Genomic DNA, 115,343 nt, shown 5'->3' with positions numbered 1-115,343 from the left:
CGCTCATCAACCGCTCACTCACGATGTCCAACAAGGAAGCTATCTATCGAGGGCTCAAGGAAGCATTCGATATTAGCGCCGAGGTTCCAACATCGGTTGATGGCTTGCCGGTACGTAACAACTTGTCGGCACGCTTCGAATCGAAGTACACCGATCCTGGAAATACCGCCTTCTATGACGGAATCTGGACGCTCTTCGAGGCCGCTCTGCGATACAACCCACGCGAGAAACACGGCCACTCCCGAGTCGACTTCATTGATGCGTACGACGCCGCAGTCAAGGACCGTTCACAAGTGGCATACACCATGGGGCTGTTTTGGATTCGCCCTGAAACCTTCATGGCTCTCGACCGTCGCAATGCCGACTTCCTTAAATCCGAAGACGGCATGGGTATCGATGTGGTTGGCACTGTAACTGACGGTGCCTCGTATCTCGCAACGCTTACAGATGTCGCCGACTGGCTCCAGGATTCCACGATTGATCCACCAACTTTCGCCGGATTGTCGGCAACAGCATTCCAATACGCGCAGAACGAATCTGAAGCACCTGTCGAATCAGAACTTGAGGAACTCACTGAAGAAGCGCAGGAGACTTACTCCATCCAGGATATTCTCAACGCTGGATGCTTCCTCGACCGCAAACAACTCGAGACTATCCTCCGCCGATGGCGTGAAAAGAAGAACCTCATCTTGCAAGGGCCGCCGGGGACCGGAAAGACCTGGCTCGGCCGAAAGCTTGCTTACGCGATGCTCGAGGACTCCTCCGACGAGACAATTACCGCAGTGCAGTTCCACCCGTCAACGTCTTACGAAGACTTCATCGAAGGGTTCCGCCCTGCGAGCGATGGCCATCTTCGTCTGCAGCCTGGCCCCTTCCTCAAAGCCGTACGAGCTGCTAGTGACGACGAGGGGCGCAAGCATTTCATCATCATCGAGGAAATTAACCGCGGAAACCCAGCACAGATTTTCGGCGAGATGCTCACGCTCCTCGAAGCCGACAAACGCAACGTCGAAAGTGCACTGACGACGATTTACTCACCAGACAGTGAGCCAATCTTTCTCCCCGAAAATCTCTACGTAATTGGCACGATGAACCAGGCGGACCGATCCCTTGCGATGGTCGATATGGCGTTGCGCCGACGTTTCGCATTTGTTGATCTTCAGCCTCAGTTCAATGAACGGTGGCTCGATTACTGTTCGACTCATTGTGGCTACGATCGAGGGACGCTGGAAACTATCGGCACGAAGCTGGATGCACTCAACGCTCGCATTGCCGCCGACATCAATCTGGGACGCGATTACGGAGTGGGGCACAGCTTCGTGACACCGCGTAAGTCATCGAAGCCGTTGACCAGTGAAGAGACGCACAAATGGTTCGATGCAATTATCGACACGGATTTGGCACCGCTTCTACGCGAATACTGGTACGACCAGCCTGAGGTCCTGGAGGAAGCGCTTCGTGAACTTCGAGCCTGAGACTTCTGCAGAGTCCATCAGCAAGCACGTGCCGATGCGTAGCGTATGGCTGCTGCAGCTCTATGCATCCGAGGCTTATCGGCGCGGAGTTATCACCGACGCCGCGGTCGATGCTGCGGACGCCGAGCTGCCATTACTTCTCACTACCATGTTGTGTGAAGCCGTCGAGCGCCGCCTCACGCGTGAGCTCAGCGTGGGATTTAATAGACGCACTGCGACGCTCCACCGGGTGCGAGGCAAGATCGATGTCTATGCAACACAACGGCACCGGCTACTCGACAAGGGCCAGATACGGTGCGAGTTCAACGAGCTCACCAGTGATCACCCGGTCAATCGATTCCTGCTCCATGCGTTGCACTACGCAGAAAAGCTCATCCAACCGCTCGATACGACGGTAGCGACTCGGTGCCGTCGCTTGGCGCGTGCCTTCGAAGCTGCGGGAGTGCCATCTGTGCCTAGTACCGCCGAGCCCACTGGCCGACTCTCTCCTGCTGATGCCCATCCCACAGCAGTGGCATCGCTCTTGCTCAACCTTTATGTCCCGCGCTCTGGTCTCGGCCCTCACGCATTCGCCCGCGCGGCGGTCACCGAGACGTACTTACGTGCGCTCTTCGAGCGTGCCCTGCTGGGAATCTACCGCTACCATCTCGCTCCATTGGGGTGGACTGTACGCGGTGCAAAGTATGTTGACTGGCCAATCAACGAGGCGACGACGGCGCAGCTTCCGCGAATGCTCACCGACATCATGCTCACTGCACCCGATGGCACCGAGGTCATCGTCGATGCCAAGTTCGCATCTATGGCGACAAGCAATCGCACAAACAGCGGATACACGCTGAAGTCCGGACATCTCTACCAAATCCAGTCCTACGTGCTGTCACACTCAGCGGCGCTGACTGAGTACAGCGATTTTCGTCCCGTGGCTGGAGTAATGGTTTACGCCGATTTAGGTGCTCCTGCCGCCGCATTCGATACCATTCAGAATTTTCGCATGCACAACCACGATTTCGTGTTCGGAGCACTCGACCTAACTACAAGGGCCAGCAAAATTCGCGAAACGGCACTCACGATGATCCAGAGCCTCAAGCACGAGCCTCTCGCGCTAAATTGATGTGCTGACAGGGAGGATAAGGGGGCATCGGAAAGCTATGACTGGCGGTCATTTCCATACCGGGCTCACCCCCCCACAAAACCCCAAACCTACCAAGCCAAACGGGGTTCGTTTGACCTGGCCGGCCCGAGTTAGTGACGCAGATTAGAAGCCCTGAGCAACGCGGTAGTACACGTTGTTCCAGCGCAGCTCCTCTTCGAAGCCTTCGACGGTGGTGTCCTCATCGATGACGGCCAGCTCCATCTGAGCGATGCGAGCGAAATCGCGCCATGCGTCGAGCGGCAGAGCCGTGCTCATCACGGTGTGGTGAGCAGCGCCGGAAGCCAGCCAGCAGGTGGCCGAGGTGACCAGATCCGGAGCAGGCTCCCAGACGGCGCGTGCCACGGGGAGCTTCGGCAGCGGCTTGTCGGGCTCAACAACCTTGACCACATTCGCGGTCAGGCGGAAACGGTCGCGCAGATCGGACAGCGCAACGACGGTGGCATCGCCCGGGTCTGTGTCGAAGACGAGGCGGACCGGATCCTCGCGGTCGCCGATGCCCAGCGGGTGGATCTCCAGGCGTGGCTTCTTCTCCGTCAGGGACGGGCAGATCTCCAACATGTGGGCGCCGAGAATCTTCTTGTTCCCCGGAGCCATGTTGTAGGAGTAGTCCTCCATCAAGGAAGCACCACCCGGCAGGCCGTAGCCCATGACCTTGGCGATGCGGATGAGAACGCCGGTCTTCCAGTCGCCCTCAGCACCGAAGCCGTAGCCGTCGGCCATCAGACGCTGGACAGCGAAGCCTGGTAGCTGCTTGAGGCCACCGAGATTCTCAAACGTATCCGTGAATGCCGTAGCGCCCTCGGCCTCCAGGAAGTCGCGCAGCGCTGCTTCCTGCTTCGCTGCATAACGCAGGGATTGGTGCTTCTCCCCACCCAAATCCAGGACTGGGTCGAACTCGTAGAGGTCCTGGTATTCTTTGATGAGCGCATCGACGCGCTCCTCCGAGATGGCGTCGACGGCCTCGACGAGCTCGTTGACCGACCAAGTGTTGACGGTCGCGCCGAAACGGATGGCAGCCTCAGTCTTGTCGCCCTCAGTGACAGCGACGTTGCGCATATTGTCACCAAAGCGCACCATGCGCATGTTCTGTGCTTCGTTCCAGCCAGCGGCGGCACGCATCCACACGCCAATGCGCTGCGGAACGCGCTCGTCGGTGACGTGGCCAACAACGCTCACACGCGGAACGCCCATGCGGGTGAGGATGTAGCCGAACTCGCGGTCGCCGTGAGCGGCCTGGTTGAGGTTCATGAAGTCCATGTCAATGGTGTCCCACGGGATCTCCAGATGGTGCTGCGTATGCAGGTGCAGCAGCGGCTTGTGGAGGGCATCGAGACCGCGGATCCACATGCGTGCCGGGGAGAACGTGTGCATCCAGGTAATGACACCGATAACCGAGTCATCCGCCGAAGCATCCGCCATGGCGCGGAAGATCGACTGCTCATCGGTGAGGGTCGGACGCCACTCGATGTCGACCGGAATGTCAGCCGAGTCGTTGAGTGCAGCGACGATTTCCTTGGACTGATCGGCGACCTGCTCGAGGGTCTCCGGCCCGTAAAGGCCCTGGCTGCCCGTCAGGAACCAGATAACCTTGCCTTCAAATGGGTTCTTCATGAGGAAATTCCTTTCTGGTGCTTCGCAGTGCGAAGTGAAGTGTGGGTTGAGAAAACTTGTGGGATTACTGTCCGTAGACGTTTTGGTATCGATCGTTAAGAGAGTCGATTGCTTCCTGCGGGATAGGAACAGGCTCGCCGAGTTCGCGCGCCAGGTGAACCGTCTTCGCGACTTCCTCAACCATGACGGCAGCCTTCACTGCCGCTTCCGCCGTCTTGCCGATGGTGAACGGGCCATGGTTCTTCATCAATACCGCCGGAGAAGAAGAATTGGACAACGTTTCCACGATCCCGCGGCCGATGGAGTCATCGCCGATAATCGCGAACGGACCTACTGGCACTGGGCCACCGAACTCATCAGCAATCATGGTCAGTACGCAGGGGATCTCTTCACCGCGTGCCGCCCACGCCGTGGCGTAGCTCGAGTGGGTGTGAACAACGCCGCCAACTTCAGGCATGTGTTCGTAGACGTATGCATGCGCTGCAGTGTCGGAGGACGGTGAACGGTCGCCATCGATAAGCTGCCCCTTGATGTCGCACACAACCATCGCCTCCGGCGTGAGTTCTTCGTAGCGCACGCCCGAGGGCTTGATGACAAACAGATCATCGGTGCTAGGGCCTGATTCGTTGACGACGACGCGCTCGGAGACGTTGCCGGCTGTCCAGACCACCAGGCCCCATCGCGGCAACTCCGCGTGAAGGTCTGACACACGCTGACGCGCCTGGGCGACTTTGTCCTGAATCTCCTGCGAGTACTGGGCCAAGCCTAGGTTTTCCATGAGTATTTACCCTTTCCTATCTAGCTTTGCGCCGGAACAACTTCGGCGGCGACGTGCTGCATTTTGAGTCCTGCCTCGAAGCGATCAAGGTAGGTACGGAATCCCGCGGCATCATCAGCAGCAGGTTCACGCGCGGGAACATCGGAATCAGCAAAGACCGTCGCGTCGAGATAATCCGGCAGGGATTGCGCGGTGTCGGTACCGGCGTACAACGCCAGCAGGGCGATGCCCCATGCCCCGCCTTCGCTAGCTTGAGCCGCGACCTTGATCGGGGTGTTGAGCGCAGCTGCGAGGAACCGTTGGCCAACTGCAGCGGTGCGGAACACGCCGCCGTGCGCTTGGAGGAAGTCCACGTGAACGTTTTCTTCGTCCAGCGTGCGCATGCCAAGCGCCAACGTAGCGAAGACACTGTAGAGGTTGGCGCGGACCACGTTCGACAGCGATAGCTTGGACTCGGACGAGCGCACGAGCATCGGGCGCCCGTCGGCCAGACCGCTCACGGGTTCGCCAGCGCGGTAGTTGTACACCAGCACTCCGCCGGCATCGGGATCGCCGTGCAGGGCTTCGGTGAAAATCGCGCTGTAGACGTCATCAATATCGTGAATCTTCTGACGGCCGAAGGCCACTGCGACTTCGCTGAACATCTCCATCCATTCGGACAGTTCTGCAGCGCCGTTGTTGCAGTGCACCATCGAAACAGGCGCGCCGCTGGGAGTCATCACCGGGTCGATTTCACGGTGCAGGTTCTGCAAGCGATTTTCCTGGACGACCATGGCGAAGATCGACGTACCCACGCTTACGTTGCCGGTCTTCGGACGCACCGCGTTTGTCGCTACCATGCCGGTACCTGCGTCGCCTTCCGGTGCGCAGCAGATGGCCCCAGCCTTAAGATGGCCTTTGGGGTCAAGCAGCCGAATGCCTTCTTCGGTAATCCGACCGGCATCATCGCCCGCGACCTTGATGGAGGGAAGCAGGGACTTAAAGTGCCTATTTACGCCGTTGTCCGCTAGCAAAGCATCGAGCTTCTCAAGGCACGTGGCGTCGTAGTCGAGAGTACCTTCGTCGCACGGGAACATGCCCGAGGCATCGCCGATTCCCAGGACCTTCTCCCCAGTCAGCTGCCAATGCACGTAGCCAGCCAGCGTCGTGAGGAAATTAACGTCGTTGACCTCAGGTTCGTTGTCCAGCACCGCTTGGAAGTAGTGGGAAGCCGACCAGCGCATCGGCACGTTGACTCCGAAAGCTTCGGTGAGCTTGTCGGCTGCCGCTGCGGTGGTGGTATCGCGCCAAGTTCGAAACTCCGCGAGTTGCTCACCATTCTGGTCGAAAGCCAAGTAGCCATGCATCATGGCAGAGACGCCGAAGTTCTCAAAGGATTCGAGTTTGGTGCCGAAGTCCGTTTCGACGGTTGCCTTGAGCTGGGCGACCGATTCTTGCAGGCCATTCCAGACCGCATCGAGCGCGTAGCTCCAGTGACCATTGACAAGGTGGTCCTGCCACTGCGAGCTTCCGGTTGCGAGAACGGCGCCGTAGCGATCGATGAGACAGGCTTTGATTCGTGTTGAACCAAGCTCAATGCCGAGCGTGACGTGGCCAGCCGCGATATGCGAGGCGGCCTCGGGCAGAGCCGCGGTAGCGCGGCCACCCCCACTTTTAGGAGTGAATGTCACTTTGCCCTCCATTCGTTAGCGTTAACATCTACCTCCATATTTACCGTCTCCACCCCCCTTGTCAATTGGTTCACTCACAATCGATGATGTGTTTCCTCCCACGATCCAACATGGCTTACGATGAGAAGTTGAGCATTTCGCCAGGATGCGGTGCCACAGCAACTTTTGAGGAATAGTCATGCGTAACAAAGAACAACCCAAGCACCGACCGAGCATGGCAGAGGTGGCTGAGCTCGCCGGGGTTTCACACCAAACCGTTTCCCGCGTCATCAATGGCAGCGCCAACGTAAAAGACACCACACGGCAGCGCGTAGAGCAGGCTATTCACACGCTTGGATACCGGCGCAACGCAGCGGCACGGGCGCTAGTGACCTCCGAGTCGCGGCTCATCGGAGTCATCGCCGCCGATACGGAATTCAACGGCCCGCTCTCTACCCTCGCCTCCATCGAAAAGGCAGCTAGACAGCAGGGATACCAGACCCTTGTGGCGACCGTGAACGCCCCTTACCTTGAGGAAGTCGACGAGGTGCTTGATTCGATGCTCGGCCTTGGCGTCGATGCCTTGGCCGTCATCGCTTCGCGCGAAGATCTCCTCAATCACGTCCAAGAACTCGATCCTGATATCCCCCTGGTTATCGTCGGCCCGCAGACATCCGCCACCGCGACACAATTGCGGGTCAGTATCGACCAGGCGCAAGGCGCGGAAGATGCAATCACGCACCTCATCAAACAAGGACACACCCGGATCGCTATCCTCACTGGGCCGCCCGACTGGGTGGATGCCCAACAACGCTTCAACGGCGCCACCGCATGCTGCTACCGAAACGGCATTCAGCTGCACATTTTCAACGGCGACTGGACTGCGGAAACCGGCTTCACGCGCGGCGTAGAATTCTCTCGGATGCCAGCCGAAACGCGCGCCACCGCAGTGTTTGCAGCGAATGACGTCTCCGCATACGGGTTCATTTCTGCGCTCAAACACACCGGCATTCGCGTCCCCGAGGACGTCTGCATCGTCGGGTTCGACGACATTCCGGGAGCCGAGTATTTCGACCCAAGCCTCACAACGGTGCACCAAGACTTCTCCAAACTGGGCCACTGTGCCGTACAGGCGTTGGTCTCACAGCTCCGCAACTCCCCCACCGATCTACCCCCGCTCCGCCCCACACTGATCCTGCGCGACTCCACGGGTTTTTAATTTTCGCAAGGCAAACGGGCCATATGATGCAAATCCCACAAATGTTAGCGTTGACATTTTTGGTTCCGGCAGATACGTTCAAAATTAAAGATGTGATTCGCACTCCCGAGCCTTTTGAAAGTGAGACGAGTCACTTAAATCGGATCTAGGAGTTCTCATGGCTGCTACTGCTTCATCCCTGGCTGAAGACCGAATCTCTCGAGGATATATCTACTTCTTCGGTTCCTTCGGCGGAATTTTGTTCGGCTACGACATCGGCGTGATGACCGGCGCCCTACCGTTCCTTCAGAACGACTGGAACCTCACCGGCCAAGCCGGAATCATCGGCTGGATTACGTCCTCGCTCATGCTCGGCGCCATCCTCGGCGGCGCGCTGGCTGGCCAGCTCTCCGACAAACTCGGACGCCGCCGCATGATCCTCTACGCCGCCGCCTTGTTCATGGCATTCTCGCTCGCCTGCGCGGTCGCTCCACACGGTGGCTGGATTTTCCTCGGTTTTACGCGCATCTTCTTGGGCCTCGCGGTCGGTGCCGCATCGGCTTTGGTCCCTGCGTATATGTCCGAGATGGCACCAGCGAGCGTGCGCGGCCGACTCTCCGGCCTCAACCAGACGATGATCGTCTCCGGCATGCTGTTGTCGTATATCGCAGCGTGGTTCCTCCAGCATCTTCCCGAGCAATGGGCATGGCGCTCCATGCTGGCCCTCGCCGCACTACCCGCCATCATCCTGTTCCTCGGAGTGCTACGTCTCCCAGAGTCGCCCCGTTACCTGCACAAGAAGGGCGATATTGAGGGCGCGCGCCGCGTCTTAACCTACATCCGCGAGCCGGAAGAGATCGACGAAGAAATGGCGAGCATCCGTGAGATCCTCGAATCCGAGAGCCACGCAGAGCAGGCCTCGACGCTCGAACTCTTTACCGGAAAGTACCGCTACTTGGTCATCGCCGGCGTCGGCGTTGCGGCATTCCAGCAGTTCCAGGGCGCAAACGCCATCTTCTACTACATCCCGCTCATTGTTGGACAGGCTAGCGGCAGCGACGCAACGAATGCACTCATCTGGCCCATCGTCCAAGGCATCATCCTCGTTCTGGGTTCGCTCGTGTTCATGGCCATCGCCGAGCGCTTCAACCGTCGCACCCTGTTGATGGTAGGCGGCACGGTCATGGGCCTGTCCTTCCTGTTCCCGTCGATCATCAATGCCGTCACCGACGCCAACCCGATGCTCATCGTGGTCTTCCTGTCCATCTACGTCGCCTTCTACTCCTTCACCTGGGCACCGCTGACCTGGGTCATCGTCGGCGAGGTCTTCCCGCTGCGCGTTCGTGGTCGGGCCGCAGGCCTGGCATCGTCATTCAACTGGATCGGCTCCTTCGCCGTGGGCCTCCTGTTCCCCATCATGACCGCCAATATGCCGCAGGAACTCGTCTTCGCAATCTTCGGCGTCATCTGCCTCATCGGCGTCTGGTTCATCCGCAGCCGCGTCCCAGAGACCAAGGGTCGCGAGCTCGAGGACATTGAGCGCGACAACGTTCGCGCCTAATCCCACGGGCAATCGCCTAACATTCACTAACTACACCGCCATATCACCCGATACGGCGGTGTAGTTATTTGCGCCTCTGTCTTGCCTCTCCCGCCCCATCTTTCACCTTCACCCCACAAGTTTTCGGCTGCGGACGAGGCGAGCAACCGTTTATCGAACGCCCCTCTTGACAGCCTTCCATCGCTGCCAGTCGTTTCATTTCTAGCCTGTGTAATCGATTGCACAAAGTGGGTTATCCCGGGCCGGCGAAGGGAGACAGGGATATGGCGGGAGCAACGCTCAATCCTGTCGCGCAGCGCGCCGGTGTATCCGTATCCACTGCCTCGCGCACTCTGGCTGGGAATACGTCCATTTCTGCGACGACGCGAGCGAACGTCGTGCTGGCAGCAAAAGAGCTCGGGTACCGCCGCAACACGCAAGCGTGCGTTGCGCCGCAGCCGCACCGACGCCATCGGGCTAATCGTTGTCAACCTCGTCAACCCGTTCTTCGCCGAGATGGCTGCCGGCTTCGAGGAAGAAGCCCTGCACCACGGTTTTGCCACCATTATCAGTTCATCAGCCGAGAACGCAGACAAGATGGTGCATGCGGCGCTGGCGCTGGCGGACCGGCAGGTCGACGGCATCATCGTCGTGCCTATGGAGGAAACGGACGCAACGCTGACGTCGATCGCGACCGAGCGCCCGTTGTTGCTTTTCGACCACCAGCTGGGCGAGCTGCCCGCTGTCGTTGCCTCCCCTGCAGCAGGCATGCGCGAGCTTGGGCACACGCGCGTTGGCTACCTCGCCGGCCCGCAGGACACCTCCACCGGCCGCGAACGCCTCGCCGTGTTTACCGCGGACACCGAAGACCTGGAAAAGGTCATCTACCAGGGTGGATACCGTTACAAGGAAGGCTACGTCGGAACTATCGAGCTATTCGAATCCGGTGTCACCGCCATCATCGCGGGCGACTCCATGATGAGCTTTGGCGCACTCGAGGCATGCCACAACGCTGGCATCACAATCGGAGAAGAACTCGCACTCATCGGTTTCGACGACTTCATCTTCTGCGTTTCCAGCCCACGCCGCTCAGCGTCATCGACCAGGACGTGGCGACGCTGGGACAGCTCGCAGCTCACTCACTCATCACCGCAATCAACACCAAATCCCCTCCCGTTGGGCTGCGGCGCCCCACGCGTTTTCTCTCGATTGTCGTGGGCCTATCCGCCAACGCAGACCGAGCGCGACAACGTCAAGCTAGGTCGTGTCTCTTCATTGGGTTTAAGCCAGTCACACACGGCAGATAGGACCATGCCGCCTCGATAGTCGATGACGTGTTTTCACATCGGTTAGCAAGGCCCCTCCACTGCTTGGCACGGGAGAAGAATCGCTCGACGACGTTGCAATTTTTGTACCGATTCGCATCACGCTTGGGAGGGCTCCCATCTTTGGCGCCTTTGCATCTGCGGTTATTGACCTGGCCTTTTCTCCCAGGTGAAACAAACTTAATACCCCGTCGGCGGCAAAGGTCCCGGTGAGCGGCAGACGAATACGCTCGATCCGCAATCACGACGTCAGGGCGCACACGCGGCCGACCGACGCCTGGCAGGTAAGGAACACGCAGCTCTTCGAGGACGTAAGGCAAGACCACACCGTCGTGGCGTTGCCCACCGGTGACGATGATGACCATCGCGCGACGGTTGCCATCAACGCCGGCATGTGTTTTCCTCGCACGACCTCTGCATGTCCTGCCTACAGCGTGAACTGCAGGTTCATCACTCAGTGGCGAGGAATTCTTGTAATGTGTACGAGCCCCTTGTGTGCTGATCGGGTCGGGGTGTCTTCGTGGCGTGCTGGTGTGCACGTGACATCGTGCCATCGACACTAAGCGCCCAGTCGATGTCGCCTTCAGCGTCCTTGAGCGCCATGACGTGTTGGTAAATGGCATCATAGACTCCCGTACGCGAGTAGAGAGTGTGGCGTTTCCACACCGCCTGCCAAGGCCCGAAACGTTCTGAAAGATCCCGCCATGGGCATCCGACGCGGAACCTGTAGACAATAGCTTCCATGATGGTGCGATTAGCGGAAAATGACCTGTCGACTTTTCCGGCGGTAGAGGGGAGGAGTGGAGCGATAATTTCCCAGGTAGCCTCGGGAATCTCGCGAAAACTCTCGGGTCTGCTTATACCGAAAAGTCTTCTACATTCACCGATCACAAATTACGAGACACGCCCTAGCCTTCCCCGATCAACGGCGCGGCATAACTGCCGCGCCGTTTTCACCACAAGGTGGCGATGACGAGCAGTGCCGCCACGATAACGAGGGGGACTTCCGCAAACCCCACTTTCCGCGCCGTCCACGCGCGCCCGCGCGCGGCGGTGTGCGGAATCCACCAGGCTCGCAGTAGCGCGACGGCAAGCAGCAGCGCCATCAGTATGGCGAACCACGGCATGCCGGCTAGTGCGCCCACTAAGAGAAAGATGCCGAGCGCTGCAGCATGGAAACCGATGGACAGCCGGACAAACCCCGGGGTCTTGCGCTCGCGCACCATCGATTTGACCAGCGGTACCGTGCCGGAGAAATACAGCGCGAGAAACGCGAAGCATAGCCACGCCCGGCCGCTGATATCAGCGAGCGAGACCTCCCGCGCGGCCATCCAAAGTACGGGGACGAGCAGCGCCGAGGCGATGGTCGTCGAGATCCCGCTGGCCATCGAACGCGGCCGTCCGTGAAACGTCTCCCAGAGTGCGACCGCCATGAGCGGGCCAAAGAACAGCGCCCACACGACCAGTCGCGGCTGGGCAAGCAGCGCCCCCACCATCGCCGCGCCGGCGACGGGGCCATAGACGGCGAGCGGGCGGGCGTAAGTGCGCCGGCGGGCTGGCGTGCGGGCCTTGGCCACGAGGCACAGCGCGAAGAACGTGAAATAGCCAAAGAACCACGCCAGCAGCACCACAAGCACCGTGGCTGGCCCGCGCCACGTCGACTCATGTGCGCTAAAGAACGCGATGGCCGGCACCGTCACCGCCACCGCGGGAGCGACGAGCATCGCCCACGCCCCGTGCTGATTCGGGCACCACGGGCTGATTCCGTGCTTTCGCGACACCCCGGCAACCTCCCACTTGCTACAACTTTCGATTGATATTTAAATCGTACCAAAGAGTGGCAGGAGGCGGAATACAGAAAACGCACGCAAAAAGGCCGAGTTTTCCTCAGCCTTTGACGCGGATGGAGCTAGACGAGCCGCCGCGCGCCGTCGCCCGGCGTCGCGATGTAGAACGTGGGCTCCGCAAAGCCCTTCTCCTCCGCGGCGCTTGCGATGGCAGCGACGGTGTCGCCAACGCGAGCCTTCGCGATGAGCGCGATGACGGCGCCGCCGAAGCCTCCGCCTGTCATGCGCGCGCCGAGGGTGCCGGCGGCCTCCGCGGCGGAATCGAGCTCCGGCGTGGTGACCTCGAGGTCATCGCGCAGCGACGCATGGCTATCGGCCATGAAACGCCGGAAGGTGTCGAAGTCCCCGGCTTCGAGGGCATCGGCAGCTTGGAGCGTGCGCGCGGTCTCGTGGAGGACGTGTCCGGTGCGCTTGGCGTAGAGCGTTGCGTCCTTACCGTTCTCATGCGCCCACGCGGCGATCTGCTCCTCGGACAGGTGGCGCAGGGAGCCCAAGGCGTTCTGGACATCGTCGATGACGCCGCGACGCGAGGCATACTGGCCGTCGTTGAGCTCGTGAGGAGCGTTGGTATCCGCAATGAGCAACACCAAATCCTGATCGGCGATGTCGAAATTAACCAAGCGGTGGGTGTGGCTGTCGAAGTCGATGACAAGCGCCTTGCCCTCCGCGCCAAAGAGGCTGGCGGTCTGATCGAGCCCTCCCGTGGAGGCGCCGACGATGTCATTTTCGGCGCGCATGGCGGCATCGGCCAGCTGGTGGCGCGCAGCGTCATCCGGGCCCTGCCCGTGGTCGAGCTCGTAAGCCGCGACGGCGACGGAGCACTCGAGCGCGGCAGAACTCGACAGCCCAGAGCCCAGCGGGACGTCGGAGACAAGCGCGATGTTCAAACCGGTGAGGTTCTCCAGTGCGCCGGACTCGTGCGCGGCCCAGACGGTGCCGGCAACATAGCCCAGCCAGCCGATGTCCCCGCCGGGGCGGATGTCCTTAAGGTCGACCTCCGCACGTGCGACGGTGCCGTCGGTCTTCTGCGAGGCGGCAACAACCTTCGTGTCCTCGCGCGGGGTGACGGCCGCGGCAATCTGCAGCGGCAGGGCGAATGGGATACACACGCCACCGGCGTAATCGACGTGCTCACCGATGACGTTGACGCGGCCCGGAGCGGCCCACACGCCGGTGGGCGCGGTGCCGAATTCGGCGTTAAACAGGGCGGTGGCATCGGCAGCAAGGGCGTCCGGGGTGCGGCTTTCAATCCACTTATACGAGGTCATCGTTCCACAACTCCTTGAATTTTTCGGCGATCCGCTCCGGGGTGGTGTCGTTGATCCACACCGCCTGGGAGGACTCGGAACCGGCGAGGAACTTCATGCGGTTCGGGGAGCGCATGAGTGAGAAGAGCTGCAGGTGCATGCGCACCGCGTCCGAATCATCCGTCGGCGCCTGGTTCCAACCCGCGATGTACGGGGTCTTCTCCACACCCTCGAAGAACTGATCCACCGCGGTGTAGAGCTTCTTGAGGACGACGGCGAGGTCGTCGCGCTGGGCTTCGGAAAGCTCTGCGAAGTTGGGCACGTGGACATTGGGCATGACCATGACCTCCAAAGGCCACTTGGCCGCCGCAGGAACGAAGACGGTGAAGTGCTCCGTCGTGGCGATGACGCGCGTGCCTGCCTCCCTCTCCTTGTCGAGCATGGTCTGGAAGAGGTCCGCGTTGTGCTCAGCCTTGTATTCCTTCGAGCGCGCGACCAGGTTGGCCAGGCGCGGGGAGTAGAAGGGATAGGAATAGATCTGGCCGTGCGGGTGCTGGAGGGTCACGCCGATCTCAGCGCCGCGATTCTCGAACGGAAAGACCTGCTTGACCTCTGGGATCTGGGACAGCTCGGCGGTGCGGTGCGCCCAGACCTCGATGACGGTGCGAATGCGGCTCACCGGCAGATCCCGGAAACTCTTGGTGGGATCCGAGGTAAAACACACCACCTCGCACCGGGCCTTGGCGGGATAGCGCGGCACAAGTCCCATGCCGTCCACGTCGTTATCCGCGACGTCATCGACGTTGAGCGCGAACGACGGGAAGCGGTTTTCGAAGACCACCACGTCGTAACTGGGCGAGGGGATCTCCGTGGGCAGGTTACCGGATGTGGAGGGCGCCAGCGGGTTCTCGTTCGCCGGCGGCATGAACGTGCGGTTCATGCGGTGGGCGGCGTAGGCCACCCACTCCCCAGTGAGCGGATCGCGGCGCATCTCAGAGGCCGGGTGAACCTGGGGAAGGTCTCGCGGGTCCTCGAGCACGCGGTCTGGGTGCGGCTGCTCATCGAAATAGATGAGGTCGCGGCCATCGGCGAGCTTCGTGCGTTGAATGTCAACCATAATTACCTCTGCTCCCGAACAGCAGCTGTATCTGCGGACGTAGCCTTAACGGGGGTTTCAATGATGATCGGGCGAAGCTTCGCCCACGCAAGGAAGATTACGGATGCGGCCAGCAGCGCCAAGCCCATCCAGAGGTTGTCCGTGGCGTTTTTGAGGGCACCGGTCTCCGGATTGATGCCCGGATCCAGGAAGAAGTAGCTCAGCAGCAGGATGATGGAATAGATGCCCATGAGTGCGCCGATCACGTTGCGCAGGTCAAAGGCACCCGCCTTCTGGCGAGTGGCCCGACTGGCGGTACCGGTCGAGCGCGGTGCAGGTTGTGCAGTAGCCATTGTTATTGACTCCTAGTTCTTGTCTTCAAAGACTCAATCGGTAGATGGTTTAGGCAAAGATGACGTTGAGTACGATTGCCATGACCAGGCAGATCATGCCCAGCGGAACGGTGCGCTGGTACCACGGCAGGTTGGACTCTGTCATGTCCTCGAAGTGGCCCTTCGGAGTCACCGAGGAGACGAATCCGACCAGTTCGCTGTCCGGCTTCGGCGTGGTGAACATGGTGACGATGACGGAGACCAGGATATCGACAGCGAAGGCCACGCCGGCAGCCACGAACGCGGTGCCCTGGCCCGGCAGGTTGAACATCGTGCTGGTGGCATCGGTAAACGTAGCAACGTACCAGTAGCCAATCGCGGACGCCGTACCGGCGATGAGGCCGGACCAGCCGGCATGCGGGGTCATACGCTTCCAGAACATACCGAGAATGAAGGTGGCAAACAGCGGGGCGTTAAAGAAGCCGAAGAGCGTTTGCAGGTAGTCCATGATATTGCCGAAGTTCTGCGCGAGCAGCGCGGTGAACATGGCGATCAGCGTCGCGGCGACGGTCGCGATACGGCCGAACTTGAGGTAGTAATCATCCTCGCGGTCCTTGACCACGTAGGTCTGCCAGATGTCATAGGAAATGACGGTGTTGAACGCAGAAATGTTGGCGGCCATGCCGGCCATGAACGAGGCGAGCAGGCCAGCGATGGCGATGCCGAGCAGCCCGTTGGGCAGCAGGTCGCGCATGAGCAGCAGGATGGCGTCGTTCGGCTTCGCGGAGCCGGCAGCGATTTCGCTCACCAGAACGGAGGCGACCATGCCCGGGATGACGACGAGGAACGGGATGAACATCTTGGGGAACGCACCGATGATAGGCGTCTTGCGTGCAGCCGAAAGCGAATCCGAGGCCATTGCGCGCTGCACCTCCACGAAGTTGGTGGTCCAGTAGCCGAAGGACAGAACGAAGCCCAGGCCCAGCACAATACCGATGACAGACCAGACCGGGTTATCGAAACCGGAGAGCTCAGAGCCCGGCCAGGTGTGGAAGTGGGATCCTTCCGCGACGGCCGTCTTGAGACCTTCCCAGCCGCCCACGCGGTTGAGGCCGATGATCGTCAGCGGTGCGAGCGCAGCGACGATGACGAAGAACTGCAGCACCTCGTTGTAGATGGCCGCGGACAGGCCGCCGAGCGTGATGTAGGACAGCACGATGACACCAGCAACGACGAGCGCGACCCACATCGGCCAGCCCAGCAGGGCCTCGACAATGGTGGCGAGCAGGAACAGGTTCACGCCGGCGATGAGCAGCTGGGCCAGCGCGAAGGACAGGGCGTTGACCAAGTGGGCGCCGTTGCCGAAGCGGCGGCGCATGAACTCCGGCACGGAGCGAACCTTCGAGCCGTAGTAGAACGGCATCATGACAATGCCCAGGAAGATCATGGCCGGCACGGCGCCAATCCAGAAGTAATGCATGGTCTGGAAGCCGTACTCCGCGCCGTTGGCGGACATGCCAATGATTTCCACCGCGCCGAGGTTGGCCGAGATAAAGGCCAGGCCGGTCACCCACGCCGGCAGCGAGCGGCCGGAGAGGAAAAAGTCAATCGACGAAGACACGCGGGCCTTCGCTGCCCAGCCAATGCCGAGCACGAACAGGAAGTAGATTGCGACGATGAGGTAGTCCACCCACGTCGCGTCCAGGCGTAGGACTGATTGTGCAGTCTCCATAGCTCTTGAACCTTTCACGATAAGTACCCGCCACCGCCGCGCGAACGCACGCCGACCCCGAGCACGAGAGAATTACTTGGGAGAAACGTATGCAGTTATGTATTCAGTTATAGTCTGACGGTGCAGTCTTTCGTGGCTATTCAATGACGCTGAAGTGCACGGTGGCCTGCCATGGCCGATCCGGGCCCAGCTCCACGAGGTCGGTACCAGTGCGCAGGGCGTTGGGCGGCGCGCTCATGGGTTCCACGGCAATCGCTCGCCCGCGCCCCGGGAAATCCGGCGCGGTATAAATCTGCAGCCAGCCGAGTCCCTCCCCGGAATCCATGCGCACGCCGCGCCCGTCGGCGGCAAGTTCCACCGTGTGCGGCTCGGGTCCCACGTAGAAGAGATCATCGAGTTCTAGCTCGGCGACGCAGTGACTCAGCTCCACCGGTGCGTGCTCGCCTGTGGGCACGTTGCGCGCGTCGAGTAGGTGGTGCTCCACCGGCGGCAAGCGCAGCTCGGCCTCGTCCACCGTAGTGCCCTGCGGCGAAAGGTATGGGTGCAGACCGAAGGCAAAGGGAACGCTGTCTTCCTGCGTCGATGCCCCATAGGTGCAGTGCAGTCCCTGCTCGTCGAGGAGGTACGACGCAGTGACGCGCAACGCCCACGGCCAGCCTTGCTGCGGGGCGATGTCCGCGGCGATCTCCACGCGATCTGGGTCGTGGTTTACGATCTGCCAGGCGGCATCGAGCACGAAGCCGTGAATTGCGTTGTGGCGCTCCGGCTCCGTGATCGCTAGTTGGTGCTCGGTGCCCTTCCACGAGAAGATTCCGTCTTCGGTGCGGTTGGGCCACGGCGCCAGCACGCTATTGGCCGCAGCCGGCGGAAGCTGCGCAGTGTCGTAGCTTTCCAGCAAAGGCGCACCGTCATAGGACAGCGCAGCGATACCCCCAGAACGGAGGTCAATCTGTGCGCTATAGCGCCCCGCGATCAGCCGGACAGTGGGTGCAACTGGTGATGTCCTGGATATGGTTTCCGGCATGGCATTCCTTTCCACTTCGCGGACCGACTGCACGCCGCGTCGCCTCAATCCGGGGCGGTCTATGATGCGCGCTGTTGGCATCCGTATCGTGTCACTCGTGGGGCATCGATGGCGCGGATGCGCCACGATAGCCCTGCATATGAGGTTAATTCGAAGCCACAAATATCAACAAGATATTTCTCCTCAAACGGGGGCATTGCCACACAATCGCACACAATCAAATTCCCCTAATAGCGCAGCTCAGACAACTACACAGCACTTTCACTGGTCATAACCTGTGATATTTTGCACGGAAAAGACTGCCTCCGCCGCTCCAAGTGGGGTTGAATTTGTTGTAGTTTCCTCCGCGGACTGCCCGCTTCGTTCGCACACACACCTGGGCCCAAAGGGGGCATCGGCACGCTCAGCCCACTGCAGCAGGTGGCGCAGATCTTTTCACGCCAGTGCGAATGCATGCCTGATGGGGGCCATCACAGGAACTAACTCGTACACCTCGCTAACGGACGCAACCCGTCAGGCAGCAACGGCCGGCCAGCTCATCACGAACCTCCCCTACGTTCTCAACGTATTCGACAAAGCTACTCAGCCCACGGCTATTCTCCTCAGACCTGCGCCGCTGCGTCTCCACTCCGAAAAGGGTTTTCCCCAAGCCATCTAATTTTCGTGTTTCCAGCCACGCATCATTGAGCGGCCCCGCGCCCGGACGAATCCGCACGCGGGGCCGCAACTGTCTCAGGAGAACGAATTACAGAACCATCGCCGCAACCCACCCGGCGATGAGCAGCGGAATATTAAGGTGCAGGAACGTCGGGATGACCGAATCCCGAATGTGGTCGTGCTGGCCGTCGGCGCCCAAGCCCATCGTGGGGCCGAGCGTCGAGTCGGACGCCGGCGAGCCCGCGTCGCCCAGCGCGCCTGCGGTACCGACGATGGCAACCGTCGCAGCGGGGCTAAAGCCCAGCGTCATACACAGCGGCACGTAGATGACCGTGATAATGGGCAGCGTGGAGAAGGACGAGCCGATGCCCATCGTCACAATGAGGCCGACCAGAAGCATGGCCGCCGCGGCCAGCAGCTTATTATCGCCAAAGAGCTCGGCCGTGGTCGTCACGAGCGACTCCACCTGCCCTGTCTCCGTCATGACGGACGCGAAACCTTGGGCGGTGATCATGATGAAACCGATAAGTGCCATCATTTTCATGCCGTTGGTGAAGACATCATCCGCGTTGCGCCAGCTCACTGCACCGGAGAGCAGCAAGATGCCCAGGCCCACAAGCGCGCCGACCATGAGGCCATCCGCCTCGAAGTCCATGAGCTGCATGACGATCTGCACGCTAAACGTGGCGATGATGGCGACGACGGAAACCCACAGCTTGTAGGCGGAAATCTCTTCCTTATCCTTCTCCTCCGCAATGGGTGCGTCGAGGTACGTGCGCGGCTTGCGGTAGCTGATAAACACCGCGATGAGCAAGCCGATAAACATGCCGAGCGCCGGGATTCCCATGATCTTCATGATGTTCATACCGGTCGTATCCAGGCCTGCCTCACCGATATTGAACAGCAGAATGTCATTCAAGAAGATGGAACCGAAGCCTACCGGCACGAACATGTACGTGGTGACCAGTCCGAAGGTGAGGCAGCACGTAATAAGGCGGCGGTCGATCTGCAGCTTGCTCATCACTCCCAAAAGTGGCGGAACGATGAGCGGAATGAACGCGATGTGGACCGGGATGAGGTTCTGGCTCATAATCGCCATCGCAACCATGACGAGGATGATGGTCCACTTCGTCATTGCCACGGCCTTGGGGTTAAGCTCCCCCGCGTTGCCGTTCATCTTGTGGATGAGCGTCTGCGCCAGCTTTTCCGGCAAGCCCGCCGCCGCAACACCCATGGCGAACGCGCCGAGCAAGGCGTAACTCAGCGCGATCTTCGCGCCACCGCCCAGGCCGTCTTGGAAAGCGAGAAGGGTGGAATCGAGGCCCATGCCGGCCATGAGACCACCCGTGAGGGCGCCTAAGAAGAGGGCGATGACAACGTGCACGCGTGCCACGGAAAGCACGAGCATCACGATAACTGCGATGAGTACGGCGTTCATGCACGTAAGCGTAGTGCATAGTATGCAGACTTTTGAAATTTTTTAGATCTCGCCGACCCCGGTCGCAGGGGAATGTGTGTCACTGAAAGAAACATGCACTCCACCGGCCGTCATCTGGCACACTGAACGCAACCAATCCCAAGGAACCCCATCATGCGCGCCGTTACTTTCACCGAGTTCTCTTCCCCGCCCACCATCGAGGACGTCCCCCCTCCGCTCCTGCCTGCCGGCGGCGCCGTCGTCCGCGTCGCGGCCACCGGCGTGTGTCGTAGCGACTGGCACGCGTGGTCCGGCCACGATGACTCCGTGTCGCTCCCCCACATCCCCGGCCACGAGTTCGCCGGTGTCATCGAAGAAATCGACCCCGCCGTCCCCGGTTTTAAGAAGGGCGACCGCGTCACGGCGCCTTTCATCTTTGCCTGCGGCGACTGCGCGCACTGCCGCGCTGGCCACACGCAGGTCTGCCCTAACCAGCAACAACCGGGTTTCGATCTTAAGGGATCCTGGGCCGAGTACATTGCCGTCACCAACGCCGCGACGAATCTCGTGCACCTACCGGATGAGCTCGACTTCGATATTGCCGCGGGACTAGGCTGCCGCTTCGGTACTGCCTATCACGCCGTCACGGTGCAAGGCCGCGTCCAGCCCGGCGAGACCGTCGCTGTCATCGGCTGCGGCGGCGTGGGGCTGTCCTGCGTCATGATCGCCCGCGCCGCCGGCGCCCGCGTCATCGCTGTCGACCGCGCTCAATCCGCCCTCGATGCCGCGGAAAAGCTCGGCGCCACTCCCCTGTACTCGGACGAGACCACCGTCGCGCGCATCCACGAGCTCGGCGGCGCGCATGTATCCATCGATGCCCTGGGAGCTCGCATCACCGCCACGATGGCCATCGAGTCCCTGCGGCCCAAGGGCCGCCACGTCCAGGTCGGCCTCCTGCTCGGCGAGGACGCCAATCCCCCGCTGCCTTACGGCCGCGCCATCGCCCTCGAGCTTGAGCTGCTTGGCTCCCACGGCCTGGCCACGTCCGAGTACGCTGCCTTGCTTTCCGATGTCGCCTCCGGCCACCTCGACCTCGCCGGCACCGTCGGCACCCGCATCGGCTTCGATGATCTGCCCGCCGCGCTCCCCGCGATGAACGAGCCGCCGCGCGCAGGCAGCTTCGGCATAACCGTTGCGGTGCTTTAGTCCAGACGCGATAACAGCGAAGAAGTCGGAACTTACGCGTTTAGGATCGTGCTTGCGCATGCGCGACGACGATTGAATCAATCAGCCTCGCCGCCGCCTTGGCCGTGCGTCCATCGATGTCGAAACGGGGATTGAGCTCAGCGACGTCGACGAGAGCAAGCTTGCCCGTCGCGGCGAGTGCGCGGACGATGGCATGGATATGCAGCAGCGGGACGCCAAGCCCCGCTGGCGCGGAGACGCCTGGGGCGACGGCGGCAGGCAGCACGTCGAGGTCAATGGACAGGTGAATCGACTCGGCGTCGGCGACGAGTTCCACGGCGCGCGCAGCCGCGTCCTGGGCGCTGAGAGCGGCAAGTTCCTCGTCGAGCACGACGTTGACGCCCAGATCGCGGGCGGTATCGAAGAGAACTTTCGTATTATTCGGCCGCGAGATCCCCAGTACCGAGTAGTCGAAGTCATCGCCATAGACGTCCACTAACTGCCGAAACGGTGTGCCGGACGTGGGTTGGTCCGCGATGCGCAAGTCGAAGTGTGCGTCGAGATTGATAATCGCGGACGGACGCACGCGGGCTAATCCCCTGCCCGTCGCGAACGAGGTTTCGTGCCCGCCACCGAGCACGATGGGCAGGTGCCCGGCGCGCACGAGCTCCTCGACCTTGTCGGAGACTTCCGCCTGCGCGGACTCAAGGTCTTTGCCCTCGGTGACGACGGTGCCGGCGTCGTGGCGTGGGAACTCGTCGTGCACGGCGAGCGATCCCAGTGCCGCCCGCAGCGCCTCGGGTCCGTCGGCGGCACCCACGCGCCCACCGTTGCGGCGCACGCCCTCATCCGTGGCAAAGCCGAGCAGCGCCGCCCCAGGGGCGGTCGATGTATTGATGACCGAGTGCCAGCGCGCGTGTTCCGGTCCGGGTCCGTCGTTGCGGCCGGTCCATGCGGGAGCGGGAGTAAACAAGGTGCCTCCTTGGTTGACATCGTGCCCAGCTTAAAGTGCGCGTGCGCTGCGCGCACCGCCAGCGAAATCTAATCGTCTGAAATTTCAGACTCCACCGCTAGACTTGCCTTCCATGTCGTCTTCCCGCGTTCCCGCCGCCCGCCACACACTCGACATCCTGCAGCTGCTGTCCACCATCGACGTGCCCATTTCCGCGAGCCGCATTCGTCGTGAACTCGACTTACCCCGTTCGAGCACGTATCACCTACTCAATGAGATGGTCGCCGCCGGCTTTGTCGTGCACATTCCGGAAAATCAGACCTACGGATTGGGCATGGCGGCGTACGCAATGGCCTCGGCATATACGACACAGCAGCCGCTCGTGCGCGCAGCAACGAAGCCGCTCGAGAAGATCGCCGCGCTCGTGCACGGCTCGGGACACCTCTCCCGCATGGCTGGCTCCGAGATTGTCTATCTCCAGGAAGTTCGCTCCCCTGGTGCGGTCTCGCTCGTCACCGAAAAGGGCGTGCGCCTTCAAGCTCACCGCACCGCATCCGGCCGCGCAATGCTCGCCCAGCTTCCCGATGCCGAGGCGCGCGCCGCGTACTCCACCTCCAGCGACGCCGGAGCCTTCCGGCAGTTCCACGACATACTCGCCCAGACTCGCGAGCGCGGTTGGGCCGAGGAGGTCGAGGAGGTCTCCCGCGGCCAGGAATCCGTGGCCGTGGCCATCCTCGATCACGTCAACCGGCCTGCGGGCGCGCTCGCCGTCACCTTCCAGCGCGGGCGGATTGATGCCGCCACGCGCGCCGTGGCGATCGAGCAGTTGCGCTCGGCCGCCGCAGCGATTGCAGCGAAGGTTTACCGCTCCGGTTAATCCGTAGCGCGCGCTCCAGCCGTTGTGTAACATTACTGCCAACGCGTCTGGCTGTCGCGCGAGAAATCCATTCATTCCCCGCCGGGGTGCACTGGGGTGCATCCACCGGTGGTACGTCCACGCACATCATCCGCGATAAGGAGCCAGATATGTCCCACGCTGCTACTTCCCAGACCGTGTCCGTCGGCATCGGCGCACTGACCATTGACGAGGTCGTCGCCGTCGCCCGCTACGGCGCGAAGGTAGAAATCACTTCCGAGGCGCTTGCTGAAGTCGAGGCGACGCGTGAGCGCGTCGAGGAACTCGCCCAGGATCCCACGCCGGTCTACGGCATCTCCACTGGATTCGGCGCGCTGGCGCGTCGCCACATTCCTGAGGAGATGCGAGCCCAGCTGCAGCTGTCGCTCGTGCGCTCTCACGCCGCGGGCACCGGACCGGAGGTCGAGGAAGAAGTCATCCGCGCGCTCATGCTCCTGCGTCTGTCCACGCTGTGTACAGGCCGGACCGGCGTGCGTCCCGTCGTCGCACAGACGTACGCGGACGTGCTGAACGCAGGTATCGTGCCGGTCGTGCGCGAGTACGGATCGCTGGGCTGCTCCGGCGACTTGGCGCCACTCGCCCACTGCGCCCTGGCCCTACTCGGCGAAGGCGAGGTCCGCGTGAACGGCGAACTCCAGGACGCGGGCGAGGCACTCAAGGCCGCAGGCATCGAGCCACTCGTCCTGCGCGAGAAGGAGGGCCTAGCGCTCATCAACGGCACGGACGGCATGCTGGGCATGCTGTGCCTGGCTATTACCGATCTGCGCCAGCTCGCCAAGACCGCGGACATCGCGACGGCGATGACGGTCGAGGGCCTGCTGGGCACGCTCGTCGTCTTTGCCGAAGACCTCCAGGAGCTGCGCCCGCATCCGGGTCAGGCGGCCGCGGCGGCGAACATCCTCAAGGTCGCAGAAGGCTCGGAGATCCTCGCCGCGGCGCTCGAAGAGTTCAAGAAGAACCAGGTTCAGGACGCCTACTCCGTGCGCTGCGCGCCGCAGGTCGCCGGCGGCTTCCGCGACACCATCGAACATGCCGCCACCGTCGCGGGCCACGAGCTCGCCGCTGCCGTGGATAACCCCGTCGTCGCCAAGGACGGCCGCGTGGTGTCCAACGGCAACTTCCACGGGGCGCCGGTCGCTTACGTGCTCGACTTCCTCGCGATCGTCACAGCGGATCTCGCCTCCATTTCTGAGCGCCGCACCGACCGCTTTCTCGATCCCGCGCGCAACCGCGGCCTCAACGCCTTCCTCGCGGACGACCCAGGCGTCGACTCCGGCCACATGATCGCGCAGTACGCCCAGGCCGGCATCGTCAGTGAACTCAAGCGCCTGGCCAACCCGTCCTCGGCGGATTCCATCCCGTCGTCAGCCATGCAAGAAGACCACGTCTCCATGGGCTGGTCCGCCGCGCGCAAGCTGCGCAAGTCCGTCGACGGACTGCAGCGCGTGCTGGCCATCGAGATCCTCACTGCTGCCCGCGCCATCGACATGCGCGACGGCGAGCCCGCGAAGGGAACCGGCGCGGTCATCGAAAAACTACGCGAGACTGTCCAGGGTGCAGGCACCGACCGCTTCCTCTCCCCCGAGATCGAGGAGACGGTACGTCTGGTCAAGGCAGGGACGCTGCTGGACGCGGTGGAAGGCGGCATCGGAAAGCTGCGCTAAGCAGGAGGGCCCATGCGGGCCCTTTTTTGCGACCCTCTGGGAGTCTCGTATCCCAGACACCCAACCCTGCAAGCGCCTCGTGCATCAACATCACAGACGCTACCTTTGTGAGACATGCGCCACGGTAGAAGGGGACAGCCCCGGGTAACCGGCCCTGCAACCACGCGCAGCTTACCTGTCGAAGAAAGGAACTCCCATGTCTGCACCCCGTGAAGTCCGCGCCCCGCGCGGCACGACGCTCAACGCCAAGTCTTGGCAGACCGAGGCGCCGCTGCGCATGCTCATGAACAACCTGGACCCTGAGGTCGCGGAGCGCCCCGAGGACCTCGTAGTCTACGGCGGCACTGGCCGCGCCGCACGCTCGTGGGAGGCTTTCGACTCCATCGTCGATGCGCTCAAGGACCTGGAATCCGATGAGACCCTGCTCGTCCAGTCCGGCAAGCCCGTGGGCATCTGGAAGACCAACGAATGGGCGCCGCGCGTGCTCATCGCCAACTCCAACCTCGTGGGCGACTGGGCCAACTGGGAGCACTTCCGCAAGCTCGAAGACGAGGGGCTCATGATGTACGGTCAGATGACGGCCGGGTCCTGGATTTACATCGCCACTCAGGGCATCCTCCAAGGCACTTTCGAGACCTTCGCCGCCGTCGCCCGCAAGCGCTTTAACGGCACGCTCGCCGGCACGCTGACTCTCACCGGCGGCTGTGGCGGCATGGGCGGCGCCCAGCCGCTCTCGGTCACGCTCAATGGAGGCGCGGTGCTCATCGTCGATGTGGACGAGACCCGCCTCAAGCGCCGTCAATCCAAGCGCTACCTCGACGAAGTGACGACGGATCTGGACGAGGCCCTGAAGCTCGTGCTCGCCGCGAAGGAAGAAAAGCGTGCGCTCTCGGTCGGTCTGGTGGGCAACGCCGCCGACGTTTTCCCGGAGATGCTGCGCCGCCAGCGCGCCGGCGAATTTACCGTCGACATCGTCACGGACCAGACTTCCGCGCACGATCCGCTCTCCTATCTACCCACGGAGATCCGCGTCGAGGATTGGCACGCCGAGGCCAAGGCAGACCCGACGACCTTTACGAAGAAGGCCCGCGAGTCCATGGCCGCCCAGGTGCAGGCCATGGTCGAGTTCCAGGACGAGGGCGCCGAGGTCTTCGACTACGGCAACTCCATCCGCGACGAGGCCCGCCACGCCGGCTACCAGCGCGCCTTCGAGTTCCCCGGCTTCGTGCCCGCCTACATCCGTCCGCTCTTCTGCGAGGGCTTGGGCCCGTTCCGCTGGGCCGCGCTGTCGGGCGATCCGGAGGATATCAAGGTCACCGACCAAGCTTTGAAGGAGCTCTTCCCGGACAACGAGCACCTCCACAATTGGCTCGACGCTGCCGAGGAGTACGTCGAGTTCGAGGGCCTGCCCGCACGTATTTGCTGGCTCGGCTACAACGAGCGCCACAAGGCTGGCCTCAAGTTCAACGAGCTGGTCCGCGAGGGAAAAATCTCCGCGCCCATCGTCATCGGCCGCGACCACCTCGACTCCGGCTCTGTGGCCTCGCCCTACCGCGAGACCGAGTCCATGCTCGACGGCACCGATGCCGTCGCGGACTGGCCGCTGCTCAACGCCATGACGGCCGTGTCCTCCGGCGCGACCTGGGTGTCGATCCACCACGGCGGCGGCGTGGGCATGGGCCGCTCCATCCACGCTGGCCAGGTATCCGTCGCCGACGGCACGGAGCTCGCCGCGGCCAAGCTGCGCGCCGTGCTTACCAACGACCCGGGCATGGGCGTTATCCGCCACGTCGACGCGGGCTACACCCGCGCCAAGGAGGTTGCAGACGAGCGCGGTGTGCGCATCCCCATGGAATTCAAGGCGCGCGATTAATATGTCCACGCTCTTTACTGGAATCAGCGAACTGCGCACCGTCTCTTCCGCTGGCACGCTTGCCGATGCCGCCCTTACCGTCGCCGACGGCGTCATCACCTGGGTTGGCTCGGCTTCCGATGCCCCCGCGCAGGCTCCCGCCTGCGAGGAGACCATCGACCTCGGCGGCCGGGCCGTCCTGCCTGGCTGGGTCGACTCGCACACGCACATGGTCTTCGACGGCAACCGCGGCGCGGAGTTCGAGGCGCGCCTGGCTGGTTCGTCGTATGAGGCTGGCGGCATCGCGGTGACTATGGAGGCGACACGTTCGGCCGGCGCTGACCGGCTCCGCGCGCTCGTCCGCGACCGCATCGCCGCCGGCCGCGCCGGTGGCACGACGACCTTTGAGACGAAGACCGGCTACGGGCTCAACACGGCCTCGGAGGTGGAATCCGCGCAGATTGCCGCCGAGTTCGCCGACGACGTTACGTTTCTGGGTGCCCACCTCGTCCCGCCGGGTGCCGACGCCGACGAGTACCTCGACGAGGTCGTCGGTCCGATGCTCGACGGCGTGGCACCGTACGTCCAGTGGATCGACGTCTTCTGTGAGCGCGGCGCCTTCAACGAGTCACAGTCCCGCCGCGTCCTGGAGGCCGGCATCGCCCGCGGTCTGGGTGTGCGCGTCCACGGCAACCAGCTGGGCGACGGCCCGGGCGTCCAGCTCGCCGTCGACCTTGGCGCGGCGAGCGTCGACCACGTCAACTACGTTACGGACGCGGACATCGCGGCCCTTGCGAACTCCGATACCGTCGCGACGCTCCTGCCCGCGTGCGATTTGTCCACGCGTCAGCCGCTCGCCCCGGGCCGCCGTCTCCTCGACGCGGGCGCGACCATCGCTATCGCGTCCAATCTCAACCCAGGCACCTCGTATACCTCGTCGATGAACTTCTGCGTGGCCACCGCGGTTCTGCAGCAACACCTCACGCTCGACGAGGCCATTGCCGCCGCGACGACCGGCGGTGCCAAGGCCCTGCGCCGCCACGACGTCGGCGACGGTCTCGACCCCCAGGGACGCCCGGCCAAGGGCACGCTGGTCCCCGGCGCCGCTGCGGACCTCCACGTCCTCCAAGGCACCAGCGCCATCGACTTGGCCTACCGCCCAGGCATGCCGCAGACATACCAGACCTACGTCGCCGGAGAGCTGGTCTAGCGTGAATAACTCGTATGAGTTGCCGAAAATTTTCTGATTTTCGCGCGACTCATACGAATTTCATTCTTTTCTTGACCGCACGCGCACCACCCGTCGCTAATTTTTCGCCTTGCACCTATAGATGACCGTCTTTAGCCAACTGCCGCGGCAATGGCCTCCGCCATCGCCTGCTGCCCCGCCGCCGTGGGGTGCATGGGGTACGAGCCCGTCGCCTCGCCCGTGAAATCCACCCACGGCTCCGCCGAGCACCCAGTGTGCTCCCCCGCGCCCGCCGGCATCACGTACGTCGCGCCGTACCTCTCGGCGGCCGCGCGCACTTCCCCGTTGATGCGAGTGATCTGCTCCGCGAGCCACGCCGCGTCGGGCACGTCCGTACATGCGTCGTTGAGCAACGGCATGTACCCCGTGGCGACGACGCGCGCACCCGGTGCTCGTTGTTCAATCACCACGTACACATCGTCCAGCCGCGCTGGCAGCTCTTCAAGCTCGCCCGCCACCTTCTCGCGCAGCCCCGCCGGGCACGCGTTCTCGAAGCACCGCGTCATGTCGATGAAGCTCACATCATTGCCGCCGATGCTCAGCGTCACCAGGTCCGTCTCTTCCCCCAGCGCCGCCACCTGCGGCGAGCCTTCCGATGCCGCCGTCCCCAACGCCGTCTTCTCCCCCACGTCCGCCGTCACGGCGCCTTGGCACGACGCGTTGACGAAATCTTCCACTCCCAGCGCGTCCGCAAGGAGAACAGGGTACGAATCCGCCGCGACCGCGCAAGCGTCGCCGGGATCCGTGGCAGCGTGGGAGCCCATCGCGGCGTAGGAATCTCCGAGAGCGACATAGTGCACCGGTTCCTCGACCAGCGTTGTCAACGTCATCTGCTCAGACGCGGTATCTGAACTACATGCAGCAAGACACCCTGCAAGAATTAAGAAAGCGAGACCGATGAGCAGGCGATTCATAATTCTCCCGAGTTTAAGTACAAAGTGACCGCCTAGAACAGCGGAATCCCCGGTTGCTCCGCAAGCTCCGCTCGCAGCGACGGATTCGCCATGATGCACAGCCCCGCAGCAGTAAAACGCACGCCCCCCAGTGGGCTGGACGAGGTAAGGAACTTCGCGCACTGGTCCACCTTGCCGAAGGCTCCTGGGTAGGTGTCGCTCGGCGAGCCCATCGAATACACCGAGGCCACCGACATCGCGACCGGGTCACCGCGGAGCGCATTCGAACTACTCTTAATACCGGTCCACAGCACGGCGCCCAGCGGATCGGTACGCCACTGGTCGCGTTCCTGTTGCGTCATGTCGAACGATTGAGCAGAGGCGGCCACGGGTGCGAGCGTGCTCATGCACAGCGCAGCCGCGGCAATGAGAGCGAGACGTTTCATGCTGCATAAGCTAGCACTACAGAGCACGCTCTACGTCTGGTTTCAAGACGGCCGCGTACAAACACCCTTGGCGCGCCGCGCATTGTGCCTACGATGAGATAAACGACGTCTACCTTCTCTCACTCATGACCACATTCTCACTCAATTTCAAGCGCTGGGAGATCGACTCCAACTCCCCCTGTCGCTCCTCTCGTCGGTACGAGGTTCCGGCGCGGAATTTATATTCTGGAATTCACTAACGGGGAACGCTACGTCGGCCTTACCGAAAACATCGTCCAACGTTTCGTAAAAAGCTCATCGAGGTAGCGACGTGTGGCGGAATTTCCATCCCCTTCAATCGAAGCCGCAAAACTCCCCAGATACGAATAATGCTCCAGCACGGTCTACGACAGGCATTCCGCCGTGCTGAAGCATACTACCGGCGTCTAGTATCCAGCGTGCTAATGCTGTGTAGCGCACAGCATCAGCACGTCACGATGAGAATCACCGACCCTCTCAGCGCTCCACTACTTCATGGAGGAAGCAGCCAAGACGTCCCTCACAATCTCCGCGATATGCTTCGCCTGCGCACCAGTACCCTGTTCGATCTGGGTGCGGCACGAGAAACCGTCAGCGATAACGATGGAGCCTTCCTTCGTAGCCTTACGAACTTTGGGGAAGAGCTCTCGCTCGCCGAGCGCCATGGAGACCTCCGCGTGACCCTTCTCGAAGCCCCAGTTGCCGGCAAGGCCGCAACACCCTGTGGCGATTGACTCGTCGCTGATACCGAGGGCATCGAGAAGCTGCTGCGATTGAGACGGATCACCCAGCGACTTCTCATGGCAATGGACCTGGGTAAGTGCCGAGACATCGCCCGGAACGATCTTTCCTTCAGCAACGAGCTCCTTGATGCGCGGGACGACAAACTCGGAGAACTGCGTCGTCGCTTGCGCGAGGCGCTTGATGTCAGGGTTCGGGGAAAGCTCGGTCGCCTCAGAGCGCAACATGACGGTGCACGAAGGTTCCACACCGATGACGGGTAGACCACGGTCAAGGTAAGGCTTCATCACCTTCGCGGTCTGCTCCAGCACACGCTTGGTCATATCGAGCTGTCCGGTGGAGTGCCACGTCAAGCCACAGCAGACAAACCCCTGAGGAATTTCCACCGTGTAGCCCAGCGCTTCGAGTACCTCAACTGCGGCCGTAGCCGGCGACGTGCCGAGCGAAGAGTTGAAGGAGTCCGGCCACAGCACGACCGTCATCGAGTCATCCCGCTGGGGTTGTACACGCTTGGCATGCCACGTGCGCAGCGAGGTATGCGCGAAATGGATGAGCGGACGGTTGGGGTCGAGCCCACCCACACGTGCGATGAGCTTATCCAAGCCCTTCGTGGACATCGCCTTATCGATGAGCGTTGGTACCAACGGAATCTTGTGCGCGACATAGCCCAACAGCGGCAGCCAGCCCATGACGTAGTGCGCACCCGGGCGCAATTTGCCCTTGTAATGCTCGTGGAGGAACTCCGCCTTGTACGTCGCCATGTCGACGTTGACGGGACACTCGGAAACGCAGGCCTTGCAGGACAGACACAGGTCAAGGGCCTCCTCGACTTCCTTGGATTGGAATCCATCCTTGATGGATTCACCACGGAACATCTCGGAGAACAAGCGGGCACGGCCACGGGTTGAATGGATTTCATCGCCGGTGATCTGGAAGGACGGGCACATAGAGCCGGTCTCAGAGCGACAGGCGGACACGCCCACGCAGCGATTGATGGCGTTGACCATCGATCCCTTGTCGTGACTAAAAGCATGGACTGGGGTGAGCTCGAAGGTGCGCTGGCCGGGCGCCATGCGCAGGCCCTGATCCGTGGCATCCGCCCACACAAGCACGCCCGGATTAAAGAGCTTGTCAGGGTCGAAGATGAGCTTGAATTCCTCGAAGACGCGACGCATTTCCGTCGAGTACATACGGTCTAGGAGCGCAGAACGTGCGCGGCCATCGCCGTGCTCGCCCGACAGCGATCCACCGTGAGAAGACACGAGCTCCGCGGCGTCCTCCATGAACGCCTTGAACTGGCGCACACCTTCCTCGGTACCGAAGTCGAAAGAAATACGCACGTGCACGCAGCCCTCACCGAAGTGACCAAACGGAATGCCGCGCAGAGAGTATTTATCCATGAGAGCGTAGAGATCGCGTAGATATTCGGCGAGATTTTCCGGTGGCACGGCAGAGTCCTCCCAGTTCGGCCAAGCCTCACCGCCATCAGGTAGGCGCGTGACGATGCCCGCTGATGCCTCACGGATACGCCACAACCCGCGCATCTCCGCGTGTTCATGGACGATGACGTGGTCCACAGTCTCAACGGACGCCGCGACGTCTTCGGCCAGCGTCAACGCTTCCTCGAGAGTATCGCCACCGGTCTCGCAATAGAGCCAACCGCCAGCTTCGATGCCCTTACGGTTACCAGGCAGGTTTTCACCGGCATGCTCTTGGCCGACCTTGGAACGCAGCGCCCCGAGTAGGTCACCACCCATGCCCTCGATGGTCGCTACACCCGGCAGGCGCAGCTTCGCGGCCGCAGCCGCTGCATCGAAGACTGTCTCAAAGGCAAGCACGGCCAAGGCCTTGACCTTAGGAACCGGGACAAGCTTGACGGTGAGCTTGGTGATGATGCCCGTGGTTCCTTCAGAACCGGCAAGCGCCTTCGCCACGTCAAATCCCTTGCGGTCCAGCAGGTAGTGCAGGCCGTAGCCAGAGACCTGGCGAGGGAAACGGCCGAGTTCCGCCTCGATGAGCTCAGCGTTGTCGGCTACGAGCGCACGCAGTTTGGTCTCCAGTTCCGGATCGGAGCAGCCACCTTCGCTGAAAGTCACCTCACGCCCGTCGGCCAGCATGATGGTGACATCAATGAGGTTCTCCGCCGCAGTACCAAAGGCCACGGAGTGGGAGCCACACGCGTTGTTCGCAACCATGCCGCCTACAGTGCAGCGTGAGTGAGTTGAAGGATCTGGTCCATACGTCAGGCCGAACGGCGCAGCAGCGTCACGCAGTGCGTCGCACACTACCCCCGGCTCGATGGTCGCTGTCCGTGCTTCCGGATCAATATCAAGGATGCGATTAAAGTAGCGAGAGGTGTCAATTATGAGTCCCTCGCCAATGGCATTGCCCGCCACCGAAGATCCGCCCCCACGGCCCACAACTTTCCATCCACGCTCGCGTGCAACCGAGATACCGTCGCGCACGTCATCAACGGTCTTAGGCTCGAGCACAGCCGCAGGAACGCGGCGGAAAATCGAGGCGTCCGAAGTGTACGCCGCGCGCGTGGTCATATCCATGCGCAACCCGGAACGCGCAATCTTCGCGTACACACTGGGTTCAAGGCGATCAAACTTGATGGTGCTAGTCATGGTCAGATGCTCCAAATCTTCACGAGGGCAACTCAACGCCGTATCTTGGGTAACATGTTACATGTTTCGTGGTTTCTGTAGGTAAAATTCTCCGAATGACCCCCTCTTCAAGCTCCCCCACTCCCCGAGTCACTGCGGCGCCCAACATGGCCACCCAGGTCATGAACCACGTTCGCGACTGCATTCACGACGGCACGATGTCGACCGGCAACTGGTACAGCGTGTATCAGCTCTCCGAGGAGTTAGGTATTTCCCGTTCCCCCGTGCGCGACGGCTTACTGCGTCTCGAAGAAGCTGGTCTCATCGAATTCGTCCGCAATCGTGGCTTCCGTATCGTCGAGTCTCAGCCTTCCGATGTCGCGGATATCTTCGACCTTCGATTAAGCATCGAGCCCAACGCCGCAGCTCGCGCTGCACGCGACCGCAGCGCGGACGAGCTCGCACACATGAAGGACATTATCGCGGCAATGAAGGCCAGCTGTACAGATGGCGACGAGAACGTTTTCTTCACGTGGGACCAAGAACTACACGACGCCATTTTGGCCGCCGGACATGCCCGCCGTGGCCGCGACATTCTATCGAAGCTGCGGACACATACGCGCCTGCTTTCGGATTCAACGGTGCGACGCTATCGGTCGCTCGAGCAAGTCCACTCCGAGCACCTCCCTATCATCGAGGCCATTGCCGTACGTGACAGCGAAGCAGCACACACAGCTATGACCGAGCACATCACCGCAACCGGCCGTCTGCTACTCGAGCAGGCGGTGAGCAAGAAGCATCCCGAATACTCAGAGGACGAATTATCGACCGCAATCGAAGAGATCTGGCAACAGCAAGTCGCACAGTTTTAAAGCAGGTCACACACTAGGACTGAGAGGGCAGTACATAAAGCGGGCGCCCGTGGATTGCTCCACGGGCGCCCGCTTCCAGCGTTAAGGACCTAGTGCTTGGTGCTCTGCGGCTTCGGGCGATAAGTCAGCACGAACGCGCAGACAGCACAGAGTGTGGCACAGCTGTAGGTAACCGGAGCAAGCCAATTCTCCACTCCGGAAACCACGTCGCCACTACCAATGACGATGCCGAAGGTCTGGGTGAGAATGATGCACACGCCGCCGATAAGAAACAGCGCCATGAATACGAAGAACAGCACTTGAAATGCGCTAAAGACCATTTTCATTTTTGGTTTCCCTTTCTTACTGAGCGACGTAGATGGGCAACCAACCCATTCCGATGAGCCAGGACAACGCGATCATCGGCAACACAAAATAAACAATGAGCGGCACGAACATCTTCGGCGGATTAGCATCCGCCATAGCTGCCGAGAGATAAATGGGTGCACCAACCGGCGGGGAGGCTCCCTCAGTGGAGGTACACAGCAGGATGGCGACAATGGCAACAGTCGGGTCGAGCCCCACTGCTATAAGAGCCGCCATAGCTGGCGCACCGATAGCCGCCGCAGTTGCAGTCGAAGACAGTGGCGTGGCGACGAGGACTGCAAGGACGCCGACGACAATAAGCATGAGCCAGCGCGGCAGACTCATCGAGTCAAGTAGGCCAGACAGCTGCGGTCCGACGCCGAGTTCCTCCATAATCTTCGCTGCAGCCAAGGCAGCAAAGAGGGAAATTCCTACCGTGGCGAACTGATGCGCGTCCTGCTTAAGCTGAATACGGAAATGCTCGTTGTTGTTACGGATATGTTTCGCACCTTCGAGAAGCGCGATGAGCGTAATAAGAATCGGCACCCACACGATGATCGAGATCGACTTCACAGCTTCCTTGCCCAATTGGGACGTGAGGTAACCGGCAACCGGGCCGATCGTGAGAATGACGGGGATGATGATGCCCAAGAAGATAGACGGCGAGCGCCAGCCTTCCTTCATCGCCTGCGCGAATGACTTGAGGTCTTCACGCGGAGTGGCCGCGATCTTATCGGTACGCGTCCACAAGAACACGACCGCCAAACGGTAAAGGACCGCGTAGGCGCCACCACATGCTAGAGCGACATAGACGCTTGAAGCCGATGCACCAGTAGCTGCTGGCAGCGCCAGGATGATAAACATCGTAGAGTTCGGCGGCAACGCGACGCCGAGTCCGGAGTTGCCAGCGACGAGCGTCGCGGCGCGTTCCGAAGACCACCCAGCACGCTTCATCCATGGGATAGTCACCGAGCCAACCGTTGCAGAGTTTCCAGCGGTTGAACCAGCAATAAGGCCAATCATCGCAGAACCCAGTGTCGAGACGTACGCAGCGCCGCCACGCAACCGACCGAAGATGGAGTTCAAAATTTCAATGAGACGGTCGATGAGACCCGTCGACTGCACGACAATGCCCATGAACACGAAAGCCATACCTGCGAACGTGACCTCTGATTGCGCCGCACCAAAAACTGCTTTGCCCAGCATCGCGGGGGCATGGGTGCCGCCCAGCAATGCCGTGGCAATGAGGGCTACGACCAGAGACTCCGAAATCTCGCGCTTAAGGGCGGTGTTCATAATCACCGTCACCGCGATAAAGACCACAAGGGCTGCGATGCCCATATGCGCCTCCTTATAGTGCTCCAATTAAGTGATACGAGTCACCGTAGCATGTTACACGTCACACGTTTAAAGTTTGCTAATTTTCAAACACCCCCGAATACCCCACTTCTTCGGTGCTAAACCACGAAGAATGCACGGGTTCCCCTCCATCAGTGACTGAAAACAAAGAAAGCCGGGGCGGTGCAACCACACCCCGGCACAATAGATACAGAAACTAAATCTGATGCTCCCCACTCAACAATTGCTCCACCGATTTGGCGCCACCGGCGGCGGCAAACTCGGCACGGGCGGCATCGAGAAGCTCCGGGTCTGCCAGAACGTCGAAGGCGGTCTGGGCGAGCCCCACGGCGGCATCGGCAGCGGCGGTGCGGGCGTTGTCGCTGATAGACCATTCGCGGAAGGCTTCGGTATGCAGGACGACATCGTCGGGCGAGACCTTGATAACGGGGTGGATACCGGGCACAAGGTGCGAGATGTTGCCAAAATCCGTGGACGCAGCGAGGGTCTCCGGAACGACGCCGGCAGGCAAGGCAACACGGCCGCGCAGGGACTGCGTGCGCGCCCACCGCTGTGCGAGGACCTCGTTGTTGCGCACCGGCAGTGACATGGGATTGAGGTCCCACTCGACGCGGTAGCCGCAGCCGGACATGAGTGCGGCACCATGCATGATGTCGTCGACGCGGCGGGACAAATCGAGGAGGGTTTCCACCTCGCCCGAGCGCACGTAGAGGTTGAGCGAGGCATGTCGCGGGATGACGTTGGGTGAATCGCCGCCGTCCTCGATAATCGCGTGGAGCCTATCCCCCGGCGGCATCTGTTGGCGCAAAAGTCCCAGGCCCTGGTATGCGAGTGTTGCAGCATCGAGCGCGTTGCGCCCCATGAATGGGCTTGCGGAGGCGTGCGCGGGCACGCCCTCAAACGTGATGGTGGCGCTGCGACGTCCCAGCCACACGTGTGAGGCGATGTCATAGCCGAAGCCGTGGACCATCATCGCGCAATCGACGCCGTCAAGGGCGCCGCCGCGAATCATGTATTCCTTCCCCGTATGCCCCTCTTCGGCCGGGGTCCCCAGCACGACGATGCGCCCCGCGGGCACCGTCTCTATCCGCTGCAGCGCCGCAGTGAGCGCGAGAAACGCGCCCACGCCCGCGGCCGCAATGATGTTGTGGCCGCACGCATGACCGATGCCAGGCAGAGCATCGTACTCAGCGAGGATAGCGACGGTGGGGTGCTTACTTTCGTCGAAATCGGGGCTTTGCCAGGACGCTTCAAAGGCGGTCCCGACGCCGTAGGCACCGCGCGTGACGGTGAAGCCGCGTTCTTCGATAATGTCCGCGAGCAGGGCGGAGCTGCGGTATTCCTCGAAGGCGGTCTCCGGATGTGCGTGAAGATCCGCCACGATGTGGTTGAGGGTGTCCGTGAGGTCCTCCACGCACTTTTCGATGAGATCCCACGCTGCAGTGGGTGCGGTGGGGGCGACGACGGCCTCAATGACGCGCTCGATATCGCCCTCAAGCTGGCGATGCATCGCGTCGAGGTACGCCGTCGACGGCACAGTGGGATGTTCTTCAGGTGAATCAGCCATGCATTATCCCTCGATCATAATTCCGTTGCCCGGCCCCAGCGGCAGGTCCGCGTAGAACCAGATGGCGAGCAGGATGACCCATGCCGTGAAGAACGGGATGACGAAAGGAATAAGACGCGACATCAGCGTGCCCAGGCCCGCCTTCGGTTCGTAGCGCTGGAGCAGGCCCAGCATAACAATCATGTACGGGTTAAGCGGGGTGATGATCTGCGTCGCGGAGTCACCCACGCGGAACGCGGCCTGAATGAAGGCCGGCTCATAGCCCAGCAGCGCAAACATCGGGACGAAGACCGAGGCCATGAGCGTCCACATGGACGAACCTGAGATGATGAGCAGGTTGAGCAGCGAGGCCAGCACGATGAACGCGAGGACTGCCGGGAAGCCGGTGAGCCCGATGGATTCGAGGAAGGCCGCGCCATGGACCGCCGTGAAGGTACCGATGCCGGTCCATGCGAAGAGCGCGACGAACTGGCCAAGGATGAACGCGAGGACGAGGAAGGACAACATGTCCTTGAGCGAGCCAATCATCATGTCCACGACGTCCTTGACGTTCTTCACCGTGCCCACGATGCGGCCGTAGACGATGCCCATGACGAGGAAGTAGAGGAAGACGATGAAGACAATGGAGCTCAGCAGCGGCGACTTGGGCAAGTAACCGCCCGTCTCGTTGCGCCACGGGGAGTCCGGGATGAGCGCTGCGAAGAGGATAACCGCGGTGACGATGACGGCCGCGAGGACCGAGAAGATGAGGCCACGCATTTCCTTCTTGGACAGTTCGGCACTGAGCTCTTCGCCGTTCTCGTCGCGGTCGCCGCGCTTGGCGGCCTCCTCCAGGTTGATGTGCTCCTCGGTGGGGACCTCCTGCTGCCACATGCGCTTCTCAATGACCTTGTCGATGATGAAGCCGGCCACGATGCCGAGGACAATCGAGCTCGTGATGTTGAAGAAGTAGTTACTCACCGCGTTGACGTCCGCGAACTGAAAATTCGGCAGCGTCTGCATGACGGCGTTGGTGATTCCGGCGAAGAGGGCATCCAAACTCGTGGGCACGAGTGCTGTGGAGTAGCCCGCGCCGACGGCCGCAAAACCGCCGATGAGACCCGCGACCGGGTGGCGGCCCGCCGCCTTAAAGACCATCGCGGCGAGCGGCGGCACGACGACGAACGCGGCATCCGCCATGACGGACGCAGTGACGCCGATGACGCCGACCGCGTACGGCAGCAGCGTGGGATGCGCCGAGCCGAAGAGCTTGCGAATGAGCGCGGAGAGCATTCCGGAGCGCTCCGCCACGCCGACGGCCAGCAGGATGGGAAGCACCGTGAGCAGTGGCGGGAAACCAATGTAGTTCTCACCCAGCGTCGTGGTGAACCACGCCATGCCTTCGCCCGTAAACAGGCCCTTGATGGCCAGTTCCTCATCGCTGCCCGGAACCATGACTTTCGTGCCATTCCACGCGAGGATAGACGAGGCTACCGCCGTGATGACGTAGAGAATGAGGAAGATAGTAAACGGCTCGGGCAGCTTGTTGCCTACTGCTTCCACGCCGTTGAGGAATGTATCGAGCCAGCCGCCCGATTGTCGTTGCGCGGCGGCCTTCTTCTAGGAACGGTCCTCGGCGCGCGGCGCACCTTCGGATGTCGGTGTTGCCATGGCTGGCTCCTTACATTCAGAGTCAATGACGTGACGGTAGAGACGAACTTCTTTCAGTGTGATACAAGTTACTCACTATGTGCGTGACTATAACCGACATCACGCCGAAGTGCGCGAATTCTGCGAAGTTCCTCTCCCCCATCACATCGCCCAATCCTCCCTGCCCGCACGTCAGTAGTTCCACGAAGGAAGGAGAACACTTCAGTAGAAGGAGTACGTCATGACATTTCAGTGGGGCACCAAGGATAAGGTCGCGTTGCTGGATTATGCGGAGGATGCGGTGACGGGGGCATCGGAAAGCTTGAGCGACGTGGAGCGTGGACAGCGTCGCGCCATCGGGAAACTCCATATCCCGATAGATAGTTTGGGTGAAAGGTGTGCCCCAGTGTGGAGAGGCATCCGTGTCGAGGGCAACGCGCAGCGCGTACGACATGGCTACACATTGTGCGGTAGATGGCCCCTCAAAAAGGCCATAGCCGCAGGTCGCGCTCTTCGCGGAGAAAAGCGCAACCTGCGGCTATGTCCAACCTCAATGGACCAAGTAGCGACTAGGAACTACCGGCTCGCGACTTCCAGCAGCTCCAGCACATGCTGGTACTCGTGTCCAGTCGCACGCGACAGACCGAGCTCGCAGGTGCGGTTGAGCGAGGCGTGGTGCGCGGAGTCGATCTCCGCGACCTCCTTCGCCTCATCGCGCGTCGCCGAGGCGGTGAGCTCCGGGTGGAGCATGCCGCGGTCGCCGGCGTAGCCACAGCAGTTCCAGTCGGCGGGGATGTGGACCTCACGGGCGGCGGCCTTGGCGACGGTCTCGAGGTCACCGATGATGTCGAGGTGCTTCGAGGAGCACGTCGGGTGCAGCGTAATCGAGGAGACCTTGTGCTTGACCTCGAGGGTGGGCAGGATGTGCTCGACCGTAAAGGCCACGGCATCGATGACGGTAAGGCCCGCGGCTTCGGCCATGGCCTTGAAGCCTTCGGAGCAGGAGGAGGCATCGGAAAGCACGGGCAAACGGCCGTGATCCGTGGCGGCCATGAGGGAGGCTTGGACGCGCTTTTCCATGATCGCGTGGCCCGTCTTCATACCCTTCGAGGTCCACGGGGTGCCACAGCAGAGCGCATCGATGTCCTTGGGCACGCGGAGGCTCACGCCGGCACGCTCGGCGAGGGCCACAAAGGCATCGGTAGCGCCGACGCCCGAGCCAGACGGGCCGAACATGGTGTTGACGCAGGCCGGAACGTAGACGGCAATGGGCTCGCCCGGCGCGCCGACATGCTCACCCAGACGCGAGCGCAGCTTGCCGCCCTTGCCCAGCTCCGGCTGGTACTCGGGCATGATGTCCTCGCCCACCAAGGCACGTGCGACATCGGTGACCTTTTGTACCAGGCCAGTAGGCAGGACGTTGACGCCGGTCAAGGCTGCCGATGCCACCGTGGGCACCGCCGGCCACGCCTTCGCCGCCCCAGCCCACACGGCACGGGTAACTTCTTGCTTGGCGCCGGTGCGCTGGGAGCGCAGCTTCTTCACGAACTTGCCGGTGTCGATGCCCACGGGGCAGGCGGTAACGCACATGGAGTCGACCGCACAGGTGTCGATGCCCTGGTACTCGTAGGCCTCGGCGAGCTCCTTGGCATCCTCTTCGCGGCCTTCGGCGCGGGCCTTGGCCATGGCGCGGCGCACGACGATGCGCTGGCGCGGAGTCATGGTGAGGTTGCGCGACGGACAGACCGGCTCGCAGTAGCCGCACTCGACGCAACGGTCGATGTCGATTTCGACCTCATGGTTGAGCTTGATGTTGCGGATGTGGGCCTCCGGGTCATCGTCGATGATGACGCCCGGGTTCATGGTGCCGCGCGGGTCAGCGGCGCGCTTAAGTTCCAAGTGGACGTCGTAGAGTTCGTCACCGTACTGGCGGCGCACATACGGTGCCATGGCGCGGCCGGTGCCGTGCTCGGCCTTGAGGTTGCCGCCAGCGGCGAGGATGAGGTCGACCATGCCCTCGTTGAAGTTGTTGTAGCGGCCCAGTGCCTCGTCGCCCTCAAAGCGGTCCGTGAGCAGGAAGTGGATATTGCCGTCCTTGGCGTGGCCGAAGATGACGGCGTCGTCGTAGCCGTACTTTTTGAACAGCTCTTGGAGAGACTCACACGTCGGCGCAAGATCCGGAACTGGCACCACGACGTCCTCGAGCAGCGCCGTCGTGCCGGACTTACGAGCGCCGGCGACGGAGGCGTAGAGGCCGTTGCGGAAGGCCCATGCCACCGCGCGGTCCACGCGGTCCTGGGAGAACTCCGCCGGTGCGCGCAGCGGCAGCTCACGCAGGAGCGCCGAGCCCTTGTCCTGGAGGCAGCGTAGTTCCTCTTCCTCGTTGGCGTGATACTCGATGAGCAGCGCGGCCTGCTTGTCCACGTCGAAGCCCGTGATCGCCGCAGGCACGCCCTTCAATTCCTGGCCCACGCGGATAGACGAGGAGTCCATGAGCTCCAGCGTCGCAGCGCCAGAATCCAGCAGGTCCGGCAGTGCGCGCGTCGCGGAATCCAGGTCGTCGAAGACCGCGACCGTGGTGGTGGCGAATTTGGAAATGGGCACGGTGCGGAAGACAGCCTCGGCGACGAAGGCGAGGGTTCCCTCGGAGCCGATGAGCAGGTGTTCGAAGAGCTTGACCGGATCCTCAAAGTCGAGGAAGGAGTTGAGACCGTAGCCCATCGTGTTCTTCAGCCCGAAGTGGCGGCGGATGATGTCCACGGACTCCGGGTTGTCGTTGACCCGGCGGCGCAGGCGCTCCAGCGTCTCCACGAGCTCCGGCTCCTGGGCCTTGAACTGCGCGTTGGCGTCCTTGTCCGCGGTATTGATCATCGTGCCGGACGGCAATATGAACGTCATGGATTCGAGCGTGCGGTACGTGTTGAATTCGGTGCCACACGCCATGCCGGACGAGTTATTCGCGACGACGCCGCCAATGGTCGCAGCCGAGCTCGAGGCCGGGTCCGGTCCAAGCTTGTAGCCCCACAGCTGCAGGCGCGCATTGACTTGGCGGACTGTCGCGCCCGGCTGCACGCGCACGCGCTTGCCTTGGTCGAGGACCTCGATGTCTTTAAAGTGGCGGCGGGTATCGACCAGAATGCCGTCACCCGAGGCCTGGCCGGCCAGCGAAGTGCCGCCGGAGCGCAGCGTCACCGGCTTGCCATCGCGCGCGGCGGCTTTGAACACCGCGGCGACCTCGGCCGCGTCTTTCGCGACGACGACGGCCTCCGGCATTTGATAGTAGTGGGACGCATCCGAGGCGTACTTCACGCGCTCCACGAGCTGCGTGCGAACATCCTGGGCGGGCAGGGACTTATCCAAAACAGGCGTGGTCATATGCTTCATCGTAGAAGCTCAAACCTGCTTTAACGATGAAGTATTGCCTTAGTTTTACCCCGCATAGGGGCGCTGCCACAGGGCCGCTTGTGGCCTTCTGGGTCTAGCCCAGCCCCTGCAGCGCGGCTGTATCGTGTGCACCGCCAAGCTAACCATCACTGTGGTCGAACACCGACCACATCTGGGTGCGCTCCCGGATCGTGACCATGACCGGAAACCTCGCGGCCGCGTGGGGAACACCTCGACGATTTCGAAGGCATCGAATACTCCCGCGTCGAGGTCACCGCCCGCACGGAGCACGGCCCAGTGGCACCATGGGAATATGCACTCGCCTAGCCTTATTGTCCTCGCCACCTTCGCCGCCCCGCTTAGCGATGCCCCCGGCCAAGCCTTTAGCCGTTGCTACAACCCCGCCCCGGCGTATCCGGCTAACCGCCGAGCCGCACTGACCGGGCAATATCCGCAGCGAGAAGCGACGAAGCGAATCACCGACGTATTCGCCGAGGCTGGCTGGACCGTCACCGAGGATCCCACCGCGCAACACGCTGGGCCCACATTCCTCTTGTTGGAAGAACCCGACCCCGCGATTCTCACAGACCTGCTCGACACGAACCCACAGTGCGTGCTGGCAGCCGTGACGCTCACAGGCGACCACACGACGATGTCGTTGCACTGGCCTGGCGTTGTCGAAGATGGCGACTGCGCCGAGCTCGTCTCGCCCCTTGATCTGGCACCGACGCTCGCGGCCATCGCCGGACTCGACGTGCGCCCTAACGCGCGCCTGTCCTTCGACGGACTCAACCTCGTGCCCGTCCTGCGCTACGGCGCGGCGGGACACGCGGCCCTGTTCTTTGACAACGGCATCCGCACCATCGACGCCTCTCTCATCGACGGCGAGGCCCACCCCGAAAGCCTGCGCGCGGCGCTCCAGGACGAATGGGACACCTGGCGCGGCTTTATGGGGTTCGGACCGCTGCAGTAGCGAGATGACAGTGCCTAGATGGCCGGGCCCTCGGGGATGATCCACCACATGAGGGCGTAGGCCAACACTCCGGAGAACCCCATGAGGGTCAGCACGATGAAGATGATGCGAACCACAGCGGGGTCAACGTTGTAGGTCTCCGCGATGCCGCCGCAAACGCCTGCGACGTAGCGGTCGGTCGTCGAACGAGTAAGTCGGTTGTTCATGGTGGTCTCCTTGCTGGTCGTCGTGTCTAGTGTTGTCTGACACTTTTTATTCAACTCGAAGTAGAAGCCCTGCGCATCCGGGTTTACCCTGATTTCCAGCCTCACCTGTGCTCGCCACAATTGCCGCCTCGTGTCCGTGCGACACGCTACGCTGGTGCCCAACGTAATTTATCTGTTGAAAGGACCCTCATGACCCGTGCACACGGCCTGCCTGCCCCTTCCCCCACCTCGTACGCGGTGGTGACCGGCGCCTCCCAGGGCATCGGCAAGGCAATGGCCACGGACCTGGCCAAGATGGGCTACAACACGATCCTCGTCGCGCGCCGCGAGGCCGTACTGGAATCCATCGCAGCCGAGCTGCGCGGCTTCGGCGTGGAGTCTGAGGCGTTTGCCGCCGATCTTTCCGATGCCGCCGATGTCGACCGCCTCATTGCCCGCATGGGCGAGCTCGAGGTCACCATCCTTATCAACTCCGCGGGCATCGCCAGCTTCGGCAAATTCATGGACCAGGACTGGGACTACGAGACCAAGCAGTTCGCGCTCAACGGCACAGCCGTCCACCGGCTCACCCGCGCAGCGCTCGAGCAGATGCTGCCGCGCCGCCGCGGTGCCATCTGCAACGTCGGCTCGGCGGCCGGCAACGTCTCCATTCCCAACAACGCGACGTACGTGTTTACCAAGGCCGGCGTCAACGCGTTTACAGAAGCACTGCACTACGAGCTCAAGGACACCGGCGTGACCTGCACGCTGCTGGCGCCGGGACCCGTGCGCGACGCCGTCGTTCCCGAGGAAGAGCAGTCCATCGTGGACAAGGTCGTGCCGGACTTCCTGTGGACCACGTACGAGTCCTGCTCGGCCGAAACGTTGAAAGCCATGGCGCGCAACCAGCGCCGCGTGGTCCCCGGCCCGTTGTCGAAGCTCATGAACCTGGCCGGCCAGGTCGTGCCCACGCCTATCGCCGCGCCGGTCATCGGCAGTTTCTACGCGAAAATGGCTTAAGGACGACTACTCCCCGCGGCGCTGGGGGCGCGGCGGGGAGTAGAACGGGGGCATCGGCAAGCTAGACGTTTTCGGGGGCCGTGCGCTCGGTGGCGCGCACGTCCGCTGCGAACCCTTCGCGCGCGGCCTTGCGCTCGGTCCAGAAGCCCGCATTCTTGATGCCCAGCGCCTCCGGATCGAACTGCGGATCGAGCCCCTGCTTCTTCTGCGCGCTGTAGTCCTTGAGAGCCTTGAGGGCCGGGACCTGCAGGAAGAGAATGGCCACGATGTTCAGCCACGCGGTAGCGCCGACTCCGATGTCGCCCAGCGCCCAGGCCGCGCCCGGCGTCGTGGATGCACCGATGACCACCGAGACGATGATGAGCACGCGCAACAGCCACACGAGCGCGCGGCGGGCGGTGCGGTTCTTCACCCAGCGATTGAAGTAGGTCAGGTTGGTCTCTGCCATGTAGTAGTACGCAAGCACCGTTGTAAAGGCGAAGAATGCGATAGCGATGGCGACGAAGGTCGGGCCCACGCCGTGGAAGGCAGAGCTCATGCCCTCCTGCACGAAGCCAGGGCCGACGGGAATGCCCTCTGCCAACGAGCCTGCGTAGCGCACCGGGCCGTCCTCGGATTCGCCCTCGAAGACCTTGTACATGTCGGTCGAGATGATGATGAACGCGGTCGCAGAACACACGAAGAGCGTGTCGATGTAGACCGCAAAGGCCTGGACGAAACCTTGCTTCGCCGGGTGGGAAACCTCAGCTGCGGCGGCAGACTGCGGGCCGGTGCCCTGGCCGGCTTCGTTGGAGTAAATACCGCGCTTAACACCCCACATAATCGCCACGCCGAGCATGCCGGAGAAGCCAGCTTCCATGTTGAATGCGGAGCGGAAGATCAGCCCGAAGACGTGCGGGATGTCGGAGAAGTTCATGAACAGGATGACCACGGCGATGATAATGTACGCCGCCGCCATAAACGGCACGACAACGGAGGCGAAGTTGGCAATGCGCTTCACGCCACCGATGATGATGATGGCGAGGATGCTGGCAAGGACCACCGCAGACCACGTGAAGTCGATGCCCCACGCATTGTTGACCGCTGCCGCCACGCCGTTGGCCTGGATTCCCGGCAGGAAGTAGCTGGTGGCGAGAATCATTGAGATCGCGAACACGACGCCATAGATGAGCATGAATGGAGCAGCCTTGGTGTGGCTGTACGCCTTTTCGATGTAGTACGCCGGACCACCGCGGTATTCGCCGGTATCGCGGTCCTGTTCCTTATAAATCTGCGCGAGCGTACATTCCACGAAGGACGTCGCCGAGCCGAGCAGCGCCACCGCCCACATCCAGAACACGGCTCCTGGCCCACCAAAGGCGATAGCCGTGGCCACGCCGGCGATATTGCCCACGCCGACGCGCCCAGCCAGCGAGATCATCAACGACTGGAATGATGAGACACCGTTTTCGGATTTCTCGCCGTGGACGAGCTGGCGCAACATGTCCGGGATACACCGGATCTGCAGGAATTTCGTGACGAGGGTGAAGTAAATGCCAGCCCCCAAGCAAAGGAAGACGAGTGCTGGCGACCAAATAATTGAATTGAGTGAGTCTAAAAACGCTGACATTGCGGGCTCCTACTCAAGTGAGTCCTCATCCAGAGAAGGGCGATGAGTTGATAACGATAATGCACCAACAGTTAAGAAAAAGTGAGCTAGATAACGAATTTTCTCGTACATGTTTCACTCCGCAATATGCGATTAGTTGTGATATGCAGCACGTTTGGACTCAGGCTGCGTCGAAAACGTTGAACACAACGCCCCGCTTTGGGGGTAAGACACGAGGGCTACAATGGTTGCCATGACTCAAGCTGACATCGCCCCCAAGCATGACCGCCTCGTGTGGATTGACCTCGAGATGACAGGCCTGGATACTTCCCGCCACGTCATCGTGGAGGTCGCCGCCATCATCACCGACGGCAACCTCAACGTGGTGGGCGAAGGCTTGGACCTCGTCGTTCACGCCACCGAGGAAGAACTGGCCGAGATGGATGACTTCGTCACCAATATGCACTCCTCCAATGGGCTGCTCGACGAAATCCGCGCCTCCACCGTGTCCGTGCACGAGGCCGAAAATGCTGTACTGGCCCTTATCGCTGAGCACTGCGATCCGGAGCATCCCGCGCCTTTGGCCGGCAACTCCATCGCCACGGACCGCACGTTCATCCGCGCCTACATGCCGCGCCTTGACGCCGCCCTGCACTACCGCATGATCGACGTCTCCACTATCAAGGAGCTCTCGCGCCGCTGGTTCCCCAAGGCGTACTACCACCAGCCAGAAAAGGGCATGGCCCACCGCGCGCTGGCCGACATCATCGAGTCCATCCGCGAGCTCGACTACTACCGCCGCAGCGTCTTCGTTCCAGGCGAAGGCCCCGACTCCGATGAGGCGCTCGCCGCGCAGGAAGAGTCTGTGGCCGTCTACCAGGCGTTTTTGTAATTTAGCGCCTGTGGGTTAATCTACTCATTGCTGCTTTTGAGTAGCGATGGTGGCTGTAGTTCAGCTGGTAGAGCACCAGGTTGTGATCCTGGGTGTCGCGGGTTCGAGCCCCGTCAGCCACCCCAAAGTCTAAAAGCTCCGAACCTCAGGGTTCGGAGCTTTTGTCGTCCGCCTAGCTAATGAACCGGCGGCGCATCCCATGGATCGAAATGCGTAATATTGTTCCAGAGTCGGTGCCAGCGCCCCACAAACGAATGCCAAGCTGAGGATAAATTCGGTTTACGGGCAGTGGCTATTTGCTCAATGACATAACTCGGATGGTGAGTAACGCACATCCCGCTGTAGCGCAGCGTAAGCCAGCCACGTAGAACGGCGTCATTGTTCTTCCACCGGTCGCGCACAAAAGGCTTCTTGTCGATATGAAACTCATAGCCGTCAATCTCCACCGCAATCCTCTCCTTCGGGAGGACAATGTCCCAACGGTAGGGCCCGATGATGAAATTGGACTCGACATGGAATCCTTTCTCTTTCAATGCTCGAGCCACGGTGCGCTCGGGTACGGAATCGGCCCCGATCGCAGCCTGCACAAGCAACCTTCGCGTGCGGTGCGGAAGTTTGGGGACGTCCTGAAGCTCGGTATCGAGGAATTCTTTGCCGTTCCTACCCGAATACCGGTGTTCAAGGAGCTGCACGGCCCGCTCATCGTCGGCAAGGTGTTCAATGACCTGCGCAGGACACACGACGCGCAGGCCGTTCACGTCCACCACGGCTGCACCTTTACGCCGACGAACGTTCCACCACATAGACCGCGGCATGGAACTAGGCACAGCTATCTCCAGCGGAAAGGTGAGCTCTTCACCCAAGAAGACCTGCACTGCAGTCTCTCCGGTCAGCGCCGCCCGCGGCCACCGAGTGCTCACGATAGCCCAGAGCTCGTGTGCCGTCGGCCGCCTGGTGACGTACAAGCCGTGACAGATTTTGATGACGTGATTCTTCTGCGCTGCCGCTCTCAATTCCCGCGGACTCGCACCGGTCGCGACGAGATCCCCCATGGAACTCTCCCCCCTTCATTCCTTGTTGCCCACAGATTAGCGGACAATCCCACCTCGCGCAGGGCAGAAGTTTTCTCGTCCCTGCTTCCGGCACGAGGGGCGCGGGGAGGACAAACGGGACAAGAAAAGACAGTCGCTGGAGACCGCCGGACCTCCGCAGGATGCAAACGCCTGCCTGTGGGGTTTCCTTGTCCCTACGTCCTGAATGAGGTTCACGGGGAGAGCAAACGGGACAAAAAAAGACGTGCCCGAGGCTGGTCTATGCGAGGTTAGAGCTGTGCGAGGAGTTCCTCACTGCGGGCGCGGCCGGGACGGTCGGGCATGTCACCGGTGACGAGGAATTCGTCGACGCCGAGGGTCTGCGCAATGGCATGGAGGCGGTCGCGGACGACGCGTGGGGTGCCGAAGACGTCGTGGGCTTGGGCTTCGGTGACGCGGCGGCGTTGCTGGGCTGTGAGCATTTCGAGGTCCGGACGCGGATCGAGCGAGGGGAACTCACCTGTAGATAGAGAGAGGGATTTCGCGACGGCCTCAGGAAGGAGAAGCGCGCGGGCATCGTCTTCCGTATCAGCCACCGCGATATTGAGCGAGGAGATCACGTGCGGCGCGTCGAGAACGCCGGGCGCGAAGTTCTCGCGGTAGGCCTTCGCCGCGGCCTCCTGGGTGTGGACGGGCCCGCCCAGGATGACGCCAAGGCCGAAGCGGGCGGCCGTCAAAGCGGAGCGGAAGCCGGCGAGGAGGAAGAGTGAGGGTGTGGGGGCATCGGCAGGCTGGGGCGTGGGAGGAGTGCCGTCCAGGAGGGCGAGGAGCTCGCCGAGGTGGGCCTCAAAGCGCTCCTTGGGGCGCGAGCCGAGGGCCTCGCGGATGGGCGCGGTAAAGCCGACCGAGGAGCCGAGGCCGATGTCGATGCGGCCCGGGTAGAGGGTCTCCAACAGGCGGATTTGCTCCGCGACGATGAAAGGCGCGTGATTGAGCACCATGATGCCACCGGTGCCGACACGAATACGTTGCGTGTGCGCCGCGACGTGGGCAGCAAGCAGCGCGGGCTGGCCCGCGGGAATACCGGGCACGCCGTGGTGCTCAGCTACGAGGAAGCGCTCGAAGCCGAGGCGCTCGACGTGGCGGGCATGACCCACGACGTCCGGAAAGCCCTCGCCGGTCGCACGGTCGGCACGGTCGAGGACAGAGAAACGCATTTACTGCTCCGCGTTACCTGCGGACCACTCGTCCCAGCCCATGTTCCAGTCGCCCAAGCCATCCGTGGCAGGCAGGATGCCACCGGAGGTGTGCTTGACATAGACCACGTCGCCGCGCTTGACGTTATCCAGGTACCACTGAGCGTTTTCCGGGGAGACGTTGATGCAACCGTGCGAGGTGTTCTGGCTTCCCTGTGCCCACACGGACCACGGGGCGGAGTGGACGTAGATGCCCGAGTAGGACAGCTGCGTCGCGTCGTCCACCATGGTCTGGTAGCCGCCGGCGTCGAGAGCCAGGCCGTAGGTGGTGGAGTCCATCATGAGCTGGTCATACTGGTCGCCCACCGTGTACCAACCGTTGGGGGTCACGCGGCCAGGAACCTCGAGGCCCAGGGAGACCGGCATGGTCTTGATGAGCTTCTTGTTCTTCCAGATCTGCATGGTCTTCGTGTTGTCATCGACGATGGAGACCGTGCGGTCACCAATCGTGAAGTTCGTTTCGTTGTCCGCGTCGCCGAAGAGTCCGCCGCCCATGTCGAGGCCGTAGATGTTGGCCTTCACCTTGACCTGCGTGCCCGGCTCCCAGAACTTCTGCGGACGCCAGCGCAGGACCGTGGGGCTCAGCCAGTAGAAAGCGCCATCCACGTGCGGGGAGGTTTCAATCTCGATAGCGTCCTGAACTGCCTGGCGGTCTTGCGGGGCGGACGAGAAATTAAAGCCGATGGTCTGCCCCACGCCCACAGTGGAATCCGGCAGCGGGCTCAGCCCCACGCCCGTCGTATACGCCGGGCTATCCGTGGTGAACGTGATGGTCTTCGACTTGCCATTCTTGTCCTTCGCCGTGACGGTGTAGGTACGGCCGTAGCCGAGGACCTCCGTCGTGGACCAGGTCTGCTTATCTTCGGAGAACTCGCCTTCCACGGCGCCGCCGGATTCATTAGTCATGGTGACCTTAGCGAGGCCGTCGCCTTCGTCCGAGGTCACGGTAGTGGGCTTCGTGACGGAGACGCCCGTCGCATTGTTCTTCACGGAGAACTTAGGCGCTTTCTTAGCAGCCTGTGCAGCCGAGGATGCGGCGGCGTCATGAGCTTCATTGGCCACGGAAGAAACTTCCGCAACGGGGGAGGTGTCTTCGCCGTTACCAGCGGACGAGCAGGCAGCGAGGGAAATAGAGGCAACGGTCAGGGTAGCAATGACCGACAGACGGCGAGGAATTGTCACGGTTCAAGCCTTAAGTGATAAGGGGGCAGACATACGCGCAATATCCTAATGTGAAATTTCTTAAATTGCTAACCCAATTCTCGGAGTGGCGCGGCAGCACAATGGCCCACTGCGCCGCGGCGATCGCCCGCGTTGGCACCGATTTAAATTCGGGCACATCACACCTTTAATCACCGACGGCCACCGGCGTACGGAGCACCTAGAGAGCGCCCCACCGCGAGAGGCCGAGGCACGCTTCCCACATTTTCGCGCTAGACTCGGACGATAGAACAGGGGTAAAAAGCAGTGCCTACCAGGCGATTTTACATCCAAGCCAACGCGGGTTAAAGTTATTTCTCGTTGCACGGCAGGGCGCACAGCCCAGACGGACAACGTGAGCGCCATTAGCTCAATTGGCAGAGCAACTGACTCTTAATCAGTGGGTTCGGGGTTCAAGTCCCTGATGGCGCACAATCTTCCCGCCGGGTTCGCCCGGCGGGATTTTGCGTTTTCCCGCCCGCCCTGAGGGGAGCTCCGCGTCGCTGCGGGACTTACGGCGCTGGCACGTCGTTTTCGGGCGCGTTGCGAGCGATTCTAGGCGAAGATAGGCTCTCACGCGCCCGATATTCGCGTGGGCGTCTCGTAAGGTAAGAGCAGGTCACCGCAGGACACGGAGCCAGGGCTTAATCGCGGACGTCCTCGCCGTTGATGTGATAGTCCTCGGCGTCTGCGAGAGGGACGACGGTGCCATCGGAAAGCTCGCGGTCGGTGAGGGTGCCGTCGGGGTCGATGACGGCGATCTCGTTGCCGCCCTCGCGCAGGCGGCGGAGGCCTTCTTTGAGCATGCGGCGGCCCACGCGGTTGAGGCTGGGGACTTGGGAGATATCGAGGGCCACGCGGCACGCGTCGAGGTCGTAGCCCTGGAGCTCGTAGAGGATGGCCTCGGCGGCGGAGAAGTTGATGTGGCCTTGGAGGTGAATAACGGCGTGGTCCTCGTCTTCCTCTTTGGAGCGGATGGGGTGGGTACCCACGCGGTTGTCCGTGCTCATAAGGTGCAGGCCCATGTCTGAGGAGAGCAGCTTGAAGGCCTCGACGCCGCGCACGGAGTTGCCGGACTCATTGAGACGGGGCGAGAAGGTCGCCACGCCGAGCTGGCCGGGCAGGGTACCCAACAGGCCGCCGGCGACGCCAGACTTGGCGGGAATGCCGACCTCGGCCATCCAGCGGCCGGCGCCGTCGTACATGCCGCAGGAGCTCATCACGGCGAGCGTGAGGCGGCAGACGTCCGCGTCGAGGATCTTGTCGCCCGTCACGGGCTGGCGGCCGCCGTTGGCGAGCGTCGCGGACATGACGGCCAAGTCACGCACGTCCACACGGATGGCGCACTGGTGCGTATACGAGAGGACGGCGTCGTGCGCGTCATCCTTGATGATGTCGTAGTTGCGCAGCATGTGCGCGAGCGAGAGGTTGCGGTCGGCGTGGTTGAGCTCCGAGTCGGCGACACCAGCGTCGACGGAGAGGTCCCGGCCGGCGAGGCGGGAGAAGTACTCGTTGAGGCGCGCGTTGCGGTCCTCGACGGAGGAGTCGACGCCGTTGATGAGCTGATTGACCGCGATGGCGCCCGCGTTGATGAGCGGGTTGACGGGGCGGTAGTCGCGGCCCAGCGAGAGCTCGTTGAAGGCCTCGCCGGAGGGCTCCATGCCCACGACGTCACGCACGGCATCGAGTCCCAGCTCCTGGAGCGCCAGCGCATAGACGAAGGGCTTAGAGATGGACTGAATGGAAAATTCATGCTCCGCATCGCCCGCCGAGTAGACGTGCCCGGTAGACGAGCACAGCGCCACGGCGAGCTTGTTTGGGTCGGCGTTGGCAAGCTCCGGGATGTAGTCAGCGACCTCTCCCCCGTCCTCGTCGCGGACTGACTCGAGAATCTGGCCCAGGTAATACGGAATCGGCGTCTTCATGCCTGCCCAGCATATAGACTTATGCGCCATGAAGAGTGCACTCGTGATTGTCGACGTCCAACATGACTTCTGCCCCGGCGGCGCGCTGGGCACCGCCCGCGGCGACGAGATCGCCGAGAAAATCGCTGCTCTGCAGGGCACCTATGACATGGTGGTCACAACCCAGGACTGGCATATCGACCCAGCCGGGCACTTCGCAGACGAGCCAGACTTCATCGACACGTGGCCCGTCCACTGCGTCGCCGGTTCCCCCGGCGCCGAGCTTCACCCGGCGCTCCAGCCTGCCGATGCCGCCTTTAAAAAGGGCGCCTACACCGCGGCGTATTCAGGGTTCGAGGCCGACACGAACGGTGATGGCTCGGGGGTGGGGCTGGAAGCCTGGCTGCGGGAACGGGGCATCGGAAAGCTCGACGTCTGCGGAATTGCGACGGACCATTGTGTGCGCGCCACGGCGCTCGACGCGCTGAAGGCGGGCTTTGAGGTGCGGGTACTGCGGGAGTTGTGCTCGCCGGTGGATGAAAAACGCGGAAACGCCGCCCTCACCGAGTTGGCAGAGGGCGGCGCTGAAGTAATTTAACGCTGCGCGAGGAGCTTCTGCAGCTCCTTGATGTCGTTGGAACGGCGGCGCGAACGGGCAACGCCCAGGGCGATAAGGCCAACGACAGCTACGGCGACGCCGGCGAGGACCTTCTGGGTCTGCGGCTCCTGCAGCTTGCTGGTGGCCTGTACCTTTGCGTCGTTAACGAAGTTCTGCGGCTTCGTGCGGTTCGTCAGCTCGTCCAGGGTGCCGGCCAGCTGGCGGCGGGTGCGCTCGATATCGCGCTGGATGTCATCGGTGCTGCGTGCCATGGTGTACTCCTCAAGTTTCGCCTAAGTTTTTGCTCTCCCCACACTAGCGCACAGCGCGTCTGCGTGCTGTGATAGGCTGCTCACTCCTACGCGGTATGGTGGGATACATGACTGAGAAGAGTACTGAGCAGATTCGACTTTCTGAGGGCGACACCGCCCCCGCCTTTTCCCTGAGCGACGACAAGGGCAACACGGTCTCCTTGTCCGACTTCGCGGGCCAGCGCGTACTCGTCTACTTCTACCCGCGCGCGAATACGCCCGGCTGCACCACCGAGGCCTGCGACTTCCGCGACGCCTTCGAGCAGCTCAACGGTTCTGACGTGGCTATCGTGGGCATCTCCCCTGATAAGCCGGAGGCCCTGGCCAAGTTCCGCGCGGACCACGACCTCAACTTCCCGCTGCTGTCCGATCCGGAGAAGGAGACGCTTACGGCCTACGGCGCGTTTGGAGAGAAGAAGAACTACGGCAAGGTCATCCAGGGCGTTATCCGCTCCACCTTCCTCGTCGAGCCGGATGGCACCATCGGTCTGGCCAAGTACAACGTCAAGGCCACCGGCCACGTCGCGCGTATTCTCAAAGAGCTCGACTAGCGTTTTATGATCAGTTCCTCCGACGCCGAGCTCCTCGTCCCGCGCCGCCGCCCCGCTCAAGCCCGCAGCCGCGCGCGCTTTGAGCGGATCCTCAAAGAGGCGCGCGCGGTGCTCATCGAGGCCGGCTTCGAGTCTTTCACTTTCGACGAGGTCTCCCGGCGCGCCGAAGTACCCATCGGCACGCTCTACCAGTTCTTCGCCAACAAGTACGTGCTCATCTGTGAGCTCGACCGCCAAGACACCGCGGCGAACCTCGAGGAGATCCGTTCCTTTTCGGAGCACGTCCCTGCCCTCCAGTGGCCGGACTTCCTAGACGAGTTCATCGACCACCTCGCGCGCATGTGGCGCGAGGACCCCTCCCGCCGCGCCGTGTGGCACGCCGTCCAATCCACGCCGGCCACCCGTGCTACCGCGGCCGCGACCGAGCGCGAGATGCTCGAGCCCCTCGCCGATATCCTCGCGCCGCTTGCTCCCGATTCCCCCTATGAGCAGCGCATCGAGCTCGCCGGCTTCCTCGTGCACACCGTCGTCTCCTTGCTCAACTACGCCGTTTCTGGCCCAGAGGAAAACTTCGACCACGTCGTCGCGGAGATCAAGCGCATGCTCGTCGCCTACCTCTTTGCGGTCGCTACGAGTTAGCGACAAGCAGCACCGTGGCCGTCGCGTAATCCCCATCATGGCTGATGCTCAGGGACGCAGTCCACTGCCCCAGCGATTCGTCCACGGCGTCTTTCACTGCGCCGCGCAGCTCAAGGCCGACGCGTCCCCATGCGTCCGCGCGAACTTCGATCTCAGCGAAGTCCACGTCGTCCGGTGCGATGACCGGCGGGCGCCCGTAGAGCGCCTGCGACCAGGCTTTGATGAATGCTTCCTTCGCGGCCCAGCGACCGGCCAGGTGCTCGGCCTGACGCGCCGATCCGCTCCCGAAACGCTGCGTGGCCAGGCGCAGTTCCGCCGCGGAAAACACACCCGTAAATCGCGTGCCCGGCCGCGCGAGTTGCTCCGCAAAACCGGGGATGTGGACGAGGTCTGTGCCGACGGAGAACATGTCTTCAGACTAGCGGGCGAGCTCGTGCTCGAGCACCTCCAGCTCCGCCCCGCCGGACATCCAGCGGGTGAGTTCCTCACGCGTGACATCCTTGCGCGCCGCGTCGAGGACCATCCGCCCCAGGTTGAGCACCACAAAGTGGTCGCCCACCAGGTGCGCGTGGTGTGGGTTGTGCGTAATGAACACAACACCCATCCCGCGATCGCGCGCCGCCGCGATAAACCGCAGCACCATCCCGGATTGCTTCACGCCCAATGCTGCGGTCGGCTCGTCGAGCACAAGGAACTCCGCGCCGAAGTAGATGGCACGTGCAATCGCCACGACCTGGCGCTGGCCGCCGGAGAGCGCCTCCAGGTCCACGCCCACATCCGGCAGATCGATGCCCATCTCCTGAAGCTGCTCCGAGGTAATCCGTCGCATCTCGGCTTCCTTCAGCCGGCCGAAGGCTCCTGTGAGCTCCTGCCCCACAAAGAAATTGCGCCACACCGGCATGGACGGCACGAGCGCCAAGTCCTGGTAGACCGTCGCGATACCGTGGTCGAGGGCGTCTCGCGGGCTGGTGAAAGAAACCTCAGCATCGTCCAGCGCCAACGATCCCGCGGTCGGACGCTGCAAGCCCGACAGAATCTTGATGAGCGTCGACTTACCCGCGCCGTTATCGCCCAGCACGCATGTCACCTGGCCGGACTCCAGCCGCAACGACACATCGGAAAGAGCCTGAAAATTGCCAAACTGCTGCGCGATATCCCGCGCTTCAAAAATTGTCATCTTCCTAGCTCCTCTTCGCCCAGCTCGTAAATCCGGTGTTCGTGAGCACCGCCCACAACAGCATGGCGCCGAGGAAGGCCTTGAACCAGTCCGGGTTCCAGCCGGCGTAGACGATGCCCTGGTTGGTCATGCCGAAGATGAGCGCACCGATCGCCGTGCCCACCGCCGTGCCCCGGCCGCCCGTCATCGCGCAGCCGCCGATGACCGCCGCAATGATGTACAAGAACTCATTGCCGATACCCTGGCCCGCCTGAATGGAGTCGAACGCGAAGAGCGTATGCATGCCCACGAACCACGCCGCGAAGCCGACGAACATGAACAAGATAATCTTCACGCGCTTGACGGGCACGCCCACGGCGCGCGCCGCGTCCGCGTTGCCGCCCACCGCAAAGATCCAGTTGCCGAACTTCGTCTTATAGAGCAAGAAGGACACCACGGCGACGAAGAAGATCCACCACAGCACCGTCGCGCGGATACTCAGTCCACCCACATGAATGGTGCCCGCAAAGACGACGCGCGCGGACGGAAAACCTTCCATATCCGCAATCGTCGGCGTCGCCACCTGGCCGGTGACCAGCTTCGTCACCGCCAGGTTCAGGCCTTGGAGCACGAGGAACGCCGCCAGCGTGATGAGGAAGCTCGCGATCTTTGTGCGCACCACGAGGTATCCGTTCAGGGCACCAATCCCCAGCGCCACGAGCAGCGACAGCCCCGCACCGACCCACGAGTTGAGGTGCAGGTTGTAATTGAGCATCGTCGCCACGAGCGCCGAGGTTGTCACCGCGACACCGCTCGACAGGTCAAACTCGTCACCAATCATGAGCAGGCCCACGGCGAGCGCCACAATCCCCAGCGTCGAGCTCGAGTAGAGCACCGTCGAGAACGCCTCGAGCGACCGGAACGCCGGCGCGACTATCATAAACAGCGCGAAGATGAGCACCGCGCCGAGCACGCTCGCCATCTCCGGGCGGCGCACCAGCCTTCCGATGCCCCCTCGCTCCCGCACGCGTTCATCCCCCGCCGTCTCCGGCGCGGTGATGTCTGCTTCTGTCACGGCGATACTCATCGCAGGCCCTCCTTAGCGGACTCGGCGATAGTGTCGACGTTCTCGGCATCGACGAAGCTCGGGCCTGTGTAGACCGGCTGCCCGCCGCCGAGCGTCGAGCCATTGCGCTGAGCCAGCCACAGGGCATCGACCGCCATGTAGCCCTGCATGTACGGCTGCTGGTCCACGGCCCACGCGACGTCGCCGTCCTGGATGGCACCGACGAGCTCCGCGTTCGTATCAAACGTGGCGATCTTCGCTTGCGAGCCCGCGTCCTTCACCGCGTCCACAGCGCGCAACGCCACCGGGGCCTGCAGCGCCATGACCCAATCAATGCTCTTGTCCTGGGCCAGCTTCGCCTGCAGCGTCGACTGCGCCGCCGTGAGGTCCTGGCCGTTGACGTAGAGCAGCTCCACGTTGGCGCCCGAGCCCTTCTTCACGCCCGCGCAGCGCGCCTCCTGCGAGGAGTTGCCCTGCTCGTGGATGACGCACAGCGTGTGCTTCGCGCCCTCACCCTTGAGCTTCTCGCCAGCCTTCTCACCGGCGACGGACTCGTCTTGGCCGAAGAACGCGCTCATGCCGTACTTTTCGTACTCATCCATGCCCGCGTTCAGGCCCACGGTCGGAATCCCCGCGTCCACGGCCTTCTGCGCGACCGGCCCGATGGCCTGCGCGTTCGGCATGGTCACCGCGATCCCATCGACGCCCGCGTCAATCGCGGACTGCACGAGGTTCGCCTGGTTCGGCGCCTGCGGGTCCGAAGAGTAACGCAGCTCGATATTGTCCTTCTGCGCCGCGTCCTCCGCGCCCTTGCGCACGAGGTCCCAGTACGTATCGCCCGGCGCGCCGTGCGAGACCATCGCGACCGTGAGCCGCGGCGTGTCGACACCACCGGCCATTCCAACGCCCGCATCCTTGCGCGGCGCACCACCCGTCGCCGAGCATCCCGCCAACGCCGCGACCGTCACAACGGTCGCCCAAGCCTTCCACATCTTTCTCATTCGAGTATCGTGCCCCACCCCACTCCCCCAGCTCAACCCCGATAACCTGCACCTTTATCGTTCAAGCGCACACCGCCTGCACTTTTCCTACGCTCTTGTACCCCCATTCGCGGCCCCGTCTCATGTCGGCATGTTCTTTCGCATATGGGTCGGTTCACTCCTCGCCTGTGTCCGTGCGCATTTTTCGCCCAACAAGGCCCTCACACCCTGCCCTCCGCCGTTGATTGCGAAAATCTCCTCCTGCGAGCAACGTAGGAGGAGATTTTCGCAAGGAACTTAAGAGCCCGGCGTGAGCACGCCGTCCACGAGGCGCGCGTTCTCGTCGAGGAGGACGGCAACCTCGCGGTCCTTGACGGCATCGCCGTTGCCACCCAAGTTACGGTCTACGGGACGCTCGAAGAGAGCGGACCCGCCGTGCATGGCGGCATCATAGCGGGCAAGGCCGGCGGCCTCGCGAGCATGAGCGGCCTCCTGCCACTGCGCCGCGGCGTTGCTGCAGGTTTCGGCGAGTGCCGCAAGGAACGCGCCGGGGTGAACGACTGCAATGAGCGCCGAGACGTGGCCGAAGCCCAGGGAGGTCACCAGCCCCGCCTTCGGCGCCGCGGAGCGCAGGTCAAGCGGACGACGCAGCCAGGTGAGGTGGCTGTACTGACGCAGCGCCGGATCCACGCAGTCAAGCGAGCGGTTCGGCGGGAGAATACCCTCGCGCAGGACCTGGGTAAGGCCGACGAGCTGGAAGGCCGCGGCACCACCCTTTGCGTGACCGGTGAGCGACTTCTGCGAGATGACGTACAGCGGGTTGCCCTCCGCGCGGCCCATCGAGGCAGCGATGCGCTCGTGCAGGTCCGACTCGTTCGGGTCGTTCGCGTTCGTCGAGGTATCGTGCTTAGAAATGATGGACACCTCGTCCGGGGTCACGCCGTGCTCGCGCAGCGCCACCGCCAGGCGGGAGTTCACGCCGCCGCGAGCAGCGGAGAGCGCGCCCAGGCCAGGAGCCGGGATGGAGGTGTGCGCACCGTCCGCGAAGGACTCGGCAAACGCGACGACGCCCAGGACCGGCAGGCCGTGTTCCGCGGCGAAGGAGCCGCGGGCCAGCAGCAGAGTGCCGCCACCCTCGGACTCGATGAAACCGCCGCGACGACGGTCGTTCGCACGCGAGAAGTACGTGTGGTCGATGCCTTTGGCGTCCATCTCCGCGGAATCCGCGGTGGCGGCCATGTCGCCGAAGCCGGTGATGCCTTCGATGGAGAGGTCGTCGATACCACCGGCAACCACGAAGTCCGCCTTGCCCAGGCGCAGCTTATCCATGGCCTCCTCGACGGAGACCGCTGCGGTCGCACACGCGGCGACCGGGTGGATCATCTGGCCGTAGCCGCCGACGTAGGACTGCATGACGTGCGCGGCGACGACGTTAGGCAGCGCCTCCTGCAGGATGTCGTTCGGTCGCGATTGCGCGAGCAGTTTGTCCACGTAGAGCGAGCGCAGCGACGCCATGCCTCCCATGCCGGTGCCCTGCGTGGAGGACACGCGCGCCGGGTGGACCATGCTAAGCAGCTCGGCCGGGCTGAAGCCCGCGGAGAGGAACGCGTCGACGGTGCACACAATGTTCCACAGCGCGACGCGATCGAGGTTATCGATCATGTCCGCCGGGATGCCGTAGACAGCCGGGTCGAAGCCCTTCGGCACCTGCCCGCCGACGTAGCGCGACATGGCGACGCGACGCGGCACGCGTACCGGCGAACCCTTCGGGCGGGTGACCTGCCATTCCTCGCCGTCGAAGTACGCGGACGCGCCCTCGACCTCGTCGACGAAGGACTTGGCCGTGGCCTCGTCGGCGACCGCGAACGTCATGTCGCGCTCGAGGTAGATAGTGGTGAGCTCCGGCGCGAGGTTGTCGACCATCGGCATGTGCGGGCCGAAGTCATCGTGGTAGCGGCGGACGCCCACGTTCGCGAGGACCTCATCGTGGAAGCGCTCGTAGATGTCTTCCTCCGCGATGGCCTCGTCGCCGGCCATCCACGTGCGGTTGGTCTCGTCCCATTTGATAAGGCCCGTGGTCCAGGCGAGTTCGAGCACGCCCGCCGCGGTGAGATCGCCGGTGAGCTCGACCTCGTAGCGCGTGCGCGAGGAGCCCACCGGGCCCAGCTCGCCGGCGCCGACGATGACGACCATGTCCTCGAGGTTCGTCGTCACGCCGGAGAAGTCCGGCTGCGTCCACGCGATGGGCTGGCGCGGGCTCGGCAGCGCGCGCACGGTGACTGGCGCAGTGAGAGACTCCGTCTCCGCAGACGCGTCGGCCTTCGCCGCCGCCTGGCGCGCGAGTTCCGGCAGATTGAGGTCTGCGCCGCCCAGGCCGCCGGTGAAGTCCAGCGTGACGGGTGCTTCGAGGGCCTGGGCGCGGGTCTCGGCGTTGGTGCCCTCGCCCACGAGCTTGGCGGCCATCTCCTCGGTGGAGTAGGTGGTCACGCCCTTGGCCTCGACGAGCTCGACCATCGGGTCGTTGCCGCCCATCAGGCCCGTGCCGCGGACCCAGCCGATGTGGGCGTGGGTGATCGAGGTGCGCTCGCCCCAGACGGGCTCGGACTTCCAGCGGGTCACGAGCGCGTCGAGTGCAGCCTTGGCCTCGCCGTAGGCGCCGTCGCCACCGAAGCGGCCGCGGTTCGGGCTGCCCGGCAGGACGACGTGCAGGCGCTGGCCCACGTGGGTGTCGGCGCCAAGCGCGGAGAGACCCGCGATGAGCTTCTCCACGGACCACAGCAGCAGACGCATCTGGGACTCGGCGGCAGCGCCGGCATCGGCGAGGGTGCCCTGGACGCGCGGAGCCGCGAACGGGAAGAGCAGCGTCGGGATGAGCGCCGGCTTAAGCAGCGTGGACTTACCATTGACGGTCGCGGTCTGCTCATGGCCGACCCAGTCGATGAAGGCGTCGAGGTCCGCGAAGGAGCTCAGGTTCGCCGGGGCGACCCACAGTGCGGCGCGGCCGCGGGCGTGGGTCCGGTAGAGCTCCTTGTAGAACTCCAGGCGCTCATGGTTCAGGCGCGAGGTGGTCGCGACGACGGTGGCACCTGCGTGGAGCAGTTCGCCGATGACGCTCGCTGCGATGGAGCGCGGCGAACCGCCGGTGACGACCGCGATATCGTTCGCGTGCTCCAGGGCCACGGTGGTACGCGCGGCGATGGCGTGTTCTTCAAGCCCCAGGTAATCCGCGATCTGTGCAACCTCTTCGCCGGCGCCCGTGACGTCGACCTGGAGCTCCTCGCCGTTCGCGACCCGCGCAAGGTCCTCGCGGGCGGAGGCCCAACGGTCGTCGAGAAGGACGGCCTTGTCAGCATCAAAGGCCGGTGCCACGAGGCGCGGCCAGTCGGAGCCGAGCTCATTGGCCACAAGCTCCGCGAGCTCATCTGGAGCATCGGTAAAGTCCGTGGTGGCCCGCTCGACGCCGAGCTTGGCGAGCAGCGTGCGGGCGGTCTCGATGAGAGCGCCATTCATCTGGCCGGCGAACTCGTCGAGGGCAGCGGAGTCGACAACGCCACCGGCGGCACCGCCGGCAGACGGCATAGCGATGTCGAGGCCGACCTTCTGGCCGGCGGCGCGCACAGCGTCATCGATGAGGTCGTCGAGCGCCGCAGCGTTGGCCGCAGCCGTGGGCAGAGTGGCAAGGTCGCCGCCGCGCAGGGAGGCGCCCTCGCGCGCGCCGAGAACGATCTCGGCGGTCACGCGGTCAACCCAGCCGGAGCCCAGACCCCACGGACCGGTGACGCGTTCCGCAATGTAGGACGGCTTCTTGCCCGCCGGGCCGGTGAGACGACGCAGGGTATCCGCAACCTGGTCGGCGAGCACCGGGCCGAAGGCGGAGTAGCCCTTGGCCATGCCGGCGACGGTCTGCTTGAGGTCGTCGAGCGGGGCATCGGCAGCGCCTTCGATGGCGCCGAGGCCGAACTCGACGCCGAGGTCGAGCAGCAACTGGTTGCGGCGGGAGGACACGCCCTCAACGAGAGCCTCGATGGTATCCGTGGCGCCCATCTGGTCCGGGCGAACCTTGGTCCACACGGCGACGAGCATCTCCACGGCATCGGCGACGCAAAAGGCTTTGTCCGCCGGCGCGGCTGCGCCCGCGGGAGCAGCGGAGACCGGGGCAGGCGCTGCTGCCGGAGCGGCGGCCGGAGCCGAGGTCTCCTCGGCGGGAGCTTCCTCAGTGGGCTCTGCGACGGGAGCAGCGGGGGCATCGGCAGCATCCTCGGCGAAGGCCTTAGGGCGGTCGCGCTCGATGTTGAGGACCTCGATGGTGGACTCCGCATACTGCGGCAGGCGCAGGGTCTGGCCCAGCATGTTGGCGAGCGTCGGCGAGGAACCAACGCCGACCTCGACGAAGCGCTCGACGCCCAGGCCCGTGAGCAGCAGGTCTTGGGTCTCGATCCAGCGCACGGGCGAGGCGAACTGCCAGGCCAGCAGCTCGATGAGAAGGGTGCGACCGAGCTTCACCGGGTCCTCCATGGCGGAGTCGAAGTCCGCGCGGATGCCGGCAAGGATCTCGGATTCCACGACGCTGAGCATGGAATCGACGAACTCGCGAGTGAGCTCGAAGGGGCGCGCGACGAGGTTCGGAATGTAGCGGTCGACGAGGACGTCGAGGTCCACGTCAGCCGGGATGAGCGAGTCGAGGTGCGCGCGGAAGGCCGGAACGCCGTTCAACAGGTGCGAGGAGTGGAACGGCACGTCGATGCCCGGAATCTGGATGAAGGCCCGCGTGCCCGGGGCGCGTCGTTCTGCGTCCTGAGCGAGCGCAGCGAGCCCAGCCTTGGTGCCGGCGACGGCGTACTGGACGCCAGCAATGTTGTAGTTGACGATTTCCAAGAACTCGCCGGTCTGCTCCGCGATGGCGGCGACGTGCGAGAAGACGTCCTCGGCGGAGATGCCCATCTTATTGGGGCGCAGGGCCGCCAGGCCATAGTTGGAGACGCCGTGCTCGTCGCGCTCGACGAGGCGGTGCATGGTGAGACCGCGAGCGTAGACGATGTCAACGACCGCCTCGAGCGAGAGGACCTGCGCGTACGCGGCGAGCGCGTTGTACTCACCCACGGAGTGGCCCGCGAAGAAGGCGGGGTGCTGGAGCACGCCGGCTTCCTCCATCTCCGCGATCTGGGCGCAGCCCAGGGTCGCCATAGCGACCTGCGTGAACTGCGTGAGATAGAGCACGCCGTCCGGGTGAGCGAAGGTCTCCCCTGCCACGACGACTGACTGCGGGTTGGTGCGCACGATCTCCAGGATGGAGAAGCCCAGCTTGGCGCGGGTGTGGCGGTCCGCGCGCTCCCACACGTCGCGGGCCGCAGCCGAGTTGGCGAAGGCGTCCATACCCATGCCCGGGGACTGGATACCCTGGCCCGGGAAACCGTAGAAGGTCACCGGTGCAGCCATCGTGGCGGTACCGATGAGCGCGGGCTCGCCGTCGACGTTGACGGTCACGGTGCGGACCTCGCCGCCGCGGGCCGACAGCGCGGTGCGGGCGACGTCGATGACGAGATGCGCGCCGGGCAGGATGGGGCTGAGCATCTGCGCGTCCCAGGACTCGAGGTGCGTGCCATCGAATCCGGCGGCGAGCTGGGCCACAGCGGAGGTCCACATTCCGTGGACGATAACGCCGGGCAGGCCGGCGAGCTTGGCTGCGGCGTCCGAGACGTGGATCGGGTTGCGGTCGCCCGTGACGACGGCGAACGGGTGCATGGACTCCGGCGCGTCGAGTTCGAGGCGATGACGGTGAGACTTGGTCTTCTCGACAACGGGCTCGCCACCCGCTGTCTTCGGGACTTCGTCCCCGCCCTTGCGACCACGGATGGCGAACTGCTCATCGAGGATGGCAAGGAGTTCGCCATCGGCCTCGATGTCGACCGTGACGGGGACGACACGTCCGAGCTGCGTGTCGGCGACGTCGCCTAGCTTCGCAGTGATGTCGAGCTGCGCGGCGTTCGGGAGCTCGCGGCGCAGCTCCAGGTGGTGGTTCAGGTGGACGAGGTTAAGCAGGCCCTCGACGACGGGCGCGCCATCCGGAGTCTCAGCGGCGGCGATGAGCGCGAAGACGGCCGGCCAGGCCTTGCCGACCAGGATGTCGGCAGCCACGCCGGTCTCGCCGGGCGCGTAGCCAGCGGTGACGTTCTCGTAGGATGCGCGATCCTCGGCGGTTAGCTCCGCCGTCCAGGTTGCGGTGCCCTCCGTCACGGACGGCAGCTTACCGCCGGCGGCGACGCGGGCGAGCTCGCGCATAGAATTCACGGCGTCGATTTCGGTGATCAACGGCGAGGCACCCGGAATGGTGGGCTCGGTGAAGTGAAGGTTGAGCTCCGCGCCCTTGATGGCACCGGCGAGCGGAACCGTCAGAGTCGAGCCGTTGAAGTGCACGCCTTCGACCTCAGCGGTAACACGCAACGGATTGGTCTGCTCGCGGCCGACCCAGTTGACGGAGGGAGCGTCGGCGATGGCGGGGGCCACGGTAGCCGTTTCAGAAACCTGGGCAGCAGCGGCGGCCTCGAAGCGGCCGAGGAGCTCGGCCACCGGCTCGTCGACGCGGGTGATGCCAGCAACGGCGGTGGTGCCCGGAATGATGGAGACGCCATCCGCGTCGTAGCGGTCATCGTGGGCCTGCCACAGGGAATCCTGGCGCCACCAGCGGCGCACGTCCGCGTCGATGACGGGCACGAAGTTAGCGGGCTTGCCGCGCTCGCCGAGCAGAGTGATAAACCAGGCGGCATCGGCAGCCACGAGCGTGAGGTCAAGCTTGTCATCATAGACCGCGCGCAGGTCTGCAACAGCAACGGCCGGGTTGGAGCCGACCGTGACGAGCGCATCGAAGGAACCGTGGTCCGCATCATTGAGGCGGGCCTCCACGCGCGCGACCATCTGGGCGAAGCGGTTGGCCCAAGAGACATCCGCCCACTCACCGCGGTAAGACAGCTCGAGGTAGCGGTTAAGCCACTCCTCGTAGGTCATGGACTCGAGGTCGCCGAAGTAGGGCTTGGCCGTCGTGTTGATGGCGGCGATAATCTCGTCGCGACGGGCGGCGACGGCCTCGGCGTCGCCAGCGACGTCGTCAAGGAGGCGGCCCGCACGGGCCCAGGCGTTATCGATCTCGTGGATATCGGCGCCCAGCTGCGAACGGCCGGACGCGATGCCGCCGCGGGCCTGGCCAGCGCCGGCCCAGCCGTCATTGTCGGTGACGGGCTGCGCGTCGACGAGGGCTTGCTTGACCTGCGGGGACGCGGTGGACTCGAGGGTCGCCATGGCGGCGGTGCCCACCATGATGGCGTCCACCGGCATGTCCGCCATCTCGTGGGCGCCTGCCCACGAACCGGTGAGGTACTCGGCGCCGCGCTCGGGCGTGCCGATGCCGCCGCCCACAGCCAGGATGACATTGTCGCGCTCGCGAATCGTGGCGTAGGTGGCGATGAGGAGCTCATCGAGGTCCTCCCACGAGTGGTGGCCGCCGGCGTGGCCGCCCTCGACCTGCATGATCACAGGCGTCTCCACCGCGTCAGCGATGGCGAGCACCTGCTCGATCTGGCGCACGGTGCCCGGCTTGAAGGCCACCCACGGGAAGTTATCGGCGTGGAGCTGCTCCACGAGCGCGACGGACTCCTCGAGCGGCGGGATGCCGGCGGAGACGATGATGCCGGAAATCGGGGCGCCATTCGCGCGCGCCTTGGGCACCGCGCGCTCGCCGGAGATCTGGCGGCGCCACTGCGAGGCAGAGAGGTACATGGCGTTGAACTGGGCGTTGACCCCCGGCTCGAGGAGCTCTTCTAGGCGCTCGAGATTGGAAACGAGCAACGCATTCGTCGTCTGCCCGCCACCAGCGAGCTCGGCCCAGTGGCCGGCGTTCGCGGCCGCGGCGACGATGGCCGGGTCCACGGTGGACGGGGTCATGCCCGGGAGCATGACCGGCGAGTAGCCGGTGACCTCGGTAAAACGGGTCGACACGCGGAGACCTTCGGTCCCCGGAAGAATACGAGGCGCGAAGCGCTCCCACGAGGACGGCAGCTCCGGCGCGCGACCCGCGTCGAAGAGCGCGGCCTGGCCTGCGGCGGAGTCGACGGCGAGGACGCCCACGCCGCGGCCCGCGACAAGCTCGCGGGTCAGCGATGCGACGCCACCGGCGGGCCCGCACTCGAGGATCCACTTAGCACCGGCCTCGACGGCGCTGGAAACTTCTGCACTCCAGTCCACCGTGTCGGTGAGCACTACACGCGCACCGCGCTCGGCAAGCTGCGCATCCAGACCAAGATCAGATGCCCAGGCCACGACCTGCGTGACCGCGGCCTCCAGCGACGCGTGGTGGTAGGCCGTCTGAATATCGAGCTCAGTGAACTTCGGCGCGAACACGGCGCCACCGCGTTCCTTATTCTCATGCGCCTGGGCAGAGCGCGCCGCGGCCTTCTCCAGCCGTGCGCGCACGGCAGTGTTGTCCGCGCCCACGATGACGAAGTTCTTGTGGCCATTGCGCAGGCCAATCGTCGCGCCAGCGGCCTCGAGCTGCGCGCGGGTCGCACCCTTCACAGAAAGCATCGGGGCGTTGTCCGCCGTACGCAGGAGTCCCTCGGCGCGCGCGGTACGCGTGAGCGCCGCACCAATGAGCTGCGCCAGGGCGATAGCATGCTCCGGCTGCATGGAGCCGTCCGCCACGAAGGTGGCAAGGGTGCCCTGGGAATGGCCCAGTCGTGCTACCGCGCGAGAGATATCCAGGCCCTGCGCCGCAAGCTGCTCCAGCACGGCGATCTGCGTGACGAGGATGCCCGGCGTGGACACGGCCGCGTCGGTCGGGTCGCCCGGCGCCGACTCGCGCGCCCAGGTGAGCGGGTCGAAGCCGTGTGGGAAGAAAGGAGCGAGCTCATCGGCGAGCGGTTCGAGCACGGCAGCCGCCTGCGTGACATAGCCTGCCACCGTGGCGTGCGCGGCGGTCTGCGCACGCAGGGTAGGCAGCCACGCGTAGCCCTGGCCGGAAAACTCCAGCGCAAAGGGCTCCTCGGCCAGGCGCTCGATGAGGGGACGCGCGCCGGCGGGCAGGGTAAATGACTCGGTGTTGATTGAGCTCACGATGGAAAGTGCTCCTCTTGTCCTGCGATCAGTTTTGTCAGTGATACAAATTCAATGACTAAGCATGCCACAAAATCATGAGGGATCCATCATCTTTTGGGTGACACGCGGAAAAACCTCCCGCGCCACCGCCGCGAATTCCCCCTTCCCCAGCTTTCCGATGCCCCCAGGCAACGCGCCCCAGAACTCCTCCCCCGTCACCTGCTCCATCTCCTCAAGATTCAAGCGCGTGGCGAGGTCCAGCTCCTCCGGCAGCGAGCCGCCCACCAGGCCTTTCACCGTTAGTCCGCGGCGGCGGGCCGCCTCGACGGTAAGCTCCGCCGCATTGAGGCTGCCCAACCCCATCGACGTCACGACGACGAGCGGCGCGCCCAGGTCAGCCGCGATATCGGCGAGGGTGAGCTCATCGCCCAGGCGCACGAGCAGACCGCCAGCGCCCTCGACGAGGACGAGACGACCCGGCGCATCGAGCCCCTGAATCCAGGCAACGAGCTCCGCCCGGTCCGGCTCGGCCATGCCCGCCCGGCGCGCGGAGAGGTTCGGCGCGAGCGGCTCGGGGTAGCGCACGAACTCTTTGGTCTCGAGCCCTGTGAGCCGGGCAACGGTGTTCGCATCCCCCTGTCTGTCGGGCTCGCCGGTCTGGATGGGCTTGGCCACAACGACGTCAACACCGTCGCCCGCCGCAACACTCGCCAACGCCGCCGTGGCGATGGTTTTCCCGACGTCCGTATTCGTGCCGGTTACGCAGATAATCATGTCTTCTCCTAGTAGTTCCGCGCCGCGGCACACATGCCGCGGCAGATGGCCTGGACTTCTTCGGACGTCGCGATAAATGGCGGCATGGCGTAGATGAGCCGGCCAAAGGGGCGCAGCCACACACCTTCGTTCACCGTGGCCGCAGTCGCGCGTGTCATGTCGACGTCGCGGTCCATCTCGATCACCCCGATGGCGCCGAGCACCCGCACGTCCGCGACGCCGGGGATCTCCCACGCATCCTGCAACCCACAGCGCAGCCCCTCCTCCACGGCGGAAACCTGCGTACGCCAGTCGCCGTCGAGGATCATCTGCGTCGCTTCGGCCGCCACAGCACACGCGAGCGGATTCGCCATAAACGTCGGCCCATGCATGAGCGCGCGCGGCGCCATACCCTCGGCTACCTTCGCGGTGGCCAGCGTCGCTGCAAGCGTCATGAACCCGCCTGTGAGCGCCTTGCCCAGGCATAAAATATCGGGCACGATACCGGCCGTTTGGGTGGTAAAAAGGTCACCAGCGCGCCCGAAACCGGTAGCGATTTCATCGGCGATGAGCACAATCCCCCGCCGGTCGCAGATTTCCCTCACTCCCGCGACGAGCTCGTGGTCGTGAAAGCGCATGCCGCCCGCGCCCTGCACGACAGGCTCGATAATGACGGCTGCGATCGACTCATCAATAAAGGACTCGAACTCCCGCAGGTACGCGGCGCGCTCCTCGGCCGAGGCACCCCGCACGGGCGGCGCTGGCGCAAAAATCTGACGGGCGAGGATGCCCTCCCACATCGCATGCATGCCGCCTTCCGGGTCGCACACACTCATCGCGCCGAAGGTGTCGCCGTGGTAGCCCGAGCGCCATGTCAAGAACTGTGTGCGCTCCGGATGTCCCATGCCGCGCGCATACTGCAGCGCCATCTTGAGCGCGACCTCCACGCCCACCGAGCCGGAGTCCGAGTAAAAGACCTGCGCGAAGTCCCCGCGCGTGAGCTGCATGAGGTTCTCCGTCAACCGTGCCGCGGGCTCGTGCGTGAGCCCTCCGAACATGACATGGCTCATCCGGTCAATCTGGCCTTTCGCCGCCGCAACGAGCCGCGGATGCGAATGCCCGTGGGCCGCGGCCCACCACGAGCTCATGGCATCGATGAGCCGCCGCCCATTCATGAGTTCCAGGTACACGCCTTCGGTGCGCGCGACGGGCAGAGCCGGCGCACCAGGCACGGCGTAGGGGTGCCACATATGTTTAGAGTCCACGTCAAGGACAAATTGAACACTGTTCAAGTTTTTCATAAAAATAGGTCTACCACACGCCCGAATGGTGCATACTCAATATCCATGACCATAATTGAACGGCGTTCAAGAACGCGTATTCCGCTTACTTTGCCCGCCATCGCCGGTGTGGAAGCCTGGGAACGTTTCAGCTTCTACGGCATGCAGGCACTGCTCGCCTACTACCTCTATTCCACCGCCGCCGAGGGCGGCCTGGGCATGGATCAAGCGCAGGCCACCGCGCTCGTCGGCGCCTACGGTTCCGCGCTCTACCTGTGCACCTACGCCGGCGGCTGGGTAGCAGACCGCCTCCTCGGCGCGGAGAAAACCCTGCTTACCGGCGCAGCCCTCCTCATGGCCGGGCATCTTTCGCTCTCCCTCGTGCCCGGTTACGCCGGACTCATCGCGGGGCTCCTCCCCCTCGCGCTGGGCTCGGGTCTGCTCAAAACCGCAGCGATTACTATCCTCGGCGCCGCGTTCCCGCCTGAGGCAGGCAAGCGCGATGGCGCATTCCAGATCTTCTATCTCGGCATCAACGTCGGCGCGCTCCTAGGCCCCCTGCTCACCGGCTGGCTCGCCGAGTACCACGGATACCACGCAGGTTTTGCCGCGGCGGCCGGACTCATGGCCATCGGCTGCGTCTTTTATCTCTCCCTGCGCCGCCGCGCGCTCGCCTCGCTTGCCGATGCCCCCTTTATCCTCGCCCCCACCTCGCCCATCGCGCCGCGCCGCGCAGTGCTGGCTATCGTTGCTGTCGCAGCCCTTGTCCTCGGTGCCATCGCGCTCCTACCTCCCTCGCGCTTGGCACTCACGCTGCTCATTCTCACGGCGGGCACAGCACTCGCGCTTTTCATGCAGATGCTGCGCTCCCCGCAGGTTGACGCGCCCGAGCGCCGCCGCGTCCTTGCCTTCATTCCGCTCTTCGCGTGCTCCACGGTCTACTGGGCGCTGCAGTCGCAGATCTACGGCGTGCTCGCTGTCTATTCGCGCGAGCGTCTCGACCGCACCATCGGTTCCTTTGAGATCCCGGCCGCATGGACGCAGTCGCTCAACCCGTTCTACATTTTGGTATTCACGCTGCCCCTTGCGGCCATCATGGCGCGCTACCGCATGCCCGCCCGTCGCGTGCTCATGGGCGGCGGGCTTGCGCTCGCCGGCGCCGGAATGTTCCTGCTGCTGCCCTACTCGGGCGGCGGCACCGCGCCGTTTATCGCACTCGCCGGGTGCATCGCCACGATGAGCCTGGGCGAGATGCTCATCGGACCGGTAGGCATGGCAGCCTCAGCGGCGCACGCCCCGCGCGCCTTCGCGACGCGCTTCTCAGCCCTCTACTTCCTCACGATGGCCATCGGCACCGCTCTTACCGGAACGATCTCCACGTTCTATTCGCTCGACCATGAGACGGCGTACATCGTGGCCGTGGGCGCCGTACCCGTCATTCTTGGTCTGGCTGTGGCGCTAGCCCCTCGCGCACGCAGCTAAGCGCCTCATCGACCGGCACGTCGTAGTCCAAGCCCTCGTCGACTCGGCGCTCAAGGCCCTGCTCCGCGAGGTAGTCGTCGAATAACTTATCGATGCTCATGGCTCGTGATCCTACCGCGCGTTAGGATATCTGGGTCATGTCCAAGTCCCCCTACGTCGTCGCCGCGCTCACCGCCGTTCTCATTGCGGTGACGCAGTTCTATCACGCGCCCACGCCGGAGCTGCCCGGCTCTAGCTCTGGTTCTGCCGCCGAGACCAAAGACACCACTGCCGCCACCGACACCACCGTCGAACTCGCCAGTCTCGACGCACTGACCGTCAAGGGTCGCGCGCCGAAGACCGGCTACGAACGCGAGCAGTTCGGTCAGCGCTGGTCGGACGATGTCACCGTCGAGTTCGGCCATAACGGCTGCGATACCCGCAACGACATCCTGCGCCGCGACCTCACAAATGTTGTCATTAAAGACAATACGCACGGGTGCGTGGTGCTCTCCGGCACATTGCACGACCCGTACTCGGGCACGGACATCGCATTCCAACGCGGAAAATCCACGTCCTCGGCAGTACAGATCGACCACGTCGTCCCGCTCGCGGATGCGTGGCAGAAAGGCGCGCAGGCCTGGACGCCAGAGCAGCGCCGCAACTTCGCCAACGACCCGCGCAACCTACTCGCCGTGGACGGACGCCTCAACCAGCAGAAGGGCGCGGGCGACGCCGCAACGTGGTTGCCGCCCAATAAGGCGTTCCGCTGCGACTACGCACAGCGCATCATCGACGTGAAGTCCGCCTACGGATTATGGGTCACGCAGGCCGAACACGACGCGCTCGCCCGCCAACTCGCACACTGCCCGTAAGCATTCGTAGATGAGCTTCGGCCCTGCGCTCCCCCATTGGACGCCCCGCGAGCGCCCCACGATTTCGGCGCTCACCGGACGCCTCGCCCTCACAGCCGCATAAAAAATCCCTCCACCCACCGCACCCAAGCGAGTTGGACGCGGGGATGGAGGAATGACGCGGTGCCTCACCGAACCAGGGAAGCCTCGGCGAGACAACCTGAGAGCTACATGTTGCCCTCGATCTGGCGCTTGATTTCAGCGTAGGGGCCCTCGAGCTCAGAACCCGATGCAGGGCCAGACTGGGCGCCGTAGACCTCGTGTGCGGTTTGCGGCTGGGACGGTGCCTGGGGCTTCGCCGAGCGCTTGGGGCGCGGCGAGGGGGTGGGGGCATCGGCAGCCTGCTCGGCCTGGGTGAGCGCATTGGTGGAGAGCAGGACGTCGCGCATGCCGCTGAAGAGCTCCGTCATACCGCCCGGGTTGGACGGCATGTACAGGACGTTCGTGTGGGAGCGGTCCGCAACGTCGACCATCGCGTCGAGGTACTGCGAGACGAGCATGAGGGTCTCTGGGTTCTCCTCGACGCCGGCGGCGCGCAGCAGCTCGTACTGGGCAGCAATACCTTCGACGATCTCCTTGCGCTGCTCCGCGACACCGCGGCCCTGGAGCTTGCGGGCCTCGGCAGCACCTTCAGCTTCCTTGACGACGCGAATCTTCTCGGCTTCTGCCTGAGCAATGGCGGCCTCGCGCTCGCGCTGCGCGGCGTTGATGGAGTTCATAGACTCACGGACGCGGGCGTCCGGGCGGATATCGGTGACCAGGGTGTTGACGAAGTTCCAGCCGTAGGCCGCCATATTGTCGCGCAGGGAGACCGCGACATTGCGGGCAATGGTGTCCTTGGACGAGAAGGACTCGTCAAGCCCCATGTTCGCGACGGAGGAACGGACGTTGTCCTGGACGTAGGCGATGATCTGCTGCTCGTGGTTGGAGAGCATGTAGTACGCTTCGCGCTCGCGGCCCTCGACGACCTGGTACTGGACGGCGACGGGGATCTGGACAAAGACGTTGTCCTGCGTCTTCGTCTCCACCATGACATCAAGCTGGCGGACCTTCAAGTTGATCTTGTCGCGGACGCGGTCGATGTAGGGAATCTTAAAATTGAGACCCGCGTGGGCGACGCGCTGGAACTTACCCAGGCGCTCGATGATGGCGGCCTCGCGCGTGCGCACGACCACGAAGCCGTCGAGAATGGTGGCGATGATGATCAGAGCAAAGATCACTCCGACAATGGCACCGAACATGAAAGAGCTCCTTCGTAGTGAGAGGGGTTGTCACTACATAGGGTGCCATAACTTTGGGCCTCATGATCGTCTGGAAGACGTAACAACTCAGTGACGATTCTGCGGAATCTGGCTCGCAGTTTTATCGACTACGGTCGATAAACTCGCAGATTTATAATATGTAGCCGATAAAAATGCGCATCTTTAGTGGTCGTCCGCCAGCCGCAAGAGCTCGGTGAAAATGGCCTCGCCGTCGACGCGGACACCGTTGTGCTGGTATTTATTCGTCACGTGCGGGCGCAGGTCGCGGTAGAGGTGTGCGGTGTGCATCGATTCCTCGAAGGGCACGAAGATGTCGTCGAGGTAGACGGCCGCCGCAGCAATGGCGGGCGCGTCCTTGAGGACCTCTAGGTCGTAGGGGCTGGACTCCCACGGGTGCTGGGCGAGCTTTTCTGCAGCAGCCTTAAGCGGGCGTAGCGCAGGATCCTCGTCGAACTGCCAGGGGTAAATGTGCTCGCCGGTGAGCCACGTGCCGTCTTCGGCGAACTCGTCGAATTCCTCGCGGACGCGGTGCGCCGCCCAGTTCGTGGGCGCGGAGTCGACGACGCCGCCGTAGATGGACTCGTGGATGGCTGCGTAGAGCGGGCCACCTTGAAAGGTCACGCGCTGGCCGACGTCCTGCAGGAAATCCGAACGCAGGCGCTTCTCCCCACGCACGGTGCGGAAAGGCTCCTCGAGGAGGAACGCAAGCGTATCGAAGCCGGCGCCGCGGCCGAGCTCAATGCCGATGGTGCGGAAGCGACGGGAGGACAGGCGCTCGCCCGTGGGCACAGTCTCCTCGTGGTTGTCGAGGTGGTCGATAATCTCCTCGATGCGCTGCTGCGCCCAAGGAATTTCGCGGAAGAACTGACTCTCGCGGGCACGCAGCTTCGTATACGTCGCGCGGTACAGGTCGTCGGCGCCCAGGCGCGTGGTGGGCAGGCCTCCGGTGAGGAAGGCGCGCTCAATGGATTCGGGGAACATGGACAGGTAGGCGGTGATGATAAAACCGCCGAAGGACTGACCGTAGAGCGACCACTTCTTCAAGCCCAGGTGCTCGCGGACGCGCTCGGCGTCGCGCACGATGTTGTCTTGGCGCAGGAGATGAAGCTTGTCGAAGTCGGCGGCATCGGAAAGCTCATCAATGCGATGCGAGCGGCCGGTGCCGCGCTGGTCGAGCAAAATCCAGCGGTAGCGCGTGAGCCCCGCCTTGAGCAGCCCGCCGAGACCGGCGGCGGGGCGCTCGGCCGGAAAGCCGGGGCCGCCCTGCATGTAGACGAGCGCGGGATAATTCTCGCCGCCGGGCGGGATGATCTCGCGGGCGAAAACGTCAAAGGTCCCGCTATCGGGATTGGAGTAATCCCACGGGACCGTGACGTGATGTTCTTTGAATTCGTGGCCAAAGCGCTTCATGCGCTCCAGGCTAGTAGACCGTGAAACCCTTCTCGCGGAAGACGTCGCGGATCTTCTCCATCTCGTCGACTGCGGGCGGTTTAACGTCCTCGAGCTTGTAGTCCATGCCCAACTCGTGCCACTTGTCCTTGCCCATGTTGTGGAACGGCAGCACCTCGACGCGCTCGACGTTGCCCTTCCAGCGGGCCACGATATTCGCGACGTTGGCGACGTTCTCCGGGAAGTCAGTGAGACCCGGTACGACGACGAAGCGGATCCATACCTTCTTGCCCATGCGGTGCAGCTTGTCACCGAAGTCGATGGTGGGCTGCAGCTCGCGGGCGGTGACCAACTTGTAGGTCTCCTCGTCGCCCGCCTTCACATCGAGGAGGAAGAGATCGATATTGTCGATATCCTCGTCGCGCAGGCGCGCGCCGAAGAAACCGGAGGTATCGATCGCGGTGTGAATGCCAGCGTCGTGGACTTCCTTGAGCACGCGGCGGGTAAAGGCAATCTGGAACAGCGGCTCGCCGCCGGAGATGGTAAGTCCACCGCCGGAGGCGTTGAATATGGGCTTGTAGCGCTTGATGCGCTTGACCACGTCTTCGATGGTCTCCAGAGTGCCAGTCTTCATCTCCATGGTGTCGGGGTTGTGGCAATACAGGCAGCGCAGAGGGCAGCCGGACATGAACATGGTCATGCGCGTGCCAGGGCCGTCGACGGCCGTGACGAGCTCCCACGAGTGAATGAGTGCGATATCGCCGGTGCGACGGGCTTCCATAAGCTCCGGGCGCGTGATTTCGTCCAAGTGATTATCAGAGCCGAGGCCGCCCGCGACGCCGCGGACTTTCTCGCCGACTTCCGGCTCGAGGTGAACGACGCCGGTTACGCCATCTGCCATTGCTCAATGCTCCTTGCGAATAGTCCAATGCGGCCGCAGGCTCCGTGGGAGCCGACGACCGCTACTGGATAAGTGAGTGTTACTAGCTGCCCTGGTGGAAGGTACGCGAGATAACATCCAGCTGCTGCTCGCGGGTGAGCTTGACGAAGTTCACGGCGTAGCCAGAGACGCGAACGGTGAGGTTCGGGTACTTCTCCGGGTGCTCCACAGCATCCTCGAGGGTGGACTTGTCCAGCACGTTGATGTTGGCATGGTACAGACCCGAGTTCATGTTGTGCTCGTCGCGCTTTGCCTTCATGTCGGCCAGGCGCTCTTCGAAGGTGTGGGTTGCCATTGTGTATGTCTCCTGAAATGTGGTGAGTGGTTGGGGTGCCGCGGCCGAGCTGGCCGCGGCAAGGATGGGGGTTCGGACTACTCCGCGTTGTCCATAATGAAGCCGGAGTCCAGGACGCCCACCAGGTTGGTGATGCGCTCCTCAGGCGTGCGGCCCAGGCCGGTCGGGGTAATCGTGTTGGTGAGCGAGATGCCGTCCAGTGCGTCCTGGTAGTCCAGCTTGCCCACGGACAGCATGGAGGCGACCATGCCGTGGGAGTCGGCACCGTTCTCCGGGTTAGCGCCCGGCGCGAACGGGGTACCAGCCTTGTGGCCGGACGGGAAGGAACCGGTGGCCTTGCCGTAGACCACGTTGGAGGTAATGGTCAGGACGGACTGGGTCGGGATGGCGTTGCGGTACATCGGGATGGCCTTAATCTTGTCCATCACGGTGTGGACCACGGTGGCGGCGATGTCATCCGCGCGGTCATCGTCGTTGCCGTAGAACGGGAACTCGCCCTCGGTGCGGTAGTCGACAACCAGGCCGGTCTCGTCGCGGACCGGGTAGACCTTGGCGTACTTGATGGCGGAGAGGGAGTCGGCCACGATGGACAGACCGGCGATGCCGCAGCCCATGGAGCGGACGATGTCCGAGTCGTGCAGAGCCATCTCGACTGCTTCGTACGCGTACTTATCGTGCGAGTAGTGGATGATGTTGAGGGCCTCAACGTAGGTGCCGATGACCCAGTCGAGCATGTCCTCGTACTTTGCCCAGACCTCTTCGAAGTCGAGCGGGCCGTCGCCTTGGATGGGCTCGTAGCCGGTCATGATCTGCTTGCCCGTGACCTCGTCGCGGCCACCGTTGATGGCGTAGAGGAGGGACTTTGCAGCGTTGACGCGAGCGCCGAAGAACTGCATCTGCTTACCAACGCGCATCGGGGACACGCAGCACGCGATGGCGGCGTCGTCGCCCCACTGCTCACGAATCTGGCGGTCGGACTCGTACTGGATGGACGAGGTCTCAATCGAGATATGAGCACAGAACTTCTTGTAGCCCTCAGGCAGCTTCGGGTCCCAGAAGATGGTGATGTTCGGCTCTGGGGACGGGCCCAGGTTGACCAGAGTCTGCAGGAGGCGGAAGGAGGTCTTGGTGACCATGTGGCGGCCGTCGTCGCCGAAGCCGGCGTCAGACCAGGTTGCCCAGTACGGGTCGCCCGAGAAGATCTGGTCGTAATCCTCGGTACGCAGGAAGCGAACGATGCGCAGCTTCATGACGAGGGAGTCGATGATCTCCTGAGCCTCAGACTCGGTAAGGATGCCACGAGCGAAGTCGCGCTCGAAGTAGGAGTCGAAGAATGCAGACAGGCGGCCGATGGACATGGCAGCGCCGTCCTGGGACTTAATGGAGGCCAGGTAGCCGAAGTAGGTCCACTGAACAGCCTCATGAGCGGTGGAAGCCGGGCCGGAGATATCGAAGCCGTAGGACTCAGCCATCTTCTTCAGCTTCTTCAGAGCCTTGATCTGCTCTGCGTGCTCCTCACGGTAGCGTGCCCAGTGCTCAGAGAAGCCCAGGTCTGCCACGGCGTCCTTGGAACGCTGCTTTTCCTCGATGAGGTAGTCGACGCCGTAGAGGGCGACGCGGCGGTAGTCACCGATGATGCGGCCGCGGCCGTAGGCGTCCGGCAGGCCGGTGATGATGTGCGAGGAACGAGCGGCACGAATGCGCGGGGTGTAGATATCGAAGACTGCGTCGTTGTGGGTCTTGCGGTAGCGCGTGAAGATTTCCTTCACGGCCGGGTCGTATTCCTTGCCGGCTTCCTTGATGGCCTGCTCGACCATGCGCCAGCCGCCGAACGGCATCATGGCGCGCTTGAGCGGCGTATCCGTCTGCAGACCGACGATGACGTTGTCGTCTTCACAGATGTAGCCAGCCGGGAAAGCGTCAATATCGCTGGCGGTGTGGGTATCGACATCAAAGATGCGCTTCTTGCGCTCGATGGAGAGGTAGTTCTTCTCCAAGTAATCGAAGGTACGCATGGTCTTCTCGGTGGGGCCTTCGAGGAACGAAGCGTCGCCATCGTACGGAGTGTAGTTGCGCTGCACGAAGTCGCGGACGTCGATTCCTTCGGTCCACGGTCCCGGGTTGAAACCTTCCCAGGCGGTAAACTGCAGCGGCTCGGTTGCGGTGGTCACGAGGCGTGACTCCCTTCTGTTTCGACGTTTTTAAGGGCTCGCCGTTTTACTTCAACCGGCAGTGCCCTGACACGCTCGAATTTACCCGTGCACCTGCTTGTTTCCTACCTCAGTCCTGGGTCACAAAGAGACCAATACCACAAGTTTTTCCGTACTTACTGCTCAGCGAATTCATATAAAACGGCCGTTCCGTATCTATCGGGGGCAAATTACCCCCATCGCCCCCGGTGCTGAAGCGGTTCAGATTGGTATGTTCAGACTTCGCTCACGTCACGCGACTAGGCTTCCGCACTGCGCACCGGCTACTTTTATTCGCATGACTTCTTCTCCGCTTCCTCCCCCAGACACGGCGAACACTGTGACTTCCCGTCCCACCAACGCTGTCGATGCCGTCCCTCCTGCGCCCAAGCTCGCCGCGCTCGGCCTCCAGCACGTCCTCGCGTTCTACGCCGGCGCCGTCATCGTTCCTCTCCTCATTGCGGGCTCGCTCAATCTCGACACCGCGACGACCATCCACCTCATCAACGCTGACCTGCTCACCTGTGGTCTGGCGACCCTTATCCAATCGGCGGGCATCGGCAAGCACGTGGGTGTGCGTCTGCCCATCATCCAAGGCGTGACCACCACGGCGGTCTCCCCCATCATCGCCATTGGCCTGGGCGCGACGAACGGGGAAGGCGGCACCGCCTCCCTGCCCACCATCTATGGCGCCATCATCGTCGCGGGTCTGTTCACCTTCTTCGCCGCTCCTGTCTTTGGCAAGGTGCTGCGCTTCTTCCCGTCTATCGTCACCGGCACGGTGCTCCTCGTCATGGGCACATCGCTGCTCGCGGTCTCCGCCAACGACTTCATCAACTACGCGGAAGGCGTGCCGGCCACCCGCGACCTCCTCTACGGCTTCGGCACCCTCGCCGTCATCGTCCTTGTCCAGCGCTTCTTCCGCGGCTTCCTGGGTACGCTCTCTGTCCTCATCGGCCTCGTGCTCGGCACTGCCGTCGCTCTCGCGCTGGGTGATGCCTCCTTTGCCGAGGTCGCCACCGCCGACGCGTTTGGCATCACCACGCCCTTCTACTTCGGCATTCCGAAGTTCGACCTCGTCGCCATCTTCTCCCTCATCATCGTCATGATCATCACCATGGTCGAGACCACTGGCGACGTCTTCGCCACCGGCGAAATCGTCAAGAAACGCATTCGCCGCGACGACGTCGTGCGCGCCATCCGGGCTGACGGCGTATCCACCGTCCTCGGCGGTGTCATGAACTCTTTCCCGTACACCTGCTTCGCCCAAAACGTCGGCCTCGTGCGGCTTACTGGCGTCAAGTCGCGCTGGGTGGCCGTCGCCGCCGCAGGCTTCATGATTCTCCTCGGCTTGCTTCCCAAGGCCGGCGCCATCGTCGCCGCCATCCCCTCGCCGGTCCTCGGTGGCGCCTCGCTCGCGCTGTTCGCCAACGTCGCCTGGGTCGGCCTGCAGACCATCGCCAAGTCGGACCTCTCTGACGGCCGCAACGCCGCCATCGTCACCACTGCCCTCGGCCTGGCCATGCTCGTGACCTTCAAACCGGATATCGCGGCCGCCTTCCCGAACTGGGCACAGACCTTCGTCTCCTCCGGCATGTCCATCGGCGCGCTCACGGCCATCGTGCTCAATCTCCTCTTCTTCCACCTCGGCCGCCAGTCCGGCGCCGATGTCTCGCGCGCGACGGGCACCGGCGTGTCCCTCGACGAGCTCAACAACATGGAACGCGACGATTTCGTCGCAGCCCTGCGTCCCCTCTTCAACAACGAGACGTGGCCGCTGGAGACCGCCTGGGAAGCCCGCCCCTTCGCCGACATCAACGAGCTGCGCGCGGCCATCCAGGTCGCGGTGCTCACCGCTCCTTCGGAGCGCCGCGAGGCCCTCATCCACGATTACCCCGCCATGGACGACCTCCTTCTACGCCCGCAGGACGTCGCCACGGCCGACCGCGGCTCCATTGGCTTGGCCGAGCTTGACGATGCCCAATCGGAGAAGTTGCAAGAGCTCTCCGCCGCCTATCGCTCGCGCTTTGGGCTGCCCTTCGTGGCGTATCTCGACACCACCGACACGGTCGAGCGCGTCCTCGACGCGGGCGTGCGCCGCCTCGCCAACTCCGAAGAACAGGAACGCCGCGTGGCGCTGAGCGAAATCGTAGAAATCGCCAACGACCGCTTCGACCTGCTGCTCGCCGACGCCAACCCGGTGCGCTCGGCGTGGGACCGCAAGTTCACGGAAATCGACTAGCAGCACCGAGCTCGCCATCCGCGCCCCGCGAGCCTGGCTTTGGGTTTATGGCGTTTCGCAGCGCGTACCGCACCACCAACCGCCATAAAACCAAAGCTGGCCGCAAACGCGCGAAGGGCCGGCCTCGTTCGATACGAGGCCGGCCCTTTTATTGTGCGCCCGGGGAGAATCGAACTCCCACGTCCTAAGACACTAGAACCTAAATCTAGCGCGTCTGCCAATTCCGCCACGGGCGCGTGCGGGATAAAGCTTAGCAAGTGGACTGGGCGGGGAGTTAATGCGCGGGGTTAGAAAATTGGGGCACGGGGTGGGTAGGCTATGACGAGTGAGCAGCAAGGAACCGCGTAAACGTCAAAAGATCAAGGTCAAATGGTGGCACATCCTCTTGATCGCGTTCTTCGTGGTGACGTTCTTGTTCCTCGCGTGGTGGCAGTGGACGCGTTTTCAGTCCGGCTCCGGCACGTTCCAGAACCTGGGCTATGCCTTCCAGTGGCCGCTGTTCGCCGTCTTCGTGGTCTACGCCTACCGCACAGCGCTCAAGTATGAAAACGAGCGCATCGACGCCGAGAACGCGGCGGCCGCCGACGGCGACGAGGACTACCAGTATGTCTCCGAGCGCGAAGCGCCAAAGCATACGATGACCGCCATCGACGAGGACTTTTTGCCCTCCCGTCCCCAGATGGACGTCGAGGAATTTAACGCCTTGAATGTCCAGCGCCGTGAGCGCCCTTCAACCCGCAACGAAAGTGAAAGCAATGACTAACCAGCCCGCGCAGCACCACCCCGAACGCCAGGCACGCGTGAAGACCGCCCTGAACATCTTCTCCGTCTTCGCCTGGGTCACCGGTGTCTTCCTGCTCGCCCTCGTTGTCCGCATGGTGTGCCAGTACATTCTGAAGCTCGACATCCCGGAGTGGGCCACGTGGATCGCTATCGCCCACGGCTGGGTCTACGTCGGCTACCTGCTCTCCGTGCTCAACCTGGGCACCAAGGCACTGTGGCCTTTCCCGAAGATGCTCGGCACCGCCCTCGCCGGCGTTGTGCCTTTCTTCTCCTTCTTCATGGAAGCCAAGCGCCGCAAGGAAGTCATCGCAGCGTTCAACCTCTAAGATGCATACAAAAATCGCCGGTCCCCACGCGGGATCGGCGATTTTTTATGCGGACTTGGCGAGCTCCGCGATGTGGGGCACGAGCTGCTCGAGCGCGCGATGGCGGTGCGAGACAGCGTTCTTTTCGGCAGGGGTCATCTCGGCCGAGGAGCGCTCCTCCCCTTCCGGCTGGAAGAGTGGGTCGTAGCCGAAGCCATTTTCGCCGTGGCGCTCGCGCAGGAGCATGCCCGGCCAGCGACCTTCGGCGAGGAATTCCTGACCATCCGGCGTGACGAGCGCGCACGTGGACACGAAGGCGGCGGCGCGGCGCTCATCCGGCACGTGCTCCATCTGTGCGAGCAGAAGGTCGTTATTCGCCTCGTCGTTGCCGTGGGTGCCGGACCAGCGCGCGGAGAGCACTCCCGGCATGCCGTTGAGCTCTTCGACGGCGATGCCGGAGTCATCCGCAATGGTGGCCAAGCCCGTATGGGCGACGCCGGCGCGTGCCTTGATGAGCGCATTGTCGGCGAAGGTTCGACCGTCCTCAACCGGCTCCTCGTACGCCTCCACCGCGGACAGCGGGAGGAGTTCGACGCCGGCGATGCCAGCCTCGGCGAGGATGGTCTCGAGCTCGCCCAGCTTCTTCTTGTTATTCGATGCGACGAGAATCTGCATGTGAAGTCCCAGTCCTAGTTCCAGCCGAGCGCTGCCTTTTGGGCCTCAATAAGCTCGTAGCAGCCCTTCTCCGCGAGATCGAGCATCTGGTTCAGCTCAGCGCGGCCGAAAAGTCCGTGCTCGCCGGTGCCCTGGATCTCCACGAAATTGCCGGAGGAGGCCATGACGACGTTGAGGTCGACCTCGGCGCGGGAGTCCTCCTCGTAGGGCAGGTCGAGTGACGGGCGACCGTCAATGATGCCCACGGAGACCGCAGCGATGGGGTCGAGCAGCGGCTCGCCAGGGACGACGCCTGCTTCCTTGAGGTGTGCGACAGCATCAGCCAGCGCGACATAGGCGCCGGTGATGGAGGCGGTACGGGTGCCGCCATCGGCCTGGAGGACGTCGCAGTCGAGCTGAATGGTGTTCTCCCCCAGCTCGCGCAGGTCCACGGCGGCGCGCAGGGAGCGGCCGACGAGACGGGAGATTTCATGCGTGCGGCCCTTGACCTTGCCCTTCATGGACTCGCGCGGCATGCGCTCGTGCGTTGCGGACGGAAGCATGGAGTACTCGGCAGTAAGCCAGCCCTCGCCGGAGTCCTTCTTAAAGCGCGGGACGCCATACTCGACGGACGCGGTGCACATGACGCGGGTGTTGCCGAACTCGACGAGGACGGAGCCTGCCGGGTTGGTCGTGAAATTGCGGGTGATGCGAACAGGGCGCAGCTCATCGAGCGCGCGGCCATCGAAGCGAATGAAATCAGACATGGGCTCTAGCGTACTAGAGCTCAAACTCCATGTCGGGAGCACCAACGACGATCTCTCCATCGAACTCGGCGCGGGCCGCGGCCACGGTGGCTTCGCGGTCGCCCCACGGCTGGAGGTGGACGAGCACGAGCTTCTTCACACCGGCGAGTGTCGCGAGACGCCCTGCCTCGCCACCAGACATGTGCATATTCGGCGCCTTGCCCTCCGAGGTTTCGCCCCAGCCCGCCTCGCAGAGGAAGATATCCGCATCCTGGGCGGCCGGAATGAGGTCCTCGGTAAATGCGGAGTCGCCGGAGTATGCGATAACGCGGCCCGACTTCGCGTGCTCCACGCGCAGTGCGAACGTCTCAGTGGGGTGGATGGTGCGGTACGGCGTCATGTAGACCTCGTCGACGAGCTGGCGTTCGCCCTGGCGCCAGTTGTCGAAAGCGAAGGTATCCGAGAAATCGTCGACCTCATCCGGCACGTCTGCGGACAGGCGGCCGAGGTGCACCGGAGTGGCGGCCGGGCCGAAGCACAGGTTGCGCGCGGCGGCCGGGGCCGTGGGATGGAAGCGACGCCAGACCATGAGTGACGGGAAATCCATGCAGTGGTCAGCATGGAGGTGGCTAAAGGTCACGTGAGCGTCACACGGATCCTGGTGTTTCTGCAGCTGTGCGAGCGTCCCCGGGCCCATGTCCATGACGATGGACGGGGCGTTATCGAAGGACACGAGGTAGCCCGACGCCGGATTAGCAGGCGTGGGCACAGAGCCGGAACAACCAAGGATGGTCAACTTCATGGGTACATCGTTGCACGAAAGTAACCAAAAGTCAGGCAATCGTCACTCGATTGCGAGAAACTTCTGGGTTATCCCTGAATGTGGTTGAATTCACCGGGGCCGCGGCCGAGGAAGCGCGCGGCGAGTTTATCAAAGAGCTCCGGCGCACCGGTGGACTCAAAGACGCGGGTGGGCGGCTCGGGGTTGGCGCGCAGCATATCGGACTCCGTGAGCACCTTGAGCACGTCTTTCGCGGTTTCCTCTGCAGAGGAGACGAGCGTGACGTTGTCCCCCATCGCAAGTTGGATGACACCGGAAAGCAGCGGGTAGTGTGTGCAGCCGAGTACGAGCGTGTCGACGCCCTCGGCCTGCAGCGGCGCGAGGTAGTTTTCCGCCACGCCCAGAATCTGGCGGCCGGAGGTAATGCCGCGCTCCACGAAGGGCACGAAGTCCGGGCACGCGGTGGCGAAGGCCTGGACGCCGGGATTGACCGCGAAGAGGTCCTGGTACGCGCCAGAGTTGACGGTGCCTTGCGTGCCAATCACACCCACCTTGCCGTTGCGGGTTGTCGCCATCGCACGGCGTACGGCGGGGCGGATGACCTCGACAACGGGGACGTCGTAGCGCTCGCGCGCGTCGTGCAGGAACGCCGCCGTCGCCGTATTACACGCGATGACGATCATCTTGCAGCCGCGCTCCACGAGCTCGTCCGCAATGTTCTGAGAGAACTGGCGCACCTCGGCAATGGAGCGTGGGCCGTACGGACCGTGAAGAGTATCGCCGATGTAGTGGATGGACTCGTGAGGCAGCTGGTCCATGATCGTGCGAGCCACGGTGAGCCCGCCCAGACCAGAGTCAAAGACGCCGATGGGAGCGTCTGCAGCAGGAGAACTCAACGCAGTTCCTGCTTTCGCGAACCGGACAGAGCCCTGACTGGATCGTCGGAGGTAATGGTCATGCCGGCGAGAATGCCGCCGATGGCGCCGAAGAGGTGGCCTTGCCAGCTCACGCCCTCATAGACAGGCAGCACGCCCCAGATAAGACCGGAGTAGGCGAAGGCCAACACAACGCCGGTAAAGAACTGCACGAGCGAACGGTTAAACACACCGCGCACGATGAGGTACGCGAGCCAACCGTAGACCATGCCCGAGGCGCCAATGTGCAAGGTACCCGGCCCACCAAAGAGCCACGTACCCACGCCAGCGACGAGCAGAACGATAGCGGAAACTTCCCAGAACGCGCGGCGGCCGGACAAGCCCACGATGAAACAGAAGATGGCGCCCGGAATGGAATTACCCATGAGGTGCTCGAAGTTGGCGTGAAGGAAGGGCGCGAAGAAGATACCCCAGATACCGGAGAAGTCGAGCGGGCGGATACCGAAGTAGCCCAGGTGTCCGCCGAAGATGACGGCGTTGATGATGTGCACGCCCCACTCGATGACGAGGTAGCCAATAGCAAACGTCAGGCCTGCACGGATGCGTCCGCTGCGCGTGTAATTCTTCGAATCACCAGAATTCCGGCGCGGGGCGGGCGCGCCGCCGGGCCGGTACTGGTAATTCTGCATTCCGCCATAAGTCATAATGCGACCTACTTTAGCGCGGCGGGCGACATCAGGCGCGTTTCGGCAGCGTCGCGTACGTCGCAAGCCCAAATCCCGGCGCGGCATGCACGACTGCGTCGACGATGGCGGCCTCGACGGCGTCAGCTGCTGCGACGCCGAGCGCCATCATGGTCGGCGTGTCCACGCCTGCCGCCGCTGCCGGTGCCGCCGCTGTCGCGTCGGCAGGGGGAGCAGAGAGGGCAAAGATGGTGTCACCGTCGAGCGGCGAGTGCGCCGGACGCACGGCTCGGGCGATGCCGTCGTGCGCTGTAAGCGCCAAGCGCTTGGCTTGGGCCTTGGTCACCGGGGCGTCGGTGACGACCACGCCAATGGTCGTGTTGAGCTTCGACTGCTTGGGGTCCGGCACCGCGGCGTAGGCCTCTGGGTCGAGCGCCTCGAGGCTCTCCCCCGTCGCGCGCTCGTAAGCGCGGGCGCCGAAGAGCTCTCCGGTCTCGGCGTCGACGACCTCACCCGCCGGGTTCGCGACCATATAAGCGGTGACCTGATAGTTGTGAGACGGCGCATGTGCGGTGACGCTCGCGCTGCCAAAGCCGCCGCGCAGGCGGCCAGCCGTGGCGCCCGTCCCGGCGCCGACGGTGCCGGAAACCTCCAGCAGTGGTGCGAAGGCGGCATCGGAAAGCGCGGCACGCAGGGCGGCGGCGCCATCGGAGGCGGTGGGATAGTGGACCTCGCCGACGATGAGGTCGAAGATGACGGCCGCGGGGATGATGGGCACGCGCGGGCCGGGGCGGCCCTCGCCGAAGACGGGGAAGCCAATGTCGCGCGTGGCGAGCTCGCGCATGGCGCCGTCCGCCGCGGCGAGGCCAAAGGCGGACCCACCGGAGAGAACAATGGCGTGGACGCGCTCTACCGTATTATGCGGCTCGAGAAGATCGGTCTCACGGGTGCCGGGACCGCCGCCGCGGACATCGACGGACGCGACGGCGCCCTGCGGGCCGGCGTAGAGGACGGTGACGCCCGTGTCTCCGAGCGTGGCGTGGCCGATGGAAACCATGCGCCCGACCGCCTAGTTCATCATGGCCTGGAGCAGCGAATCCTGCGCAAAGGCGAGCCACTCGATGATGGCTTCCTGATCCGCAAGGGCTCCCTCGCCGCGCATATCGCCCGCGGCAACGTAGAGGCGCAGGTCGTTCAGACCTGCGACAAACGCGGGGGCCTCGGATTCTTCGATGGAAACCTCGACGCCACCGGTGGGGCCGAGTGCCTCGTTGATGACCTGGAGGTTCTGTAGCTTTGCGCGCGCGATGTCGTTTTCGTGGAGTGATCGCAGCAGCGCATTATCGCCTTCGAATTCCTCGTCTCCTTCCTTCTCAAAGTCCGGGAAGAGACGCGCGAGCGACGGATCCTCGGGGGCCTCCTTATGGCCGGAGGCAATGCCCATCATCTCCGCCAAGTCGTCCTTGGGCGCGGACTGGGCGCGCTTGATGATCGCCTCGGAGACCGTCGCCGTGAGATCGCCTATGACCTCGCGCTCGATGGGTTCAAAGCGCGTGACGTACCGCGCCGGACGCATGAGCGACTTTTTCTTCTTCCATGCCTGCATGTATTCAGTCCTGTCTGCTCTAGCCGGCCTGCTGCATGGTGGCCCACAGACCAGCAATCTGCAGCTTCTTTACGTCGGCCTCAATCTTGTCGCGCTCGCCCGTGCTCACTGCGGCCTTGCCTTCGGTATGGACCTGCATCATGAGCTCGTTCGCGCGCTTCTTGTCATAACCCAGCACGGTCTGGAAGACATAGGAGACATAGGACATGAGGTTGACCGGATCGTCCCACACGATGCACATCCACGGCAGGTTTTCGCTCGTGGCGACATCAATCTGAATGTCTTCATCCAGCTCCGGGGTGGCCATCGGCGAACCGAGGGTCGGGTTAAGGGAGAGATTCATGGTACTTAGCCTAATCAATCTGTCCCTCTTTCGACCACAGTCCGCCCCACCGGCGCGTGAGAAAGAGCGCAATTGCCTTGCCAAGGGCGTAAATTAATCTCAGAAACTGTTTATTTCCTATTTCGAGAGCTGCATTCTCTCCCCTCCCTCTGTGAACGAACCCATCAACGTCCCCCAGCTCTGTGCCGAGCTTCGCAACGGCAATCTGAGTCTGTAGAGTCTGGTCAATCTGGTCACAACTGCGTGGACGGTCGCAGCCCTCATTGGCACTCTCTTCATCTTCGTCGGTGCCGCGAAGGACGGCTCCTCGACCCCGGCGGGTGATTCCACCGATGGACGACGTGAGATGCTGCTCAACCCCTCGCTCACCACGATCGGCGTAGCGTACGACTACAACAGCGGCTACGTCGACACCGTTGTGACGATGGAGTAAGTTCGCGAGCCCCCTGCGTTGCCGTGGTGATCTGGACTGGGGCTTGTTAAAGACCTCACAAAATATCGTGCGCCGCGTATGATTGAGCGGCATGAATGACTCTGCTTCCGCCGTTTCCTCCCCTGGCAGCCGCTCGACGGGCTTGTTGACCGATAAGTACGAGCTCACCATGCTTCAGGCAGGGCTGCGTGACGGCACCGCGCACCGTAAGGCAGCTTTCGAAGTTTTCGCTCGCCGCTTGCCGGGCGAGCGCCGTTACGGCGTGGTCGCGGGCATCCCGCGCGTGCTCAAAGCCATTGAGGACTTCCGCTTCACCGAGGACCAGCTTGCAGACCTCGACTTCCTCGACGAGCAGACGATTGAGTACCTGCGTAATTACCGTTTCTCCGGCCAGGTGGACGGCTACCGCGAAGGCGAGCTCTACTTCCCTAATTCGCCGCTGCTGACCGTGCGCGGCACGTTTGGCGAATGCGTCATCCTCGAAACGGTCATCCTGTCCATCATGAACGCGGACTCTGCGGTGGCATCGGCAGCCTCCCGCATGGTGGTGGCCGCAGACGGCCGCCCGATCATCGAGATGGGCTCGCGCCGCACGCACGAGTACGCCGCGGTCACCGCGACCCGCGCCGCGTACCTTGCGGGCTTTACCTCCACGTCGAACCTTGAGGCAGCGTACCGCTACGGCATTCCGGCTTCTGGCACGGCGGCGCATGCGTGGACGCTCGCCCACGTCAACGATGACGGCACGCCGAACGAGGAGGCCGCTTTCCGTTCGCAGATTGAAACGGACGGCGTGGACACCACCCTGCTCGTCGACACCTACGACATTACGAAGGGCGTGGAGACGGCCATCAAGGTCGCGGGCACGGAACTCGGCGGCGTGCGCATCGACTCCGGCGACTTGGGTGCCGTGACGCGCCGCGTGCGCAAGCAACTCGATGACCTGGGCGCGCACAACACGCGCATTGTTGTTTCCTCCGACTTGGATGAGTTCTCCATTGCGGGTCTGCGCGGCGACCCAGTCGACGGCTACGGCGTGGGCACGTCCGTGGTCACCGGCTCCGGCGAGCCGACCGCGTCCATGGTCTACAAGGTTGTTGAGGTCGAGGGCCACCCCGTGGCCAAGCGTTCCTCCTCCAAGCGCTCCGTAGGCGGAGCCAAGCGCGCCATTCGCACGCACCGCTCCACTGGCGTCGCGCTCGAGGAAATCGTCTTCCCCTTCAACGCGGAGCAGCCGGAAGTTCCGTCGCACCTCACGGTGCGCGAACTCACCGTGCCGCTCATGCGCGACGGGCATGTGGTCGAGGGCCTGCCCACGCTCGAGGAATCCCGAGCCTTCCTCGCTGAAATCCGCGGCACCCTGCCGTGGGAGGGCCTGGCGCTGTCCAAGGGCGATGTGCCGGTGTCAACGCGCATGGTGGGCTTCCCGCCAGCCAAGTAGTCCATCGGCTTTCTTTCCCGCACGGTGATCGCCTGACGCGTCCACGCCTCGTCGCCCTTCCGCATGTTTAGCTGCCTTCAGCACGTTGGGGCAGCAGGCTAGACTGGCCGGGTGGAGAAATCGACCGAAGAGCTTCTAGAGTCCGCCGTCGCCGCCTTGGGTGGTGCCCGCCGCGAAGGCCAAGTCCGCATGGCCAAGGCCGTGACCAAGGCCTTCGAGACCCAGCGCCACCTCGCCGTCCAGGCGGGCACTGGTACGGGTAAGTCGCTGGCCTACCTCGTCCCCTCCCTGCGTCATGCCCAAGGCGCGGAGACCTCGGTCATCGTCTCGACGGCGACGCTCGCGCTGCAGCGCCAGCTCGTCCACCGCGACCTCCCGCGGCTCACCGAGGCGCTGGCCGAGGAGATGGACCGCGAGCCCACCTTCGCCATTATGAAAGGCCGCGCGAACTACCTCTGCCTCAATAAGCTGGCGCAGCCGGAGTCGCCGGAAGCCATGCTCGATGACGGCGCGGGGCTCGATGGTGGCTCGTGGCGCGAGCGCGCCGCCCAACGCGTCACGGAATGGGCCCAGGAAACGGAGACGGGGGACCGTGACGACCTCGAGCCAGGCGTCCCAGACGACGTGTGGAAGGCGTTTTCCGTCACCTCCCGCGAATGCCTAGGGGCCTCGCGCTGCCCGCACGGCGAGGACTGCTTTGCAGAGCTCGCCCGCCGCGAGGCCGCGGACGCAGACGTCATCGTCACTAACCACGCGCTGCTCGCCATCGACGCGCTCTCCGAGGCAAATATCCTGCCCGACCACGATGCCGTGGTCATCGACGAGGCGCACGAACTCGATGACCGAATTACCTCCGTCACGACCGCGGAGATTACCGCCCGCGTTATCTCCATGGCGGGCAACCGCGTCAAGGCACTCGCCTCGGACTCCGGGTTGACGGACCTCGCGGAGGAATTCACCATCGTCACCGCGGATTGCCCTGAGGGCCGCTGGACGGACATGCCCGAGCCCGTCTCCCAGCACCTCACCGGTATGGAAGACACCCTTCGGCGCATGCGTGAGAAGATCGCCCGTGCGCCCGAAGGCGAACAAAAGGACGACCCAGAGAAGTTCGCGGAGCGCCAGAACCTCACCAATCACCTCTCCGATCTCGCCGAGGCCGTCGCCCGCATGCGCGCCGTCTTTGCCCAAGGCAACCCGGCTGAGCACGAGGACGTCGTGTGGCTCTCGCGCCGCAATGGGGAGGGCCCCGCCACCCTCGCGGTCGCGCCGCTGTCTGTCGCGGACCTGCTGCGCTCCAATCTCTTTGGCGAACAGACCGTCGTGCTCACCTCAGCCACGCTGGCCCTCGGCGGCCGCTTCGACGTCATGGCCACACAATGGGGCCTGCCCACCGGCACGTGGGATTCGCTCGACGCCGGCACGCCCTTCGATCCCGCGAAGTCCGGCATCCTCTACACCGCAGCACACCTGCCGCAGCCCGGCCGCGACGGATTGTCCCCGGAAACCCTCGCGGAAATCTATGAGCTCATCATGGCCGCGGGCGGGCGCACCCTCGGCCTCTTCTCATCCCGCCGCGCCGCGAATCAGGCTGCCGATGCCCTCCGTGCCCGCCTCCCCTTCGACCTCTACGTCCAAGGAGACGACACGATCGGCGCGCTCGTCGATAAATTCGCGAAGAACGAGAATTCCTGTCTCTTCGGCACGCTCACGCTGTGGCAGGGCGTCGACGTCCCCGGACCGGCCTGCTCGCTCGTCCTCATCGACCGCATTCCGTTCCCCCGCCCCGATGATCCCCTCATGCAGGCACGCACCGATGCCGCCAAGGCCGCGGGCCGCAACGGTTTCATGGAAGTCTCGGCGACGCACGCAGCGCTCCTCATGGCGCAGGGCGCCGGCCGGCTGCTGCGCCACGTCGGCGACCGTGGCGTCGTCGCCGTCCTCGACCCACGCTTGGAGACCAAGCGCTACGGCGGCTTCCTCAAGGCCTCGATGCCGCGCTTCTGGCAAACCACGAACCCAGAGACCGTCCGCGGCGCACTCAAACGGCTCGTGCAGCAGCTCTAGCACGCGCTCGCACCGGCTACGCGCCGGATTTCGGAACAACGAAGGTCCAGATTTTTCGACAATCTGGGCCTTCGATGTCCTAAGATTCCGACTCTGTCGTTGCAGCCTCCAGCACCAGGTGTCAGCGGCGAACCTAGGCCGCAGGAAGCGCGACCACCGTCGCCGAGTCCGGCGCAACCTCGGTGTAGCCCGCGTCGCGAACAACCACAGCACCGGGGCGTGCGCAGGCAGCCTGGAACTCGGCCGTGGGCAGCTCGCGTACGGACAGCGGGAAACCACGCTCGGCCCAGTCCGCGACCCAGGCATAAGGCTGTGCCGCGGCGAGCAGCATAGAACCGTGGCCGACCTGGGCGGCGGCTTTGCCGGCGGTCATCGCAAGCCCCTCGTCGATGTAGATGACGGGCTCGCCCGGCGTTGCGGGCCCGGGCACATCGTGCTCGAGCTCGGTGTGGCCGATCTGCAGCTTGGAGATGAGCGGGTCCACGTCTACCACCGCCGAGGGCGCAAACGCGCGAGCACGGTCATCGACTGTGACGCCGGGCAGGTTCTGCACGTCGCGCCATGCCTTGTTGCGGGCGCGGCGGGCCACCTTGCGAATACGATGGCCGTACCACGCCGCGAAGGCCTCGGCATAAGCGGTGTCGTCGCCGGCGCGCGGGTCAAGGCACGCAGCGACGACGGCACGTGCAGCGGCCTCGAGGACCTCCGTGCGTGTGGGTGTGTCCTGCTTGGGCAGGTTGAGCACAATCTGCATGGCCTGGATAGTCTCCGGACGGTCCGGATCCTCCGGGTCATCGCGCCAGGACCGGTCGTTGCAGGCCGTGGCGAGACGCGCATGCGCTACGGCGAGGCTCATTCGGCGTCCTCAGCCCGCACGACGTCATCAGACGGGATGCCGAGGATCTGCAGGATTTCGTCCATGTACGGGTGGTTGACCTGTGCGTCGGCCACCTCGCGCAAGGCCGGCTTAGCGTTAAACGCGATACCCAGTCCGGCGGCGGTAATCATGTCGATATCGTTTGCGCCATCGCCCACCGCAATGGTGCGCGACATGGAAATGCCCGCATCCGCAGCGAACTCGCGCAAAAAGTCTTCCTTCGCCTGGCGGTCGACCACCTTGCCAATGACACGACCCGTGAGCTTGCCATCCTCGATCTCCAGGGTGTTAGCACGCACGTAGTCGAGATCGAGCTCCTTGGCCAGCCCCTCCAGCACCTGGATGAAGCCGCCCGAGACCACCGCCACGCGGTAGCCCAGGTTCTTCAGCGTGCGAATCGTCGTGCGCACGCCCGGGGTAAGCGTGAGCGACGCGGCAGTCTCGTCAATGACACTTGCCGGCATACCCGCTAGCGTCGCGACGCGCTCACGCAGGGAATGCTCAAAATCAAGCTCGCCGCGCATGGCGCGCTCCGTGACCGCGGCAACCTCGGCCTCTTTACCGGCGTGGGCCGCGAGCATTTCGATGACCTCACCTGTGATCAACGTGGAGTCGCAGTCAAAGCAGATGAGACGACGCGAACGACGGGACAGGCCAGCGGACTCCACCGCGATGTCGATACCCAGCTGTGCCGAGAGTGCCGCCAGCGCTTTGCGCAGTGACTCCTCCTCGCCCGGCACCGTCACAGACAGGTCGAGAGCGGTGACGGGCTCCTGCGACAGGCCGCGAATACGATCGATGTTGACATTGAAGTTGGCCAGTTCCTGCGCAACAGAAGACAGGTGGGATGCCGTGAGGGGGCGCCCCATGACGACCACGGCGTGAGTGGAACGCGAGCGCGGCAGGGCATCGGAAAGCTCCGCAGAAATTTGCTGCTGGTAAATGCTCAAGGTATTGCGCAGCCCCTGCTCAATATCCTCGAGGCGGTTGGGGTTCAGGTCGACATAGGCAGACAATGAAATGCGGCCCGAGAACAGGGCCTGCTCGACGTCCACGAGCTCCACGTTGTAGGAGCCGAGAACGCGGAAGAAGGCGGCGGAGACGCCAGGCTTATCCGGGCCCGTGGTGGTAATCACAGCATTAGTCATGAATAAGATTATGAGCCTCTATAGGAAAAACGGCAAAAGCCGCCGCCCGTAACAGGCGGCGGCGAGAGCTTCAGGAGAGTACCGAATTAAACGGTGATGCCCTTACCGGACGGGTTCGTGCGTGCAGCGCCCTCGCGCGGGTCCGGCTTATGGCCAGCGTGTGCCTCGACGCGCATGCGCTTAACCATGTGCGGGTAGTGCAGCTCGAAGGCCGGGCGCTCCGAACGGATGCGCGGCAGGGAGACGAAGTTGTGGCGCGGCGGCGGGCAAGAGGTCGCCCACTCGAGGGAGTTGCCGTAGCCCCACGGGTCGTCGACGGTGACGATCTCGCCGTAGCGCCAGGACTTGAAGACGTTCCAGACACACGGGATAACAGAAGCACCGAGGACGAAGGAGAAGACGGTGGAGATCTGGTTGTAGACCGTGAAGCCGTCAGACTCGAGGTAGTCGGCGTAACGACGCGGCATACCCATGTTGCCGACCCAGTGCTGAACCAGGAAGGTGCCGTGGAAGCCGATGAAGGTCAGCCAGAAGTGAATCTTGCCCAGGCGCTCGTCCAGCATACGGCCGGTCATCTTCGGGAACCAGAAGTACAAACCACCGAAGGCGGAGAACACGACGGTACCGAACAGCGTGTAGTGGAAGTGCGCGATGAGGAAGTAAGACTCAGCGAGGTGGAAGTCCAGTGCCGGGGAAGCCAGCATAACGCCGGTCATACCACCGAAGAGGAACGTTGCCAGGAAGCCCATGGCCCAGATCATCGGGGTCTCCCAGGTGATGTGACCCTTCCACATGGTGCCGACCCAGTTGAAGAACTTCACGCCGGTCGGGACCGCGATAAGGAACGTCATGAAGGAGAAGAACGGCAGCAGGATGGCGCCCGTGACGAACATGTGGTGTGCCCACACAGCCATGGACAGGGAGCCAATCGCCAGGACGGCGAAGACAAGGCCGATGTAGCCGAAGACCGGCTTACGGGAGAAGACCGGGACGATCTCGGAGATAACGCCGAAGAACGGAAGGGCCAGGACGTAGACCTCCGGATGGCCGAAGAACCAGAAGAGGTGCTGCCAAAGGATGGCGCCGCCGTTAGCGGAGTCGTAGATGTGACCGCCAAGCTTGCGGTCGTAGAGGACGCCCAGGGCGGCGGCGGTCAGCAGCGGGAAGATCATCAGGGCGATAACAGACGCCGTGAAGATGGCCCAGGTGAAGACCGGCATACGGAACATGGTCATGCCCGGTGCGCGCATGGTCAAAATGGTGGTGACCATGTTGATAGCGGAAGCAATGGTACCGACACCGGTAGCACCGACGCCAACGATCCACATGTCAGCGCCAATGCCGGGGGTGTGGACGGAGTCTGCCAGCGGCATGTACATCGTCCAGCCGAAGTCAGCAGCGCCACCCGGGGTAGCGAAGCCGAGGAGCATGACGATGCCGCCGAGGAAGGTGATCCAGAAGCCGAAAGAGTTCAAACGCGGGAAAGCCACGTCCGGTGCGCCAATCTGCAGCGGCAGGACGTAGTTACCGAAGCCCCAGACAACCGGGGTAGCGAACAGCAGCAGCATGACGGTGCCGTGCATGGTGAACAGCTGGTTGAACTGCTCGTTAGAGAGGAACTGCAGACCCGGGCTGAACAGCTCGGCGCGGATGAGCAGTGCCATGAGGCCACCGAGGAAGAAGAAGCTGAAGGCCATGATCAAATACATGATGCCGAGCTGCTTGTGGTCGGTGGTGGTCAAAAACACCCAAGCCTTGGAACCGTTCTTGCCGTTTCCTTGAGGCTCCGGGCGGGTGGGCTGGACATAATTTTCCAGCCTTGGCGCCACAGCGGTCATAAAATCCTCCTGAATGTAAGACGCGTGGGACTGCAGTCGCGCGCGCCGTTGGTTTACAGGCGTTAATAATAGGCGAGCCGGCGGGCGTTTTTCCAGCCCTTCCCAATGTTGAACATTCCGCTCACCTGCACATGTGACACATGTGACTCACATTCCTGCAGGACGTGCGCCGTCCGTCGAAATAGTTCCATATTCGCCCAAGGTTTTTAAGTGGTGTACCCCACAGAAACACTGGGACGTGCCTGGGAAAAAGCTACGAACTGTACCCCCGGTAGGTATCAACCGATCGGTTGATCGCCCCTGAGGTCTCAGCGCCCCTCCCCATTGGACTACGGCCCAAGACACGACGAAAGCGCCGGCACCACACCGACGCTTTCCTTATATATAGGCCTGCTGCGCGCTCCCCCGCGGCGCGCTAGCCCTGAGATTAGAAGTCCCAGTCGTCATCCGTGGTGTCCTCGGCCTTGCCGATGACGTAGGACGAACCAGAGCCCGAGAAGAAGTCATGGTTCTCGTCCGCGTTCGGCGACAGCGAGGAGAGGATGGCCGGCGATACGCGCGTCTCATCCGCCGGGAAGAGGCCCTCATAGCCCAGGTTGTTGAGCGCCTTGTTCGCGTTGTAACGCAGGAAGCGCTTGACGTCCTCAGTCCAGCCCAGGTCGTCGTAAAGATCCTCGGTGTAGTCGATCTCGTTGTCGTAGAGATCGTAGAGAAGGTCGAAGGTGTAGGCCTTGAGCTCTTCCTGCTCGGCCTCGCCGAGCTTCTTCACGCCCTGCTGATACTTGTAGCCGATGTAGTAGCCGTGCACGGCCTCGTCGCGAATGATGAGGCGGATGATATCCGCCGTATTGGTCAGCTTCGCGCGCGAGGAGAAGTACATGGGCAGGTAGAAGCCGGAGTAGAAAAGGAAGGACTCGAGCAGCGTCGAGGCGACCTTCTTCTTCAGCGGATCCTCGCCCTCGTAGTACGACAGGACAATCTTCGCCTTCTTCTGCAGGTTTTCGTTCTCCTCAGACCAACGGAATGCGTCGTTGATCTCCGGCGTACTGGCCAGCGTCATAAAGATATTGGAGTACGACTTCGCGTGGACGGACTCCATGAACGCGATATTGGTATAGACGGCCTCCTCGTGAAGCGTCTGGGAATCCGGCAACAGCGAGATAGCGCCCACGGTGCCCTGGATGGTGTCAAGCAAGGTCAGGCCGGTAAACACACGCATGGTGGTTTCCTTTTCCTTGTCATTGAGTGTCTTCCAGGACGGGATGTCATTGGACACCGGAATCTTTTCTGGCAGCCAGAAGTTGCCGGTCAGGCGGTCCCAGACTTCCGCGTCCTTTTCATCCGGAACGGTGTTCCAGTTGATCGCCTTGATGGGCTTCTCATGGCTATTGACGTACGCCTCGTAATCCTGCGTCACTGCAGACTCCCCTTGCTCTGTCGGAAAAGGATGTGTGTAACTCGTGCAAGTCTACCCGTCCGCGCCCCCTCCAGCACAACCGCAGGTCACTGGGATCAGTTAAGATCTTTTATTCCTTGATCGATACCGTACATAACGTTGTGTACAGGTCATATTTCAAATTTGCTACATGGAATTTCGCTTAAAGTCTAGCCTTGATATGACTTACGATTTATCTTGATGATGGAAAGCCAAGGTCTAGTTTCCAAAAATCATATTATTCCCCTATCTTTCCCAAAGGAGCACACAATGACGACTTCAACCCACGCAGAGGCGGCAGTCCCCCTCTTGTCGCACGTTCTCGATGAGATCGGTGCAGAAATCGTCACCGGCGTGATCAAGACCGATCAACGCTTCACACTTCAGGACATTTCCGTGCGTTTCGGCATTTCACGCACCGTCGCGCGCGAGGCCATGCGCGCCCTCGAGCAAATGGGCTTGGTCATGTCCTCACGCCGAGTGGGACTTACCGTCCTCCCCATGACCGAATGGAACGTTTTCGACCAGCAAGTCATCAACTGGCGCTTAGCCGGCGAGAAGTCCCGCGGCCCGCAGCTGCACTCCCTCAACCAGGTGCGTCTGGCCATCGAGCCCATCGCCGCGCGTCTTGCCGCCAGCACGGCCAGCGAGGAGCAGCGTGGAGAGATCCTCGATCTGGCACTGCGCCTGCACGAGCTGGAGGTCTCCCCCAGCCACCGTGTCGGCGAGGAGCTGGCTATCGATCTCCGCTTCCACGCGTCCATCCTCTACGCCTCCGGCAATGAGATGTTCGCGGCCTTGGCGCCGTCTCTGCTGGCCATGCTCAAGGGCAAGTCCGTCTACGGTTCCCGCAAGCGTGACCCCATGTCCGGCACCGTGGATCTCCACATCGAGCTGGCAGAGGCCATCCGCGATGGCGAGGCCGCTCAGGCCGAGCGTCTCGCCCGCGAGATTCTGGATGAGACCAGCTCCACCAGCATCTAGCCACAGGCTCCAGGCAGGTTCGCGCTTGCCGATGCCCCCTACCCTCGGCACAGCGCCCCCTCACCGGCGAATGCCCCGTCGCTCCATTCAGTATGAACGGAGCGACGGGGCATTCCTCATATCGCGTGCTGCTTAGAGCATGCAGGACACGCAGCCTTCAACCTCGGTGCCCTCGAGTGCCATCTGACGCAGGCGGATGTAGTACAGGGACTTAATGCCCTTGCGCCATGCGTAAATCTGCGCCTTGTTGATGTCGCGGGTGGTCACGGTGTCCTTGAAGAAGAGCGTGAGAGACAGCGACTGGTCCACGTATTTCGTGGCCTCAGCGTAGGTGTCGATGATCTTCTCGTAGCCCACCTCGTAAGCATCCTGGAAGTACTCAAGGTTGTCGTTATCCATGTGCGGAGCCGGGTAATAGACACGGCCGATCTTGCCTTCCTTACGGATCTCGATCTTGGAGGCAATCGGGTGGATGGACGAGGTCGAGTTGTTGATGTAGGAAATCGAACCCGTCGGCGGGACAGCCTGGAGGTAGCGGTTGTAGAGGCCGTGCTCCATGACGTCTGCCTTAAGCTGCGCCCACTCGTCCGCGGTCGGGGTGTGGATCGAGGAAGCATCGAAAAGCTCCTGGACGCGCGGAGTGCGCGGCTTGAACCCCTCCGGATCAAAGTTGTCGAAGTACGCGCCAGAGGCGTACTCGGACTTCTCGAAGTCGGCGAAGCGCACGCCGCGTTCCTTCGCAATGGCGTTGGAGGCGCGCAGCGCGGCGTAAAGCACCGCCGCGAAGTAGGCGTTGGTGAAGTCCAAGCCTTCCTCCGAGCCGTAGTAGATGTGCTCGCGGCCCAGGTAGCCGTGCAGGTTCATCTGGCCCAAGCCAATGGCGTGCGCGTCATCGTTGCCCTTGCGGATGGACGGCACAGAGTTAATTGCCGTGCTATCCGAAACGGAGGTCAGTCCGCGCACGGCAGTCTCCACGGTCTTGGCGAAGTCCGGGGAATCCATGGTCATCGCGATATTGAGCGAGCCCAGGTTGCACGAGATATCGGAGCCCAACTTCTCGTAAGAGAGATCGTCATTGAACTCGGAGGGCTCGTTGATCTGCATGATCTCGGAGCAGAGGTTTGACATATTGATCCAGCCGGTCTTTACCGGGGTCGCACGGTTCACGGTGTCCTCGAACATGATGTACGGGTAGCCGGACTCAAACTGGATCTCCGCGATGGTCTGGAAGAAGTGGCGCGCGTTGATCTTCTTCTTGTGGATGCGCGGATCCTCGACCATCTCGGCGTAGTGCTCGGTAATGGAGATATCGCCGAAGGCCTTGCCGTAGACGCGCTCCACGTCGTACGGGCTAAACAGGTACATATCGTCGTTCTTGCGGGCCAGCTCGAACGTGATATCCGGGATGACGACGCCGAGCGAGAGGGTCTTAATACGGATCTTCTCGTCCGCGTTCTCGCGCTTGGTGTCGAGGAAGCTCAGGATGTCCGGGTGGTGGGCGTTGAGGTACACCGCGCCGGCGCCCTGGCGAGCACCGAGCTGGTTGGCGTAGGAGAAGGAATCCTCGAGCAGCTTCATGACCGGGATGACACCGGAGGACTGGTTCTCGATATGCTTGATGGGCGCGCCGGACTCGCGGATATTCGACAGGAGCAGAGCCACGCCGCCGCCGCGCTTGGACAGCTGCAGAGCGGAGTTGATGGAGCGACCGATGGATTCCATGTTGTCCTCAATACGCAGGAGGAAGCAGGACACGAGCTCGCCGCGCTGCGCCTTACCTGCATTGAGGAAGGTCGGGGTGGCCGGCTGGAAGCGGCCGGTCATGATTTCATCCACGAGGTTCTCAGCGAGAGCCGTATCACCATCAGCGAGGAAGAGCGCCGTCATGGACACACGATCCTCGAAGCGCTCGAGGTAACGGCGGCCATCGAAGGTCTTCAGCGTGTAGGACGTGTAGTACTTGAACGCACCGAGGAAGGACTGGAAGCGGAACTTGTACGAGTACGCACGCTTGAACAGCGACTTGATGAAGGCGAAGTCATAGGCGTCGATGACGGCCTTGTCGTAGTAGTTGTTCGTGATGAGGTAGTCGATCTTCTCTTCCAGATCGTGGAAGTAGACCGTGTTCTGGTTGACGTGCTGAAGGAAGTACTGGTTTGCCGCCTCACGGTCCTTGTCGAACTGGATGCGACCGTTCTCGTCATAGAGGTTAAGAAGCGCGTTGAGCGCGTGGTAATCGAGTTGCTGCTCCTGGGTGACCGGTTCCGGAACGGTCTTTCCTACAAGATTCGACACGTATGAGCCCTTCCTAAAATTCGTGGGGTATAACGACTGCGTACGCCCACTTTAGTTTTGCTTGGCCACGGCCGCAGGGCACGTGGTCACAGCACTGAACTGATAAACCCCCGGCAGGCGCAGACGGCGCCTGGCCGAGGGATGGAAATATGAAGTTTTACGCCGCCTCGAGGCCCAGATCCTGGGCCGCTCCCAGGAGACCCTCGCGGCACAGACGAACATCCTCGTCCGTACCCAGGAGCTCGAAGCGATAGACATAGGGAACCTTGCACTTGGCAGCGATAACATCGCCCGCCTTGCCAAAGTCTGCACCGAAGTTCGAGTTTCCGCCGGCAATCACCGCGCGGATAAGCGAACGGTTGTGTTCGTCATTAAGGAAACGAATGACCTGTGGCGGCACAGGACGCGAGTTCTGGTGCGAGATGCTCGCGCCGCCACCATAGGTGGGACACACCAGCACATACGGCTCATCAACGATGAGCGGCTCTTCCGACTTGCGGAGGGGAATGCGGGCGCTGGGCAGACCAAGTTTGTCTACGAAGCGGCGCGTATTTTCCGTGGCGGAGGAGTAGTACACGACCAACATGGTGCGACCTTCTTTGTTTGTGCGGTATGAAACGGTGCCGCGCGGCTCACGTGGAGACCACGCTGCCGGAGCTAGCCAGAACTAGGCAGCAGCCTTCGCCAGGGACTTGATGCGGTCCGGACGGAAGCCAGACCAGTGCTCACCGTCGACCTCGACGACCGGTGCGGCGACGTAGCCGAGAGCCATGATGTAGTCACGAGCCTCGTCATCCATGGAGACATCGATGATGTTGTACTCAAGACCTGCGCGGTCGAGAGCCTTCTTCGTAGCGTTGCACTGGACGCAAGCGGGCTTGGTGTAAACGGTGATAGACATAGCGGCGATTCCCTTAAGATAAAGCTGAGTTTCTCGGTCGTTGAAGGCGTGTGCGATTGCGTCGCAGCGGGCCCATTCCCTCCTTCCCCGGAGGACTGCTGACCGCCACAAGCGAGCGCCTTAGCTCGACCGCTTCAACATGAATGACACTATACTTTGTGGCCATATGCCGCAACCGATACTAGATATAGTAGTTACAGGGATGGAATTCCCAGCTGGGCACTGCCCCCAGCCCTACATGTTGGTAGCCGCTTCACACCCACGAAGTTACACACATGGAATTCCCCAGACTTATCCACAACCCGCCCCTGGGAAATTCACAGGGCGCGTGAGCAACGTCACATTTTTTGTGCAACCGCCATCCCCCTGCCGGACGTTCCCCGATAGCCTGTGGCGTCGCTCAACGCCGCCGAACTCGTGCCATCGCCCCTTCTCCCCTGCCTTCGCGTTAGGCGCACACTGCCAGGCCCCTCGCGGCCAGAACGGCCCGCACGACAGCCCGCACTCCCACGGGGATGACTACGCCCCGGAGCCACAACCCAGCCGACCCTAGCGTGACCCTCACACTCCGTCGATTCGACTTTCGTCCATTTCCCCAGCCACCCCAAGGCTAAGACAAAACGCACTGCGCCCCGCGGCCACAAAACCGTGGCGCGGGGCGCAGTGAAAGATGTGCAGTTCTTAGCCCTGGCGAGCCTTGAAGCGCGGATCCTTCTTGTTGATCACGAAGACCTTGCCGTGACGGCGCACAACCTGAGCGCCCGGCTTGTTCTTCAGCGACCGAAGCGACTTGCGGACCTTCATCGGGCGCTCCTTTCGTTATGCGCTATAAATAAACAGCGGGTGAATAATATAGCATGACACATACGCGTCATGACACGAGGTGAAATGTTACCCCACGCCCTACCCATACACCAAAACGCTTAGTCTTCGGAGTAGCGACGCCGCAGGGTGCGGCCCACCTCTTCAAGACTGCGGCCCATCGTTTCCGGTACGAGCGCACGCGTATAACCCATGGCCACGATGCCCAGCACACCGAGGATTGCGAAGGCTATGGGACCGGTGAGCCACTCGACCAGCGGCAGAAAGAACTGTGCCACGACCCAGTTCGCGGCCCAGAGGGTCAGCCCCGCGATACCCATGCCCAGCCCGCGCACGCGCAGCGGCACGAGCTCAGAGATAAGCAGCCAGGTCGTGGGTGAGACGGCGGCCTGCTGCGAGGCGATGAAGACCGCCATGAAGATGAGCGAGACCCCGGCCATGGTCGTGGAGTCCTCCGCAAAGGAATAGACCACGGCGAGGATAAAGAGGGACACGGCGTTACCCGCGAGGCCAATGAGAAGAAGGCGCCGGCGGCCAATCCGGTCGACGACGTGGAGTCCGGCCCAGCACGCAACGACGGAGACGGCACCGATGAGCATGGAGGTGTAGACAGAGTTCTGTGTCGAGATGCCCACGTGGTTCATCATCGTCGGGGCGAAGTACACGATGGCGTTAACCCCGGTGATCTGTTGAGTCAGCCCCATGAGCATGGCCAGACCTACCGAGACGCGCATCCAGCGACTGCTGAGGAGCTCGCGTAGCTGCGTGCCGACAGACGGGGCGGCGTCATCCGTATCCATGTCAGGAACAGGCATATTGGTTCGGCACGCCACGCGTGCGGCGGTGCGGCTGTGGCCGTGCTGCGTGAGCCACGTGGGAGTCTCCGGCAGGAAGGCCATGCCCACGGCGAGCAGGGTGCCAGGAACGGCAGCAAGCCCCAGCATGAGACGCCAGTTGCCGCCGCTAGCCAGGGCGGAGTTCACGAGATAGGCGGCAAGCTGTCCCACCACGATCATGAGAGTATTGAGCGAGACCATGCGTCCGCGCACGCGAGCGGGGACCATCTCCGCGATATACATGGGCGACACGATGGACACGGTGCCGACGGCGACGCCGAGGAAGGCGCGGGCGCAGGCAAGCCCCGTTATGGATTCCGACAGGGCACACCACACCGAGCCCAGGACGAAGACTATGCCGCCGAGGATGAGGGTGATGCGACGGCCGAGGAGGTCTGCGACGCGGCCGGCCACGAGCGCGCCCAGGGCCGCGCCGATAAGCAGCGTGGAGGTCACCAGCCCCTCCCCGTGGGCAGTCATGCCAAACTCCGGCGCAATAAAAAGGAGGGCCCCAGACATGACGCCTGTGTCATAGCCGAAGAGTACTCCGCCGAGCGCGGCTATGCCCGCGACAAGGCGAATGTAAGTGCGTTCATTCACGAGCAGCTATTGTTCCAGCCCACTACGATGGGCTGCATGTCTACTACCACCGGAAATCTCCAGTCCACCATCATAAAAGCGCTGGGTGTTAAGCCCTTTATCGATCCAGACCGAGAGATTGAGACCCGCGTCACCTACCTCGTGGACTACCTGCGCACGACCGGCGCGAAGGGCTTTGTCCTTGGCATTTCCGGCGGCCAGGATTCCACTCTCGCCGGCAAGCTCGCCCAGCTGGCGTGCGACCGCGTCGACGGCGCGGAGTTCTACGCCGTGCGCCTGCCCCACGGCGTACAGGCAGACGAGGAGGACGCGCAGGTGGCGTTGCGATTTATTGAGCCGGATCACTCCCTCACGGTCAATATCAAGGACGCAACGGCGGCGCTTGATGACGCAGTCGCGCAACAGCTAGGCAAGGTCGGCCTTGGCGACTTCAACCGTGGCAACGTGAAGGCTCGTCTCCGTATGACGGCGCAGTACGCGCTCGCCGGCGAGGTGGGCGCGCTCGTGCTCGGAACGGATCACGCCGCAGAAAATGTCACCGGATTCTTCACCAAGTGGGGCGACGGCGCAGCGGATCTGCTACCGCTCGAGGGACTCAACAAGCGCCAGGGTGCAGCGCTCCTCCAGGCCCTCGGCGCGCCGGACTCCACGTGGGAGAAGATCCCCACAGCCGACCTCGAGGAGGACAAGCCGCAGCTGCCGGACGAGCAGGCGCTCGGCGTGACCTATACCGATATCGATGATTTCCTGGAAGGCAAGGAGGTCTCCCCCGCTGCGCAGGAGCGCATCGAGGAGCTGTGGCGCCGCGGCGCGCACAAGCGCCGCATGCCGGGCGGTCCGGTCACTAACTAGTCGGACGCTCCGCCGCGGGCGGCGCTAGCGCAAAAGCTCGAGCGTCGCATGCGCCGCGCGCGTCAGTGGCTGGGCGTAGGCGGGTCCATGTGTCTGCGCGTGCACTGCGAGCGGGTGGAGCTGGTGGAGCGGGAGCTGCTCCCAGATATCCTCCGGTGCGCCATAGCCGCCAAAGATCTCGTCGAGCAAGGGGGCATCGAACAGCGCGAGCATGCCCAAGTCGGTGTAGGGGTGGCCACCGTGCGCGGCGGGGTCAATCATGACGCCGCGCACTCCCCCGCCCGGAGCCGGGGTGAAGATGAGGTTGCCGGACCACAAGTCGCCGTGGAGGCGCGCGGGGGCGACGTCCCAGTCACGGGCAGCGATGGCGTCGCAGGCGCGCTCCACGAGGGCGAGGGCCGGCGCGGCGAGGTTTCCCACCCGTGCGGCGGCGCGGGCGAAGGGGCGCACGCGTTGCTCCGCGTAAAACTCACCCCAGTTATCCGTCGGCTCACAAGGCTGCTCGATGCTGCCAATGTACGTACGTCCGGCCCAGCCCGCGGGAGGGGCGCCGAAGGCGGGCGCACCGGCTTGGTGGAGGCGCCGGAGTGCCGCACCGAACTCGTGCACCGCGCGCGGAGTGGCCCGCGCCACGGCGAGCCTTTCGATAGTGAGCTCCGTCCCGCCGACGCTGAGGACGGGCACGACGGAGCCCGGGACGGCATCGGCAAGCCAGGCCAATCCCGCGGCCTCATAGCCAGCCTGGGCGGGCACCTGGGCGCGCTTGATAAAGACGTCGTCGCGGTTGCTCATACCTTTAAGAGTACAAAAGCCGCCACGCGAGTGCGTGGCGGCTTTCATGTGACGTGGAGCTAACGGGATTCGAACCCGTGACCCCCACACTGCCAGTGTGGTGCGCTACCAGCTGCGCCATAGCCCCTTGGGTGGTATGAAATTATATAAGTGGAGCTAACGGGATTCGAACCCGTGACCCCCACACTGCCAGTGTGGTGCGCTACCAGCTGCGCCATAGCCCCTCATACGAGGTGCGAACTACCGGAGAAATCTCCACTAGTTGCAACTCGCATTAATGTACACGCGGTGCCCGCAGGCTTCCAAATCGCCTGCACGCGGGCACCGCCTGCGCGGTCTTAAGCCTTGAGATCCTTGGCCTTTTCGACCCAGGTGGTGATGTCCTCGTTGTCGCCAATGAGGTCCTTGCCGTCGTGGATGATGCGCGGGGACGAGACCTGACCGGTCTCCTCCTTCAGCTTCATGGCGTTGGCCGCGGCGATGTCGCCACCGTCAGCCTTGAGGTCGGCGTCCTTGATGGCGTCAACAGTGGCATCATCCGCGCCGAACTGCTTGGCGGCGTCGGCGAAGTCCTTCATCTCCCACTTGTTGTACACGACCTGCTGGTCGACCATGAGCGTGTTACGCAGGTTCCAGTAGGCGGCAGCGTTGCCGGACTTGGCGAGCTCGATGGTCGCGGCGACGCCCTTGGTGGAGTGGCCGGTAGCACCGGCGAGGGTGGCCTCGTCGAGGGAGCCTGAGACGTCGAGGAAGTTGAGCGGACGGATAGCCACGTTGAGGGAGCCATCCTCGATGGCGGTCTTCATGTCGCCATCAGTGGCGACAGCCAGATCAGCGCAGTGCGGGCACGCGAAGTCCTCGTAGAGCTCGACCGTCGGGGTGTCCTTTGTGGCCTTCTCCGAGGACAGGGTGATGGCGCCGTCGGCGTACTCGACGGTCATGTTCACGCCCTGCTGCTCGCGCTCGGCCAGGCCGGCCGTCTTGGCGCCCTGGCCGTTCCACACGATGTAGCCGATGACGGCGGCAACGATAACGAGCAGGGCAACGATGGCCCAGATAAAGCCCGAGGAGCCCTTGGCGTTCGGGTCAGTGACTTTGGTACTCACGAATTTTCCTTTTTAGTTGGGTCTGATGACGACGAGGTCGTTGCAAACGCCTGTCAGGGTACTATGAATGGCCACGTTTGTGCAGGTTGTGTAACGCACAGCACGTGGCCAGATGAGAGATTATGCGTGGATAGCCCACTTCTTAAACGGGCGGTAGATCGTCCACACCGTGAGGAATATAAAGATGAAGTCACGGGCAATGGAGGTCGCGAAGTGCGCCGCCGTGGGAGTGGAGCTGGGCTGCACGCCGAAGCATCCGCACTCGATATTGAGACCGCGCGCCCACGCCTGCCCCATGCCAATGATGAAGAGGATGAGCACGACGGTTGCGACCTTCGACGACTGCTTGAGGAAGATGCCCAGCAGCAACAGAACGCCGCCGGCAATCTCCAGAGGGCCGATGATGGTCGCAAGATATCCCGAAAACTCCGGGGTGAAAATCTTGTAGGCGGTGATCGACTGGCTCGTGTCCATGTACGCGTTGATCTTATGGAGTCCAGCCGTGATCCACACGAACGCCATATAAAAGCGGGCCACGAAGCTGATGATGTCTAACACCAGCGTCTTATTTAACTTAGATTTCACCCTGCTCACTTTACGCCTAAACTCCTAAAACTTGGGAAACCACAGCTTGTGCCTCCTCTTGAACCCGCGCGAGGTGATTGTCCCCAAGGAAGGACTCCGCGTAGATCTTGTACTTATCTTCAGTACCAGACGGGCGCGCAGCAAACCATGCGTTCTCCGTCACAACCTTGAGCCCACCGATGGCGGCACCGTTGCCAGGGGCCTCCGTGAGCTTGGCGGTAATCGGCTCGCCGGCGAGTTCGCTCGCCGTGACCTGCTCGGGGCTCAGGGACTTGAGCACGGCCTTCTGCTCGCGGTTCGCGGGGGCATCGGTACGCGCGTAGGCGGGCGCACCAAACTCGGCGGCCAATTCAGCGTAGCGCTGGGAGGGCGTCTTTCCGGTCACAGCGATGATTTCAGCGGCCAGCAGGTCGAGGATGAGGCCGTCCTTATCCGTGGACCACACGGAACCATCGAAGCGAAGGAAGGACGCGCCAGCGGACTCCTCGCCACCAAAGCCAATCTCGCCAGAGATAAGGCCGTCCACGAACCACTTGAAGCCCACGGGGACCTCAACGAGGCGGCGGCCGTGGGATTCGACCACGCGGTCGATCATGGAGGAGGAGACGAGCGTCTTGCCGATTCCGACGTTTTCGTCCCAGCCCGGGCGGTGCTGGAGCAGGTAGTCGATGGCGACAGCGAGGTAGTGGTTGGGGTTCATCAGTCCCGCGTCCGGGGTGACGATGCCGTGGCGGTCCGAGTCTGCGTCATTACCCGTCGCAATGTCGTACTTGTCGCGGTTCGCCACGAGCGAGGCCATGGCGTTGGGCGAGGAGCAGTCCATGCGGATCTTGCCGTCCGTGTCGAGCGTCATGAAGCGGAAGGTGCCGTCCACCTCGGGGTTGACGACCTCGAGGTTAATCCCGTACTCATCCGCGATGGCCTGCCAGTAATCTACGGAGGCACCGCCCATGGGGTCCGCGCCGATGTGCACGCCGGCCTTCTTAATGGCCTCCATGTCGACCACATTCTTGAGATCGGCGACGTACTCGGCACGGAAGTCATGTGCGTGAGCGCGCTCATCGAGGACCCCGGACACCGAGGTGCGCTGCACGCCCTCGAGCTCGGCGCGCAGGTAGTCGTTCGCGCGGCCCGCAATCCAATCGGTAGCCTCGGCGCCGGCAGGGCCACCGTTGGTCGGGTTGTACTTGAATCCGCCATCGCGCGGCGGGTTGTGGGACGGGGTGATGACAATACCATCGGAGCCCGGATGGGTAAGGATGGCGTGGCTCACGGCCGGGGTAGGCGTGTAGCGGCCGGCGGAATCCACCATGACCTCGACGCCGTTGGCAAGCAGCACCTCAAGCGCGGAGACCATGGCCGGCTCGGAGAGCGCGTGCGTGTCACGGCCGATAAACAGCGGTCCAGTAACGCGCTCCTGCGTGCGGTAGTCGACGATGGCCTGGGTGATCGCCAGGATGTGGTCCTCGTTGAAGGCATGGTCGAGCGAGGAGCCGCGGTGGCCAGAGGTGCCAAACACGACTTCCTGGCCGGCGACCGTCACATCGGGGTGCAGCGAGTAGTAGGCGGTGACGACAGACGCGATGTCAATAAGATCAGAAGGCTGAGCCGGCTGCCCGGCACGCTCGTGGGCCATGAGTGAGGACTCCTTGTAATGGGAAAGACGAAATAAGTTGTCTCCTCCATCTTCCCCCGTCGCGCTGGACATTGCAGGTAAAATCTACCCCCGTTTAAGGGTCAGGCCGCCAAACGACAACGCGACTACCTGTCCACCGGTAGTTTCTTTGCCATGGATTCGCTGCACACTCTCTTCGACACCATCGGCGGCGTCGTCTGGGGCCCCTTCGTCCTTATCCCACTATTGCTGGGTACGGGCCTGTGGCTCACCATTCGACTGGGCGGCATTCAGTTCCGCACCCTGGGCCGCGCGATGCGCCATGCCTTCATCGACGGAAGTTCCGACTCAGACTCGACCGAAGGCGACATTTCTAACTACCAGGCTCTCACCACGGCGCTCGCCGCGACCGTGGGTGTGGGCAACATCGTGGGTGTGGCCACGGCCATCTCCATCGGTGGCCCTGGCGCCCTGTTCTGGATCTGGGTCACGGGCTTAGTCGGCATGGCTTCCAAGTACACGGAGGCGTACCTCGGCGTGCGTTTCCGTACCACGGACGCCAAAGGCGAGCAGGCCGGTGGCCCGCAGTGGTACTTGAAGCGTGGTATCCCCGGCACCCTGGGCAAGGTGCTGGCTTTCCTCTTCGCCATCTTCGCGGTCTTCGCCTCCTTCGGCATTGGCAACCTCACCCAGGCCAACGCCGTGGCCACCAACATGGAGTCCGCCTTCGGCATCTCCCCCACCGCGACGGGCGTGTTCATGTTCGTCGCTCTGGGCGCGGTGTTACTCGGCGGCATCCAGGCCATCGGCAAGATCACCTCCGCCTTCGTTCCACTAATGATCCTGCTCTACATCCTGGGCGGCATCACCGTGCTCATCATTGACGCAGCTCAGATCCCGGCCGCGTTGGGTCTCATCTTCACTGACGCCTTCACCGGAACCTCCGCCGTGGGCGGCTTTACCGGCGCTGCCATCATCCAGGTCATCCAGTTCGGTGTCGCCCGCGGTATCTTCTCCAACGAGTCCGGTATGGGTTCTGCCGCCATCGCCGCGGCGGCCGCAAAGACGCCGCACCCGGCGCGCCAAGGCCTGGTCTCCATGACGCAGACCTTCATCGACACCATCATCGTCGTCACCATCACCGGCCTCGTCATCGTCGTCTCCGGCGTGTGGGACCAGGGCCGCGAGCATGCGGGCACCATGACGGCTGACGCCTTCGCCGCGGCACTGCCGGGCACGTGGGGTGGCACGATCGTCTCCATCTCGATCATCTTCTTCGCGTTCTCCACCATCCTGGGTTGGTCCTACTACGGCGAGCGCTCCCTCGAGTCGCTCTTTGGCCGTGTCGTGACTATCCCCTACCGCATGTTCTTTACCGTCGTCGTCTTCTTCGGCGCCGTCACGGAGATTGACGTCGTCTGGTCCTTCTCCGACTTGGCCAACGGCCTCATGGCGCTGCCGAACCTCGTGGGCTTGCTCATCCTCTCGGGTCTCGTTGCTCGCGAGACGCGCGCCTACCTCAAGTTCGACCCGAAGCTCTCCGAACCGGTCGAGGAGGTCCAGGAGTTCGTTCGCTCCCAGCACATGGACTGGAAGTAGTAGACTCCGCTGCATGCGTGAAGCAGCACTCGTCGGGTCCGGCGCCGCCCTCGGCGCCGTGGCCCGTTTTCTCTTGTCCGCCCTCCTCCCCGGCGCCGCCATCCTCCTCGCCATCAACATCGTGGGCTCGGCGCTCATGGGCTACTTCAAGCCTGCACCGTTTTGGGGCACGGGCGTGCTGGGCGGATTCACGTCATTTGCGACGTTCGCGTTCCTCACCGGCGAGATGAGCCCGGCACGTGCCGCCGCGTATGTCACGGCCACGCTCGTGGGCTGCGTGGGCGCCTATCTGCTGGGAAGCAGGGCGCGCGCATGATTGTCAGCATCCTCGCCGTCGCCGCCGGCGGCTTCCTCGGCGGCGCGGGCCGCTACGGCCTTACCCGCGTGCTCCCCTCCCCCGTGTGCACCTTCGTGGCCAATATGCTCGGTGCCCTCGCCTTGGGGCTCACCGTCGGCTTCTTCCGCGAGCACGCCTGGCTTGCCGATGCCGCCTCCTCCCCCGCCTATGCCTTCCTCGCCGTCGGCTTCGCCGGAGGCCTCTCAACCTGGTCGACGCTCGCACGTGAGCTCGGCGACATGCTCGCATCCAAGCAGTACCGGAAGCTCCTCACCTACGCGTTCTTCACGCTCGCCGTGGGACTCGTGACCGCCTGGCGCGGCACCATCTGGGCCACGCGCATTGTGCAAGGCTGGTAATTACTTCCAGTCGACGGTGACTTCGTAGTCACCCGCGCCGGCCGCGCCCAGCGTGGCCTTGACCTGCGAGACGAGCAGATCCTCGGCACGCTTCTCCGCACGGTCGAGCAGGCCAGCCTTAACGGCCTCTTTCTGTCCGTCGTCTTCGCGGCCCTTCATGAACTCGGAGACGTCGCGCACCTGCACCTGGTTGAACGGATTGATGGACTGGTCGTACTGCTCGACGCTGCTCTGATCAATAGTCGAAGAGAGTACCTCCACCTTCGGCGCCGTGACCGTCACGGTCTGCTTGTCCTCATCGAGGTCGAATTCCACTGCCTCCATGTCCTTGATGCCCGCCTTCACCTCGCCGCGGTACGTCACGATGAAAGACTTTTCCGTCCACGGCACATCGACGCCGAGGACGTGCATCTTCTCTCCGTCGTACGTGCCAATCGAGCTGTAGCTGTAATCCTCGACCGCGAACTCCGCGACCTCTTCAAAGGAGGACTTGAGCGTCTCGCCCGTCACCTGGGCGCGCCCTGCGCGGTCCATGACGATAAACGCCACGAGTCCTGCCACGGCGAGGGCAAGGATGATGACGGCGGCCCAGGCGCGACGGCGCACCGGAGAATACGTTGACATAAGAAAACCTTCGTTTCAGGGAATAGAGAAAGCGCCCTACCCCTCGACTGGGGACAGGGCGCTTCATTTTACACCGCTGTATGAGGTTGAAAAGACCCTCGGCGCGGTTGCTACCCGGAACGTTTCCTGCGGCGCTGCTTCTGCGGGCCTTCTATGCTGCTCTATTCTGCGATGGCGTCGAGCGGCGGCGTCTTCGCCGCACGGGCCGCCGGCCACAGCGCGGCGAGAACGCCCACAAGGCCGGAGCCCACGAGCATGAGCGCAATCATGCCCCACGGAATGGTCATCGCGTCAAGCCCCTGGCTGGCGAGCACCTTGAGGAAGGCCCAGCCGAGGCCCAGGCCGATGACCACACCGCTCAGCGCACCGTAGAACGCGATCTGGACAGCCTCGAGGATGATCATCGTGCGAATCTGGCCGCGCTGCGATCCCACAGCGCGCAGCATGCCAATCTCTTGGCGGCGCTCGATAACTCCCAGCGTGAGCGTGTTGACGATGCCCAGGATGGCGATGATGACCGCAAGCGCCAACAGTCCGTACAGGATGGAGAGCATCTGGTCGATCATCGTCGCCGCCTGGCCCGCGTAATCCTCACCGGACATGACCTGCACGACGACCAGGTCCTTGACAGACTCCTCAAGGTCGCTGCGTAACGTCTCCAGGGCCTCCGGCGACTGATCCTCGCCGCGCACGCCCACGACGTTGACGGTGCGAGCCTCTGCCGGCACCGCCTCGGAGACGACGACCATATTCTGCACGATCTGGCTCTTATCGAAGGTGCCCTTGAGCTCGACCTGTCCGATTTCCTTGGCCGGCTTGCCCGCCACTGCAGCCGCCGGGTCTGCCTCCGCGAGCGGGTACGACTCGCCGACCTTCCAACCGTTCTTCTGCGCGAAGTCCGTGGACGCGATGAAGCCATCGCCCTCGAAGTCCGCCGTGCCCTCGGCCATCTCAAATTTGATCATGTCCGCGGGCTTGCCGTCGAGCATCATCGACTGCGTGTACTGCGGGCCGTAGTTAAGCGAGGCCTGGCCATCAACGGTGACCGGTGCGACGGAGAGCGAAATGACCTCCTCGACACCGGGGGTATCGGCAGCACGCTGGCCTGTCTCCGTCGGCGTGGGGAAGTTTCCAGACTGCGGCCCGGAGAGCAGGTAGTCCGCCGTAATGTTATTTTCAACTGTGTCCGAGACCGAGGACTTCATCGTCGCGCCGAGCATGCCAATCGCCGTGACGAGCGCGACGCCGAGCATGAGCGCGAACGCCGTGGCCGCCGTGCGACGCGGGTTACGCTTCGAGTTCGTCGCCGCAAGACGGCCCACAGCGCCACACGGCGCGCCCACAACGCGGCCCAGCGGCGGGACGATAAACAGCGAGATCGCCGGCGAAGCAAGGAAGAAGCCCACGATGATCGCGAGCGCGGCGCCGCCGATGAGGCTCGCACGCACGCCCGTTCCAGCATCCGATGCCATGCCCCACGCGGCCAGCGCGACGCCGATGAGGATGAGCGGCACCCCGATCCAGGTGCGCACGGTAAGCGGCTGGCTCGTGGACGCCTCGGAGGAACGCATGGCCTCCACCGGCTGCACCGCGCCCGCACGCTGCGCCGGCGCCCACGCGGAGACGACCGTGACGATGGTGCCCAGGATGATAGGCACGATAATCGCGCTCGCGGACAGTCCCAGCGAGGAGCCCATCTCCATGCCCTGTGCATTCATCACGGCCTTGATAATCGCCACGAGCCCCATGCCTGCGACGACGCCCACCGCGGAGCCGATAAGGCCCACGATGACGGATTCAAAGATGACAGAGCGCGTGACCTGACCGCGCGAGGCGCCCAGCGCGCGCAGCAGCGCGAACTCCTTCGTGCGCTGTGCGACGATCATCGAAAACGTATTCGCGATGATAAACGTACCCACGAGCAACGCGATGAGACCGAACGCGATGAGAAAGTAGTTGATGAACTTCAGGGCAGAAGCCATCGTCTCCGTGGCTTCCTCCGCGAGCTTTGCACCTGACTCGGCACTCATGCCCAGGTCCTGTGGGCCGCCCTCGCCATATTCGGCGTTAATGTGCTCGACGAGCTGGTCCGCCGTCGTGCCCTCGGCTGCGGCCACGGCGAGCGTCGACGCGTTGCCGTAGACCTCCGTGAACGCGTCCGCGGCCATCATGAGCGTGAGCGACGAACCCGTGGCGCCTCCCTTGCCTTCCGGCGTGACGAGACCCGCGACCTTCACTTCGTCGCGGTGGTCCGGGTGCACGACGAGCAGCTCGTCGCCGACCGCAATGCCATACTTGTCTGCGGCATCGCTAGTGACAACGACCTCGCCCTTGCCCTGCGGCTCGGCGCCCTCGGTCACCTCGTATGCCTGGCCCACGACCTTTTCGGCCGGGTAATACGGCACGAGCGAGGACGTCCCACCGCCCGTCTGGAAGGCGACGGCATCCGAGTTCGCTACGACGACCGTCTGATTCGACTTGAGATTGACGCGCTCTATGTGCGAATCCTTCTCCAGCGTCTCGATCGTCTTCCCGTCGAAGCCCTCGCCGTTGACCGCCGCGTCCACGTCGTCGTACGTCGACGACACCGCCTCATCGAACGTATCCGAGAGCGTATTGGTGAACATGAACGAACCCGCGATAAACGCCGTGCCGAGCACGACCGCGAGCAGGGTGAGAGCCAGGCGCAGCTTATGCGCCAGGATGTTGCGCAACGAGACCGTGCGCATGGTGTTTTTTCTAGCCATAGAGAATCTAACCCTCGATTTCCGCCATCACGGCGTGGATGGCTTCCATGGTCGGATTCTGGATTTCGTTGACCAACCGACCGTCCGCCAAGAAGATGACGCGATCCGCGTAACTCGCCGCCTTCGCGTCGTGCGTAACGATGACGACGGTCTGGTTATCCTCGTCCACCGCGTGGCGCAGGATGGAGAGCACCTCCGCCGAGGAGTTCGAGTCCAGGTTGCCCGTCGGCTCATCGCCAAAGATGATCTCCGGACGCGAGACGAGAGCACGCGCACACGCGACGCGCTGCTGCTGTCCACCGGAGAGCTCCGCCGGGCGGTGCGTGAGGCGCTCCGCCAAACCCAGGCGCGTGGTCACCTCATCAAACCAGGCCTTGTCGATGTCCTTGCCCGCGATATCCGTGGGCAGCGTGATGTTCTCCGCCGCCGTGAGCGTGGGCACGAGGTTGAAAGACTGAAAGATAAAGCCCAGACGGTCGCGGCGCAGCGCCGTAATCTGCTTGTCGTTCAAGTGGGACATATCCGTCTCACCAATAAACGCCGAGCCGCTCGTCGCTGCGTCCAAGCCCGCCATGGTGTGCATGAGCGTCGACTTGCCGGAGCCAGACGGCCCCATGATCGCGGTGAACTGGTTGCGCGCAAACTCGACGTTGACGTGGTCAAGCGCCGTCACGGCAGTCTCACCGTCGCCGTACTGCTTGAAAAGCTCCACAGCGCGGGCTGCTGCTTCGGTCATGCGGGATACTCCTCTAGTTTTAGGTTCTAGTGCTCGTACTACTCTACTGATTCCCACCGCAGGCCTCGCCGCTACAATAAGATCCACCCTAAATTCGTGTGCTTTTAAGGAGAACTACGGCCCGTGCCTCGCTCACCGCTCGCCGCCTATGACGCGGCCGCCGCACGCGCCTCCGCGCAGGTCATCACCTCCTACTCCACGAGTTTCTCCCTCGCCGCGCACCTCCTGCGTGGCCGCGTGCGCACCGATATCCGCAATCTCTACGCCGTGGTCCGCATTGCCGATGAGCTTGTCGATGCCGCCGGCTCCCAAGCCGGCCTTTCTCCCACCGAGCTCGCAGCCGCCCTCGACGCCTACGAGGCCGCCGTCCTCGCCGCCCCCAGCCAGCGCTTCCACACGGATCCCGTGCTCCACGCCTACGCCGCCACCGCCCGCCACTGCGACTTCGACCCCGCGCATATCCGAGCCTTCTTCGCCTCCATGCGCCGCGATCTCACGCAGACCAGCTACACCCCCGCGGACTTCGACTCCTACATCTATGGCTCCGCCGAGGTCATCGGTCTTCTCTGCCTCGACTGCTTCCTCGCCGACCACCCCGCCGCCCCCAGCCGCCGCCCGGCCCTCGAGGACGGCGCCCGCCGTCTCGGTGCCGCTTTCCAGAAGGTCAACTTCCTGCGCGATCTCGCCGCAGACACGACCACCCTCGGCCGCACCTATTTCCCCATGCTTGCGGACCGCCCCCTCAACGACGCTGCGAAAGACGACATCATCGCCGATATCCGTGCGGACCTTACTGCCGCCCGCGCCGTCATCCCGGAGCTTCCCGCCTCCGCACGCCTGGGCGTTACTGCCGCGACCGACTTCTTTTCCCAGCTCACCGACAAGCTCGCCGACACGCCCGCAGACGCCATCGCCACGACCCGGGTGCGCGTCTCCGCCCCGCGCAAGGCAGCCCTCCTCGTTCGTTCTTTAAGGAGCCTTCGTGTCTGACCACGCTGACCACGTCATCGTTATTGGCGCCGGTGTAGCCGGCCTTGCCACCGCTGCCCTTCTCGTACGCGACGGCAAGCGCGTCACCGTCATCGACCAGAACGAGACCGTGGGCGGCCGCGCCGGTTCCTTTGAGACAGACGGCTTCCGCTGGGACACCGGCCCGTCGTGGTACCTCATGCCCGAGGCCTATGACCACTTCTTCGACCTCTGTGGCGCGCCCCGCCCGCAGCTGCGCGACATCCATCCCGCCTACCGCGTCCTCTCTTCCTCCGAAGCCCTCGACGTCCACCCCGGCATAGACCATGTCGCAGGCCTCTTCGAGTCCATCGAGCCCGGTGCCGGCGACCGCATTCGTGCCTACCTCGCCCAGGCTTCTGAAATCTACGATATTGCGCTGGCTCACTTCCTCTACACGACGTTTTCTGACCCGCGCACGCTGCTCGTCCCCGACGTCCTTTCGCGACTTGGAGTCCTCGCGCGCCTGCTCTCCCAGTCCCTCGCGCGCCACGCCGCGGGTTCTTTCCGCGACCCGCGCTTACTCCAAATTCTCACCTACCCCGCTGTCTTCCTCTCCTCCGAGCCTGCCGCCGCGCCGGCGCTCTACGCGCTCATGAGCCACACCGACTTGGTCCAAGGACCCAAGTACCCGGTGGGTGGCTTCAACGGCCTCGTGCAAGCCATCGCGGACGCCGCCTCGGGCGCCAAGTTTCTCCTTGGCGAGCCCGTCACCGAGATTACGCACTCGGGCCGCCGCGCCACCGGCGTAATGCTCGCCGGCCGCCACATTGCCGCCGATGCCGTCGTCTCCGCCGCGGACCTCCACCACACCGAGACCGCGCTCCTGCCACCCGCATTGCGTACCTACACTTCCTCGTACTTTGCGCGCCGCGACCCCGGACTCGGCACCGTGCTCATCCTCCTCGGCGTGCGCGGTTCTTTACCTGAACTCGCACATCACACGCTGCTGTTCAGCGAGGACTGGGACCCCGACTTCCGCGCGGTCTACCACGGTCCGGAACCCACGCGTCCCCTCGACGCATCCCACTCCATTTACGTCTCCAAGCCCTCCGCCTCGGACGACACCGTCGCTCCCGCCGGACACGAGAACCTCTTCGTTCTCGTGCCCGTGCCTGCCGATGCCACCCTCGGCCACGGCGATGCCTACCTCCCCCAGGCCAGCACCCGCGTCGACGCCATTGCGGACGCCGCCATCGAACAGATAGCGAGCTGGGCGCAAATCCCTGACCTCGCGGACCGCGTCGTCTCCCGCCACACGCTCGGCCCCGCCGACTTCACGGAACGCTACAACGCGTGGCACGGCGGCGCCATAGGCCCCGCCCACACGCTGCGCCAATCCGCCTTCTTCCGCGGAAAGAACGTGTCCTCGAAGCTCGAGAATCTCTATTACGCCGGTGCGACTACCGTCCCCGGCGTGGGCGTGCCGATGTGCCTCATCTCCGCCGAGAACGTCCTCAAGCGCATGCACGGCGACACCACCGCGACCCCGCTCTCCCCTGAGTTCTTCCGTCGATAGACACGCTGCGAGACACCCCACGGCAGCAGTATGTCTGCGCCGCCTAATGGTCACGCCCGCTACGTGCGTTGAAGTGTGAATGAGTCGTCC

The 115,343-nt window shown here is 63.2% G+C and carries 96 protein-coding genes, 5 tRNA genes and 1 pseudogene (1 of these 102 running past the window's edge); 34 read left to right on the top strand and 68 right to left on the bottom strand.

Annotated features, from left to right (window positions below; all coding sequences use genetic code 11):
- Both HMPREF0307_RS08925 and HMPREF0307_RS08920 read left to right on the top strand, forming a co-directional pair.
- Positions 1–1,475, top strand: partial view of an AAA family ATPase gene (locus HMPREF0307_RS08925; protein ID WP_066491854.1) — the 3' portion only. The gene continues 1,138 nt to the left of window position 1, outside the view; 1,475 of the gene's 2,613 nt are visible here — the last part of the coding sequence; its start codon lies beyond the left edge, outside the window; the stop codon is at positions 1,473–1,475.
- The gene (locus HMPREF0307_RS08920; protein WP_066491838.1) at positions 1,459–2,586 is read left to right on the top strand and encodes a 5-methylcytosine restriction system specificity protein McrC; all 1,128 of its coding nucleotides are present in this window, start codon (positions 1,459–1,461) and stop codon (positions 2,584–2,586) included. The genes HMPREF0307_RS08925 and HMPREF0307_RS08920 overlap by 17 nt, the downstream gene beginning before the upstream one ends.
- A 144-nt stretch (positions 2,587–2,730) precedes the next feature.
- Here HMPREF0307_RS08920 and araA read toward each other — a convergent pair whose 3' ends face one another.
- The 3 genes from araA to HMPREF0307_RS08905 form a co-directional block, all read right to left on the bottom strand.
- Positions 2,731–4,239, bottom strand: a complete 1,509-nt coding sequence (gene araA / locus HMPREF0307_RS08915; RefSeq protein ID WP_066491836.1) for an L-arabinose isomerase — start codon at positions 4,237–4,239, stop codon at positions 2,731–2,733.
- Positions 4,240–4,303: 64 nt separating this feature from the next.
- Positions 4,304–5,017 (bottom strand): L-ribulose-5-phosphate 4-epimerase, encoded by a 714-nt coding sequence (locus tag HMPREF0307_RS08910; protein ID WP_066491827.1) that lies wholly within the window; start codon positions 5,015–5,017, stop codon positions 4,304–4,306.
- A 20-nt stretch (positions 5,018–5,037) separates the two neighbouring features.
- Positions 5,038–6,687: an FGGY-family carbohydrate kinase gene (locus HMPREF0307_RS08905; protein WP_197418404.1), complete on the bottom strand. Its 1,650-nt coding sequence runs from the start codon at positions 6,685–6,687 to the stop codon at positions 5,038–5,040.
- Between the two features lie 178 nt (positions 6,688–6,865).
- Here HMPREF0307_RS08905 and HMPREF0307_RS08900 point away from each other — a divergent pair, with 178 nt between their 5' ends.
- The 4 genes and pseudogenes from HMPREF0307_RS08900 (at position 6,866) to HMPREF0307_RS08890 (ending at position 10,730) form a co-directional block, all read left to right on the top strand.
- A complete protein-coding gene (locus tag HMPREF0307_RS08900) occupies positions 6,866–7,885 on the top strand; it encodes a LacI family DNA-binding transcriptional regulator (protein WP_082723295.1) in 1,020 nt (339 codons plus the stop codon).
- Between the two features lie 157 nt (positions 7,886–8,042).
- Positions 8,043–9,425, top strand: coding sequence for a sugar porter family MFS transporter (locus HMPREF0307_RS08895; RefSeq protein ID WP_066491805.1), 1,383 nt, complete (start codon positions 8,043–8,045; stop codon positions 9,423–9,425).
- Between the two features lie 263 nt (positions 9,426–9,688).
- A pseudogene (locus HMPREF0307_RS13330) lies at positions 9,689–9,826 on the top strand (LacI family DNA-binding transcriptional regulator); the annotation flags it as partial.
- Between the two features lie 25 nt (positions 9,827–9,851).
- A complete protein-coding gene (locus tag HMPREF0307_RS08890; protein ID WP_070594058.1) occupies positions 9,852–10,730 on the top strand; it encodes a substrate-binding domain-containing protein in 879 nt (292 codons plus the stop codon).
- Here HMPREF0307_RS08890 and HMPREF0307_RS13570 read toward each other — a convergent pair.
- From HMPREF0307_RS13570 to HMPREF0307_RS08855, 9 genes are all read right to left on the bottom strand, one after another.
- The gene (locus HMPREF0307_RS13570) at positions 10,657–11,283 is read right to left on the bottom strand and encodes a transposase (protein WP_353935767.1); all 627 of its coding nucleotides are present in this window, start codon (positions 11,281–11,283) and stop codon (positions 10,657–10,659) included. The two genes, HMPREF0307_RS08890 and HMPREF0307_RS13570, sit on opposite strands and share 74 nt — an antisense overlap.
- The gene (locus HMPREF0307_RS13565; RefSeq protein WP_082723293.1) at positions 11,180–11,620 is read right to left on the bottom strand and encodes a transposase; all 441 of its coding nucleotides are present in this window, start codon (positions 11,618–11,620) and stop codon (positions 11,180–11,182) included. The genes HMPREF0307_RS13570 and HMPREF0307_RS13565 overlap by 104 nt, the downstream gene beginning before the upstream one ends.
- Positions 11,621–11,682: 62 nt before the next feature.
- Positions 11,683–12,510: a YwiC-like family protein gene (locus HMPREF0307_RS08885; protein ID WP_066491800.1), complete on the bottom strand. Its 828-nt coding sequence runs from the start codon at positions 12,508–12,510 to the stop codon at positions 11,683–11,685.
- Between the two features lie 128 nt (positions 12,511–12,638).
- The gene (galK, locus tag HMPREF0307_RS08880; RefSeq protein ID WP_066491794.1) at positions 12,639–13,844 is read right to left on the bottom strand and encodes a galactokinase; all 1,206 of its coding nucleotides are present in this window, start codon (positions 13,842–13,844) and stop codon (positions 12,639–12,641) included.
- Positions 13,831–14,940, bottom strand: a complete 1,110-nt coding sequence (gene galT, locus HMPREF0307_RS08875; protein WP_066491780.1) for a galactose-1-phosphate uridylyltransferase — start codon at positions 14,938–14,940, stop codon at positions 13,831–13,833. Before galT ends, galK begins: the two co-directional genes overlap by 14 nt.
- A 2-nt stretch (positions 14,941–14,942) precedes the next feature.
- The gene (locus HMPREF0307_RS08870; protein ID WP_066491778.1) at positions 14,943–15,272 is read right to left on the bottom strand and encodes a hypothetical protein; all 330 of its coding nucleotides are present in this window, start codon (positions 15,270–15,272) and stop codon (positions 14,943–14,945) included.
- Between the two features lie 49 nt (positions 15,273–15,321).
- The gene (locus HMPREF0307_RS08865) at positions 15,322–16,983 is read right to left on the bottom strand and encodes a sodium:solute symporter family protein (RefSeq protein ID WP_066491768.1); all 1,662 of its coding nucleotides are present in this window, start codon (positions 16,981–16,983) and stop codon (positions 15,322–15,324) included.
- Between the two features lie 136 nt (positions 16,984–17,119).
- Complete coding sequence (locus tag HMPREF0307_RS08860) at positions 17,120–18,007, bottom strand: aldose epimerase family protein (protein WP_066491761.1); 888 nt, start codon at positions 18,005–18,007, stop codon at positions 17,120–17,122.
- Between the two features lie 745 nt (positions 18,008–18,752).
- Positions 18,753–20,102 (bottom strand): Na+/H+ antiporter family protein, encoded by a 1,350-nt coding sequence (locus HMPREF0307_RS08855; protein WP_066491754.1) that lies wholly within the window; start codon positions 20,100–20,102, stop codon positions 18,753–18,755.
- A 153-nt stretch (positions 20,103–20,255) separates the two neighbouring features.
- Here HMPREF0307_RS08855 and HMPREF0307_RS08850 point away from each other — a divergent pair, with 153 nt between their 5' ends.
- Positions 20,256–21,287, top strand: a complete 1,032-nt coding sequence (locus HMPREF0307_RS08850) for a zinc-dependent alcohol dehydrogenase family protein (protein ID WP_066491743.1) — start codon at positions 20,256–20,258, stop codon at positions 21,285–21,287.
- Between the two features lie 40 nt (positions 21,288–21,327).
- On the opposite strand, the gene hutG is transcribed toward HMPREF0307_RS08850, so the two are convergent.
- A complete protein-coding gene (hutG, locus tag HMPREF0307_RS08845; RefSeq protein ID WP_066491733.1) occupies positions 21,328–22,239 on the bottom strand; it encodes a formimidoylglutamase in 912 nt (303 codons plus the stop codon).
- Between the two features lie 112 nt (positions 22,240–22,351).
- Between hutG and HMPREF0307_RS08840 the strand changes: the two genes are divergently transcribed.
- The 4 genes from HMPREF0307_RS08840 (at position 22,352) to hutI (ending at position 27,860) form a co-directional block, all read left to right on the top strand.
- On the top strand, positions 22,352–23,095 hold the full coding sequence (locus HMPREF0307_RS08840) for an IclR family transcriptional regulator (protein WP_066491728.1): 744 nt from the start codon (positions 22,352–22,354) through the stop codon (positions 23,093–23,095).
- Positions 23,096–23,244: 149 nt separating this feature from the next.
- Positions 23,245–24,798, top strand: coding sequence for a histidine ammonia-lyase (gene hutH, locus HMPREF0307_RS08835; RefSeq protein ID WP_066491719.1), 1,554 nt, complete (start codon positions 23,245–23,247; stop codon positions 24,796–24,798).
- A 196-nt stretch (positions 24,799–24,994) separates the two neighbouring features.
- On the top strand, positions 24,995–26,671 hold the full coding sequence (locus HMPREF0307_RS08830; RefSeq protein WP_066491708.1) for a urocanate hydratase: 1,677 nt from the start codon (positions 24,995–24,997) through the stop codon (positions 26,669–26,671).
- Between the two features lies 1 nt (position 26,672).
- Positions 26,673–27,860 (top strand): imidazolonepropionase, encoded by a 1,188-nt coding sequence (hutI, locus tag HMPREF0307_RS08825; RefSeq protein WP_066491702.1) that lies wholly within the window; start codon positions 26,673–26,675, stop codon positions 27,858–27,860.
- Positions 27,861–27,991: 131 nt separating this feature from the next.
- Here hutI and HMPREF0307_RS08820 read toward each other — a convergent pair whose 3' ends face one another.
- The 3 genes from HMPREF0307_RS08820 to HMPREF0307_RS08810 form a co-directional block, all read right to left on the bottom strand.
- A complete protein-coding gene (locus tag HMPREF0307_RS08820) occupies positions 27,992–28,813 on the bottom strand; it encodes an SGNH/GDSL hydrolase family protein (protein ID WP_070594042.1) in 822 nt (273 codons plus the stop codon).
- Between the two features lie 32 nt (positions 28,814–28,845).
- Positions 28,846–29,238, bottom strand: a complete 393-nt coding sequence (locus HMPREF0307_RS08815; protein WP_070539331.1) for a hypothetical protein — start codon at positions 29,236–29,238, stop codon at positions 28,846–28,848.
- Between the two features lie 506 nt (positions 29,239–29,744).
- Positions 29,745–32,627, bottom strand: coding sequence for an FAD-binding and (Fe-S)-binding domain-containing protein (locus tag HMPREF0307_RS08810; RefSeq protein ID WP_066491680.1), 2,883 nt, complete (start codon positions 32,625–32,627; stop codon positions 29,745–29,747).
- A 95-nt stretch (positions 32,628–32,722) separates the two neighbouring features.
- On the opposite strand from HMPREF0307_RS08810, the gene HMPREF0307_RS08805 reads away from it, so the two are divergent.
- Complete coding sequence (locus HMPREF0307_RS08805) at positions 32,723–33,478, top strand: GntR family transcriptional regulator (protein ID WP_066491673.1); 756 nt, start codon at positions 32,723–32,725, stop codon at positions 33,476–33,478.
- A gap of 89 nt (positions 33,479–33,567) precedes the next feature.
- On the opposite strand, the gene HMPREF0307_RS08800 is transcribed toward HMPREF0307_RS08805, so the two are convergent.
- The 5 genes from HMPREF0307_RS08800 to HMPREF0307_RS08780 form a co-directional block, all read right to left on the bottom strand.
- Positions 33,568–33,804: a hypothetical protein gene (locus tag HMPREF0307_RS08800; protein WP_066491671.1), complete on the bottom strand. Its 237-nt coding sequence runs from the start codon at positions 33,802–33,804 to the stop codon at positions 33,568–33,570.
- Positions 33,805–33,820: 16 nt separating this feature from the next.
- Positions 33,821–35,164: a TRAP transporter large permease subunit gene (locus HMPREF0307_RS08795; RefSeq protein WP_066491661.1), complete on the bottom strand. Its 1,344-nt coding sequence runs from the start codon at positions 35,162–35,164 to the stop codon at positions 33,821–33,823.
- Between the two features lie 214 nt (positions 35,165–35,378).
- Positions 35,379–36,749, bottom strand: coding sequence for a M20 family metallopeptidase (locus tag HMPREF0307_RS08790; protein ID WP_066491653.1), 1,371 nt, complete (start codon positions 36,747–36,749; stop codon positions 35,379–35,381).
- A 3-nt stretch (positions 36,750–36,752) separates the two neighbouring features.
- Positions 36,753–38,291 (bottom strand): AbgT family transporter, encoded by a 1,539-nt coding sequence (locus HMPREF0307_RS08785; protein ID WP_066491650.1) that lies wholly within the window; start codon positions 38,289–38,291, stop codon positions 36,753–36,755.
- A gap of 663 nt (positions 38,292–38,954) precedes the next feature.
- Positions 38,955–41,753, bottom strand: a complete 2,799-nt coding sequence (locus HMPREF0307_RS08780; RefSeq protein WP_066491648.1) for an FAD-binding and (Fe-S)-binding domain-containing protein — start codon at positions 41,751–41,753, stop codon at positions 38,955–38,957.
- A gap of 322 nt (positions 41,754–42,075) precedes the next feature.
- Between HMPREF0307_RS08780 and HMPREF0307_RS08775 the strand changes: the two genes are divergently transcribed.
- A complete protein-coding gene (locus HMPREF0307_RS08775) occupies positions 42,076–42,735 on the top strand; it encodes an alkaline phosphatase family protein (protein WP_066491645.1) in 660 nt (219 codons plus the stop codon).
- Positions 42,736–42,749: 14 nt separating this feature from the next.
- Here the strand turns inward: HMPREF0307_RS08775 and HMPREF0307_RS08770 are convergent, their stop codons facing one another.
- Positions 42,750–42,941 carry a PspC domain-containing protein gene (locus HMPREF0307_RS08770; RefSeq protein ID WP_066491643.1) on the bottom strand — a complete coding sequence of 64 codons (192 nt, stop codon included), beginning with the start codon at positions 42,939–42,941 and terminating at the stop codon, positions 42,750–42,752.
- Between the two features lie 189 nt (positions 42,942–43,130).
- Between HMPREF0307_RS08770 and cmrA the strand changes: the two genes are divergently transcribed.
- On the top strand, positions 43,131–43,940 hold the full coding sequence (gene cmrA / locus HMPREF0307_RS08765) for a mycolate reductase (RefSeq protein WP_066491641.1): 810 nt from the start codon (positions 43,131–43,133) through the stop codon (positions 43,938–43,940).
- A 61-nt stretch (positions 43,941–44,001) separates the two neighbouring features.
- Here the strand turns inward: cmrA and HMPREF0307_RS08760 are convergent, their stop codons facing one another.
- Positions 44,002–45,549 carry an alanine/glycine:cation symporter family protein gene (locus HMPREF0307_RS08760; protein WP_066491632.1) on the bottom strand — a complete coding sequence of 516 codons (1,548 nt, stop codon included), beginning with the start codon at positions 45,547–45,549 and terminating at the stop codon, positions 44,002–44,004.
- 223 nt (positions 45,550–45,772) lie between these two features.
- Here HMPREF0307_RS08760 and orn point away from each other — a divergent pair, with 223 nt between their 5' ends.
- Positions 45,773–46,420, top strand: coding sequence for an oligoribonuclease (orn, locus tag HMPREF0307_RS08755; protein WP_066491630.1), 648 nt, complete (start codon positions 45,773–45,775; stop codon positions 46,418–46,420).
- A gap of 49 nt (positions 46,421–46,469) precedes the next feature.
- Positions 46,470–46,545: transfer RNA gene (locus tag HMPREF0307_RS08750), tRNA-His, on the top strand.
- Positions 46,546–46,596: 51 nt separating this feature from the next.
- Here the strand turns inward: HMPREF0307_RS08750 and HMPREF0307_RS08745 are convergent.
- The 3 genes from HMPREF0307_RS08745 to HMPREF0307_RS08735 form a co-directional block, all read right to left on the bottom strand.
- A complete protein-coding gene (locus tag HMPREF0307_RS08745) occupies positions 46,597–47,472 on the bottom strand; it encodes an endonuclease domain-containing protein (RefSeq protein ID WP_066491628.1) in 876 nt (291 codons plus the stop codon).
- A gap of 269 nt (positions 47,473–47,741) precedes the next feature.
- Positions 47,742–48,668, bottom strand: coding sequence for an MsnO8 family LLM class oxidoreductase (locus tag HMPREF0307_RS08740; RefSeq protein ID WP_066491620.1), 927 nt, complete (start codon positions 48,666–48,668; stop codon positions 47,742–47,744).
- Positions 48,669–49,889, bottom strand: coding sequence for a L,D-transpeptidase (locus HMPREF0307_RS08735; protein ID WP_066491612.1), 1,221 nt, complete (start codon positions 49,887–49,889; stop codon positions 48,669–48,671).
- Positions 49,890–50,266: 377 nt separating this feature from the next.
- On the opposite strand from HMPREF0307_RS08735, the gene HMPREF0307_RS08730 reads away from it, so the two are divergent.
- Positions 50,267–50,339: transfer RNA gene (locus HMPREF0307_RS08730), tRNA-Lys, on the top strand.
- 212 nt (positions 50,340–50,551) lie between these two features.
- Here HMPREF0307_RS08730 and HMPREF0307_RS08725 read toward each other — a convergent pair.
- Positions 50,552–51,832, bottom strand: a complete 1,281-nt coding sequence (locus tag HMPREF0307_RS08725; RefSeq protein ID WP_066491610.1) for a glutaminase — start codon at positions 51,830–51,832, stop codon at positions 50,552–50,554.
- 28 nt (positions 51,833–51,860) lie between these two features.
- Here HMPREF0307_RS08725 and HMPREF0307_RS08720 point away from each other — a divergent pair, with 28 nt between their 5' ends.
- Positions 51,861–52,409, top strand: a complete 549-nt coding sequence (locus tag HMPREF0307_RS08720; RefSeq protein ID WP_066491937.1) for a nicotinamidase — start codon at positions 51,861–51,863, stop codon at positions 52,407–52,409.
- Here HMPREF0307_RS08720 and HMPREF0307_RS08715 read toward each other — a convergent pair.
- Complete coding sequence (locus HMPREF0307_RS08715) at positions 52,406–52,681, bottom strand: DUF3618 domain-containing protein (protein WP_066491608.1); 276 nt, start codon at positions 52,679–52,681, stop codon at positions 52,406–52,408. The two genes, HMPREF0307_RS08720 and HMPREF0307_RS08715, sit on opposite strands and share 4 nt — an antisense overlap.
- Before the next feature lie 107 nt (positions 52,682–52,788).
- Between HMPREF0307_RS08715 and bcp the strand changes: the two genes are divergently transcribed.
- Together bcp and HMPREF0307_RS08705 are read left to right on the top strand one after the other, a co-directional pair.
- A complete protein-coding gene (gene bcp, locus HMPREF0307_RS08710; protein WP_066491606.1) occupies positions 52,789–53,271 on the top strand; it encodes a thioredoxin-dependent thiol peroxidase in 483 nt (160 codons plus the stop codon).
- 6 nt (positions 53,272–53,277) lie between these two features.
- On the top strand, positions 53,278–53,910 hold the full coding sequence (locus tag HMPREF0307_RS08705) for a TetR/AcrR family transcriptional regulator (protein ID WP_066491604.1): 633 nt from the start codon (positions 53,278–53,280) through the stop codon (positions 53,908–53,910).
- On the opposite strand, the gene HMPREF0307_RS08700 is transcribed toward HMPREF0307_RS08705, so the two are convergent.
- The 7 genes from HMPREF0307_RS08700 to HMPREF0307_RS08670 all read right to left on the bottom strand — a co-directional run bounded on the left by HMPREF0307_RS08700 (position 53,900) and on the right by HMPREF0307_RS08670 (position 68,250).
- A complete protein-coding gene (locus HMPREF0307_RS08700) occupies positions 53,900–54,319 on the bottom strand; it encodes a holo-ACP synthase AcpS (protein WP_066491593.1) in 420 nt (139 codons plus the stop codon). The genes HMPREF0307_RS08705 and HMPREF0307_RS08700 overlap by 11 nt on opposite strands.
- 9 nt (positions 54,320–54,328) lie before the next feature.
- The gene (locus HMPREF0307_RS08695) at positions 54,329–55,087 is read right to left on the bottom strand and encodes an ATP-binding cassette domain-containing protein (RefSeq protein WP_066491591.1); all 759 of its coding nucleotides are present in this window, start codon (positions 55,085–55,087) and stop codon (positions 54,329–54,331) included.
- Between the two features lie 4 nt (positions 55,088–55,091).
- Positions 55,092–56,153 carry an ABC transporter permease gene (locus HMPREF0307_RS08690; RefSeq protein ID WP_066491585.1) on the bottom strand — a complete coding sequence of 354 codons (1,062 nt, stop codon included), beginning with the start codon at positions 56,151–56,153 and terminating at the stop codon, positions 55,092–55,094.
- On the bottom strand, positions 56,150–57,133 hold the full coding sequence (locus tag HMPREF0307_RS08685; RefSeq protein WP_066491582.1) for a substrate-binding domain-containing protein: 984 nt from the start codon (positions 57,131–57,133) through the stop codon (positions 56,150–56,152). The genes HMPREF0307_RS08690 and HMPREF0307_RS08685 overlap by 4 nt, the downstream gene beginning before the upstream one ends.
- Positions 57,134–57,409: 276 nt before the next feature.
- On the bottom strand, positions 57,410–66,214 hold the full coding sequence (locus HMPREF0307_RS08680) for a type I polyketide synthase (protein ID WP_231725126.1): 8,805 nt from the start codon (positions 66,212–66,214) through the stop codon (positions 57,410–57,412).
- Positions 66,215–66,289: 75 nt separating this feature from the next.
- On the bottom strand, positions 66,290–66,970 hold the full coding sequence (bioD, locus tag HMPREF0307_RS08675) for a dethiobiotin synthase (protein ID WP_066491572.1): 681 nt from the start codon (positions 66,968–66,970) through the stop codon (positions 66,290–66,292).
- Positions 66,971–66,978: 8 nt separating this feature from the next.
- A complete protein-coding gene (locus HMPREF0307_RS08670) occupies positions 66,979–68,250 on the bottom strand; it encodes an adenosylmethionine--8-amino-7-oxononanoate transaminase (protein WP_066491569.1) in 1,272 nt (423 codons plus the stop codon).
- Between the two features lie 45 nt (positions 68,251–68,295).
- Here HMPREF0307_RS08670 and HMPREF0307_RS08665 point away from each other — a divergent pair, with 45 nt between their 5' ends.
- On the top strand, positions 68,296–69,711 hold the full coding sequence (locus HMPREF0307_RS08665) for a peptide MFS transporter (protein ID WP_066491567.1): 1,416 nt from the start codon (positions 68,296–68,298) through the stop codon (positions 69,709–69,711).
- Here HMPREF0307_RS08665 and HMPREF0307_RS12985 read toward each other — a convergent pair.
- Positions 69,665–69,811, bottom strand: a complete 147-nt coding sequence (locus HMPREF0307_RS12985; RefSeq protein WP_154666922.1) for a hypothetical protein — start codon at positions 69,809–69,811, stop codon at positions 69,665–69,667. The two genes, HMPREF0307_RS08665 and HMPREF0307_RS12985, sit on opposite strands and share 47 nt — an antisense overlap.
- Before the next feature lie 37 nt (positions 69,812–69,848).
- Between HMPREF0307_RS12985 and HMPREF0307_RS08660 the strand changes: the two genes are divergently transcribed.
- The gene (locus HMPREF0307_RS08660) at positions 69,849–70,565 is read left to right on the top strand and encodes an HNH endonuclease family protein (RefSeq protein WP_066491565.1); all 717 of its coding nucleotides are present in this window, start codon (positions 69,849–69,851) and stop codon (positions 70,563–70,565) included.
- 206 nt (positions 70,566–70,771) lie between these two features.
- Here HMPREF0307_RS08660 and HMPREF0307_RS08655 read toward each other — a convergent pair whose 3' ends face one another.
- The 5 genes from HMPREF0307_RS08655 to pflB all read right to left on the bottom strand — a co-directional run bounded on the left by HMPREF0307_RS08655 (position 70,772) and on the right by pflB (position 76,661).
- Positions 70,772–71,845: an SPFH domain-containing protein gene (locus HMPREF0307_RS08655; RefSeq protein WP_082723292.1), complete on the bottom strand. Its 1,074-nt coding sequence runs from the start codon at positions 71,843–71,845 to the stop codon at positions 70,772–70,774.
- Between the two features lie 183 nt (positions 71,846–72,028).
- On the bottom strand, positions 72,029–73,276 hold the full coding sequence (locus tag HMPREF0307_RS08650; RefSeq protein ID WP_066491557.1) for an alpha/beta fold hydrolase: 1,248 nt from the start codon (positions 73,274–73,276) through the stop codon (positions 72,029–72,031).
- A 10-nt stretch (positions 73,277–73,286) separates the two neighbouring features.
- Positions 73,287–74,156: a pyruvate formate-lyase-activating protein gene (pflA, locus tag HMPREF0307_RS08645; RefSeq protein ID WP_066491552.1), complete on the bottom strand. Its 870-nt coding sequence runs from the start codon at positions 74,154–74,156 to the stop codon at positions 73,287–73,289.
- An 82-nt stretch (positions 74,157–74,238) separates the two neighbouring features.
- The gene (grcA2, locus tag HMPREF0307_RS08640; protein ID WP_255356877.1) at positions 74,239–74,556 is read right to left on the bottom strand and encodes an autonomous glycyl radical cofactor GrcA2; all 318 of its coding nucleotides are present in this window, start codon (positions 74,554–74,556) and stop codon (positions 74,239–74,241) included.
- Positions 74,557–74,567: 11 nt separating this feature from the next.
- Positions 74,568–76,661: a formate C-acetyltransferase gene (pflB, locus tag HMPREF0307_RS08635; RefSeq protein ID WP_066491537.1), complete on the bottom strand. Its 2,094-nt coding sequence runs from the start codon at positions 76,659–76,661 to the stop codon at positions 74,568–74,570.
- 316 nt (positions 76,662–76,977) lie between these two features.
- Between pflB and HMPREF0307_RS08630 the strand changes: the two genes are divergently transcribed.
- Positions 76,978–78,921: a solute carrier family 23 protein gene (locus HMPREF0307_RS08630; RefSeq protein WP_066491534.1), complete on the top strand. Its 1,944-nt coding sequence runs from the start codon at positions 76,978–76,980 to the stop codon at positions 78,919–78,921.
- 154 nt (positions 78,922–79,075) lie between these two features.
- Here the strand turns inward: HMPREF0307_RS08630 and HMPREF0307_RS08625 are convergent.
- Positions 79,076–79,157, bottom strand: a tRNA-Leu gene (locus HMPREF0307_RS08625).
- An 89-nt stretch (positions 79,158–79,246) separates the two neighbouring features.
- Between HMPREF0307_RS08625 and HMPREF0307_RS08620 the strand changes: the two genes are divergently transcribed.
- Together HMPREF0307_RS08620 and HMPREF0307_RS08615 are read left to right on the top strand one after the other, a co-directional pair.
- Positions 79,247–79,684 (top strand): hypothetical protein, encoded by a 438-nt coding sequence (locus tag HMPREF0307_RS08620; RefSeq protein ID WP_066491532.1) that lies wholly within the window; start codon positions 79,247–79,249, stop codon positions 79,682–79,684.
- Complete coding sequence (locus tag HMPREF0307_RS08615) at positions 79,677–80,030, top strand: DUF3817 domain-containing protein (protein ID WP_066491524.1); 354 nt, start codon at positions 79,677–79,679, stop codon at positions 80,028–80,030. Before HMPREF0307_RS08620 ends, HMPREF0307_RS08615 begins: the two co-directional genes overlap by 8 nt.
- 45 nt (positions 80,031–80,075) lie before the next feature.
- Here HMPREF0307_RS08615 and rdgB read toward each other — a convergent pair whose 3' ends face one another.
- The 8 genes from rdgB to clpS all read right to left on the bottom strand — a co-directional run bounded on the left by rdgB (position 80,076) and on the right by clpS (position 85,697).
- Positions 80,076–80,684 carry an RdgB/HAM1 family non-canonical purine NTP pyrophosphatase gene (gene rdgB / locus HMPREF0307_RS08610; protein ID WP_066491522.1) on the bottom strand — a complete coding sequence of 203 codons (609 nt, stop codon included), beginning with the start codon at positions 80,682–80,684 and terminating at the stop codon, positions 80,076–80,078.
- A 14-nt stretch (positions 80,685–80,698) separates the two neighbouring features.
- The gene (gene rph / locus HMPREF0307_RS08605) at positions 80,699–81,430 is read right to left on the bottom strand and encodes a ribonuclease PH (protein WP_066491519.1); all 732 of its coding nucleotides are present in this window, start codon (positions 81,428–81,430) and stop codon (positions 80,699–80,701) included.
- A gap of 13 nt (positions 81,431–81,443) precedes the next feature.
- The gene (locus tag HMPREF0307_RS08600) at positions 81,444–82,211 is read right to left on the bottom strand and encodes an MBL fold metallo-hydrolase (protein WP_066491512.1); all 768 of its coding nucleotides are present in this window, start codon (positions 82,209–82,211) and stop codon (positions 81,444–81,446) included.
- A 68-nt stretch (positions 82,212–82,279) separates the two neighbouring features.
- Positions 82,280–83,086 (bottom strand): glutamate racemase, encoded by an 807-nt coding sequence (gene murI, locus HMPREF0307_RS08595; protein WP_066491510.1) that lies wholly within the window; start codon positions 83,084–83,086, stop codon positions 82,280–82,282.
- The gene (locus HMPREF0307_RS08590; RefSeq protein WP_066491508.1) at positions 83,083–83,769 is read right to left on the bottom strand and encodes a rhomboid family intramembrane serine protease; all 687 of its coding nucleotides are present in this window, start codon (positions 83,767–83,769) and stop codon (positions 83,083–83,085) included. Before HMPREF0307_RS08590 ends, murI begins: the two co-directional genes overlap by 4 nt.
- Positions 83,770–83,800: 31 nt before the next feature.
- A complete protein-coding gene (locus tag HMPREF0307_RS08585) occupies positions 83,801–84,805 on the bottom strand; it encodes a P1 family peptidase (protein ID WP_066491503.1) in 1,005 nt (334 codons plus the stop codon).
- A gap of 12 nt (positions 84,806–84,817) precedes the next feature.
- Positions 84,818–85,354, bottom strand: coding sequence for a DUF2017 domain-containing protein (locus HMPREF0307_RS08580; RefSeq protein WP_066491496.1), 537 nt, complete (start codon positions 85,352–85,354; stop codon positions 84,818–84,820).
- A gap of 19 nt (positions 85,355–85,373) precedes the next feature.
- Positions 85,374–85,697: an ATP-dependent Clp protease adapter ClpS gene (clpS, locus tag HMPREF0307_RS08575; protein WP_066491494.1), complete on the bottom strand. Its 324-nt coding sequence runs from the start codon at positions 85,695–85,697 to the stop codon at positions 85,374–85,376.
- Positions 85,698–86,221: 524 nt separating this feature from the next.
- Between clpS and HMPREF0307_RS08570 the strand changes: the two genes are divergently transcribed.
- Positions 86,222–87,571: a nicotinate phosphoribosyltransferase gene (locus tag HMPREF0307_RS08570; RefSeq protein ID WP_066491492.1), complete on the top strand. Its 1,350-nt coding sequence runs from the start codon at positions 86,222–86,224 to the stop codon at positions 87,569–87,571.
- 111 nt (positions 87,572–87,682) lie between these two features.
- Positions 87,683–89,638, top strand: coding sequence for an ATP-dependent DNA helicase (locus HMPREF0307_RS08565; RefSeq protein ID WP_066491489.1), 1,956 nt, complete (start codon positions 87,683–87,685; stop codon positions 89,636–89,638).
- 133 nt (positions 89,639–89,771) lie between these two features.
- On the opposite strand, the gene HMPREF0307_RS08560 is transcribed toward HMPREF0307_RS08565, so the two are convergent.
- The 4 genes from HMPREF0307_RS08560 to nrdF all read right to left on the bottom strand — a co-directional run bounded on the left by HMPREF0307_RS08560 (position 89,772) and on the right by nrdF (position 94,918).
- Positions 89,772–90,494, bottom strand: coding sequence for a peptidyl-tRNA hydrolase (locus tag HMPREF0307_RS08560; RefSeq protein ID WP_066491486.1), 723 nt, complete (start codon positions 90,492–90,494; stop codon positions 89,772–89,774).
- Complete coding sequence (serB, locus tag HMPREF0307_RS08555) at positions 90,491–91,663, bottom strand: phosphoserine phosphatase SerB (RefSeq protein ID WP_066491484.1); 1,173 nt, start codon at positions 91,661–91,663, stop codon at positions 90,491–90,493. Before serB ends, HMPREF0307_RS08560 begins: the two co-directional genes overlap by 4 nt.
- 86 nt (positions 91,664–91,749) lie before the next feature.
- Positions 91,750–93,501 (bottom strand): aa3-type cytochrome oxidase subunit I, encoded by a 1,752-nt coding sequence (ctaD, locus tag HMPREF0307_RS08550; RefSeq protein ID WP_066491481.1) that lies wholly within the window; start codon positions 93,499–93,501, stop codon positions 91,750–91,752.
- 427 nt (positions 93,502–93,928) lie between these two features.
- A complete protein-coding gene (gene nrdF, locus HMPREF0307_RS08545) occupies positions 93,929–94,918 on the bottom strand; it encodes a class 1b ribonucleoside-diphosphate reductase subunit beta (RefSeq protein WP_066491475.1) in 990 nt (329 codons plus the stop codon).
- Between the two features lie 288 nt (positions 94,919–95,206).
- Here nrdF and HMPREF0307_RS08540 point away from each other — a divergent pair, with 288 nt between their 5' ends.
- Positions 95,207–95,920: a FadR/GntR family transcriptional regulator gene (locus HMPREF0307_RS08540; RefSeq protein ID WP_066491470.1), complete on the top strand. Its 714-nt coding sequence runs from the start codon at positions 95,207–95,209 to the stop codon at positions 95,918–95,920.
- A gap of 132 nt (positions 95,921–96,052) precedes the next feature.
- Here HMPREF0307_RS08540 and nrdE read toward each other — a convergent pair whose 3' ends face one another.
- The 5 genes from nrdE to HMPREF0307_RS08515 form a co-directional block, all read right to left on the bottom strand.
- Complete coding sequence (gene nrdE, locus HMPREF0307_RS08535) at positions 96,053–98,215, bottom strand: class 1b ribonucleoside-diphosphate reductase subunit alpha (protein WP_066491466.1); 2,163 nt, start codon at positions 98,213–98,215, stop codon at positions 96,053–96,055.
- Between the two features lie 157 nt (positions 98,216–98,372).
- Positions 98,373–98,801 carry a class Ib ribonucleoside-diphosphate reductase assembly flavoprotein NrdI gene (nrdI, locus tag HMPREF0307_RS08530; protein ID WP_066491463.1) on the bottom strand — a complete coding sequence of 143 codons (429 nt, stop codon included), beginning with the start codon at positions 98,799–98,801 and terminating at the stop codon, positions 98,373–98,375.
- A gap of 81 nt (positions 98,802–98,882) precedes the next feature.
- A complete protein-coding gene (gene nrdH / locus HMPREF0307_RS08525; RefSeq protein ID WP_066491460.1) occupies positions 98,883–99,116 on the bottom strand; it encodes a glutaredoxin-like protein NrdH in 234 nt (77 codons plus the stop codon).
- Between the two features lie 681 nt (positions 99,117–99,797).
- Complete coding sequence (ykgO, locus tag HMPREF0307_RS08520; RefSeq protein WP_012732041.1) at positions 99,798–99,920, bottom strand: type B 50S ribosomal protein L36; 123 nt, start codon at positions 99,918–99,920, stop codon at positions 99,798–99,800.
- A 119-nt stretch (positions 99,921–100,039) separates the two neighbouring features.
- Positions 100,040–101,374 carry a sugar porter family MFS transporter gene (locus tag HMPREF0307_RS08515; RefSeq protein WP_066491458.1) on the bottom strand — a complete coding sequence of 445 codons (1,335 nt, stop codon included), beginning with the start codon at positions 101,372–101,374 and terminating at the stop codon, positions 100,040–100,042.
- A 27-nt stretch (positions 101,375–101,401) separates the two neighbouring features.
- Here HMPREF0307_RS08515 and nadE point away from each other — a divergent pair, with 27 nt between their 5' ends.
- Positions 101,402–102,226, top strand: coding sequence for an ammonia-dependent NAD(+) synthetase (nadE, locus tag HMPREF0307_RS08510; protein ID WP_066491933.1), 825 nt, complete (start codon positions 101,402–101,404; stop codon positions 102,224–102,226).
- Positions 102,227–102,250: 24 nt separating this feature from the next.
- Here the strand turns inward: nadE and HMPREF0307_RS08505 are convergent, their stop codons facing one another.
- The 6 genes from HMPREF0307_RS08505 to pgm all read right to left on the bottom strand — a co-directional run bounded on the left by HMPREF0307_RS08505 (position 102,251) and on the right by pgm (position 106,345).
- A complete protein-coding gene (locus HMPREF0307_RS08505) occupies positions 102,251–103,018 on the bottom strand; it encodes a fructosamine kinase family protein (RefSeq protein WP_066491456.1) in 768 nt (255 codons plus the stop codon).
- Positions 103,019–103,072: 54 nt separating this feature from the next.
- Positions 103,073–103,145, bottom strand: a tRNA-Ala gene (locus HMPREF0307_RS08500).
- A gap of 24 nt (positions 103,146–103,169) precedes the next feature.
- Positions 103,170–103,242: transfer RNA gene (locus HMPREF0307_RS08495), tRNA-Ala, on the bottom strand.
- Positions 103,243–103,356: 114 nt separating this feature from the next.
- Positions 103,357–104,124: a DsbA family protein gene (locus HMPREF0307_RS08490; protein WP_066491455.1), complete on the bottom strand. Its 768-nt coding sequence runs from the start codon at positions 104,122–104,124 to the stop codon at positions 103,357–103,359.
- 120 nt (positions 104,125–104,244) lie between these two features.
- Complete coding sequence (locus tag HMPREF0307_RS08485) at positions 104,245–104,709, bottom strand: DoxX family protein (RefSeq protein WP_082723291.1); 465 nt, start codon at positions 104,707–104,709, stop codon at positions 104,245–104,247.
- A 16-nt stretch (positions 104,710–104,725) separates the two neighbouring features.
- Entirely contained in the window at positions 104,726–106,345 is a 1,620-nt protein-coding gene (gene pgm, locus HMPREF0307_RS08480; protein WP_066491454.1) for a phosphoglucomutase (alpha-D-glucose-1,6-bisphosphate-dependent), read from the bottom strand.
- Positions 106,346–106,498: 153 nt separating this feature from the next.
- On the opposite strand from pgm, the gene HMPREF0307_RS08475 reads away from it, so the two are divergent.
- The 3 genes from HMPREF0307_RS08475 to HMPREF0307_RS08465 are packed head-to-tail and all read left to right on the top strand — an operon-like array spanning position 106,499 to position 108,619.
- Positions 106,499–107,923 carry an alanine/glycine:cation symporter family protein gene (locus tag HMPREF0307_RS08475; protein ID WP_066491453.1) on the top strand — a complete coding sequence of 475 codons (1,425 nt, stop codon included), beginning with the start codon at positions 106,499–106,501 and terminating at the stop codon, positions 107,921–107,923.
- A gap of 13 nt (positions 107,924–107,936) precedes the next feature.
- Positions 107,937–108,239 carry a fluoride efflux transporter family protein gene (locus HMPREF0307_RS08470; RefSeq protein ID WP_066491451.1) on the top strand — a complete coding sequence of 101 codons (303 nt, stop codon included), beginning with the start codon at positions 107,937–107,939 and terminating at the stop codon, positions 108,237–108,239.
- Positions 108,236–108,619, top strand: a complete 384-nt coding sequence (locus tag HMPREF0307_RS08465; protein ID WP_066491449.1) for a fluoride efflux transporter FluC — start codon at positions 108,236–108,238, stop codon at positions 108,617–108,619. Before HMPREF0307_RS08470 ends, HMPREF0307_RS08465 begins: the two co-directional genes overlap by 4 nt.
- On the opposite strand, the gene HMPREF0307_RS08460 is transcribed toward HMPREF0307_RS08465, so the two are convergent.
- The 3 genes from HMPREF0307_RS08460 to HMPREF0307_RS08450 form a co-directional block, all read right to left on the bottom strand.
- The gene (locus tag HMPREF0307_RS08460; protein WP_066491446.1) at positions 108,620–109,243 is read right to left on the bottom strand and encodes a DUF4230 domain-containing protein; all 624 of its coding nucleotides are present in this window, start codon (positions 109,241–109,243) and stop codon (positions 108,620–108,622) included.
- A gap of 161 nt (positions 109,244–109,404) precedes the next feature.
- On the bottom strand, positions 109,405–111,990 hold the full coding sequence (locus HMPREF0307_RS08455) for an ABC transporter permease (RefSeq protein WP_066491439.1): 2,586 nt from the start codon (positions 111,988–111,990) through the stop codon (positions 109,405–109,407).
- Positions 111,991–111,997: 7 nt separating this feature from the next.
- A complete protein-coding gene (locus HMPREF0307_RS08450) occupies positions 111,998–112,726 on the bottom strand; it encodes an ABC transporter ATP-binding protein (protein ID WP_066491432.1) in 729 nt (242 codons plus the stop codon).
- Between the two features lie 123 nt (positions 112,727–112,849).
- Here HMPREF0307_RS08450 and HMPREF0307_RS08445 point away from each other — a divergent pair, with 123 nt between their 5' ends.
- The gene (locus HMPREF0307_RS08445; RefSeq protein WP_066491430.1) at positions 112,850–113,716 is read left to right on the top strand and encodes a phytoene/squalene synthase family protein; all 867 of its coding nucleotides are present in this window, start codon (positions 112,850–112,852) and stop codon (positions 113,714–113,716) included.
- Positions 113,709–115,253: a phytoene desaturase family protein gene (crtI, locus tag HMPREF0307_RS08440; RefSeq protein ID WP_066491428.1), complete on the top strand. Its 1,545-nt coding sequence runs from the start codon at positions 113,709–113,711 to the stop codon at positions 115,251–115,253. Before HMPREF0307_RS08445 ends, crtI begins: the two co-directional genes overlap by 8 nt.
- The last annotated feature ends 90 nt before the right edge of the window (positions 115,254–115,343 follow it).

Source organism: Corynebacterium sp. DNF00584 (assembly GCF_001552965.1).
In the GTDB taxonomy this organism is placed as follows: Bacteria; Actinomycetota; Actinomycetes; order Mycobacteriales; family Mycobacteriaceae; genus Corynebacterium; species Corynebacterium phoceense.
This window is presented reverse-complemented; position numbering and strand designations above follow the sequence as displayed.

Excerpts from the sequence above, each read along its gene's own strand:
- HMPREF0307_RS08770 (WP_066491643.1), bottom strand. The coding sequence starts at position 42,941 with ATGAACAACCGACTTACTCGTTCGACGACCGACCGCTACGTCGCAGGC.
- HMPREF0307_RS08505 (WP_066491456.1), bottom strand. The coding sequence starts at position 103,018 with ATGAGCAACCGCGACGACGTCTTTATCAAGCGCGCCCAGGTGCCCGCC.
- HMPREF0307_RS08775 (WP_066491645.1), top strand. The coding sequence starts at position 42,076 with ATGCACTCGCCTAGCCTTATTGTCCTCGCCACCTTCGCCGCCCCGCTT.
- HMPREF0307_RS08830 (WP_066491708.1), top strand. The coding sequence starts at position 24,995 with ATGTCTGCACCCCGTGAAGTCCGCGCCCCGCGCGGCACGACGCTCAAC.
- HMPREF0307_RS08585 (WP_066491503.1), bottom strand. The coding sequence starts at position 84,805 with ATGGTTTCCATCGGCCACGCCACGCTCGGAGACACGGGCGTCACCGTC.
- HMPREF0307_RS08860 (WP_066491761.1), bottom strand. The coding sequence starts at position 18,007 with ATGCCGGAAACCATATCCAGGACATCACCAGTTGCACCCACTGTCCGG.
- HMPREF0307_RS08560 (WP_066491486.1), bottom strand. The coding sequence starts at position 90,494 with ATGAGCCTCGCCGTAGCGCATGCGCGTCTCGCCACGGCCTGCAACGAC.
- clpS (WP_066491494.1), bottom strand. The coding sequence starts at position 85,697 with ATGAATCTCTCCCTTAACCCGACCCTCGGTTCGCCGATGGCCACCCCG.
- HMPREF0307_RS08780 (WP_066491648.1), bottom strand. The coding sequence starts at position 41,753 with ATGACCACGCCTGTTTTGGATAAGTCCCTGCCCGCCCAGGATGTTCGC.
- galT (WP_066491780.1), bottom strand. The coding sequence starts at position 14,940 with ATGGTTGACATTCAACGCACGAAGCTCGCCGATGGCCGCGACCTCATC.
- HMPREF0307_RS12985 (WP_154666922.1), bottom strand. The coding sequence starts at position 69,811 with ATGAGCATCGATAAGTTATTCGACGACTACCTCGCGGAGCAGGGCCTT.
- HMPREF0307_RS08865 (WP_066491768.1), bottom strand. The coding sequence starts at position 16,983 with ATGGAGACTGCACAATCAGTCCTACGCCTGGACGCGACGTGGGTGGAC.
- HMPREF0307_RS08805 (WP_066491673.1), top strand. The coding sequence starts at position 32,723 with ATGACCCCCTCTTCAAGCTCCCCCACTCCCCGAGTCACTGCGGCGCCC.
- HMPREF0307_RS08870 (WP_066491778.1), bottom strand. The coding sequence starts at position 15,272 with ATGGCTACTGCACAACCTGCACCGCGCTCGACCGGTACCGCCAGTCGG.
- HMPREF0307_RS08470 (WP_066491451.1), top strand. The coding sequence starts at position 107,937 with ATGCGTGAAGCAGCACTCGTCGGGTCCGGCGCCGCCCTCGGCGCCGTG.
- HMPREF0307_RS08540 (WP_066491470.1), top strand. The coding sequence starts at position 95,207 with ATGACGACTTCAACCCACGCAGAGGCGGCAGTCCCCCTCTTGTCGCAC.
- HMPREF0307_RS08475 (WP_066491453.1), top strand. The coding sequence starts at position 106,499 with ATGGATTCGCTGCACACTCTCTTCGACACCATCGGCGGCGTCGTCTGG.
- orn (WP_066491630.1), top strand. The coding sequence starts at position 45,773 with ATGGTTGCCATGACTCAAGCTGACATCGCCCCCAAGCATGACCGCCTC.
- hutH (WP_066491719.1), top strand. The coding sequence starts at position 23,245 with ATGTCCCACGCTGCTACTTCCCAGACCGTGTCCGTCGGCATCGGCGCA.
- HMPREF0307_RS08850 (WP_066491743.1), top strand. The coding sequence starts at position 20,256 with ATGCGCGCCGTTACTTTCACCGAGTTCTCTTCCCCGCCCACCATCGAG.
- HMPREF0307_RS08725 (WP_066491610.1), bottom strand. The coding sequence starts at position 51,832 with ATGAAGACGCCGATTCCGTATTACCTGGGCCAGATTCTCGAGTCAGTC.
- HMPREF0307_RS08655 (WP_082723292.1), bottom strand. The coding sequence starts at position 71,845 with ATGTTCGGTGCCATTGTCGGAGTGATCTTTGCTCTGATCATCATCGCC.
- HMPREF0307_RS08695 (WP_066491591.1), bottom strand. The coding sequence starts at position 55,087 with ATGACAATTTTTGAAGCGCGGGATATCGCGCAGCAGTTTGGCAATTTT.
- HMPREF0307_RS08460 (WP_066491446.1), bottom strand. The coding sequence starts at position 109,243 with ATGTCAACGTATTCTCCGGTGCGCCGTCGCGCCTGGGCCGCCGTCATC.
- HMPREF0307_RS08720 (WP_066491937.1), top strand. The coding sequence starts at position 51,861 with ATGAAGAGTGCACTCGTGATTGTCGACGTCCAACATGACTTCTGCCCC.
- HMPREF0307_RS08715 (WP_066491608.1), bottom strand. The coding sequence starts at position 52,681 with ATGGCACGCAGCACCGATGACATCCAGCGCGATATCGAGCGCACCCGC.
- HMPREF0307_RS08745 (WP_066491628.1), bottom strand. The coding sequence starts at position 47,472 with ATGGGGGATCTCGTCGCGACCGGTGCGAGTCCGCGGGAATTGAGAGCG.
- HMPREF0307_RS08800 (WP_066491671.1), bottom strand. The coding sequence starts at position 33,804 with ATGAAAATGGTCTTTAGCGCATTTCAAGTGCTGTTCTTCGTATTCATG.
- nadE (WP_066491933.1), top strand. The coding sequence starts at position 101,402 with ATGGGCTGCATGTCTACTACCACCGGAAATCTCCAGTCCACCATCATA.
- HMPREF0307_RS08615 (WP_066491524.1), top strand. The coding sequence starts at position 79,677 with ATGACTAACCAGCCCGCGCAGCACCACCCCGAACGCCAGGCACGCGTG.
- ctaD (WP_066491481.1), bottom strand. The coding sequence starts at position 93,501 with ATGACCGCTGTGGCGCCAAGGCTGGAAAATTATGTCCAGCCCACCCGC.
- HMPREF0307_RS08760 (WP_066491632.1), bottom strand. The coding sequence starts at position 45,549 with ATGTCAGCGTTTTTAGACTCACTCAATTCAATTATTTGGTCGCCAGCA.
- pgm (WP_066491454.1), bottom strand. The coding sequence starts at position 106,345 with ATGGCCCACGAGCGTGCCGGGCAGCCGGCTCAGCCTTCTGATCTTATT.
- HMPREF0307_RS08685 (WP_066491582.1), bottom strand. The coding sequence starts at position 57,133 with ATGAGAAAGATGTGGAAGGCTTGGGCGACCGTTGTGACGGTCGCGGCG.
- HMPREF0307_RS08465 (WP_066491449.1), top strand. The coding sequence starts at position 108,236 with ATGATTGTCAGCATCCTCGCCGTCGCCGCCGGCGGCTTCCTCGGCGGC.
- HMPREF0307_RS08820 (WP_070594042.1), bottom strand. The coding sequence starts at position 28,813 with ATGAATCGCCTGCTCATCGGTCTCGCTTTCTTAATTCTTGCAGGGTGT.
- hutI (WP_066491702.1), top strand. The coding sequence starts at position 26,673 with ATGTCCACGCTCTTTACTGGAATCAGCGAACTGCGCACCGTCTCTTCC.
- rph (WP_066491519.1), bottom strand. The coding sequence starts at position 81,430 with ATGTCTGATTTCATTCGCTTCGATGGCCGCGCGCTCGATGAGCTGCGC.
- HMPREF0307_RS08665 (WP_066491567.1), top strand. The coding sequence starts at position 68,296 with ATGACCATAATTGAACGGCGTTCAAGAACGCGTATTCCGCTTACTTTG.
- HMPREF0307_RS08910 (WP_066491827.1), bottom strand. The coding sequence starts at position 5,017 with ATGGAAAACCTAGGCTTGGCCCAGTACTCGCAGGAGATTCAGGACAAA.
- ykgO (WP_012732041.1), bottom strand. The coding sequence starts at position 99,920 with ATGAAGGTCCGCAAGTCGCTTCGGTCGCTGAAGAACAAGCCGGGCGCT.
- HMPREF0307_RS08895 (WP_066491805.1), top strand. The coding sequence starts at position 8,043 with ATGGCTGCTACTGCTTCATCCCTGGCTGAAGACCGAATCTCTCGAGGA.
- HMPREF0307_RS08590 (WP_066491508.1), bottom strand. The coding sequence starts at position 83,769 with ATGACTTATGGCGGAATGCAGAATTACCAGTACCGGCCCGGCGGCGCG.
- rdgB (WP_066491522.1), bottom strand. The coding sequence starts at position 80,684 with ATGCAGATTCTCGTCGCATCGAATAACAAGAAGAAGCTGGGCGAGCTC.
- HMPREF0307_RS13570 (WP_353935767.1), bottom strand. The coding sequence starts at position 11,283 with ATGGCACGATGTCACGTGCACACCAGCACGCCACGAAGACACCCCGAC.
- HMPREF0307_RS08630 (WP_066491534.1), top strand. The coding sequence starts at position 76,978 with ATGACTTCTTCTCCGCTTCCTCCCCCAGACACGGCGAACACTGTGACT.
- galK (WP_066491794.1), bottom strand. The coding sequence starts at position 13,844 with ATGACCTCGTATAAGTGGATTGAAAGCCGCACCCCGGACGCCCTTGCT.
- HMPREF0307_RS08650 (WP_066491557.1), bottom strand. The coding sequence starts at position 73,276 with ATGAAGCGCTTTGGCCACGAATTCAAAGAACATCACGTCACGGTCCCG.
- araA (WP_066491836.1), bottom strand. The coding sequence starts at position 4,239 with ATGAAGAACCCATTTGAAGGCAAGGTTATCTGGTTCCTGACGGGCAGC.
- bcp (WP_066491606.1), top strand. The coding sequence starts at position 52,789 with ATGACTGAGAAGAGTACTGAGCAGATTCGACTTTCTGAGGGCGACACC.
- HMPREF0307_RS08840 (WP_066491728.1), top strand. The coding sequence starts at position 22,352 with ATGTCGTCTTCCCGCGTTCCCGCCGCCCGCCACACACTCGACATCCTG.
- HMPREF0307_RS08570 (WP_066491492.1), top strand. The coding sequence starts at position 86,222 with ATGAATGACTCTGCTTCCGCCGTTTCCTCCCCTGGCAGCCGCTCGACG.
- HMPREF0307_RS08690 (WP_066491585.1), bottom strand. The coding sequence starts at position 56,153 with ATGAGTATCGCCGTGACAGAAGCAGACATCACCGCGCCGGAGACGGCG.
- HMPREF0307_RS08700 (WP_066491593.1), bottom strand. The coding sequence starts at position 54,319 with ATGTTCTCCGTCGGCACAGACCTCGTCCACATCCCCGGTTTTGCGGAG.
- HMPREF0307_RS08815 (WP_070539331.1), bottom strand. The coding sequence starts at position 29,238 with ATGAAACGTCTCGCTCTCATTGCCGCGGCTGCGCTGTGCATGAGCACG.
- HMPREF0307_RS08450 (WP_066491432.1), bottom strand. The coding sequence starts at position 112,726 with ATGACCGAAGCAGCAGCCCGCGCTGTGGAGCTTTTCAAGCAGTACGGC.
- bioD (WP_066491572.1), bottom strand. The coding sequence starts at position 66,970 with ATGATTATCTGCGTAACCGGCACGAATACGGACGTCGGGAAAACCATC.
- HMPREF0307_RS08600 (WP_066491512.1), bottom strand. The coding sequence starts at position 82,211 with ATGAAGTTGACCATCCTTGGTTGTTCCGGCTCTGTGCCCACGCCTGCT.
- HMPREF0307_RS08705 (WP_066491604.1), top strand. The coding sequence starts at position 53,278 with ATGATCAGTTCCTCCGACGCCGAGCTCCTCGTCCCGCGCCGCCGCCCC.
- pflA (WP_066491552.1), bottom strand. The coding sequence starts at position 74,156 with ATGGCAGATGGCGTAACCGGCGTCGTTCACCTCGAGCCGGAAGTCGGC.
- HMPREF0307_RS08900 (WP_082723295.1), top strand. The coding sequence starts at position 6,866 with ATGCGTAACAAAGAACAACCCAAGCACCGACCGAGCATGGCAGAGGTG.
- serB (WP_066491484.1), bottom strand. The coding sequence starts at position 91,663 with ATGACTAATGCTGTGATTACCACCACGGGCCCGGATAAGCCTGGCGTC.
- HMPREF0307_RS08455 (WP_066491439.1), bottom strand. The coding sequence starts at position 111,990 with ATGGCTAGAAAAAACACCATGCGCACGGTCTCGTTGCGCAACATCCTG.
- HMPREF0307_RS08795 (WP_066491661.1), bottom strand. The coding sequence starts at position 35,164 with ATGGGCATCGCAGCCCTTGTGGTCTTTATCGCGGTGACGGTGATTATG.
- HMPREF0307_RS08580 (WP_066491496.1), bottom strand. The coding sequence starts at position 85,354 with ATGCAGGCATGGAAGAAGAAAAAGTCGCTCATGCGTCCGGCGCGGTAC.
- nrdI (WP_066491463.1), bottom strand. The coding sequence starts at position 98,801 with ATGTTGGTCGTGTACTACTCCTCCGCCACGGAAAATACGCGCCGCTTC.
- HMPREF0307_RS08740 (WP_066491620.1), bottom strand. The coding sequence starts at position 48,668 with ATGCGTTTCTCTGTCCTCGACCGTGCCGACCGTGCGACCGGCGAGGGC.
- HMPREF0307_RS08855 (WP_066491754.1), bottom strand. The coding sequence starts at position 20,102 with ATGAACGCCGTACTCATCGCAGTTATCGTGATGCTCGTGCTTTCCGTG.
- HMPREF0307_RS08790 (WP_066491653.1), bottom strand. The coding sequence starts at position 36,749 with ATGGCTGATTCACCTGAAGAACATCCCACTGTGCCGTCGACGGCGTAC.
- HMPREF0307_RS08670 (WP_066491569.1), bottom strand. The coding sequence starts at position 68,250 with ATGAAAAACTTGAACAGTGTTCAATTTGTCCTTGACGTGGACTCTAAA.
- HMPREF0307_RS08660 (WP_066491565.1), top strand. The coding sequence starts at position 69,849 with ATGTCCAAGTCCCCCTACGTCGTCGCCGCGCTCACCGCCGTTCTCATT.
- cmrA (WP_066491641.1), top strand. The coding sequence starts at position 43,131 with ATGACCCGTGCACACGGCCTGCCTGCCCCTTCCCCCACCTCGTACGCG.
- nrdH (WP_066491460.1), bottom strand. The coding sequence starts at position 99,116 with ATGTCTATCACCGTTTACACCAAGCCCGCTTGCGTCCAGTGCAACGCT.
- HMPREF0307_RS08810 (WP_066491680.1), bottom strand. The coding sequence starts at position 32,627 with ATGACTAGCACCATCAAGTTTGATCGCCTTGAACCCAGTGTGTACGCG.